111 protein-coding genes, 6 tRNA genes and 1 pseudogene (1 of these 118 running past the window's edge) are annotated in these 115343 nt (G+C 67.7%); 79 read left to right on the forward strand and 39 right to left on the reverse strand.

Annotated elements, in window-relative coordinates:
• Window position 1: 1 nt before the first annotated feature.
• The 5 genes from HF877_RS13675 to HF877_RS13695 form a co-directional block, all read right to left on the reverse strand.
• Window positions 2–76 (reverse strand) — tRNA-Val (locus HF877_RS13675).
• 20 nt (window positions 77–96) lie between these two features.
• Window positions 97–172, reverse strand: a tRNA-Gly gene (locus tag HF877_RS13680).
• A gap of 46 nt (window positions 173–218) precedes the next feature.
• Window positions 219–293: transfer RNA gene (locus HF877_RS13685), tRNA-Val, on the reverse strand.
• 1 nt (window position 294) lies between these two features.
• A tRNA-Cys gene (locus HF877_RS13690) sits at window positions 295–365 on the reverse strand.
• Window positions 366–391: 26 nt separating this feature from the next.
• Window positions 392–464: transfer RNA gene (locus tag HF877_RS13695), tRNA-Gly, on the reverse strand.
• A gap of 577 nt (window positions 465–1041) precedes the next feature.
• On the opposite strand from HF877_RS13695, the gene HF877_RS13700 reads away from it, so the two are divergent.
• A tRNA-Val gene (locus tag HF877_RS13700) sits at window positions 1042–1113 on the forward strand.
• A 149-nt stretch (window positions 1114–1262) separates the two neighbouring features.
• On the opposite strand, the gene HF877_RS13705 is transcribed toward HF877_RS13700, so the two are convergent.
• Entirely contained in the window at window positions 1263–2258 is a 996-nt protein-coding gene (locus tag HF877_RS13705; protein ID WP_169621730.1) for an NADP-dependent oxidoreductase, read from the reverse strand.
• Window positions 2259–2876: 618 nt separating this feature from the next.
• Between HF877_RS13705 and HF877_RS13710 the strand changes: the two genes are divergently transcribed.
• The 8 genes from HF877_RS13710 to pdxS all read left to right on the forward strand — a co-directional run bounded on the left by HF877_RS13710 (window position 2877) and on the right by pdxS (window position 11059).
• Complete coding sequence (locus HF877_RS13710) at window positions 2877–3275, forward strand: DUF742 domain-containing protein (protein ID WP_240952431.1); 399 nt, start codon at window positions 2877–2879, stop codon at window positions 3273–3275.
• Window positions 3276–3421: 146 nt separating this feature from the next.
• Window positions 3422–5488, forward strand: coding sequence for a threonine--tRNA ligase (gene thrS, locus HF877_RS13715; protein ID WP_169621732.1), 2067 nt, complete (start codon window positions 3422–3424; stop codon window positions 5486–5488).
• Window positions 5489–5622: 134 nt separating this feature from the next.
• Window positions 5623–6111, forward strand: a complete 489-nt coding sequence (locus HF877_RS13720; protein WP_169621965.1) for an HIT domain-containing protein — start codon at window positions 5623–5625, stop codon at window positions 6109–6111.
• Between the two features lie 121 nt (window positions 6112–6232).
• Window positions 6233–6901 carry a phosphatidylinositol phosphate synthase gene (gene pgsA / locus HF877_RS13725; protein ID WP_169621733.1) on the forward strand — a complete coding sequence of 223 codons (669 nt, stop codon included), beginning with the start codon at window positions 6233–6235 and terminating at the stop codon, window positions 6899–6901.
• Window positions 6898–7800 (forward strand): phosphatidylinositol mannoside acyltransferase, encoded by a 903-nt coding sequence (locus HF877_RS13730; RefSeq protein ID WP_169621734.1) that lies wholly within the window; start codon window positions 6898–6900, stop codon window positions 7798–7800. Before pgsA ends, HF877_RS13730 begins: the two co-directional genes overlap by 4 nt.
• Complete coding sequence (locus HF877_RS13735; RefSeq protein ID WP_169621735.1) at window positions 7801–8928, forward strand: glycosyltransferase family 4 protein; 1128 nt, start codon at window positions 7801–7803, stop codon at window positions 8926–8928.
• On the forward strand, window positions 8925–10016 hold the full coding sequence (locus tag HF877_RS13740; protein ID WP_169621736.1) for an NUDIX domain-containing protein: 1092 nt from the start codon (window positions 8925–8927) through the stop codon (window positions 10014–10016). The genes HF877_RS13735 and HF877_RS13740 overlap by 4 nt, the downstream gene beginning before the upstream one ends.
• 140 nt (window positions 10017–10156) lie before the next feature.
• Window positions 10157–11059: a pyridoxal 5'-phosphate synthase lyase subunit PdxS gene (gene pdxS, locus HF877_RS13745; protein WP_169621737.1), complete on the forward strand. Its 903-nt coding sequence runs from the start codon at window positions 10157–10159 to the stop codon at window positions 11057–11059.
• A gap of 69 nt (window positions 11060–11128) precedes the next feature.
• On the opposite strand, the gene HF877_RS13750 is transcribed toward pdxS, so the two are convergent.
• The 3 genes from HF877_RS13750 to HF877_RS13760 form a co-directional block, all read right to left on the reverse strand.
• Window positions 11129–11329: a hypothetical protein gene (locus tag HF877_RS13750; RefSeq protein ID WP_169621738.1), complete on the reverse strand. Its 201-nt coding sequence runs from the start codon at window positions 11327–11329 to the stop codon at window positions 11129–11131.
• A gap of 63 nt (window positions 11330–11392) precedes the next feature.
• Window positions 11393–12688, reverse strand: coding sequence for a SpoIIE family protein phosphatase (locus HF877_RS13755; RefSeq protein WP_169621739.1), 1296 nt, complete (start codon window positions 12686–12688; stop codon window positions 11393–11395).
• The gene (locus HF877_RS13760; protein WP_346765176.1) at window positions 12685–13494 is read right to left on the reverse strand and encodes an alpha/beta hydrolase; all 810 of its coding nucleotides are present in this window, start codon (window positions 13492–13494) and stop codon (window positions 12685–12687) included. Before HF877_RS13760 ends, HF877_RS13755 begins: the two co-directional genes overlap by 4 nt.
• 155 nt (window positions 13495–13649) lie before the next feature.
• Here HF877_RS13760 and HF877_RS13765 point away from each other — a divergent pair, with 155 nt between their 5' ends.
• The 12 genes from HF877_RS13765 to HF877_RS13820 all read left to right on the forward strand — a co-directional run bounded on the left by HF877_RS13765 (window position 13650) and on the right by HF877_RS13820 (window position 26642).
• Window positions 13650–14468: an acyl-CoA thioesterase II gene (locus HF877_RS13765; RefSeq protein ID WP_169621741.1), complete on the forward strand. Its 819-nt coding sequence runs from the start codon at window positions 13650–13652 to the stop codon at window positions 14466–14468.
• Between the two features lie 30 nt (window positions 14469–14498).
• The gene (gene pdxT / locus HF877_RS13770; protein WP_169621742.1) at window positions 14499–15107 is read left to right on the forward strand and encodes a pyridoxal 5'-phosphate synthase glutaminase subunit PdxT; all 609 of its coding nucleotides are present in this window, start codon (window positions 14499–14501) and stop codon (window positions 15105–15107) included.
• A 74-nt stretch (window positions 15108–15181) separates the two neighbouring features.
• The gene (locus HF877_RS13775) at window positions 15182–15934 is read left to right on the forward strand and encodes a YebC/PmpR family DNA-binding transcriptional regulator (protein WP_169621743.1); all 753 of its coding nucleotides are present in this window, start codon (window positions 15182–15184) and stop codon (window positions 15932–15934) included.
• Between the two features lie 103 nt (window positions 15935–16037).
• A complete protein-coding gene (gene ruvC / locus HF877_RS13780) occupies window positions 16038–16616 on the forward strand; it encodes a crossover junction endodeoxyribonuclease RuvC (protein ID WP_169621744.1) in 579 nt (192 codons plus the stop codon).
• A complete protein-coding gene (ruvA, locus tag HF877_RS13785) occupies window positions 16613–17212 on the forward strand; it encodes a Holliday junction branch migration protein RuvA (RefSeq protein ID WP_169621745.1) in 600 nt (199 codons plus the stop codon). The genes ruvC and ruvA overlap by 4 nt, the downstream gene beginning before the upstream one ends.
• An 11-nt stretch (window positions 17213–17223) precedes the next feature.
• Window positions 17224–18336, forward strand: a complete 1113-nt coding sequence (ruvB, locus tag HF877_RS13790) for a Holliday junction branch migration DNA helicase RuvB (RefSeq protein ID WP_169621966.1) — start codon at window positions 17224–17226, stop codon at window positions 18334–18336.
• Between the two features lie 142 nt (window positions 18337–18478).
• Window positions 18479–18811 (forward strand): preprotein translocase subunit YajC, encoded by a 333-nt coding sequence (gene yajC / locus HF877_RS13795; protein WP_169621746.1) that lies wholly within the window; start codon window positions 18479–18481, stop codon window positions 18809–18811.
• Window positions 18812–18944: 133 nt separating this feature from the next.
• Entirely contained in the window at window positions 18945–20732 is a 1788-nt protein-coding gene (gene secD / locus HF877_RS13800) for a protein translocase subunit SecD (protein WP_169621747.1), read from the forward strand.
• Between the two features lie 2 nt (window positions 20733–20734).
• The gene (gene secF, locus HF877_RS13805; RefSeq protein ID WP_169621748.1) at window positions 20735–21925 is read left to right on the forward strand and encodes a protein translocase subunit SecF; all 1191 of its coding nucleotides are present in this window, start codon (window positions 20735–20737) and stop codon (window positions 21923–21925) included.
• Window position 21926: 1 nt separating this feature from the next.
• On the forward strand, window positions 21927–23681 hold the full coding sequence (locus tag HF877_RS13810) for an ABC transporter substrate-binding protein (protein ID WP_169621749.1): 1755 nt from the start codon (window positions 21927–21929) through the stop codon (window positions 23679–23681).
• 26 nt (window positions 23682–23707) lie between these two features.
• The gene (locus tag HF877_RS13815; protein ID WP_206037126.1) at window positions 23708–24235 is read left to right on the forward strand and encodes an adenine phosphoribosyltransferase; all 528 of its coding nucleotides are present in this window, start codon (window positions 23708–23710) and stop codon (window positions 24233–24235) included.
• Between the two features lie 100 nt (window positions 24236–24335).
• On the forward strand, window positions 24336–26642 hold the full coding sequence (locus HF877_RS13820) for a RelA/SpoT family protein (protein ID WP_169621751.1): 2307 nt from the start codon (window positions 24336–24338) through the stop codon (window positions 26640–26642).
• Window positions 26643–26651: 9 nt separating this feature from the next.
• On the opposite strand, the gene HF877_RS13825 is transcribed toward HF877_RS13820, so the two are convergent.
• The gene (locus HF877_RS13825) at window positions 26652–27449 is read right to left on the reverse strand and encodes a peptidylprolyl isomerase (RefSeq protein WP_296549496.1); all 798 of its coding nucleotides are present in this window, start codon (window positions 27447–27449) and stop codon (window positions 26652–26654) included.
• 152 nt (window positions 27450–27601) lie between these two features.
• Here HF877_RS13825 and HF877_RS13830 point away from each other — a divergent pair, with 152 nt between their 5' ends.
• On the forward strand, window positions 27602–28162 hold the full coding sequence (locus HF877_RS13830) for a dihydrofolate reductase family protein (RefSeq protein WP_169621752.1): 561 nt from the start codon (window positions 27602–27604) through the stop codon (window positions 28160–28162).
• Between the two features lie 76 nt (window positions 28163–28238).
• Here HF877_RS13830 and HF877_RS13835 read toward each other — a convergent pair whose 3' ends face one another.
• The gene (locus tag HF877_RS13835; protein ID WP_169621753.1) at window positions 28239–29024 is read right to left on the reverse strand and encodes a peptidylprolyl isomerase; all 786 of its coding nucleotides are present in this window, start codon (window positions 29022–29024) and stop codon (window positions 28239–28241) included.
• Window positions 29024–29908 (reverse strand): peptidylprolyl isomerase, encoded by an 885-nt coding sequence (locus HF877_RS13840; RefSeq protein WP_169621754.1) that lies wholly within the window; start codon window positions 29906–29908, stop codon window positions 29024–29026. The genes HF877_RS13835 and HF877_RS13840 overlap by 1 nt, the downstream gene beginning before the upstream one ends.
• Before the next feature lie 149 nt (window positions 29909–30057).
• Here HF877_RS13840 and HF877_RS13845 point away from each other — a divergent pair, with 149 nt between their 5' ends.
• Genes HF877_RS13845 through HF877_RS13855 form a run of 3 tightly spaced genes read left to right on the forward strand, consistent with a single transcriptional unit; the run spans window position 30058 to window position 32729 of the window.
• A complete protein-coding gene (locus HF877_RS13845) occupies window positions 30058–30741 on the forward strand; it encodes an MBL fold metallo-hydrolase (RefSeq protein WP_346765177.1) in 684 nt (227 codons plus the stop codon).
• Window positions 30742–30793: 52 nt separating this feature from the next.
• Window positions 30794–32068: a histidine--tRNA ligase gene (gene hisS / locus HF877_RS13850; protein ID WP_169621755.1), complete on the forward strand. Its 1275-nt coding sequence runs from the start codon at window positions 30794–30796 to the stop codon at window positions 32066–32068.
• Window positions 32069–32117: 49 nt separating this feature from the next.
• Complete coding sequence (locus tag HF877_RS13855; protein ID WP_169621756.1) at window positions 32118–32729, forward strand: hypothetical protein; 612 nt, start codon at window positions 32118–32120, stop codon at window positions 32727–32729.
• A gap of 48 nt (window positions 32730–32777) precedes the next feature.
• Here HF877_RS13855 and HF877_RS13860 read toward each other — a convergent pair whose 3' ends face one another.
• The 4 genes from HF877_RS13860 to HF877_RS13875 form a co-directional block, all read right to left on the reverse strand.
• On the reverse strand, window positions 32778–35357 hold the full coding sequence (locus HF877_RS13860; protein ID WP_346765159.1) for a carboxylate--amine ligase/circularly permuted type 2 ATP-grasp protein: 2580 nt from the start codon (window positions 35355–35357) through the stop codon (window positions 32778–32780).
• 82 nt (window positions 35358–35439) lie between these two features.
• On the reverse strand, window positions 35440–36672 hold the full coding sequence (locus HF877_RS13865; RefSeq protein ID WP_346765160.1) for a hypothetical protein: 1233 nt from the start codon (window positions 36670–36672) through the stop codon (window positions 35440–35442).
• Complete coding sequence (locus HF877_RS13870; protein WP_169621757.1) at window positions 36669–37004, reverse strand: type VII secretion target; 336 nt, start codon at window positions 37002–37004, stop codon at window positions 36669–36671. The genes HF877_RS13865 and HF877_RS13870 overlap by 4 nt, the downstream gene beginning before the upstream one ends.
• Before the next feature lie 122 nt (window positions 37005–37126).
• Window positions 37127–38437, reverse strand: coding sequence for a lactate 2-monooxygenase (locus tag HF877_RS13875; RefSeq protein ID WP_346765161.1), 1311 nt, complete (start codon window positions 38435–38437; stop codon window positions 37127–37129).
• Window positions 38438–38638: 201 nt separating this feature from the next.
• Between HF877_RS13875 and HF877_RS13880 the strand changes: the two genes are divergently transcribed.
• The 4 genes from HF877_RS13880 (at window position 38639) to HF877_RS13895 (ending at window position 41537) form a co-directional block, all read left to right on the forward strand.
• Window positions 38639–39061: a hypothetical protein gene (locus HF877_RS13880; protein WP_169621758.1), complete on the forward strand. Its 423-nt coding sequence runs from the start codon at window positions 38639–38641 to the stop codon at window positions 39059–39061.
• Window positions 39062–39131: 70 nt separating this feature from the next.
• The gene (locus HF877_RS13885; protein WP_169621759.1) at window positions 39132–40163 is read left to right on the forward strand and encodes an Rv2578c family radical SAM protein; all 1032 of its coding nucleotides are present in this window, start codon (window positions 39132–39134) and stop codon (window positions 40161–40163) included.
• Between the two features lie 221 nt (window positions 40164–40384).
• Window positions 40385–40759 (forward strand): VOC family protein, encoded by a 375-nt coding sequence (locus HF877_RS13890; RefSeq protein ID WP_169621760.1) that lies wholly within the window; start codon window positions 40385–40387, stop codon window positions 40757–40759.
• A 49-nt stretch (window positions 40760–40808) separates the two neighbouring features.
• Complete coding sequence (locus HF877_RS13895) at window positions 40809–41537, forward strand: GNAT family N-acetyltransferase (protein WP_169621761.1); 729 nt, start codon at window positions 40809–40811, stop codon at window positions 41535–41537.
• 15 nt (window positions 41538–41552) lie between these two features.
• Here HF877_RS13895 and HF877_RS13900 read toward each other — a convergent pair whose 3' ends face one another.
• Both HF877_RS13900 and HF877_RS13905 read right to left on the reverse strand, forming a co-directional pair.
• Window positions 41553–41993 carry an acyl-CoA thioesterase gene (locus tag HF877_RS13900; protein ID WP_169621762.1) on the reverse strand — a complete coding sequence of 147 codons (441 nt, stop codon included), beginning with the start codon at window positions 41991–41993 and terminating at the stop codon, window positions 41553–41555.
• 67 nt (window positions 41994–42060) lie between these two features.
• Window positions 42061–42528 carry a MarR family transcriptional regulator gene (locus HF877_RS13905; RefSeq protein ID WP_169621763.1) on the reverse strand — a complete coding sequence of 156 codons (468 nt, stop codon included), beginning with the start codon at window positions 42526–42528 and terminating at the stop codon, window positions 42061–42063.
• Window positions 42529–42640: 112 nt separating this feature from the next.
• Between HF877_RS13905 and HF877_RS13910 the strand changes: the two genes are divergently transcribed.
• From HF877_RS13910 to HF877_RS21650, 4 genes are all read left to right on the forward strand, one after another.
• Entirely contained in the window at window positions 42641–43147 is a 507-nt protein-coding gene (locus tag HF877_RS13910) for a VOC family protein (RefSeq protein ID WP_169621764.1), read from the forward strand.
• Window positions 43148–43202: 55 nt separating this feature from the next.
• Window positions 43203–44231 (forward strand): pirin family protein, encoded by a 1029-nt coding sequence (locus tag HF877_RS13915; RefSeq protein WP_169621765.1) that lies wholly within the window; start codon window positions 43203–43205, stop codon window positions 44229–44231.
• A complete protein-coding gene (locus tag HF877_RS13920; RefSeq protein ID WP_169621766.1) occupies window positions 44228–45022 on the forward strand; it encodes a pirin-like bicupin family protein in 795 nt (264 codons plus the stop codon). The genes HF877_RS13915 and HF877_RS13920 overlap by 4 nt, the downstream gene beginning before the upstream one ends.
• A 93-nt stretch (window positions 45023–45115) precedes the next feature.
• Window positions 45116–46993 carry an SEC-C domain-containing protein gene (locus HF877_RS21650; protein WP_169621767.1) on the forward strand — a complete coding sequence of 626 codons (1878 nt, stop codon included), beginning with the start codon at window positions 45116–45118 and terminating at the stop codon, window positions 46991–46993.
• A gap of 65 nt (window positions 46994–47058) precedes the next feature.
• On the opposite strand, the gene HF877_RS13930 is transcribed toward HF877_RS21650, so the two are convergent.
• The 4 genes from HF877_RS13930 to HF877_RS13945 form a co-directional block, all read right to left on the reverse strand.
• On the reverse strand, window positions 47059–47337 hold the full coding sequence (locus tag HF877_RS13930; protein ID WP_169621768.1) for a hypothetical protein: 279 nt from the start codon (window positions 47335–47337) through the stop codon (window positions 47059–47061).
• A gap of 256 nt (window positions 47338–47593) precedes the next feature.
• Complete coding sequence (locus HF877_RS13935; protein WP_169621769.1) at window positions 47594–48604, reverse strand: hemolysin family protein; 1011 nt, start codon at window positions 48602–48604, stop codon at window positions 47594–47596.
• Window positions 48601–49980, reverse strand: coding sequence for a hemolysin family protein (locus tag HF877_RS13940; RefSeq protein ID WP_169621770.1), 1380 nt, complete (start codon window positions 49978–49980; stop codon window positions 48601–48603). Before HF877_RS13940 ends, HF877_RS13935 begins: the two co-directional genes overlap by 4 nt.
• Before the next feature lie 296 nt (window positions 49981–50276).
• Complete coding sequence (locus tag HF877_RS13945; RefSeq protein WP_169621771.1) at window positions 50277–50417, reverse strand: hypothetical protein; 141 nt, start codon at window positions 50415–50417, stop codon at window positions 50277–50279.
• A 334-nt stretch (window positions 50418–50751) separates the two neighbouring features.
• Between HF877_RS13945 and HF877_RS13950 the strand changes: the two genes are divergently transcribed.
• Window positions 50752–52209 carry a SulP family inorganic anion transporter gene (locus HF877_RS13950; protein ID WP_169621772.1) on the forward strand — a complete coding sequence of 486 codons (1458 nt, stop codon included), beginning with the start codon at window positions 50752–50754 and terminating at the stop codon, window positions 52207–52209.
• Between the two features lie 376 nt (window positions 52210–52585).
• Here HF877_RS13950 and HF877_RS13955 read toward each other — a convergent pair whose 3' ends face one another.
• A complete protein-coding gene (locus HF877_RS13955; protein ID WP_169621773.1) occupies window positions 52586–52840 on the reverse strand; it encodes a hypothetical protein in 255 nt (84 codons plus the stop codon).
• 149 nt (window positions 52841–52989) lie between these two features.
• On the opposite strand from HF877_RS13955, the pseudogene HF877_RS13960 reads away from it, so the two are divergent.
• The 3 genes and pseudogenes from HF877_RS13960 (at window position 52990) to HF877_RS13970 (ending at window position 54497) form a co-directional block, all read left to right on the forward strand.
• Window positions 52990–53410 (forward strand): annotated as a pseudogene (locus HF877_RS13960) (hypothetical protein).
• 106 nt (window positions 53411–53516) lie between these two features.
• On the forward strand, window positions 53517–53927 hold the full coding sequence (locus tag HF877_RS13965; protein ID WP_169621774.1) for a hypothetical protein: 411 nt from the start codon (window positions 53517–53519) through the stop codon (window positions 53925–53927).
• Window positions 53928–54017: 90 nt separating this feature from the next.
• Window positions 54018–54497 (forward strand): universal stress protein, encoded by a 480-nt coding sequence (locus HF877_RS13970; RefSeq protein WP_169621775.1) that lies wholly within the window; start codon window positions 54018–54020, stop codon window positions 54495–54497.
• Here HF877_RS13970 and HF877_RS13975 read toward each other — a convergent pair.
• Both HF877_RS13975 and HF877_RS13980 read right to left on the reverse strand, forming a co-directional pair.
• Window positions 54394–55542, reverse strand: a complete 1149-nt coding sequence (locus tag HF877_RS13975; protein ID WP_169621776.1) for a DUF6670 family protein — start codon at window positions 55540–55542, stop codon at window positions 54394–54396. The two genes, HF877_RS13970 and HF877_RS13975, sit on opposite strands and share 104 nt — an antisense overlap.
• Before the next feature lie 323 nt (window positions 55543–55865).
• On the reverse strand, window positions 55866–56351 hold the full coding sequence (locus tag HF877_RS13980; RefSeq protein WP_169621777.1) for a hypothetical protein: 486 nt from the start codon (window positions 56349–56351) through the stop codon (window positions 55866–55868).
• Window positions 56352–56457: 106 nt separating this feature from the next.
• On the opposite strand from HF877_RS13980, the gene HF877_RS13985 reads away from it, so the two are divergent.
• On the forward strand, window positions 56458–56811 hold the full coding sequence (locus tag HF877_RS13985) for a protease inhibitor I42 family protein (protein ID WP_169621778.1): 354 nt from the start codon (window positions 56458–56460) through the stop codon (window positions 56809–56811).
• On the opposite strand, the gene HF877_RS13990 is transcribed toward HF877_RS13985, so the two are convergent.
• Window positions 56769–57683 (reverse strand): neutral zinc metallopeptidase, encoded by a 915-nt coding sequence (locus HF877_RS13990; RefSeq protein WP_240952456.1) that lies wholly within the window; start codon window positions 57681–57683, stop codon window positions 56769–56771. The two genes, HF877_RS13985 and HF877_RS13990, sit on opposite strands and share 43 nt — an antisense overlap.
• A gap of 140 nt (window positions 57684–57823) precedes the next feature.
• Here HF877_RS13990 and aspS point away from each other — a divergent pair, with 140 nt between their 5' ends.
• The 5 genes from aspS to HF877_RS14015 all read left to right on the forward strand — a co-directional run bounded on the left by aspS (window position 57824) and on the right by HF877_RS14015 (window position 65213).
• A complete protein-coding gene (gene aspS / locus HF877_RS13995; protein WP_169621780.1) occupies window positions 57824–59620 on the forward strand; it encodes an aspartate--tRNA ligase in 1797 nt (598 codons plus the stop codon).
• 291 nt (window positions 59621–59911) lie between these two features.
• Window positions 59912–60181, forward strand: coding sequence for a DUF4235 domain-containing protein (locus HF877_RS14000; RefSeq protein WP_169621781.1), 270 nt, complete (start codon window positions 59912–59914; stop codon window positions 60179–60181).
• A 169-nt stretch (window positions 60182–60350) separates the two neighbouring features.
• On the forward strand, window positions 60351–62906 hold the full coding sequence (locus HF877_RS14005) for a circularly permuted type 2 ATP-grasp protein (protein ID WP_169621782.1): 2556 nt from the start codon (window positions 60351–60353) through the stop codon (window positions 62904–62906).
• Window positions 62903–63907 (forward strand): transglutaminase family protein, encoded by a 1005-nt coding sequence (locus tag HF877_RS14010; RefSeq protein WP_169621783.1) that lies wholly within the window; start codon window positions 62903–62905, stop codon window positions 63905–63907. Before HF877_RS14005 ends, HF877_RS14010 begins: the two co-directional genes overlap by 4 nt.
• Window positions 63908–64046: 139 nt before the next feature.
• Window positions 64047–65213, forward strand: a complete 1167-nt coding sequence (locus HF877_RS14015) for a kinase (RefSeq protein WP_169621784.1) — start codon at window positions 64047–64049, stop codon at window positions 65211–65213.
• A gap of 16 nt (window positions 65214–65229) precedes the next feature.
• On the opposite strand, the gene HF877_RS14020 is transcribed toward HF877_RS14015, so the two are convergent.
• A complete protein-coding gene (locus HF877_RS14020; protein ID WP_169621785.1) occupies window positions 65230–66843 on the reverse strand; it encodes an alkaline phosphatase D family protein in 1614 nt (537 codons plus the stop codon).
• 141 nt (window positions 66844–66984) lie between these two features.
• Here HF877_RS14020 and HF877_RS14025 point away from each other — a divergent pair, with 141 nt between their 5' ends.
• The 5 genes from HF877_RS14025 to HF877_RS14045 all read left to right on the forward strand — a co-directional run bounded on the left by HF877_RS14025 (window position 66985) and on the right by HF877_RS14045 (window position 74301).
• On the forward strand, window positions 66985–68397 hold the full coding sequence (locus tag HF877_RS14025) for a replication-associated recombination protein A (RefSeq protein ID WP_169621786.1): 1413 nt from the start codon (window positions 66985–66987) through the stop codon (window positions 68395–68397).
• Between the two features lie 133 nt (window positions 68398–68530).
• The gene (gene alaS, locus HF877_RS14030; RefSeq protein ID WP_169621787.1) at window positions 68531–71197 is read left to right on the forward strand and encodes an alanine--tRNA ligase; all 2667 of its coding nucleotides are present in this window, start codon (window positions 68531–68533) and stop codon (window positions 71195–71197) included.
• A gap of 2 nt (window positions 71198–71199) precedes the next feature.
• The gene (gene ruvX / locus HF877_RS14035) at window positions 71200–71718 is read left to right on the forward strand and encodes a Holliday junction resolvase RuvX (RefSeq protein ID WP_169621788.1); all 519 of its coding nucleotides are present in this window, start codon (window positions 71200–71202) and stop codon (window positions 71716–71718) included.
• Window positions 71715–73472 (forward strand): endolytic transglycosylase MltG, encoded by a 1758-nt coding sequence (locus tag HF877_RS14040; protein WP_169621789.1) that lies wholly within the window; start codon window positions 71715–71717, stop codon window positions 73470–73472. The genes ruvX and HF877_RS14040 overlap by 4 nt, the downstream gene beginning before the upstream one ends.
• The gene (locus HF877_RS14045) at window positions 73462–74301 is read left to right on the forward strand and encodes a shikimate dehydrogenase (protein WP_169621790.1); all 840 of its coding nucleotides are present in this window, start codon (window positions 73462–73464) and stop codon (window positions 74299–74301) included. Before HF877_RS14040 ends, HF877_RS14045 begins: the two co-directional genes overlap by 11 nt.
• 64 nt (window positions 74302–74365) lie before the next feature.
• On the opposite strand, the gene HF877_RS14050 is transcribed toward HF877_RS14045, so the two are convergent.
• Window positions 74366–75952 carry an FMN-binding glutamate synthase family protein gene (locus HF877_RS14050; protein WP_169621791.1) on the reverse strand — a complete coding sequence of 529 codons (1587 nt, stop codon included), beginning with the start codon at window positions 75950–75952 and terminating at the stop codon, window positions 74366–74368.
• A 140-nt stretch (window positions 75953–76092) separates the two neighbouring features.
• Here HF877_RS14050 and HF877_RS14055 point away from each other — a divergent pair, with 140 nt between their 5' ends.
• The gene (locus tag HF877_RS14055; protein WP_169621792.1) at window positions 76093–76446 is read left to right on the forward strand and encodes a YciI family protein; all 354 of its coding nucleotides are present in this window, start codon (window positions 76093–76095) and stop codon (window positions 76444–76446) included.
• A gap of 5 nt (window positions 76447–76451) precedes the next feature.
• On the forward strand, window positions 76452–77702 hold the full coding sequence (locus tag HF877_RS14060) for a DUF6596 domain-containing protein (RefSeq protein ID WP_169621972.1): 1251 nt from the start codon (window positions 76452–76454) through the stop codon (window positions 77700–77702).
• Window positions 77703–77718: 16 nt separating this feature from the next.
• On the opposite strand, the gene HF877_RS14065 is transcribed toward HF877_RS14060, so the two are convergent.
• Entirely contained in the window at window positions 77719–78093 is a 375-nt protein-coding gene (locus HF877_RS14065) for a DUF1622 domain-containing protein (protein ID WP_169621793.1), read from the reverse strand.
• A 245-nt stretch (window positions 78094–78338) separates the two neighbouring features.
• Between HF877_RS14065 and HF877_RS14070 the strand changes: the two genes are divergently transcribed.
• The 6 genes from HF877_RS14070 to HF877_RS14095 all read left to right on the forward strand — a co-directional run bounded on the left by HF877_RS14070 (window position 78339) and on the right by HF877_RS14095 (window position 84140).
• Window positions 78339–79637 (forward strand): dicarboxylate/amino acid:cation symporter, encoded by a 1299-nt coding sequence (locus HF877_RS14070; protein WP_169621794.1) that lies wholly within the window; start codon window positions 78339–78341, stop codon window positions 79635–79637.
• A gap of 149 nt (window positions 79638–79786) precedes the next feature.
• Entirely contained in the window at window positions 79787–80389 is a 603-nt protein-coding gene (locus tag HF877_RS14075; RefSeq protein ID WP_346765163.1) for a prepilin peptidase, read from the forward strand.
• A gap of 48 nt (window positions 80390–80437) precedes the next feature.
• Window positions 80438–81625, forward strand: coding sequence for a chorismate synthase (gene aroC, locus HF877_RS14080; protein ID WP_169621796.1), 1188 nt, complete (start codon window positions 80438–80440; stop codon window positions 81623–81625).
• A gap of 4 nt (window positions 81626–81629) precedes the next feature.
• Complete coding sequence (locus HF877_RS14085) at window positions 81630–82190, forward strand: shikimate kinase (RefSeq protein ID WP_169621798.1); 561 nt, start codon at window positions 81630–81632, stop codon at window positions 82188–82190.
• Window positions 82187–83296, forward strand: a complete 1110-nt coding sequence (aroB, locus tag HF877_RS14090; protein ID WP_169621800.1) for a 3-dehydroquinate synthase — start codon at window positions 82187–82189, stop codon at window positions 83294–83296. Before HF877_RS14085 ends, aroB begins: the two co-directional genes overlap by 4 nt.
• Before the next feature lie 40 nt (window positions 83297–83336).
• Window positions 83337–84140 (forward strand): transglutaminase family protein, encoded by an 804-nt coding sequence (locus HF877_RS14095; RefSeq protein ID WP_169621801.1) that lies wholly within the window; start codon window positions 83337–83339, stop codon window positions 84138–84140.
• A 6-nt stretch (window positions 84141–84146) separates the two neighbouring features.
• Here the strand turns inward: HF877_RS14095 and HF877_RS14100 are convergent, their stop codons facing one another.
• From HF877_RS14100 to HF877_RS14120, 5 genes are all read right to left on the reverse strand, one after another.
• Window positions 84147–84737 (reverse strand): TIGR03086 family metal-binding protein, encoded by a 591-nt coding sequence (locus tag HF877_RS14100; RefSeq protein WP_169621802.1) that lies wholly within the window; start codon window positions 84735–84737, stop codon window positions 84147–84149.
• Between the two features lie 56 nt (window positions 84738–84793).
• Window positions 84794–85651, reverse strand: a complete 858-nt coding sequence (locus HF877_RS14105) for an alpha/beta hydrolase (protein WP_169621803.1) — start codon at window positions 85649–85651, stop codon at window positions 84794–84796.
• Window positions 85648–86076 (reverse strand): helix-turn-helix domain-containing protein, encoded by a 429-nt coding sequence (locus HF877_RS14110; protein WP_169621804.1) that lies wholly within the window; start codon window positions 86074–86076, stop codon window positions 85648–85650. The genes HF877_RS14105 and HF877_RS14110 overlap by 4 nt, the downstream gene beginning before the upstream one ends.
• A 77-nt stretch (window positions 86077–86153) precedes the next feature.
• Window positions 86154–86591 carry a hypothetical protein gene (locus HF877_RS14115; protein ID WP_169621805.1) on the reverse strand — a complete coding sequence of 146 codons (438 nt, stop codon included), beginning with the start codon at window positions 86589–86591 and terminating at the stop codon, window positions 86154–86156.
• 66 nt (window positions 86592–86657) lie between these two features.
• Complete coding sequence (locus HF877_RS14120) at window positions 86658–87236, reverse strand: B-4DMT family transporter (RefSeq protein ID WP_169621806.1); 579 nt, start codon at window positions 87234–87236, stop codon at window positions 86658–86660.
• A 73-nt stretch (window positions 87237–87309) separates the two neighbouring features.
• Between HF877_RS14120 and HF877_RS14125 the strand changes: the two genes are divergently transcribed.
• The 16 genes from HF877_RS14125 to HF877_RS14200 all read left to right on the forward strand — a co-directional run bounded on the left by HF877_RS14125 (window position 87310) and on the right by HF877_RS14200 (window position 105085).
• On the forward strand, window positions 87310–88407 hold the full coding sequence (locus tag HF877_RS14125) for an aminopeptidase P family protein (protein ID WP_169621807.1): 1098 nt from the start codon (window positions 87310–87312) through the stop codon (window positions 88405–88407).
• Window positions 88408–88441: 34 nt separating this feature from the next.
• A complete protein-coding gene (gene efp / locus HF877_RS14130) occupies window positions 88442–89005 on the forward strand; it encodes an elongation factor P (protein ID WP_169621808.1) in 564 nt (187 codons plus the stop codon).
• Window positions 89006–89515, forward strand: a complete 510-nt coding sequence (nusB, locus tag HF877_RS14135; RefSeq protein WP_169621809.1) for a transcription antitermination factor NusB — start codon at window positions 89006–89008, stop codon at window positions 89513–89515.
• Window positions 89516–89741: 226 nt separating this feature from the next.
• A complete protein-coding gene (gene pyrR, locus HF877_RS14140) occupies window positions 89742–90356 on the forward strand; it encodes a bifunctional pyr operon transcriptional regulator/uracil phosphoribosyltransferase PyrR (RefSeq protein WP_169621810.1) in 615 nt (204 codons plus the stop codon).
• On the forward strand, window positions 90353–91294 hold the full coding sequence (locus tag HF877_RS14145) for an aspartate carbamoyltransferase catalytic subunit (protein WP_169621811.1): 942 nt from the start codon (window positions 90353–90355) through the stop codon (window positions 91292–91294). Before pyrR ends, HF877_RS14145 begins: the two co-directional genes overlap by 4 nt.
• Window positions 91295–91335: 41 nt before the next feature.
• Window positions 91336–92649: a dihydroorotase gene (locus HF877_RS14150; RefSeq protein WP_169621812.1), complete on the forward strand. Its 1314-nt coding sequence runs from the start codon at window positions 91336–91338 to the stop codon at window positions 92647–92649.
• A 9-nt stretch (window positions 92650–92658) separates the two neighbouring features.
• Window positions 92659–93159 carry a transporter gene (locus HF877_RS14155; protein ID WP_169621813.1) on the forward strand — a complete coding sequence of 167 codons (501 nt, stop codon included), beginning with the start codon at window positions 92659–92661 and terminating at the stop codon, window positions 93157–93159.
• Window positions 93160–93277: 118 nt separating this feature from the next.
• Window positions 93278–94462: a glutamine-hydrolyzing carbamoyl-phosphate synthase small subunit gene (carA, locus tag HF877_RS14160; protein WP_169621814.1), complete on the forward strand. Its 1185-nt coding sequence runs from the start codon at window positions 93278–93280 to the stop codon at window positions 94460–94462.
• On the forward strand, window positions 94462–97809 hold the full coding sequence (gene carB / locus HF877_RS14165) for a carbamoyl-phosphate synthase large subunit (protein ID WP_169621816.1): 3348 nt from the start codon (window positions 94462–94464) through the stop codon (window positions 97807–97809). Before carA ends, carB begins: the two co-directional genes overlap by 1 nt.
• Window positions 97806–98633 carry an orotidine-5'-phosphate decarboxylase gene (gene pyrF, locus HF877_RS14170; RefSeq protein ID WP_169621817.1) on the forward strand — a complete coding sequence of 276 codons (828 nt, stop codon included), beginning with the start codon at window positions 97806–97808 and terminating at the stop codon, window positions 98631–98633. Before carB ends, pyrF begins: the two co-directional genes overlap by 4 nt.
• Before the next feature lie 422 nt (window positions 98634–99055).
• On the forward strand, window positions 99056–99376 hold the full coding sequence (gene mihF, locus HF877_RS14175; RefSeq protein ID WP_006551450.1) for an integration host factor, actinobacterial type: 321 nt from the start codon (window positions 99056–99058) through the stop codon (window positions 99374–99376).
• A gap of 64 nt (window positions 99377–99440) precedes the next feature.
• Window positions 99441–99992 (forward strand): guanylate kinase, encoded by a 552-nt coding sequence (gene gmk, locus HF877_RS14180; RefSeq protein ID WP_296550808.1) that lies wholly within the window; start codon window positions 99441–99443, stop codon window positions 99990–99992.
• A gap of 100 nt (window positions 99993–100092) precedes the next feature.
• Window positions 100093–100386 carry a DNA-directed RNA polymerase subunit omega gene (gene rpoZ, locus HF877_RS14185; RefSeq protein ID WP_169621973.1) on the forward strand — a complete coding sequence of 98 codons (294 nt, stop codon included), beginning with the start codon at window positions 100093–100095 and terminating at the stop codon, window positions 100384–100386.
• Window positions 100383–101663 carry a bifunctional phosphopantothenoylcysteine decarboxylase/phosphopantothenate--cysteine ligase CoaBC gene (gene coaBC / locus HF877_RS14190; RefSeq protein WP_169621819.1) on the forward strand — a complete coding sequence of 427 codons (1281 nt, stop codon included), beginning with the start codon at window positions 100383–100385 and terminating at the stop codon, window positions 101661–101663. The genes rpoZ and coaBC overlap by 4 nt, the downstream gene beginning before the upstream one ends.
• A gap of 139 nt (window positions 101664–101802) precedes the next feature.
• A complete protein-coding gene (metK, locus tag HF877_RS14195; RefSeq protein WP_169621820.1) occupies window positions 101803–103017 on the forward strand; it encodes a methionine adenosyltransferase in 1215 nt (404 codons plus the stop codon).
• Between the two features lie 19 nt (window positions 103018–103036).
• Window positions 103037–105085, forward strand: a complete 2049-nt coding sequence (locus HF877_RS14200) for a primosomal protein N' (protein ID WP_169621821.1) — start codon at window positions 103037–103039, stop codon at window positions 105083–105085.
• A gap of 11 nt (window positions 105086–105096) precedes the next feature.
• On the opposite strand, the gene HF877_RS14205 is transcribed toward HF877_RS14200, so the two are convergent.
• Window positions 105097–105384: an antibiotic biosynthesis monooxygenase family protein gene (locus tag HF877_RS14205; RefSeq protein ID WP_169621823.1), complete on the reverse strand. Its 288-nt coding sequence runs from the start codon at window positions 105382–105384 to the stop codon at window positions 105097–105099.
• A 219-nt stretch (window positions 105385–105603) separates the two neighbouring features.
• Between HF877_RS14205 and HF877_RS14210 the strand changes: the two genes are divergently transcribed.
• Both HF877_RS14210 and HF877_RS14215 read left to right on the forward strand, forming a co-directional pair.
• Complete coding sequence (locus tag HF877_RS14210; protein WP_346765164.1) at window positions 105604–106335, forward strand: hypothetical protein; 732 nt, start codon at window positions 105604–105606, stop codon at window positions 106333–106335.
• Window positions 106336–106658: 323 nt separating this feature from the next.
• Window positions 106659–107645: an alpha/beta fold hydrolase gene (locus HF877_RS14215; RefSeq protein ID WP_169621825.1), complete on the forward strand. Its 987-nt coding sequence runs from the start codon at window positions 106659–106661 to the stop codon at window positions 107643–107645.
• 38 nt (window positions 107646–107683) lie between these two features.
• Here the strand turns inward: HF877_RS14215 and HF877_RS14220 are convergent, their stop codons facing one another.
• Window positions 107684–108718 carry a DUF2804 domain-containing protein gene (locus HF877_RS14220; RefSeq protein ID WP_169621826.1) on the reverse strand — a complete coding sequence of 345 codons (1035 nt, stop codon included), beginning with the start codon at window positions 108716–108718 and terminating at the stop codon, window positions 107684–107686.
• A 167-nt stretch (window positions 108719–108885) separates the two neighbouring features.
• On the opposite strand from HF877_RS14220, the gene fmt reads away from it, so the two are divergent.
• From fmt to crcB, 5 genes are all read left to right on the forward strand, one after another.
• The gene (gene fmt / locus HF877_RS14225) at window positions 108886–109809 is read left to right on the forward strand and encodes a methionyl-tRNA formyltransferase (RefSeq protein WP_169621827.1); all 924 of its coding nucleotides are present in this window, start codon (window positions 108886–108888) and stop codon (window positions 109807–109809) included.
• Window positions 109806–111251 (forward strand): transcription antitermination factor NusB, encoded by a 1446-nt coding sequence (locus HF877_RS14230; RefSeq protein WP_169621828.1) that lies wholly within the window; start codon window positions 109806–109808, stop codon window positions 111249–111251. The genes fmt and HF877_RS14230 overlap by 4 nt, the downstream gene beginning before the upstream one ends.
• Before the next feature lie 77 nt (window positions 111252–111328).
• Window positions 111329–112258: a 1-phosphofructokinase family hexose kinase gene (locus tag HF877_RS14235; RefSeq protein ID WP_169621830.1), complete on the forward strand. Its 930-nt coding sequence runs from the start codon at window positions 111329–111331 to the stop codon at window positions 112256–112258.
• A gap of 93 nt (window positions 112259–112351) precedes the next feature.
• Entirely contained in the window at window positions 112352–112801 is a 450-nt protein-coding gene (locus HF877_RS14240) for a CrcB family protein (protein WP_169621831.1), read from the forward strand.
• Window positions 112798–113175, forward strand: a complete 378-nt coding sequence (gene crcB, locus HF877_RS14245) for a fluoride efflux transporter CrcB (protein ID WP_169621833.1) — start codon at window positions 112798–112800, stop codon at window positions 113173–113175. Before HF877_RS14240 ends, crcB begins: the two co-directional genes overlap by 4 nt.
• Before the next feature lie 42 nt (window positions 113176–113217).
• Here crcB and glpX read toward each other — a convergent pair whose 3' ends face one another.
• The 3 genes in view from glpX to HF877_RS14260 are tightly spaced (at most 52 nt apart) and all read right to left on the reverse strand, a layout consistent with a single transcriptional unit that may run on beyond the window.
• Entirely contained in the window at window positions 113218–114228 is a 1011-nt protein-coding gene (glpX, locus tag HF877_RS14250; protein ID WP_169621835.1) for a class II fructose-bisphosphatase, read from the reverse strand.
• A 44-nt stretch (window positions 114229–114272) separates the two neighbouring features.
• Entirely contained in the window at window positions 114273–115196 is a 924-nt protein-coding gene (locus tag HF877_RS14255; protein ID WP_169621836.1) for an urea transporter, read from the reverse strand.
• 52 nt (window positions 115197–115248) lie between these two features.
• Window positions 115249–115343, reverse strand: partial view of an urease accessory protein UreD gene (locus tag HF877_RS14260; protein WP_206037113.1) — the final stretch only. It continues 892 nt past the right edge of the window; only the last 95 of its 987 coding nucleotides appear in the window; its start codon lies beyond the right edge, outside the window — the gene reads right to left on this strand; it ends in the stop codon at window positions 115249–115251.

Here is a 115343-nt window from a genome sequence, read left to right on the forward strand (position 1 = left end):
CTGGTGCGCGATACTGGGATTGAACCAGTGACCTCTTCCGTGTCAGGGAAGCGCTCTCCCGCTGAGCTAATCGCGCGGGATTGTGGGGTCCAGATTTGGAGCGGATGACGGGATTCGAACCCGCGACCCTCACCTTGGCAAGGTGATGCGCTACCAGCTGCGCTACATCCGCATGCACGTTGACTCTACATCGATTCGACCCACGTGCTGGTCGAACCTGGTGCGCGATACTGGGATTGAACCAGTGACCTCTTCCGTGTCAGGGAAGCGCTCTCCCGCTGAGCTAATCGCGCGAGGTGGAGACGGGAATCGAACCCGTGTGCACGGCTTTGCAGGCCGTTGCCTCACCACTCGGCCACTCCACCATTAAAAGGTCGAGTCCAACCTCTCGAGCGGATGACGGGATTCGAACCCGCGACCCTCACCTTGGCAAGGTGATGCGCTACCAGCTGCGCTACATCCGCATTCGCACCGTTCGGCGTTTTGCTCTCCGTGGTGCGGTTCAGAACACTAGCCGACCACCGTCGAAACACACAAATCAGCAGGTCGTGGCGCGAAATGCGGTTCGAGGGGCTGCAGGGTTCCCTGTGGTGTCTGTGCCGGCATGCCGAATCGGTCGTGGTGGTCGACGACCATCGTCCGGGCCGGTTGCGTGGTGGGGTGCAGGCTCTGTGAGGAACCCGGTGGGAAACAGCCGACGGGAGGAGGGGAAGGGAGTGTGGCGGGGCCGTCGCTGCCGGGCCCGCTCCGGCCTGCCGCGATCCGACCCGTACAGGCCTTTCCCCTACACGTCCCCTGCGCGGCATCGCGCGTCCTCTACCGGCAGTGCGGTCCAGGGCCCCGCGAGCCCCTTCGCGTCCATTCACGACATCGGACGCGAAGTCCCTCTTCTTGCAGCGCGGTGTTCGGTCTTTGCAGTGCGGTGTTTGTGCGTGCGGAGTAGCGTCCCGAGTGTGGCCGAACCGCGGTGACCTGCGGATTCGTGTTCGGAGCGAGAGAGTGTTAATGTTCCTTTCCGTTCGAGCCGCAGCGATGCGGCCCGGTCCCGTGGCTCAGTGGAAGAGCGTCCCGTTCACACCGGGAAGGTCGCTGGTTCGATCCCAGCCGGGACCACCCAATGTCGCATGGGCACCCCGTGCCAGCGACGATCCTCATTACTCCTCGCCGCATCCTCATAGGCCGGTATATCCGCGTGCAGGATCTTCTGATTCCCCCTCGCCAGCCGGTGCGGACGAGTTCCTTCGCATCGTCGGCTCGCCAGGTCAGGGCACCGTGATGACCGACTTCCCTCGAATGCTGCTCTTGCCGAGAGACGCGAGGGCTTCGGGCGTCTGGTCGAACGCGAAGGTGGCGCCGACGACGGGGCGGATGGAACCGGCGTCGACGAGATCGGCAATGAGACGCAGTTGCTCCCCGGACGCGTGCATGAACAAGAACTCGTAGGTCACGCCGAGCTTCCTGGCAAGGGAGCAGGTCGTGCGGCTGCGAGCGGCGATGACCAGGCGCACGATGGGGTTCGCGCCGATCTCTTTCGCGAAGGCCGGATCGGGGACTCCGTAGATTCCCATGGCCTTCCCGCCGGGCCTGAGCACCCGGAGGGACTCGAGCAGGTGTTCGCCGCCGAGGGAGTCCAGGACGAAGTCGTACCCGGAGAGCTCTTTGCCGAAGTCCTGGGTGTGGTAGTCGATGACCACGTCCGCACCGAGTTCGCGAACGAAGTCCGCATTCCGACCGGATACCGTGGTCGCCACCTGCGCCCCGAGGTGCTTGGCGAGCTGGATCGCGATACTCCCGACGCCGCCGGCACCGGCGTGGACGAGGACTTTCTGCCCGCCCGTCACTCGTCCCTTCTCCACGAGCGCTTGCCACGCCGTCAATGCCACCAAGGGCAGCGACGCCGCCTCCACGGGACCGATCGATGCGGGAGCGACGGCGAGATCAGCCTGATCGATCGCGATGCGCTCGGCGAACGTGCCGATGCGGTAGTCGCGCGGGCGTGAGTAAACCTTGTCCCCGGCTTCGAACCCCCGCACGTGTGCGCCCACGCTGACCACCGTCCCGGCCACATCGTGGCCGAGCGTGAGCGGGGGCGTGTAGTGCAGGATCGGCTTGAACTCGCCGTCGCGGATCTTGTCGTCCAGCTGGTTCACGCCCGCCGCACTCACGCTGACCAGGACGTCCCGAGTGCCCACGGCGGGTTCGGGGACGTCCGCTTCGTGGAGGGGTTGCTTGTACCTGTCGAATACGAACGCTCGCATGGTCTGTCCTCCTTGCCGGACGCTGCCGGTGTGTGAGTCGTGCAGGACGCCGCGTGCGGGGTCGGTGACGGCAGGGCGCGAACGGGCGCACGCCGGAATCGGGCCTGGCCCTCCCGACACCGTAACCAGGCGACACGGGGGGTTGATGGGTTTCCCGCAGGTCCGGGAGGACGCAGTGACGCGGCGTTGCAGACGCCGGCGCGCATGGGGATCGCCCTCAGGGCTGTCTCCCGGGAATAGTGATGAACGGCACCCACCGGAGGGTGCCCATTTTTCGTTTGTGTCATGTAACAGTTGGGCACTGTGCGACCGATGGTGCTGGAGGGTGCCCGGGTCGGCAGCGTCCCACTTTCGTGGCCATCGGTGTCCGCGCGAGCGATTGATGGCAGGATTGACCTCGTCCCAGGAGGGGGTGCGCCCTAGATGAGTGTTGCGGACAGCGAGTGGCCGGTTGTCGGGGCAACCGGCGCCAGGTTCGGTTCGGCAAGATCCCGGCAGCGCCGAAACAGCGCGGGTGCAGAGCTTGCGCAGCGCGGCCGGCCGTCGGGCGAAGTGGATCAAGGCAGTGTTTCCGGGCAAACCCGGGTGGTGGGCGGTACCCCTGAAAGGCGGGCAGCGATGTCCGGCACCGACAGGGGATCCGAGATCGATGTGGGAAACGAGGACATGGACCAGCCAGAGACGTCGTCGTTCGTGCGGCCGTTCGTGCGAATCGGGGGGCGCACCCGTGCGGAGGTAGAGCTACCGCTCGAAGCACTCGTGTCCGCGGTGCCCTCCGCGCAGGGAATCGAACGGGGATTCGCGCTCGAGGAACACCGGACCGTGCTGGCCCTGTGCGTGCAGCCACGCTCGATCATGGAGGTCGCGGCGCTGGCGGGCATTCCCTTGGGGGTCGCCCGAGTTCTGGTGGGCGATCTCGCCGCCACAGGAGAACTCACGGTGCATCGCACGGTCGATCAGGTGGGCCCGGGTGTCGATCTGCTCGAACGCGTACTCGTCGGCCTGCACGGGATCTGACGTTCGTCGCTCGGGGCGTCCGCGGCCGGTGACGCCCTGTGTTCGTCGGCAGAGTGAATGTCGATAGCATGTAGGGGTTGCCATCGCGCACGTCTACGCGCAGGCGACGCCCTTTTATCAGGCATCGAGCCGAGGAGTTCACCACAGTGACCACGCCCGCATCCGCGAAATCAGCCACGCTCGTCCGGGTGCCGGCTGGAACCAGTGCGGGCGCGGCCGTACGTGAGGCGGGACTGCCGCTCAAAGGACCGGACACGATCGTCGTCGTCCGGGACGCCGACGGTGCGCTACGAGACCTCGCGTGGGTGCCGGATCAGGATGTCGACGTCGAGGCCGTCGGTGCCGACACCGAGGACGGACGCAGCGTCATCCGGCACTCCGCCGCTCACGTGCTCGCACAGGCAGTGCAGCAGGAGTTCCCCGAGGCGAAGCTCGGCATCGGCCCGCCGATCAAGGACGGCTTCTACTACGACTTCAAGGTCGACCGGCCCTTCACGCCCGAAGATCTCGCCAAGCTCGAGAAGCGCATGAAGAAGATCGTCAAGGACGCGCAGCGCTTCTCGCGCCGGGTCGTCGCGGATATCGCCGACGCGCGTGCGGAACTCGCGGACGAGCCGTTCAAGCTCGAGCTCATCGACGACAAGTCCGGTATCGACGATCCCGAGATCATGGAGGTCGGCGGTAACGAGCTGACCATCTACGACAATCTCAACCCGCGTACCGGTGAACTCGTCTGGAAGGACCTCTGCCGCGGTCCGCACCTGCCGACCACCAAATACATTCCGGCCTTCAAGCTCACGCGCAGCTCCGCCGCGTACTGGCGCGGTGACCAGGACAACGCCGATCTGCAGCGCATCTACGGCACCGCGTGGGAGTCCACGGAAGCCCTCGACCGCCACCTCGAACTGCTCGCCGAGGCCGAACGTCGCGACCACCGCAAGCTCGGCGCCGAACTCGACCTGTTCTCGTTCCCGGACGAACTCGGCTCGGGTCTGCCCGTGTTCCACCCCAAGGGCGGCATCATCCGGCAGGAGATGGAGAACTACTCCCGCGAGCGGCACGTCGCCGCCGGGTACGACTTCGTCAACACGCCGCACATCACCAAGGGCCATCTCTACGAAATCTCCGGCCACCTCGACTGGTACCGCGACGGCATGTTCCCGGCCATGCACATCGACGAGGAACTCAACGACGACGGCACGGTCCGCAAGCCCGGCCAGGACTACTACCTCAAGCCGATGAACTGCCCGATGCACGACCTGATCTTCCGTTCCCGCGGCCGGTCGTACCGTGAGCTGCCGCTGCGGATGTTCGAGTTCGGCTCCGTGTACCGGTACGAGAAGTCGGGCGTCATCCACGGCCTGACCCGCGTGCGCGGAATGACGCAGGACGACGCGCACATCTTCTGCACGCCCGAGCAGATGCGCGACGAGCTCACCTCGGTGCTGAACTTCATCCTGGAACTGCTCCGGGACTACGGACTCGACGACTACTACCTCGAGTTGTCGACCAAGAACCCGAAGAAGTTCGTCGGCAGCGACGAACTGTGGGAGACCGCCACCGATACGCTGCGCGAGGTCGCCGAGGCCTCGGGTCTGCACCTCGTCCCCGATCCCGGCGGCGCCGCGTTCTACGGCCCGAAGATCTCGGTGCAGGTCACCGATGCGCTCGGTCGCAACTGGCAGATGTCCACGATTCAGCTCGACTTCAACCTGCCGGAGCGGTTCGAGCTGGAGTACACCGGATCGGACGGCGCCAAGCACCGTCCGGTGATGATCCACCGCGCGCTGTTCGGCTCGATCGAGCGGTTCTTCGGTGTGCTCACCGAGCACTACGCGGGGGCGTTCCCGGCGTGGCTCTCCCCGGTACAGGTCGTCGGTATCCCCGTCGCCGCCGACTTCGAGGACCACCTCTTCGACGTCGTCGCCGCACTGAAGGCCGAGGGCATCCGCGCCGAGGTCGACATCTCGGACGACCGGATGCAGAAGAAGATCCGCACCCACACCACTCAGAAGGTGCCGTTCATGCTGCTCGCCGGTGAGCGCGACGTCGCGGCCGGCGCGGTGAGCTTCCGGTTCCGTGACGGCACGCAGATCAACGGGGTGCCTGTCGACGAGGCCGTGCGGATCGTCGTCGACTGGGTGCGCCGCCGCGAGAACGCATCGCCCACCGCCGAACTGGTACAGCCGGCCGGGGCGGGCGGGCAGCCGTGACCGGCGGCCCCGTCGACGAGTCGGGTGCGTACACCGACCCTGCCGCTGCACCGGCAGGTGACCCCCGCCGAACCCCGGAACCGGCCGACACGGCCGACGGGCTCGTCGACCGGGGCGTAGGCGACCGCGACCACCTGCAGCGACTGTGGTCTCCGCACCGCATGTCGTACATCACCGAGTCGCCCGGTGCGCGCAGCGAACCGTACGAGCCGTTCACCGACATCCCCAAGATGCCGGACGAAGAGGGCCTCGTCGTCGCCCGCGGTGAATTCGTGTATGCGGTGCTCAACCTCTATCCGTACAACCCCGGCCACCTCATGGTCGTGCCGTACCGGCGGGTTGCGAATCTCGAGGACCTCACCGCCGAGGAGAGCGCCGAACTCATGGCGTTCGCCCAGCGCGCCCTCCAGGTGATCAAGAAGGTGTCGCGGCCGCACGGCTTCAACGTCGGTCTCAACCTCGGCGCGGCCGCGGGAGGCTCACTGTCCGAGCACCTGCACCTGCACGTGGTGCCCCGCTGGGGCGGAGATGCCAACTTCATCACGGTCCTCGGAGGCTCCAAGGTGATGGTGCAACTGCTGCGCGACACCCGGGCACTTCTGGCGTCGGCCTGGGACGAGTGAGAAACTCACGTCGAGTGCAGGTTCCTGCACCCGTCGGCGGTAGCGTCGACCGTGGGCTTCCCGGCCGTGGCAGGATCGTGTCCCGGGCACAACGGTCGAATCGGAAAACGGGGGTCGAACAATGCTGAGCTTCTTCGGGCGCGCGTCGGTGTCGAAGGCCACCGCGCCGCTCGGCAAGGCGTTGATCCGAACCGGACTGACGCCGGACGCCGTGACCGTCATCGGCACCGTCGCGACGATCGTTGCCGCCGTGACGCTGTTCCCCATCGGCGAGTTGTTCTGGGGAGCACTGGCGATCTGGATATTCGTCATGTTCGACATGCTCGACGGGGCGATGGCGCGAGCGCGCGGCGGCGGCACCCGGTTCGGCGCGGTCCTCGACGCGACCTGTGACCGGGTTGCCGACGGTGCGATCTTCGCCGGTCTGGCGTGGTGGGCGGTGTACCACGAGGACAGTCGCCCGCTCCTCGTCGCGACCCTGATCTGCCTGGTGTGCTCGCAGGTCATCTCCTACGCCAAGGCCAGGGCCGAGGCCAGCGGGCTCTCGGCGGACGGCGGCCTGATCGAGCGTCCCGACCGCCTGGTCATCGTCCTCGTCGGCGCCGGCTTCACCGGTCTCGGTCTCGACTGGGCAATCCACATCGCCATGTGGCTGCTTGCCGCCGGTTCGGTGATCACGGTGTTCCAGCGGGTTCTCGCCGTGCGGAACTCGCCCAGCGCGCGGGAGTTGCTCCCGATCGCCACGGGTACCCCCGCGGACACGAACGACAAGAACGAGGGCGACCGGTGAGGCCCGCCGATCGCGCCGCGGACCTCGGGTACGCGGCGGGATGGCGCGTGGTGCGTGCACTTCCCGAAGGACTCGCCCGTCGTCTGTTCGACACCGGTGCGGACTACGCCGCGCGCCGGGGCGGGGGACCGCAGCAGTTGCGTCGCAATCTGGCCCGGGTGCTGGGCACGGCGCCGGACCAGGTTCCCGACGAACTCGTTCGGGCATCGTTGCGGTCCTATGCCCGCTACTGGCGTGAAGCGTTCCGGTTGCCGTCCATGGATCTGGACGAGACGGCGGTGTCGATCGACGACGCCATCGAAGGGCGCGAACATCTCGACGCGGCACTCGCGGCGGGACGCGGTGCGATCCTGGCTCTGCCGCACAGCGGTAACTGGGATCTCGCCGGGGTGTGGTGTGTGCGGCACACGGGAGGCTTGGCGACGGTCGCCGAGCGGTTGCGTCCGGAAGCGCTGTACAAGCGATTCGTCGAATACCGCGAAGGGCTGGGATTCGAAATCTTTCCTCTCACCGGTGGGGAGACCCCGCCGTTCGTCGAACTCGCCGAAAGGTTGCGGGAGAACAAGGTGGTCTGCCTGCTCGGCGAGCGTGACCTCGCCCGAAAGGGCGTCCCGGTCACCTTCTTCGGCGAGCCCACACGTATGCCCGCCGGACCTGCGAAACTTGCCCTCGAGACGGGGGCGGCGCTGCTCCCGGTCCATTGCTGGTTCACCGAGGACGGGTGGGGATTCCGCGTGCATCCCGAGATCGACGTGACCGGAGGTGTCGAGACGACGACGCAGGCTCTCGCCGACCGGTTCGCCGCCGACATCGCCGCTCACCCGGCAGACTGGCACATGCTGCAGCCGTTGTGGCTCGACGACTTGTCCGAGGCTCGCCGCGCCCGAATGGAGGCGTAAGTGAAGATCGGAATGGTCTGCCCGTATTCGTTCGACGTGCCCGGCGGAGTCCAGGCGCACGTCGCGGACCTTGCCGAGGTGCTCATCGCGCGCGGCCACGACGTGAGCGTCCTCGCGCCGGCCTCGGAGGACACCGTGCTGCCCGACTTCGTGACCTCCGCCGGCCGCGCAGTGGGAATTCCGTACAACGGGTCGGTGGCACGGCTCAGCTTCGGGCCCGTCTCGTACACGCGGGTGCGGCGGTGGATCAACGACAACGACTTCGACGTCCTGCATATCCACGAGCCCAACGCACCGAGCCTGTCGATGCTGGCGCTCAAGATCGCGGAAGGTCCCATCGTCGCCACGTTCCACACCTCCACCACCAAGTCGCTGGTGCTGAGCACGTTCCAAGGTGTCCTGCAGCCGTACCTGGAGAAGATCACCGGCCGCATCGCCGTGTCCGAACTCGCTCGCCGGTGGCAGGTCAACTCCCTCGGCGCGGACGCGGTGGAGATTCCCAACGGCGTCGACGTCCCGTTCTTCCAGCACACCCCGCCGCTACCGGGTTACCCGCGGGCGGGTCGCACGGTGCTGTTCCTCGGAAGGTACGACGAACCCCGCAAGGGCATGGAAGTCCTGCTCGGAGCGTTGCCCACGATCGTCGCGCGCTATCCCGACATCGAAATCCTGGTCGTCGGTCGCGGTGACGAGGACAAACTCCGCAAGGATGCGGGACCACACGCCGGCCACCTGCGACTGCTCGGGCAGGTCGACGACGATATGAAGGCCGCCGCGATGCGAGGGGCGGACGTGTACTGCGCTCCGAACCTCGGTGGTGAGAGTTTCGGCATCGTCCTCGTGGAGGCGCTCGCTGCGGGGACCGCCGTGGTGGCGTCCGAACTCGACGCGTTCCGTCGTGTTCTGCGCGACGGCCGTGCCGGTGTCCTCGTCCCCGTGGGCGACTCGCACGCACTCGCCCTGGGGATCCTCGACGTGCTCGACGACGACACGCGCCGTGATGCGCTGGTGGAGGCGGGCACGGAGATCGTCGGCTGCTACGACTGGCCGGTCGTCGCCGAGCAGATCCTCCGGGTGTACGAGACGGTCACCGTCGGCGCCGGTCGCGTTCGCGAGGTGCGCTCGTGACACTCAGTGCACTGACAATCCTCGTCCTCGCGCTCGTCGCGGCAGTCGTTGTGACCGTGGGGTTCTGGGCGTACTCCGTCGCGAACCGACTCGACCGGCTCCATGTGCGCTCGGATCTGTCGTGGCTCGCGCTCGACGCCGCACTCGCACGACGCGCCGTGGTCGCGAGAAGCATCGCGGCGTCCATCTCCGCGTCGGAGGGCCGGAGCCTGGCACATCTCGCGGACGTCGCCGAACGCGCCGACCGAGGCCACCGCGAAGCCGCGGAGAACGAGTTGTCCGCGGCACTCGCCAAGGTCGATACCGATCGGCTGCGTTCGCCGCTGGTCGCCGAACTCGCCGACGCCGAAGCGCGCGTGCTCATCGCTCGCCGTTTCCACAACGACGCGGTGCGCGACACGCTGGCGCTGCGGACCCGGCGAACCGTGCAGTGGCTGCATCTCGGCGGCACCGCCCCCCTGCCGACCTACTTCGAAATCGCCGAGCGGGCGGGGACATCCGTCCCGGTGTCCGCTCAGGCTGTGGCAGTCCGTCCGGCACCGAACTCACCCGCTGCCAGCTCACCCGCCCCGAGTTCGCCTGCGCCTGTACCCGACCGCGCGCGCACGTCGGCGCGCGTGGTGTTGCTCGACGACGAAGGGCGGGTGCTGCTCCTGCGCGGGCACGACCCCACGACCCCCGAGGCGCATTTCTGGTTCACGGTGGGTGGCGCCGTCGAACCGGGGGAGAGCCTGCTGGATGCGGCGATCCGGGAGATCGCCGAGGAAACGGGACTCCACGTCGATCCGGATCAGGTGTTCGGGCCCATGTGGCGGCGCGTGGCGGTCTTCCCGTTCAACGGTGAGGTACTGCATTCCGAGGAACTGTTCTTCGCCGTGCAGGTACCCGCGTTCGAACCCGGAGCGGACGGATTCACCGACCTCGAACGCCGGATGAGCCTCGAGCACCGCTGGTTCGATCCGGCCGGGGTCCGGGAGCTGGTCGGGGCGGGGGAGTCCGTCTATCCGCAGGATCTGCCGCAGTTGCTCGACGAGGCACGTGCGGTCGCGGCCCGGCATCGCGAACCCGAGGTCCGCGCAATTCGCTGACGCGGCAGGCAGACACGGCAAGGCCAGCCCACCGTGACTGGCTATGGGCGGTGCCGGTGCGCGTCCATAGACTCGCCGTATCGCGCAGGCCGATCCGTGCTGCGGCGTTTTCCGTGTCGACCTCTTCCAGGAGTCCCGCTGTGAGCACCCCACAATCCACGTCCGTCACCGGCACCGCCCGCGTCAAGCGCGGCATGGCCGAGATGCTCAAGGGCGGGGTGATCATGGACGTGGTCACACCCGATCAGGCCAAGATCGCCGAGGACGCCGGCGCCGTCGCAGTCATGGCTCTCGAGCGGGTGCCTGCCGACATCCGGGCGCAGGGGGGTGTCTCCCGCATGAGCGACCCCGACATGATCGACGGCATCATCGACGCCGTCTCCATCCCGGTGATGGCGAAGGCCCGTATCGGTCATTTCGTGGAGGCGCAGATCCTGCAGTCCCTCGGCGTCGACTACATCGACGAGTCCGAGGTGCTCACCCCGGCCGACTACGAGCACCACATCGACAAGTTCGCGTTCACCGTGCCGTTCGTGTGCGGCGCCACCAACCTCGGTGAGGCGCTGCGACGGATCAACGAGGGCGCTGCCATGATCCGGTCGAAGGGCGAGGCCGGCACCGGTGACGTGTCCAACGCGACCACCCACATGCGACGGATCCGCCAGGACATCCGGCGACTGGGTTCGCTTCCCGAAGACGAACTCTTCGTAGCGGCAAAAGAACTTCAGGCACCCTACGACCTCGTCGTGGAGGTTGCGAAGGCCGGCAAGCTGCCGGTCACCTTGTTCACCGCCGGTGGCATCGCCACCCCTGCCGATGCGGCCATGATGATGCAACTCGGGGCTGAAGGTGTCTTCGTCGGTTCCGGCATCTTCAAGTCCGGAAATCCGGCGCAGCGTGCGGCCGCGATCGTCAAGGCCACCACGTTCCACGACGACCCCGATGTCCTGGCGAAGGTGTCCCGGGGCCTCGGTGAGGCCATGGTCGGAATCAACGTCGACGAGATCCCGGAACCCCACCGCCTGGCAGAGCGCGGCTGGTGAGCGTGGTCGATCTGTGACGACACAGAGCGGCGCACCCGGTGGTTTCCGGGTGCGCGGCGTGCGGTCGGACTATCTGGAGTAATCGCGCAGGGTGAACACGAACCCTATGGCGATGACGACGACAGCGAGAATGTAGACGACGATCCGGAGCCACACCGGTCCGTAGAAACTCACCGCGATCGCGGCCGCAAGTGCCGCGATGATCATCAGCACGCCGTAGAGCGGCGTGCGCTGAGGGTCTTCCCGGCGATGGTGCCCCGTGTCGGCCATAGGTGCATTCTGCTCGCTCGGCGAGCATGTTGGCAGCGGAACCGGTCGAACCGGCCCACATTGTCAGCCGGTCGACGGCAGCCGGCGGGGTGCGTGGATCGCGGTGACCGCGACGTCGTCCTGGACGCCGGACCCGAGAGCCCCGAGCAGTTGCCGCACCGCGGCGACGGCGTCCGTAGCGGTCGCGGGCGTCGTTGCCCTGGCGAACTCGATCAGCGACTCCTCGCCGTACCGGTCCTGAACGGTGTCCGCGATACGCGCCTCGGTCACCCCGTCGGTGTAGAGGAGCAGCGTGTCGCCGGGATCGAGCCGGACCTGCGCGGTGACGAAACGCGGATCGGCGAGCAGCCCGACCGGGTGCCCTCCCACCATGGGCAGATAGTCGGCCGTGCCGTCCGCTCGCATCAGCACGGCCGGTGGGTGGCCACCCGCGGCAAGGGAGATCACGAAGCTCCCCGCGCGGGTGCCGGGGGTGATGGTGCCGAACACGATCGTGCAGAACGGCGCCCGGGGCTCACCGTCGCGGGATTCACGCGCCCGTTCCTCGAGGAACGCGGTGTTGAGTACGCCGAGTACCGCGACCGGGTCGGACTCGTGCACCGCCGCGGCGCGCAGCGTGTACCGGACCATCGACGTCGCCACCGCCGCGCGGGCACCCTTACCGCACACGTCACCGAGATACAGACCCCACGAATCGGTGCCGAGCGGGAACAGATCGTAGAAATCTCCACCGACCTCGTCCGGGGACGCGATGTGATAGTGGGCGGCGACGTCGAGTCCGGGTACTTGGGGCAGGGCCGGCGGCAGGAGGGTGGTCTGCAGGACCGCGGTGATGCGCTGAAGTCGTTCGCGTTCCTTCTCGGCCTCGCGCCGCGCACGGAGCAGTTCGATCTCGTAGGCGCGTCGTTCCCTCGCGTCGAACAGCGTGGTCCGGACGAGGACGGGCCGTCCCGCTGCGTCCCTCTCGAGGTTCGAGGTCACCAGAACCGGAAGCCGCGACCCGTTCGCCGCCGTCAATTCCAATGCGATTCCGCCGATTTCGCCGTGAAGCAGGAGAAGTGGCGCGAAATGGGTCTCGTGGTAGATGCGTCCACCCACGGACAGCAGATCGGAGAAGTATCGCCGGCCCACGAGGTCCTCGCGCGGATAGCCGAGCCACGCCAGGAGCGTCGTGTTGATCTTCACGATGCGTCCGTCGGGGAGGGTCGTCATGTAGCCGCAGGGAGCATTCTCGTACAGGCTTTCCGCGCTTTCCTGGAGGCTTTGCCCGAGGGCTGCGCTCCCCGGTTCGTCGTCCGGGTGCGCGCCCGGCAGGTCGCGTCGCGCGGGCAGATCCTCGGGATGGGGCGGGGTCGTCATCCGATCCGTGACACGAAGTCGGCGATGGCGGCGGCCGTCTCGTCCGGGGCACTGAGCTGTGGGCAGTGGCCTGTCGCATCCAGCGTCACGAGTTCGCTGCCGGGGATGGCCGCATGGACGAAAGCGCCCACTTCCGGCGGTGCGATGGCGTCGCGCGAGCATTGCGCGACGAGCGTGGGCACCGAAACCGCCGCAAGATCGTCGCGGTTGTCCGACAGGAAGGTCACGCGCGCGAAGACACGGGCGATGGCGGGGTCGGTGCGGCAGAACAGATCGGTCAGTTCGTCGCCGAGTACCGGACGCTCCGGGTTCCCCATGATGACCGGCGCCATCGCACCCGACCAGCCCAGATAGTTCGCTTCCAGTGCCTCGAGAAGCTCGTCGATGTCCTCGGCGCTGAACCCGCCCCGGTATCCGGTGGCCGGGTCGTCGATGAAGCACGGCGACGGCACGAGGAGAACCAGGCCGCTGAACGCGTCGGGGTCCTGTGCCGCGGCGAGAACCCCCATCATCGCGCTCACCGAATGACCTACGAAGACAACGGGTCCCAGCCCCAGATCGCGGCACACCTCGAGCACGTCCTCGGCGTAGCTGTCGAGAGTCGAGTACCGCGACGCGCTCCATGCGGACAGGTCCGAGCGGCCGGCTCCGACATGGTCGAACCGCACCACGGTGAAGTCCTGTTCCAGGGTGGGAACCACGAGACGCCACAGACTCTGATCACAGCCGAAACCGTGTGCCAGCACGATCACCGGGGCGCCTCGGCGTCCGGTTACGGTGACGTGGTTCCTGCTCGCTGTCCGCACGTGGTTCCCCATGTCCACCCTCCCTTGCGTGAGAGAGTGCCACAAATCGGGCCCTTGCGGAGACTGCGTGCTCGTCGACCTGCGGAGGAGCACCTGCGTGTTCGTTCCGGCCTGCCGCTAGCCTTCAACGGGTACGGAGCAGAGAAGGGGCCCCTATGGCGAAGATCGAAGACATCCTGGCGCTGGAACGGATCGAGAACGACATCTTCCGAGGTATCGCGACCGAGACGTTGCTGCAGCGGACATTCGGCGGTCAGGTGGCCGGGCAGTCCCTCGTGTCCGCGGTGCGCACCGTCGATCCGGACTTCGGTGTGCACTCGCTGCACGGCTACTTCCTGCGTCCGGGGAATCCGGACAAAAGCATCGTGTACCAGGTCGAACGGATGCGGGACGGACGCTCGTTCGCCACCCGGCGGGTCACGGCCGTACAGGACGGCAAGGCGATCTTCACGATGTCGGCGTCGTTCCACATCGAGGACCACGGCATCGAGCATCAGGACGTGATGCCCGCGGTGCCGATGCCTGACGAGCTGACCGACGCCATGGACTCACCCGACCCCGAATACCGGTGGGTGAACCGGGAGTGGTCGGAATGGGAGTTCCGGTTCGTACCGCAGGATCGCATCGTGCGACGCGACGGCTCGGCCTCCCAGCAGCAGTTGTGGTTCCGGTCGCGCCTGCCGCTGCCGGACGACCCGGTTCTCCACGTGTGCACGCTCGCCTACATGAGCGATATGACGCTGCTGGGCTCGTCGATGGTCATCCACCGCGACGAGGACATCCAGGGCGCCTCGCTCGACCACGCCATGTGGTTCATGCGCCCGTTCCGCGCCGACGACTGGCTGCTCTACGATCAGACCTCTCCGGCCGCGGGATTCGGGCGCGCACTGACCCAGGGCAGAATCTTCGACAGCCGTGGACAATTCGTCGCTGCCGTCGTGCAGGAGGGCCTCAGCCGCACGCCGCGGCCGTAGGTGGCTTCCCCCGGGAGAAGGTACGAATACATGACCACGACGCCGACCATCGGGGTGCTCGCACTGCAAGGCGACGTGCGGGAGCATCGCGCAGCACTCGAGGCCGCCGGTGCCCGCACGATCGCGCTTCGCCGCGCCGGTGAACTCGACGCTGTCGACGGGATAGTGATCCCGGGTGGGGAGTCCACCACGATGAGCCGGTTGCTGCGCGTGTTCGATCTGCTCGACCCGGTGCGATCCCGGCTCGGGGAGGGGATGCCCGCATACGGTTCGTGTGCCGGGATGATCCTGCTCGCCTCCGAGGTTCTCGACACGCGACCGGACGCCGAGCACCTCGACGCGCTCGACATCACCGTGCGCCGCAATGCGTTCGGGCGGCAGGTCGATTCGTTCGAGGAGGACCTCGATGTGAGGGGCGTCGAGGGTGGTCCGGTCCGGGCGGTGTTCATCCGGGCCCCGTGGGTCGAGAGGACAGGACCGGACGTCGAAGTCCTCGCCACCGTGCCCACCGGACCTGCTGCGGGCCGCGTCGTCGCGGTGAGGCAGGGCGCGGTGTTCGCGACCTCGTTCCACCCCGAGGTGGGCGGTGATCTGCGAGTGCACCGGCTCTTCGTCGATGCGGTGCGCGTACACGCGTGATCCGGCAGGTAGAATCGGCTCTCCGAACAGTCGGTAGTGATCCGACGTACCTCGCCGGAAGGGGCTCCAAGCGAATGAGCGGCCACTCCAAATGGGCCACCACCAAGCACAAGAAGGCGGTCATCGACGCCAAGCGCGGGAAGATGTTCGCGAAACTCATCAAGAACATCGAGGTGGCAGCCCGGACGGGTGGTGGTGACCCCGCCGGAAACCCGACGCTGTTCGACGCCATCCAGAAGGCGAAGAAGAGCTCGGTCCCGAACGACAACATCGAGCGGGCCCGTAAGCGCGGCGGCGGCGAAGAAGCCGGTGGCGCCGACTGGCAGACCATCATGTACGAGGGCTACGGCCCCAACGGTGTCGCGGTGCTCATCGAGTGTCTGACCGACAACCGCAACCGCGCAGCGGGCGAGGTCCGCACCGCCATGACCCGCAACGGCGGGAACATGGCCGATCCCGGTTCGGTGGCCTACCTGTTCACCCGCAAGGGCGTCGTCGTGCTCGACAAGGGCGAGCGCTCGGAGGACGAGATCCTCGAGGTCGTGCTCGAAGCAGGCGCCGAGGAGATCAACGACCTGGGTGACCAGTTCGAGGTGGTCTCCGAAGCCGGCGATCTCATCGCGGTACGCACCGCGCTGGTGGACGCGGGTATCGACTACGACTCGGCCGATCCCGATTTCCGGGCGTCCGTCGAGGTCCCCGTCGATGCGGAAGGCGCGCGCAAGGTCTTCAAGCTCGTCGACGCGCTGGAAGACTGCGACGACGTGCAGAACGTGTACACCAACGTCGATGTCTCCGACGAGGTCCTCGCCGAACTCGAAGACTGACCCCCCGGCGTCCGCCGGCCGATCGCGTGTCGGACCGGCGGGCGGCGGACCCGTTCCGATAGGCTATCGAACAATTGTTCGTAGTGCGTAAGGGGTATGACGGGTGCGTGTGATGGGTGTCGACCCGGGGCTGACGCGATGCGGCTTCGGGATCGTGGACGCCGGCCGGGGGCGGGAGGTCACCGCCGTGGCCGTCGACGTCGTCCGGACGCCCACCGATCTCGACCTTGCGACACGACTGCTGCAGATCTCCGATGCGGCAGAGACCTGGCTCGACCGGTACCGGCCCGAGGTCGTCGCGGTCGAACGAGTTTTCTCGCAGAACAACGTCCGTACCGCGATGGGAACGGCGCAGGCCGGGGGAGTGGTCGCACTGTCCGCCGCGCGACGCGGCATACCCGTCATGTTCCACACTCCCAGCCAGGTGAAGTCGGCGGTGACCGGCAACGGCGGAGCAGACAAGAAGCAGGTGACCGCGATGGTCACCCGCATCCTCGGGCTGGCGCAGGCACCGAAACCCGCCGACGCCGCCGATGCTCTCGCCCTGGCGATCTGCCATTGCTGGCGGGCGCCGATGATGGCCCGGATGGCCGCGGCGGAAGCCGCTGCGGCAGAACAGAAACGACGTTACGAGGCACGGTTGCGGGAGCAGGCCGCAGCCCGGAAGGCAGGAACACGGTGATCTCCTCCGTCCGCGGCGAGGTCCTCGAGATCGCACTCGACCACGTCGTCATCGAATCGGCGGGGCTGGGCTACCGCGTCAACGCGACCCCGGCAACCCTGGCGACCATGCGACGCGGCGAGCACGCGCGGCTCATGACGGCGATGATCGTGCGCGAGGACTCGATGACCCTGTTCGGGTTCGCCGATCCCGATGCCCGCGATCTGTTCGGGCTCCTGTTGACCGTCTCCGGCGTCGGACCCCGGCTCGCGATGGCGACGCTCGCCGTCCTCGAACCGGACGCGTTGCGGGCGGCGCTGTCGGACGGCAACACCGCCGCCCTCACCCGGGTTCCGGGAATCGGCAAGCGTGGCGCCGAACGGATGATCGTGGAACTGCGCGACAAGGTCGCCGCGTTCGGCGGCAACGGCGCGGCTCCACTGTCGGCCGTGCCCGCATCGCCGGTGCGCGAGCAGGTCGTCGAGGCGCTCGTCGGTCTGGGTTTCCCGCTCAAACAGGCGGAGCAGTCCACCGACACGGTGCTGGCCGATGCCCCGGACGCCGACACGTCCACCGCGCTGCGGGCGGCGCTGTCGTTGCTGGGTAAGTCCCGGTGACCGGCGACGACCTGCCCGACGAGGGCGGTTCGTACGACGATCCGCACGACTCTCCGGTGACGGCCGCGTTCACCGCGACCGACGGTGACATCGAAACGAGCTTGCGTCCGAAGAGTCTCGACGACTTCATCGGGCAGCCCAGAGTGCGCGAGCAACTCCAGCTGGTGTTGCGCGGTGCGACCATGCGCGGCGGCACACCCGACCACATCCTTCTCTCCGGCCCTCCCGGGCTGGGCAAGACGTCCATGGCGATGATCATCGCCGCCGAGTTGGGAGCGTCGCTGCGCCTGACGTCCGGTCCGGCGCTCGAGCGTGCGGGCGACCTCGCGGCGATGCTGTCGAACCTCGTCGAGGGCGACGTCCTGTTCATCGACGAGATCCACCGGATCGCGCGCCCGGCCGAGGAGATGCTCTACCTCGCCATGGAGGATTTCCGGGTCGACGTGGTCGTGGGAAAGGGGCCGGGAGCCACCTCGATACCCCTGGAGGTCGCGCCGTTCACGCTCGTCGGTGCCACCACCCGCTCCGGTGCTCTCACCGGTCCGTTGCGCGACCGGTTCGGGTTCACCGCCCACATGGATTTCTACGAACCCGCGGAGTTGCAGCTCATCCTGCGGCGTTCGGCGACGATTCTGGGTATCGACCTGCACGACGACGCGAGCGCCGAGATCGCCGGACGCTCGCGCGGCACACCGCGCATCGCCAACCGGCTGCTGCGCCGGGTGCGCGACTACGCCGAAGTCCGGGCAGACGGTGTCGTGACACGCGACATCGCCCGCGCGGCGCTCGAGGTGTACGACGTCGATCCGATCGGCCTCGATCGCCTCGACCGCGCGGTGCTCGGCGCTCTGGTGCGCAGCTTCGGTGGTGGGCCGGTCGGCGTGTCGACATTGGCGGTGGCGGTCGGCGAGGAGCCGGGAACCGTCGAGGAGGTCTGCGAGCCGTTCCTCGTGCGTGCCGGAATGATCGCCCGCACGCCACGTGGTCGCGTCGCGACGCAGGCGGCCTGGCTGCAGCTCGGACTGACTCCGCCCCCGGAGGCAGCCACCGGTGGCATCGAGGTGCGCGCACGGGAACCGCAGCTCGATCGATCCGGTGAGGGCCCGGGACCACCCGGGGTCTAGCGCCCCGTGCGCGTGGTCGTAGGGTCTGCGGCGAGGTAATGGCACACTGGTTTATTGCATCGGTCCGTGGAGGCCGATTCCGACGTCGAGCCGGCCCTGCTGCCGCCACGACACTGGCTACAACCGAGGACTGACTTCAACGATGGAACTGCTATTCCCGCTCCTGATTCTCGCCTTGCTCGTCCCGACCTTCCTGGGCGTACGGCGTCAGAAGAAGGAAATGGCCAAGGTAGCGGAGCTGCAGGACTCGCTGCGCATCGGCGACCGCGTCATGACGACGGCAGGCCTGCACGCCACGGTGGTCTCGCTCGCGGAGGACACGGTCGAACTCGAGATCGCACCGGGCGTCGTGACCACATGGTCGCGCCTGGTCGTTCGTGAGCGCGTCGAGCCCGCGCACGACTCCGCAGACGACGGCGGCATCGTGTCGCTGGGCAAGGACGACCCGTCCGAAGGGCGTCCCACCGAGCACTGACGCCGACGCTGCGGCGCACCGAGACATTGTGTCGGCGCCGATGCGGCTGCGTGGCCGCCCCACGCGCGTAATGCGCCTCTGAGGGCTGCTCATCTCCGATTCCACTCACTCGTATCGAGGAGACACACACACCGTGGCACCTTCCAATGGATCGGTGCATCCCGCGCGTTCGCTCGCCCTGTTCGGGGTGATCCTGGTAGCGCTGTATGCATTGGTCTTCTTCACCGGGGACAAGTCGCCGGCTCCCAAGCTCGGCATCGATCTGCAGGGCGGCACCCGGGTGACGCTCACCGCGCGCACCCCGGACGGCAGCAGCCCGAGCGCCGACAGCTTGAAGCAGGCTCAGCAGATCATCGAAACCCGCGTCAACGGGCTCGGTGTATCGGGCTCGGAGGTGGTCGTCGACGGCGACAACCTGGTGATCACGGTGCCCGGCGACGACAGCTCGCAGGCGAAGACGCTCGGACAGACGGCGCGGCTCTATATCCGTCCCGTGCTCGGAGGACCGATCGCAAGCTCCAACTCGGCGGCCGAGCAGCCTGTCGAGGAGGACGGCCCCGCCGACGGCGCCCCGGCCCCGGAATCGGAGACGGACGCTCCGGCAGAAGCTCCGCCGGCCGAAGAAGAGGGTCAGGCACCCGCCACGGACGGCGCGGAGCCGCAGGGCCGTCCGTTCCCGGCACAGAACCCGACGGACGCGCCGGTCGAACCGGGCGAGCCCGCGGACACACCTGCGCCTGCGACAGACGCTCCCGCGACGGACGCTCCCGCCGAAGCCCCGGCCGCCGACGCGGTTCCCGGAAGCCCGCAGGCAGAGGCCGCCGACCAGATCGCTGCGGCCCGGGCCCTCCGTCAGAGTTCCGACCCTGCCGTTCAGCAGGAGGCGGCTCTCTCGCTCGACTGTTCGGCTGCCGACCCGCTCGCGGGCAACGACGATCCGGCACTTCCGCTCGTGGCCTGCTCGACGGACGACACCTCCGTCTACCTGCTCGGCCCGAGCATCATCGACGGACAGCAGATCGCCGACGCGTCCTCGGGATTCAACTCTCAGCAGTCCCGCTACGAGGTCAGCTTGACCTTCGACACCGAGGGCAGCAACACGTGGGCGCAGTTCACCGCCGCCAACATCGGTAAGCAGGCCGCCTTCACCCTCGACTCGCAGGTGGTCAGCGCTCCGGTCATCCAGGGTGCGACGCCCGCGGGCAGTGCCACCTCGATCACCGGCAACTTCACCAACACTCAGGCGAGCGAACTCGCGAACACGCTCAAGTACGGTTCGTTGCCACTGTCCTTCGTCGCATCGGAAGCCGAGACCGTCTCGGCCACCCTCGGATTCGCTTCTCTCGAAGCGGGTCTGATCGCGGGTGCCGTCGGACTGGTCCTGGTGTTCCTGTTCTGCCTGGTCTACTACCGGATGCTCGGTATCCTCACCGCGTTGTCCCTCATCCTGTCCGGGCTGGCGGTCTACGCGGTGATGGTGCTCCTCGGCCGGTACATCGGATTCACGCTCGACCTCGCCGGAATCGCGGGCCTGATCATCGGTATCGGCATGACCGCAGACTCGTTCGTGGTCTTCTTCGAACGCATCAAGGACGAGATCCGCGAAGGCCGGAGCTTCCGCTCCGCAGTGCCGCGAGGCTGGGCACGTGCCCGTCGTACCATCCTGTCCGGCAATGCGGTCAGCTTCATCGCCGCAGCGGTGCTGTACGTTCTCGCGGTCGGACAGGTGCGAGGGTTCGCCTTCACCCTGGGTCTGACCACGATCCTGGACGTCGTGGTGGTCTTCCTCGTGACCTGGCCGCTCGTGCACCTGGCCTCGCGGTCGAAGTTCTGGTCCAAGCCGAGCGTGAACGGTCTGGGCGCAATTCAGCAGGTGGCGCACGAGCGCCAGCTCGCTGCGGTAGCGGCGAAGGAGGCGTGACCATGACCGACACGACAACAGCGGAACGACCCACCACGCGTCGCGGAACACTTGCCGGGCTCTACACCGGTACCGGCGCCTTCGAGATCGTCGGGCAGCGCAAACGCTGGTACATCGTGACCGCGGTGATCGTGCTGCTCGCGTTGCTGAGCATGCTCGTGCGCGGCTTCACGTGGGGCATCGACTTCGAAGGCGGCACCCGCATCCAGATGCCGGTCGTCGCCGATGTGACCACCGAGAACGTCGAGACCGTTTTCAGCGACACGCTCGGTTTCGAGCCGGAGTCGGTCCAGACGGTCGGCGCCGGTTCGGGCGCCACCATCCAGATCCGCTCGGACACCCTCGACCAAGGACAGGTCGCCGCCGTGCAGTCGGCACTGTTCGATGAGTTCCAGCCGGCCGGCGCCGACGGGCAGCCCTCGATCAACTCGATCAGCGTCGCGGACGTGAGCGAGACGTGGGGCAGCCAGATCACCGACAAGGCACTCATCGCCTTGGTGGTGTTCCTGGTGATCGTCAGCGTGTACATCGCGATCCGGTACGAACGCGACATGGCGGTCGCGGCGATCGCAGCCCTGTTCTTCGACATGATCGTCACCGCGGGTGTGTACGCGCTCGTCGGTTTCGAGGTGACGCCCGCGACCGTCATCGGCTTGCTGACCATCCTCGGTTTCTCCCTGTACGACACGGTGGTGGTGTTCGACAAGGTGGAGGAGAACACCCGGGGCATCCTGCATCTGCATCGGCGGACCTACGCAGAGCAGGCGAACCTCGCCGTGAACCAGACCCTCATGCGGTCGATCAACACGACCGTGATTTCGGTGCTGCCCGTGATCGCGCTGATGGTCGTGGCGGTGTGGTTGCTCGGGGTCGGCACGCTCAAGGATCTGGCGCTCGTCCAGCTCGTGGGCATCATCGTCGGTGCGTTCTCGTCGGTGTTCTTCGCCACCCCGCTGCTCGTTACGCTGAAGGAATGGCGCGGACCGATCGCCAAGCACACCCGCAAGGTACTGGCCAAGCGCGAGGAGGCAGCGGCACGAGCCGCAGCCGCCGGAAGCGGCGAAGTCCCCGGCACCGCAGGGACTTCGGTGGCCACGCCTGCAGGTCCTCCGGCAGCCCGCTACGCGCCCGTTCAGCGAGCCCCCAGGCCGGGAGCCCGACCGACCGGAAAGCGCGCCAAGAGAAAGTCCTGATATGCCGGTGACCGAGTGGATTCAGCGAACGCACGCCTCCCGCCGGAGGGGCCGGCCACGACGCGCGGCTCTGGGCATCGCGCTTGCGGTGGTCGCGGCGGCAACGGTCTCGTGTGCCACGGAAGAAGAACGGGTGCACTCGATCGGCTACGCCATCGACAACACGGTGACCAGCTACAACGCCAACACGGTCGACGGTGCTGCGTCGGGAGCCCGGCAGGCGTTCACGCGGGTACTGCCGGGCTTCGGGTACATCGCCCCGTCGGGCTATGCCGTCTCCGACACGGACATCGGCACCGCCACCGCGGTGCCGGGGGATCCGCTCACCGTGCAGTACCGGCTCTCGCCCGACTCGGTCTACTCGGACGGTGTGCCGATGTCGTGTGACGATCTCGTACTCACCTGGGCGGCGGCGAGCGGACGGTTCACCACGCCGGACGAATCCGGCGGGCAGGTCAACGTGTTCGACTCGTCCCGGCGCGGCGGGTACGCCGACATCGACCGCGTCGACTGCCAACCCGGATCGAAAGACGCGACCGTCGTGTTCAAGGGCGGTCGCGGCGACGCGGACTGGAACACGCTCTTCGGTGCGACCGAACTGATGCCCGCCCACATCGCCGCGCGGCAGGCGGGTGTCGCCGACCTGGTCGGGGCGATCAACGGCAACAACCTCGACGACGTCCGCCGGATCGCCGAGTTCTGGAACACCGGATGGTCGCTCACGCCGGGCGAATTCGATCCCGCGTTGTTCCCGTCCGCGGGCCCGTACCGCATCGAGTCCTACACCGTGGAGGAGGGACTCGTCCTGGTCGCCAACGAACGGTGGTGGGGTAACGCACCCGGCACCGACCGGATCGTCGTCTGGCCGAGAGGGACGGAGATGACGGCTGCGGCGGAAAGCGGACAGATCCAGGTCGTCGACGTCGGCGCCGGATCCATGAGCGAGGCGCACAGGGTGGTGGGCACCGTCGAATCCTCCACGGTGATCTCCCGCAATCTAGAACAGATCGTGTTCGCCACCCGCGGGGTCTTCGAGAATCCCGCAGCGCGCCGGGCATTCGCGCTGTGCGTTCCCCGCACGCAGTTGTTCGACGAGCTCGGTGCCTCGGGCGCGGGCTCGGGCTTCGCGACGGGCCCGGTCTCCTCGCGTCTGCTGGCGACCGATTCGCCGTTGTACCCGCAGACGGCTGGTCCCGCCGAGCGATACCTCCAACCCGACCTCGAGGCGGCGCGCGGCGAACGCACCGCGTCCGGTCAGGAACGCATGGAGGTCCGGGTTGGTTACCTCGCGCCGGACGACAGGCGGGCCCGCACCGTCGAACTGATCGCCGCGTCGTGCCGCGACGCGGGGATCGACGTGGTCGACGCCGGATCGGAGTCGTTCGTTCCGTCCCAGCTGGGAACCGACGTCGATGCCGTGCTCGCCGGTACCGCCGCGGCGGCAGGTTCCGGTGGCACTGCCGACATGGACATCGCGCGCGGCGCGCTGCACTCGGGTACCGGCAGCAACATCGGCGGATTCGCGAACGGGCGGGTGGACGAGATTCTCGACGGACTGCTCGTCGCGGGCGACCAGCAGGGCATCTCGGGTCTCGTCGGCGACGGAGAACGGATCCTGTGGGACGAGATGCCGACTCTGCCGCTGTTCGTGCAGCCCCGCTCGATCGGGTTTGCGTCCGGGCTGGCAGCCGGGGTTCCGAATCCCACCACCGCGGGTTCGGGCTGGAACATGGACCGGTGGATACTGACAGGATGAACGTTTCTCGGACCGATTCCTCCGATTTGATCGACCAGGCCGCCGCAGCCGTCACCGCCCACACGCGGTGGGTCGACGACTTCCCGAACCCGGGTGTCCGATTCGCCGATCTCACGCCGGTGTTCGCCGACGGTCCGGCGTTCTCCTCGATCATCACCGCTCTGTCGTCGGTCGCCCCCTGTGCAGAACTGGTCGCCGGGATCGACGCCCGCGGGTTCCTGCTGGGCGGCGGCATCGCCCGCGATCTCGGCGTCGGGGTGCTGGCCGTGCGCAAGGCCGGCAAGCTTCCCCCGCCGGTGCAGACGTGCGAGTACACCCTCGAATACGGCACTGCCGCCATCGAGATCCCGGGTGATTCCAAGATTCTGCACGGGCGGCGGGTACTGATCGTCGACGACGTGCTCGCCACCGGCGGCACTCTCGGCGCGACCGTCGAACTCCTCGAGCGCGCCGGCGCCGACATCGTCGGCGTCACCGTGGTGACGGAGATCGAGGCCCTGGGCGGACGTGCGCGGCTCGCGGGGTACCCACTGACCTCGCTCGTCCGGATCTGAGTACTACAGTTGCGGCAGGTACCGGTGGACCGGCCGTGCCCCGTACGTCCGGACAGGATCTGTCCGGACTCCGGGCGCGCGGCCGAGATGGGAGAGTGGCATGACCCAGAATCTTGATCGGTCCCAAGGCTCCGGACCGACGCCGACCCCGGCGTCGACGTCCGCATCCCGCCGTGTGCGCGCCCGCTTGGCGCGCCGCATCACGGGCCAGCGCGGTACCACCTTGAAGCCCGTTCTCGAACCGCTCGTCACAATCCATCGCGAGTTGTATCCGAAGGCCGACCTGTCGCAGCTGCAGCACGCCTACGACGTAGCGGAAGAACGCCACGCCGATCAGAAGCGCAAATCCGGCGACCCGTACATCACCCATCCCCTCGCGGTCTCGACGATTCTCGCCGAACTGGGCATGGACACCACCACTCTCGTGGCGGCACTGCTGCACGACACCGTGGAGGACACCGGCTACAAGCTCGAAGACCTCACCGCCGATTTCGGTGAGGAGGTCGCACACCTCGTCGACGGTGTGACCAAGCTCGACAAAGTGGTGCTCGGTAACGCCGCCGAGGGCGAGACCATCCGGAAGATGATCATCGCGATGGCCCGGGACCCCCGGGTACTTGTGATCAAGGTCGCCGACCGGTTGCACAACATGCGCACGATGCGGTTCCTGCCGCCAGAGAAGCAGGCGCGCAAGGCGCGGGAGACGCTCGAGGTCATCGCACCTCTCGCACACCGGCTCGGCATGGCGACCGTCAAGTGGGAACTCGAAGATCTGTCGTTCGCGATCCTGCACCCGAAGAAGTACGAGGAGATCGTTCGCCTCGTCGCGACGCGTGCGCCCTCTCGCGACACCTATCTGGCGAAGGTCCGGGCGGAGATCAATCAGACACTCGCGGCATCGCGTATCGATGCGGTTGTCGAAGGCCGCCCCAAGCACTACTGGTCGATCTATCAGAAGATGATCGTCAAGGGCCGCGACTTCGACGACATCCACGACCTGGTCGGTGTGCGGATCCTGTGCGACGAGATACGCGACTGCTACGCCGCGGTCGGTGTCGTGCATTCGCTGTGGCAGCCCATGGCCGGACGATTCAAGGACTACATCGCCCAGCCGCGGTACGGGGTGTACCAATCGCTGCACACCACCGTGATCGGCCCCGAGGGCAAGCCGCTCGAGGTGCAGATCCGCACGCACGAGATGCACCGCACCGCGGAGTTCGGCATCGCCGCGCACTGGCGGTACAAGGAGACCAAGGGACGCCACTCGGGCGACGTCGGCGAACTCGACGACATGGCCTGGATGCGGCAGTTGCTCGACTGGCAGCGGGAAGCCGCGGACCCGGGCGAGTTCCTCGAGTCGTTGCGGTACGACCTGGCCGTCAAGGAAATCTTCGTCTTCACCCCGAAGGGTGATGTGATCACCCTTCCGTCCGGTTCGACGCCCGTCGACTTCGCGTATGCCGTGCATACCGAGGTGGGGCATCGCTGCATCGGGGCACGTGTCAACGGCCGTCTCGTCGCGCTGGAGCGCAAACTCGAGAACGGTGAGGTCGTCGAGGTGTTCACCTCGAAGGATCCGAACGCCGGCCCGAGCCGCGACTGGCAGTCGTTCGTGGTCTCGCCGCGTGCGAAGGCGAAGATCCGCCAGTGGTTCGCGAAGGAACGGCGCGAAGAGGCGCTCGAGTCCGGTAAGGACGCGATCGGGAAGGAAGTCCGTCGCGTCGGTCTGCCGTTGCAGCGTCTGATGAACGCCGACCTGATGCTCGGTGTCGCCCGGGAACTGAAGTACTCCGACGTCTCGGCCCTCTACACCGCGGTGGGCGAGCACCACGTCTCGGCACACCATGTCGTGCAGCGCCTCGTCGCACTGCTCGGCGGTGTCGGAGGGGTGGAGGAGGAACTGGCCGAGAGGTCGACGCCGTCCACCATCCCCACCCGGTCGCGGCAGAGCGGCGACTCGGGCGTGCTGGTGCCGGGTGCACCGGGCACCGTCTCGAAGCTCGCGAAGTGCTGTACGCCGGTGCCGGGCGACGAGATCATGGGGTTCGTGACCCGCACCGGTGCGGTGAGCGTGCATCGCACCGACTGCACCAATGCCGGTTCGCTGCGTGAGCAGTCCGAGCGGATCATCGACGTCGAATGGGCGCCCTCGCCGTCGTCGGTGTTCCTCGTGGCGATCCAGATCGAGGCACTCGACCGGCACCGGCTGTTGTCGGATGTGACGAAGGCTCTCGCCGACGAGAAGGTCAATATCCTGTCCGCCTCGGTGACCACGACCGGTGATCGAGTTGCGGTGAGCCGCTTCACGTTCGAAATGGGCGATCCCAAGCACCTCGGCCACGTGCTGAACGTGGTCCGCAACGTCGAGGGTGTGTACGACGTGTACCGGGTCACCTCTGCGTCCTGACGGGCAGGGTTATCGCACCGCCTCGATGGTCACGGGCGTGATCGGCGTGCCGCCGCCGAGTGGATTGGTGCCGTCGTTGCCGGATGCCGCAGCCGCGTCCAGCACCGGCAGCCCCGCATCGGCGACACGTCCGAACACGGGGTAGTTCGGACGCAGCAGCGAGTCGCCGAGAAGCAGGAAGAACTGGCTTCCGTTGGTGTGGGCCACGCCCGTGTTGGCCATCGCCACGGTGCCACGCGGGTACACGACGGCTGCGGGCCGGTGCGGCTGTCCGTCGTAGGCCGGCACCGGATACTCGTCTGCGAAGGTGTATCCGGGGCCGCCCGTGCCGGTCCCGGTCGGGTCACCGCATTGGTAGAGGTGACTGCCCGGATCGTTGGACAGCCGGTGGCACGACGTTCCGGTGTAGAAACCGCGCTCCGCGAGACCCACGAAATTGTTGACGGCGCACGGCGCGAGGGAGCGGTCGAGGACGAGGGGAACCGGCCCGGCCGACGTGTCCAAGGTCAGATTCACGACGCCGGAGGTGGGTGCGGTCGACGGCGGGTGGGCAACGGTGCCTTCTCCCCGGTCGACGTAGGTGCACGAGACCGTCGCCGCGGCGGGACGCGGTACAGCGGGCAGTGCGGGGTAGATGGACATGTCACGGGGTGGCGCGCCACGCGTGCTCGATTCCCCGGCGGCGAGGACCGGGGCCGTCTTGCCTTCGTCACTGCTACAACCGGTTGCGAGAACCGGTACCGCGGCGACGAATACCGCGAGAACGAGACGTACCAGGTGCGTACGCACAGAAGTGTCGAAGGTCACAATTCGGGGAGCGTAGCCTACGCGGTGACGAACGGATAGGGACCCGATGTCGTCCCACCGGATGACATGCCCTCGTACGAGCGATCCTCGATGAGTTCGTTTCCCGGCCGGGGTCGGTACGGGTACAGAACCGGACTGCCCCAGGAGGCGCGATGCGCACACTCGCGATAACCCAGAACATCACCCTCGACGGATCCATCGAGATCCTGGACGACTGGTTCTCCCCGCCCACGGAGGTCGAGGACGCCGATGAGGACCTCCTCGCGGAGACCCGTGCGCAGTCCGGGCAATCCGACACGATGCTGCTCGGCAGGCGGACGTTCGAAGACTTCCGTAGCTACTGGCCGCTGCAGCGCGACGATCCGACCGGGGTGGCCGAATACCTCGACGATGTGGACAAGTACGTGGTGTCGTCGACCCTTCGCGATCCCGGATGGCAGAACGCCACGATTCTCGGGGGAGACCCGATCGAACAGGTCCGCACACTGAAGGCCGGTCCCGGCCTGGACATCGTGACCACCGGAAGCATCACGTTGTGCCACAGCCTCATCGAGGCGGGCCTGGTCGACGAGTACCGGCTGTTCGTGTACCCGGTGGTGCAGGGCCGCGGTCGTCGGCTGTTTCCCGACGGGTACACGACGGCCGGGCTGCGTCTCCTGGATGCGCGGAGATTCTGTGGAGGAGTGGCGCTCACGCGGTACGAGGCGCCATGAGAGTGCCCAGAGACGACGCCGGCCGTCCGTCCCGGCATACGGGCGGACGACCGGCGGTCGTGAGAACGGGTGGGAATCAGCCCTCGACGGTCACCGATTCGATCTGTACCCCGCGGTTCGGCGCGCCGCCGCCGGCGGCCATCGAGCCGTCATCACCTTCGGCCGCGACTTCTTCGATCACGGCGAGTCCGGCGTCGTCCACGGTGCCGAACACGGTGTACGACGGCGGAAGCTGCGAATCCGCGTACACGAGGAAGAACTGGCTGCCGTTGCTGCCCGGCCGTCCCGTGTTCGCCATCGCGACGGTGCCGCGCGGGTAGATCACGGGCTGCCGAAGCTGCGCGTCACCCTGCTGGTAGAGGTTCTCCGGGTACTCGGTGTCGAACCCGTATCCGGGTCCTCCGGTCCCGGTGCCGCTCGGGTCTCCGCACTGCAGGACCTGCAGACCGGGAGAGGTCACCAGCCGGTGGCACGGCGTGTCGTCGAAGTAGCCCTGCTCGGCGAGCGAGACGAAGCTGTTGACCGTGCACGGTGCTTCCGCCCGGTCGAGTTCCAGCCCGATCGGCCCCACGCTGGTGGTGAGGGACACGCCGACGGTGCCGTCGGCGGGTACGTCCGTTGCGGCCGGAGCGCTCACGTCACGAGCAGGGTCGCCGGACGGGGTGTAGGTGCACGACACCGGGTCTCCGCCCGCGGGACGCTCGGGCAGCGCGCCCGTGTACTCGGGTGACTGCGCCGCACCGTTTGCCGTCGCCGATCCGGACGGGGAGGCGGCGGTGTCGTCACCCCCGTCGTCCGAACATCCGGTGAGGATCAATGCGAGCCCAGCGCCGACGGCGAGGGTGGTACGGAATCGAATCATCAGTCCATCCTGACCGAGGTGAGTGTCGTCGCTGCCGCGGGGGCACCGTCGGCGGCCCCACCGGAGACGCCCGCCTCGGCAATTTTGTCGAGAGTGGTCAGTCCGGTCTCGTCGATCGTGCCGAACACCGTGTACAGCGGGGGCAGCACCGAATCCCCGTACACCAGGAAGAACTGGCTGCCGTTGCTACCCGGCTGGCCCGTGTTCGCCATCGCGACCGTTCCGCGCGGGTAGACCACCGGCTCCTGCGACGCGGGGTCGTCGGCCGCGTACTGGTCGGTGGGGAATTCGTTCGCGAAGCCGTAGCCGGGTCCGCCGGTACCGGTGCCCGTCGGGTCGCCGCACTGCAGTACCCGCAGGGAAGGCGACGTGGTGAGGCGATGGCAGGTCGTGTCGTCGAAATATCCCTGGCTCGCGAGGGACAGGAAGTTGTTGACCGTGCACGGGGAGTCGCTGTTGTGCAGGATCAGCCCGATGTTGCCCTGGGTGGTCTCCACGCTCACGCTGATATCGGTGTTGTTCTCACCGGTGGTCATGATGCCTTCGGTGCGCGGCGCCTCGACCGGCTTCGCTGGTTCGCTCCCGTCGGCCGGGTACTCGCAGTTCACGGTCTCCGGCAGCGGTTCGGAGCGGCCCGCGGGCAGTGCCGGATACTCGCTGTCGGTCTCGGCCGTCGTCTCGGCCGCGGACGCATCCGTGGCCGTGTCGTCCTCACTCCCGGTGATCGACCAGAGGGCCGCGGCGGCAGCGACGACCACGACGACGCCGAGCGCCGACAGCGCGATGGTCATGCGTCGGCGCCTGCGCTCGCGTTCGGCCCTGTGCTCGAGCTGCCGTTCGAGTTTGCGTTTCGCGGCGTTGCGCCGCTGTGCGTTGCTCGGCACTGCAGTTGTCCTCCCGTGAACCGATCGATGGTGTGCCCGCGCTCTCGGGCCGAGTCGAGTTTGCCACCCCAACCTGAGAGCGAAAGGACGGGGCGCTGCGCCTACTCTGTAGGGGACCGCGAATGCCCACACTCGTAGGAGCGATGCCCGTGCTCGTGACCGGATTCCCTGCCGGGATGTTCCAGACCAACTGCTACATCCTCGCGCAGGACAACGCGAAGGAGTGCGTCGTCGTCGATCCCGGACAGGATGCCGCCGAGCCGTTGGGCGAATTCCTCATCGGCTCCGATCTCGCGCCGCGCGCGGTGTTGCTCACGCACGGCCATCTCGATCACATGTGGTCGGCTCAGGCTGTCGCGGACCGGTACGAGATCCCCGTCTACATCCATCCCGGCGACCGGATGATGCTCACCGACCCGCTGCAGGGCATGGGGTCGAGCCTCGCGCCCTTCCTCGACGGCGTCGAGTTCGCCGAGCCGCAGGAAGTGGTCGAGTTCGCCGACGGCGACGAGATCGAGCACGCAGGCATCGAGTTCGTGGTGGACCACACGCCCGGCCACACCCAGGGCTCGGTGGTGCTCCGCACCCGCACCAGCACCCCGGACGGTGCGGGCCTGCAGGTAGCCCTCACCGGCGACACCCTGTTCCAGGGCTCGATCGGCCGTACCGATCTGCCCGGTGGCAATCACGAACAGCTCCTGGACTCGATCGCGCGCAAGCTGCTCGTCCTCGACGACTCCACCGCGATCCTGCCCGGACACGGCGGGTCCAGCACTATCGGCCAGGAGCGTACGTCGAACCAGTTCCTGGTCGGGCTCCCGCAGTCCCGCTGACGGCTTCGCGCTGCCGGCACCATCGAACCGCCCACGAGAGAAAGCAGTACCAGTGAGCAAGGCCTCTACGTTCTCGGCGCCCAAGGGTGTGCCCGATTACGTTCCCTCGCAGTCCGCGGAATTCGTCGCCGTGCGCGACGGTTTGACCCGAGCTGCGCGACTCGCCGGTTACGGGCACATCGAGTTGCCGATCTTCGAGGACACCGGCCTGTTCGCGCGGGGGGTCGGTGAGTCGACCGACGTCGTCTCCAAGGAGATGTACACCTTCGCCGACCGCGGTGACCGCTCCGTTACGCTGCGTCCGGAAGGTACTGCGGGCGTGATGCGTGCGGTCATCGAGCACGGCCTCGACCGCGGGCAACTGCCCGTCAAGCTGTCGTACGCGGGTCCGTTCTTCCGGTACGAACGGCCGCAGGCAGGCCGCTACCGTCAGCTCCAGCAGGTGGGCGTCGAGGCGATCGGTGTGGACGATCCGGCGCTCGACGCCGAGGTCATCGCGATCGCCGACGCCGGATTCCGGAGCCTCGGTCTCGAGGGATTCCGGCTCGAGATCACCTCGCTCGGCGACCAGACCTGCCGTCCCCGGTACCGGGACCTGCTGCAGGAGTTCCTCCTCGGCCTTCCTCTCGACGAGGACACCCGACGGCGCGCCGAGATCAACCCGCTGCGGGTGCTCGACGACAAGCGTCCCGACGTGAAAGCGATGACCGCGGACGCTCCGCTGATGCTCGATCACCTCTCCGACAGTGCGAAGGCGCATTTCGACGAGGTACTCGGTCATCTCGACGCGCTCGGCGTCCCGTACGTGGTCAACCCGCGGATGGTGCGCGGACTGGACTACTACACGAAGACGACGTTCGAATTCGTGCACGACGGCCTCGGCGCCCAGTCGGGCATCGGTGGCGGTGGACGGTACGACGGACTGATGGAACAACTCGGCGGGCAAGCCTTGTCGGGCATCGGGTTCGGGCTGGGTGTCGACCGCACGATCCTCGCCCTCGCAGCCGAGGGCAAGACGGCCGGAAACCCGGCGCGCTGCGAGGTGTACGGGGTGCCGATGGGCGATGCGGCCAAGGCTGCACTCGTCCCGGTCGCACATCGCTTGCGCGCGGCCGGGATCCGCGTCGACCTCGCGTACGGCGGACGCGGCGTCAAGGGTGCGATGAAGGCGGCGGACAAGTCCGGCGCCGTGGTCGCGCTGGTCCTCGGCGAGCGGGAACTCGAAGCGGGGGAGATCGTCGTCAAGGATCTCCGCAACGGTGAACAGCACACCGTGCCGCTCGCCGATGTCGTCGCACGCGTGGGGCAGGTCGTTGCCGGCGGATGACGGGCGTGACGGCTCGGCCGCGAGAGGCCGGGGCGGTTCGCCCGCAGCGGTGTCTCTCGACCTGATCCCTGCCCGCTTGCTGCGGCCACGTGTTCGGAAGGTCGCGCTGGCCGCACTGGGGATCGGACTCGTCGCAGGTGTACTCGTGTACCTCATCGCCCCGTTGTGGGCCGCGATCGTGGTGGGCGTGCTGGTGGTGGCCCCGCCGACGATCGGTGCGTTCGCCGCAACCCACCGCCATCTGCGGATCGACGGGACGGTCGTCACCGTCTCGGGAGTGCTCCGTTCCCGGAGTGTGGATCTACGGCAGCTCGCGGGGGTGGAACTGCTCGTCCGGGTCGCACGCGTGTCCCAGGTGGTGCTGCGGGTCAACGACGGCAACCACGGCCTGGTGACGATTCCTCTGGCGCTCTACGCCGGCGAGGGAGCGCGCGAACTCGACGTGCTCGCGCTGCGCACCCTCGCCAATGCGCTCGCCGCGAGCGAACTCGCACCGGCAGCGGCGATCTCGTCGGTTCTGGTGGAACAGCTCCGCGCCGAGGCACGCGACGCCGGCCTCGTCGAACGGCCGCTCTACCGGGCGATCGTGCTCGCCCGGGACGCGGGGCGGGTTCCTCAGACCACCCTGACCGATCACGAAGTGGCCTCGCTCATCGAGTGAAGCAGGGCCGGGGTTGTACGTGTCGCGGGTGCGCGTCGTTGCGCGGTCTCAGGCGTCGAGAATCCAGGTGTCCTTGGTTCCACCGACCCGCGACCTGTCGACGACCGCGCTCCCGATCGGCGCGACGCGCGTGAGCAGCGCCGGTGCGACTTCGGCGGACACCGAGGACCCGGACGCGACGAGGTGCACGAACGCACGGAGATCGACCGCACGGGGATGCACCGTCTCGCCGTCGAACGTCGGATGCGTCGACGACGGCACCATTTCGTGGGCCACGAACCGTTCCGGAAACGACATCACCTCGTGGCGGCGGAGGTCGAGTTCGGCGGCACCGGCCTCCGGACCGATCATGATCTCCGCGTCGTCGCTGCTGTCGACGGGTTCGACCACCAGTTCGCCGAGGTGGGCGAGAACATGGTCGCGGTGCGCACGGTCCGCACACGCCCATGTGGACACCTGGTCGAGCAGCGGACGCTGTCCCAGGTAGTACTCGATCATCGCGGGCACGTAGCCGAAGACGGACTTGTCCTCGGCCACGCCGCTGCCGAGCGCGTTGGCCAGCGTGAGGGTCCCGTCGCGCATCGCCGCGAGCAGTCCCGGTCCCAGCGGACGCCCGTCGTAGCCGGCCGACGACAGCAACCTGTCCTCGTCGATCCGTGCGTACAGCACATCCACCCGCGTGAAGGACGGCCCGCGCTGGATGTAGGTGACGTCGTCGCGCACGACCAGTTCGGCGGTCTGGACGAGCTCGATTCCCGCGAGATCTGCGATCATCGTGTGTTCGAACCAGCTGGGGTCCTGCGCTCCCGCGCTCAGGACGGCAACGGTGACGTCGCCGCGCGCTGCCGGGGGCGCAGCGTCCCGCAGCGTTCGTGCGATCTGCGCGGGAACCGTCTCGACGTCGACAACGCCGGTCGCCGGCCACAGATCACCCAGGAAACGCCGCGTCATCGCACGGTGTGCCAGCGCATGTCCAGTACCCGACGGACTGCGGAGGTGGTCCCCGAGCACAACGAAGCGGCCCGGTCCTGTGCAGGCGAGGTCCACGGCGGAAATGTGTGCGCGCACCGCGCGTCCCTGCGACACCTTTCCGGTACTGCGGTAACCGCGTGCGAGATCGAGAACCTCCGGTGGCAGCACGCCCGCCGCGACGATCTCCCCGCGCCCGTAGATGTCGACGAGGAAGCTGTTCAAGGCTCTCGCGCGCTGCTCGAGCGCGCGTTGAAGGTGCTGCCACACTTCGGCGGTGACGATCCGGGGCACCACGTCCATGGGGAACGGCTGGGGGCCTCCGGCACCGCGCGCACGGAAGGTGAACTTCTCCGCGCGCTGCGCATGTCCGATGTCCTCCTGCGCCTTCTGCAGCGCCGCAGCGCCGAACCGCGACAAGGCCTCGACCGTGCGCAGGTAGACGGCTCGCGGCGCACCGTCGGCGTCGATCACTTCGTCGTACGGCGTATCGCCACCGGAAGACCGGTACCCGTGGAACAAGGTGCGGGGTGAGTGCGTCGCGGCCCCGGCCGACGAGGGGCAGCCGGCGGTTTCCGCGAGCAGATGATCGATGACATCGGTCAGTTTTCCTCTGCGGCGCAACACTCTTCGCTGCCGGGCGGCCGAACTTCCGCGCGTGGCGGCGTCCGATGCCAGCTGCGACACCAGGTCCCAGTCGCCGTTCTCTTCGAGTTGCGGCCGCACTGTGTGGACGAACCGCGTGAGAATGTCGACGGCGGGGCGGGGGAGTGACACGTCGAGATCGATGAGGTCGCCTTCCATGCCGCTTCGCGCTGCTCGCCACATCGCCGCCCGTACGAGCGTCGGCGACGGGACCGGGTTCGCGTCTCCCGCTCGCACCGCCGCGACTTCCCGGTCGACGAGGGCGCGGTAGAGACCAGTGACGAGCGTGATGGTGTCCACGGACGGGCAACTGTCGCACACGCGCAGTTCGAGGGTGGGCAGATGCGAGGAGGGGCGCACATCGAAATAGACCATTCCTGGATCGGTGATGACCCCACTCGACACCAGGTCCGCGACCAGTAGGTCGTACTCGGCGGCAGACGACACCGGCGCCGCGGGCCCGGAGGTGGGCCATCGGATCCACATCAGCGGCCGGACGCTCGAGTACCCGGTGTCCGAACCGTCCGGCCAGAACGGTGAGCTCGCGCTCAGCGCGAGGAACAGCGGAAGATGAGGCGTCACCCGGTGTGCCACCCGGATCGCTTCGTCGCGGTCGAAGATCTCGACGTGAACCTGGGTTCCGCAGATCAACTGTTCATGTGCGAGCAGTTGGTAGTCCGTGAGCATGCGGCGGAACCGGGGAGTCTCGGTCACCCGGATCTCCTCCCGCACAGCCAGCGGGACCGATCCCGCTGCGACCACGCCCAGCCCCATCGTCGCCGCGGTGGAGACGAGGAACGCGCGCTTGGCCTGCAGGTCGGCTCGTAACGCGGCGAGACGGGTATGGACGGCGCTGTTGGCTTCCACGACACACCGCTGCATCTCCGCGACGTAACTCGCGTCGGACAGACGGGCGAGCAGTGCGGGTGCGCGCGGAACGAGACGTCGCGTCCTCACGTCGATGAGCTGAAATTCCTCTTCGACGCCGATCTGCCTCGGATGCACATCGACCACTCTCACGACGGTACGCGAGAGGACCTCGGTCCCGGCCGTCCTTCGGAACCGCAGGTTCGGGCCTGATTGTGTGGGCTGCCGGCTACCAGGTGTGGTCGCCACCGATGACCGCCGGGGTCACCAGCGGCAAGTCGCCCACCACGTCGGTGCTCGTCGCCGCGGCGACGAGGAAACCGGGGGTGGTGCGGTGTTCGCCGTCGTCCTGACGCGCGCCCGCGGTCGACGGGAGGGCCCCGGCCATCGACCCACGTCCCGTCGTTCCTGCGATACCCGCCGCACCGGCTCCGCCCGCTGTGCCCGGTGCGATCGCCGCGCCCGGCACAGCCGGGGGGAGGGAGACGGGGTTCGACCCGGCGGCCCCGTAACCCGCGCCCGGCGCCGCAAAGGCGGACGACATACCTCCGCTCGCAGTGGCGCTCGGCACGGTATTCGGGAGGGTGTGCCCTGCGGGAACTGTCGGTGCGTATGCGGAGGGGGTGGTGGAGGCATCGCCACCCGGCGCTGCGGAGCCGGCGAGGCTGGAGACCGTTCCGGTGACCGTCGAGACGGTGTCGGTCGCGAGCCCGGAAAGCACCCGCGGGTCGGTGAGCGCCGTCGCCACCGGCGCGGGCACCGGGATGGGCGTGGTCAGCGCAGTCATCGCCCCGGTGTGTACCGCGAGCTCACCTCGGGTTCGAGCGACGACGGCGAGTGCGGCGTGCAGGTGTTCGATTGCCGAGGCGATCAGTGCCGCTTGACCGGGCGGCGTGATCGCCACCGGGGCAGCTGCAACCGCGATCGACACGAAAGAGCTTGCAATACCGGTCAACTCGATGTTTCCCCGCTCGACACTTGCGGTCGCCGCGCGCGTCACGGCGCCGATCCGGTCGCCGCGGTCGGCGAGTTCGACGCTCGCCTGCCGGGCACGGAGGCTGTGATCGGCGGCAGAATCTGCGGTCGAGCCCTCCCACGATTCGGGAAGAGCGTGAAGTGCGCTGCGTCCCAGCGCCGTCGCGTTCTCGAGGAGCCGTGACCCCTGCTGCAGCACGGCCGAGGGATCGAGTGCCTCGACGACTCCGGTGCCGAAGAGCGAGCCGAGTTCGGTGAGTGGCCGCAGGAACTCGTGGAGATCGGGTAGGACCGGAACCGGAAGCGACTGCAGCAGTTCCGTGATCGCATTCGCGTCGGGCAACGGGGGAAGCTCCCCCGGCGGCGGCGGTGTGGGGCACGTGAGCGCCGGGAGCGGCGCGTCGAGCACCGGTCCGACGGGAGATGCACGGAGTGCGTCGAGAACGGTCGGCGCCGGCGGAAGAGCGGTGTGCACGGCCTGGTTCACAGTGCCCCCGTTGCCTGCGACAGTGCTGTTGCGGTGGTGACATCGGCGCTCTCGTACCCGGCTGCGGCCTCGTGCGCCGCGATCCCGCAGGAGCCGTACGCGAGAGCGAGTTGCCCGACGGCGCGGGTGTGCTCGGACTGCGCTGCGCCGAAGACGCCGAGGAACTCGGCGCCGATCAACCCCAACGCCGGGCTGAGCGACGCGATGTTCGCGTGCAGATCGATCGCCCCGGCGTGCGCGACACTCTCGGCCGCGTGCAGATTCGTGGTACCGAATGCCCTGATTCCCTCTGGCACCACCCGGATTCCGGCACCGGGAAACAAACCGCTCATCGAACCCCCCTCGAAGATCAGTGTGCCGAGCACTGTAGCTCGAGGCACCTGCGTCGGCGAGGTGACAGCCGGCGGTCGGCGGCCGTGCGCATCCCGATCGGTGTGTCCTCGGCCGCGGACCGTCAGAACGACGGATTGGGGCGAACGAACCGCTCGTCGATGTCGGGGATCGACCGGGCCCCGGCGAGCGCCATGGTGAGATCGAACTCGGCGATCACGTTGCGGATCACTTCTTCGACCCCGCGCTGTCCCGCGACGGCCAATCCGTACATGTAGGGCCGGCCGAGCAGCACGGCGTCCGCACCGAGCGCGAGCGCGACGAACACATCGGATCCGCTTCGAATACCGCTGTCGAGCAACAGAGTAGGTTCACGCCCGATCGCGGCCCGGATCTCGGAAAGCGCGTCGAGCGACGCGATGGACCCGTCGATCTGGCGCCCGCCGTGGTTCGACACCACGATCGCGTCGACACCCAGATCGACGGCGCGGCGGGCATCGTCGGGGTGCAGAATTCCTTTGAGCACGATCGGCAGGCTCGTCCGGTCGCGGAGGGTAGCGAGGTGCTCCCAGCTCGAGCCCGGATTCGAGTAGATGTCGAGGAAGGTTTCCGCGGCTGCGCGGGGCATCGGGGAGCGAAGGTTGTCGAGAAACCTGCCCGGATAGTTGCGGGTCATCGACATCAGCGTGCGGACCGCTCCCGCTGTGATGTCCGGCCGTTCCGTGACGAAGTCCCGCGCTGCGGCCACCCGCTGCCGGACGATGTCGAGGAAGCGCGGATCCGAGGTGTACTGGGCGATGCCTTCGCCCCGCGCGAACGGCAGCGAACCGAGATTCAGATCCTGGGGACGCCATCCCAGCATCGTGGTGTCCAGCGTGACGACGACGGCTTCGGCACCGCTCGCCTCCGCCCGACGGAGCAGGCTGTCGACGAGGTCCTCGTCCGAACTCCAGTAGAGCTGGAACCAGCGGGACGCCGAGCCCATCGCGGCGGCGCAGTCCTCCATCGGGTTACAGCCCTGATTGGAGAAGATGTACGGCACGCCGGTCGACGCCGCTGCCCGCGCGATCGACAGGTCGCTGTCGCGGCCCATCAGCGCGCCGGCGCCCACGGGGGCAAGCAACAGCGGTGACGACAACGACGTGCCCGCCACGGTCGTACTCAGGTCACGCTCGGTGACACCGTGCGCCATCCGCGGAACGATCGACCACCGGTCGAACGCGCGCCGGTTGTTGCGCATCGTGCGCCCTTCGCCGGCGCCGCCCGCGACATACGCCCAGGCCCGCGTCGAGCTGGCGCGGCGCGCGGCGCGTTCGAGATCGCCGAACGCGGTCGGCACTGCGGGCCGGCGCCCCAGCGCCCCGCTGCGGTAGACAACGCCTTGGCGGTCTCGGCCGGGACCGGCGGCGGTCACAGGCACGGTGGTTTCGCTCACGAGTTCCCCTTTGCTCGGGCGCACAAGTGCACCGATCCTTCCGCAGAACGGCGGAACAGGACACTACTACGCCGGGGGCTTCCGGTATCGCGGCACAGGACCTGCGACGACCGCCGTCGCGGCAACGAAACCCAGCCGTTCACCGTCGTCGGCGCATATGCTTCGCAGGATCTCTCCGGACTCACCGACCCCAGGAATCCCATGAACCTCTTGCGTGCTCTCGGTGCCTGCACGATCGCACTCGGCATCTCTGCTTCCGCGACGGCGGGGATCGCCTCTGCGGCAGCGACCGTCCCGTTCCGGATCGACCCCGCATCGTTCGGAAACCCGAACGGGAGCTTCGACGTACCGCCGTCCAGATGCGTGGCCGTGCTCGAGGATCGCCCCGGCATCGTCACCATCTCCGGCGGGAAGCAGGACGGGTGGGGCTGCATCATCGGCTCGGAGGTGACGTGGCTGAACCTGTCGACCGGCGCCTCGGGCACCGCGTGGCTGTCGGACGGGCTGAACGGGTTCCCGCCGAAAACCACTCTGAACACCGGCAGTGGGCAGGTTGTTCTCACACTCCGGTCGACAGTCGGCACGACCACGACCCCCGGTTTTGCCACCTTCTCCGTGCCGTAGGTGATCGGGCGACCCATCTCGTCGCAGATTCGCGATTGACAGGTCATCGCACACATGTTCGACTGTCTGTATGCGGTGGGCGGCTCAGACAGTGGATGCGGACGACGGAGCCCTGCCCGGACTGGATCGGGCGGGTCTCGTACGCAGCGTGCAGACCCCCGAGTTCGAAGGAATCACGTTCCACGAGGTGCTCTGCAAGAGCGCGCTCAACAAGACCCCCGAGGCATCGAAACTGCCCTTCCGGTACACGGTCAACACCTTCCGAGGGTGCAGCCATGCGTGCCGGTACTGTTTCGCCCGGCCCACGCACGAGTATCTCGATCTCGACGCCGGCCACGACTTCGACAGTCAGCTGGTCGTCAAGACCAACGTGGCCGCTGTGCTGCGACGGGAACTCGCGCGCCGGTCGTGGACCCGCGAGCACGTCGCACTCGGCACCAACACCGATCCCTATCAGCGGGCGGAGGGGCGATACCGGCTCATGCCCGGGGTCATTCGTGCCCTCGCCGAATCCGGCACACCCTTCTCGATACTCACCAAGGGCACCCTCCTGCGCCGTGACCTGCCGTTGCTGACACTCGCTGCCCGGCAGGTCGATGTCCGGCTCGCGGTGTCTCTGCCGATCGGCGACCACGACCTGCAGCAGCAGATCGAGCCGGACACCCCGTCGCCCAGGGCGCGTCTGGACATGATTCGCGCCATCACCGACACCGGGTTGTCGTGTCACGTGATGGTTGCTCCGGTCATCCCGTTCCTCACGGATTCGAGCCGCCACCTCGACGAACTCTTCGCAGCCCTCGCCGCTGCCGGCGCGTCCTCCACGACGGTGATCCCGATGCATCTTCGCGGTGCCACCCGCGGATGGTTCCTGTCGTGGCTCGGGCAGGAACATCCTGCGCTGATGCGGCGTTATCGCGCGCTCTACGGGCGCGGTGCCTACGTGTCTCCGGAATACTCGCGCTGGCTCGACGACCGGGTTGCCCCACTGGTCGAGCGTTACGGACTCGGCGGCCGGAAACTCGAGCATCGGGAGATTTCGCCGGTGTCTTCCGAGCGGGGTAGGGAAGACGCCGGCACGGTCGTCGCGCCGACCCTGTTCTGACTTTCTCCCGGCCGGAAAGCGTTGTCCGCCGGAGCATTGCGGTGTAGCCTCGGGCCGGTGAACACCGGGCCGGCATCATGCCACACACGGATTGGTGATCCGGTGGAGTTCTGATCTCCGCACAGGCGCCGACACGGCGTCGTGACACCACAGTTCGAGGACCGCCTCGCTTTCGTGAGTACCGCAGCCACTACTCCACGAACAGAAAGCGAGATCTCTTCATGCCGGCTACGTTCAACCACACCATCATTGCGTCGAAGGATCGGAACCGATCGGCCGACTTCTTCCGCGAACTGCTCGAACTCGGGGAAGCCCCGTCCTGGGGTGTGTTCACGAACCTCGTGCTCGACGACGGCGTTCTGCTGCAGTTCGCGGAACCGCCGGTGGACATCCAGATGCAGCACTATGCCTTTCTCGTCGACGACGACCTGTTCGACCGTGCCTACGCGCGACTGACCGCGGGCCGCATCGACCACTGGGCCGATCCGCAGATGACCCGGCCGGGTGAATGCAACTCCGGGCACGGTGGGCGAGGGGTGTATTTTTTCGACCCGTCCGGGCACGCCATCGAGCTGATAACCCGTCCGTATCTGTAACGTCAGGGGAGGATGTCGAGTCGGCGATCTGTCCGAAACGGAGAGTGTGATGACCGAAGCGAATGTGGCGGGTGGGCTCCCGATCAGGATCGTCGATATCGGGGATCTTCCGGCAGACATGCTCGACGAGTTCTACGACGATGTTCTCACGCCGTCGTTTCCGGACGAGGAACTGCTCTCACCCGATGCGCTCGCTGCCGCCCTTGCCGACCCTGCGGGGACGATGTGCGCCTCCGTAGTTGTCAGCGACGACGGATTTGTCGTGGGGGGCGCTGTCGGACAGTGGTTTCCGGAATGCAGAGTGCTCTTGACGGTCTATCTCGCAACGCACCCGGGGCGCCGCGGCGGTGGGATAGGCCGGGCGGTGCTCCGGGCCGTGAGGCAAGAGTGGCTACGGCGATACGATCCGCTGCTCATCCTCGGAGAAGCGGAAGATCCGCGCCATCACCGCGACAGAGGGTTCGGGGATCCGGGCCGGAGGCTCGCGTTCTACGTGAACGAGGGGGCACGCGTGCTCGACGTGCCCTACTTCCAGCCGCGGTTGCGGCCGGAGGACGTGCGGGTGCCGCATCTCCTGCTTTTGGCGTTCGCCATCGACGATCGGTCCCGGCGCGGCGACGGTCTCGATGCCGCGCCGGTCCGGTGCTTCCTGGAGAAGAACCTGCTGGCGAACGAGGGCACGATCGGTGACGATCCCGAGACGTCGGCGCTGAGAAACGCGGTGGAAGGTCCGGTCGTGCAGTGGGCGGACCCGCTCGCCGCACACCACGGGAGTTGAGGCTCGGCAGTCCGTTCAGGCGGGGAGGTCGAGCAGGAACTTGTCGAGGACGGCACGTGCGTCGTCGGTGATCGGGCGCGGGCCGCCACCGAGTGCGGTGCTCACATCGATCGAATCGGCCAGGGCGACGCACCGGCCCTGCTGGAACAGCGCCGAGCCCACCGTGAGCGAGGACGTGCCGACGCGCAGTATCCCTGTCGCGATGACGACCTCGTGGGGATAGAAGACCTCGGAAAGATAGTCGATCTCCACCCGCGCGAGTACTGCACGCTCGAACAGTGGGCTTCCGTGTGCCGGCGCGATCGCTTCCATGATCATGACCCGGGCTTGTTCGAAGTAGCGCGCGATCGAAATGTTGTTGATGTGCCCGAGCGCGTCGGTGTCGCTGAACAGCGTCGTGATCGTTCGCTGGATGGGATAGAGATCGAGCGAGGTGCGGCGCGGGTCGTGGCGCATCGGGGAACCGCCTTCGGGTGTCGAGTCTGTGGCGCTACACAACCTAGCGGCCCGCGGCGACGGGGTGTCAGGCGAGTCGGCGCCGTTCGGCCAGACGAGTGCGCACCTTCGCGAACGCCTCACCCATCACGGCCACCTCCTGCGGATCGAGTACGTCGAACATCGCGGCCCGCACTGTGGCGACGTGCTCCGGACTCGCGTCCGTGAGGGTCGACGAACCCTTGTCCGTCAACTCGGCCCAGGCGCCGCGTTTGTCGGACTCGCATTCCACTCGGCTGACCCACCCGGCTTTCTCCATCCGTGCGATCGCCCGCGTGATTCCGCTGCGGGTGGTCGTGCTCGCCTCCGCGAGATCGCTCATGCGCATGCGCCTGTCGGGTGCTTCGGACAGGAGCACCAGGATTTCGAAGTCGGCGGAGGAGATTCCGGCGTCGCGGAGAAGTTGCTTGTCGAGTTCTTTGAACAGCATGCGAGTGACGTCCAGGTAGGACCGCCACAATGCTTGTTCCTCGTCGTCCAGCCACGTCGTCGCCATATGTGCACTATATCCGAAGTAGTTGACTGTGCAACGAACCGTGTGCGACTCTGGTTGAGCAATCAACTACATCGGTCCGGCGTACGATCGCCGGTGGACGGAGGAGGCCGCGATGACCGACGACCGCACCGGCTCGGCCGACCGGTTCGAGCAGCAGCGCGAGCGGATCCGCGCCCGATATCTGGCGCCCCCGGCTACCCGCCCGGCGTCCTCGGCGCGGGGACTTCACCACACGGCGCTCGTGAGCAGCGATGTGGAACGCACCGTCGAGTTCTATCAGGGGTTGCTCGAGTTTCCGCTCACCGAGGTGATCGAGAACCGCGACTACGCCGGATCCTCGCATTTCTTCTTCGACATCGGAAACCGGAATCTCCTGGCGTTCTTCGACTTTCCCGGCCTCGACCTCGGGCCGTATCGCGAGGTCCTCGGGGGGCTGCACCACGTCGCGATCAGTGTGGAACCCGTGCGATGGAATCGCCTGCGAGACAAGCTGGTCGACGCGGGTGTGGACCTGCTCGAACACAACGAGGTATCGCTCTACTTCCGGGACCCCGACGGAGCACGACTCGAACTGATCGCCGATCCACTCGGCGAGATGTACGGATCCGACGTGCTCTGACCCGATCCGCTCCCGCGATCCCTACGTCCGTCCCTCGATCGGAGGCACCGAATCCATGAGCAACACAGAGGCAGATCCCACCGAGATCCGGTGTTGCACCGAGGATCGTGCGGTCGGCGACGCGCGGCACCCACGAGTGGAGATCATCAGGGCGCGCGACGTCCCTCTCGGTGGTCCACGAGCCATGCCCGTGCGCCGCACTCTGCCGCAGCGGCAGCGCTCACTCATCGGCGCATGGTGCTTCGTCGACCACTACGGTCCCGACGATGTGGCCGCGACCGGCGGCATGGATGTCGCACCCCATCCGCACACCGGCTTGCAGACCGTGTCGTGGCTGTTCACCGGGGAAATAGAGCACCGTGACAGTCACGGTGTGCACGCACTCGTCCGTCCCGGGGAGGTCAATCTCATGACCGGCGGGCACGGCATCTGCCACTCGGAAGTATCGACGGCCGGCACGACCACGCTGCACGGCGTGCAACTGTGGGTGGCGCTGCCGGACGGTGCCCGGGATGCTGCCCGCGACTTCCAGCACTACGTCCCGCCGGCCATCGATCTCGGCGGCGGGAGGGCGCGGGTGTTTCTCGGGACCCTGGCCGGGTCGTCCTCGCCCGTCACCACGTTCACGCCGCTGCTCGGTGCCGAGATCGTCGTCGAACCAGGCGCGAGCGTCACGGTCGAGATCGATCCCGCGTTCGAACACGGACTGCTGGTCGACACCGGAGCTGTCGAGTTGTTCGACACGCGGTTGTCCCGCGGTGTGCTCGGCTATGTCGGAACCGGCGTGTCCTCGCTGTCGGTGGTGAACCCCGGCGACAGCCCCGCGCGCCTGGTGCTGCTGGGCGGAACCCCGTTCGGCGAAGAGATCGTGATGTGGTGGAATTTCGTCGGTCGAGACCACGACGAGATCGCCGCCTTCCGCGAAGAATGGGAACGGGAATCCGACCGCTTCGGCCGGGTGGACGGCTACGCGGGCGAGGTGGCGCGCCTGCCTGCTCCGCAGTTGCCCCACGCTCGTATCCGACCGCGTCGCAACCCGCCGACCGCAGACGCGCACTACCGACCCCGGGAAGAGAACCGATGAGTACCGCAGCCCACGACATCCGGCTCGACGTTCGGCGCGCGGACGAGCGCGACAAGACCACGATCGGGTGGCTCGATTCGCGTCATTCGTTTTCGTTCGGGCACCACTACGATCCCGCCAACACCCACCACGGGGTGCTGATGGTCAACAACGACGACATCGTCTCGGCCGGACAGGGATTCGACACGCATCCGCACCAGGACATGGAGATCGTCACCTGGGTCCTGGAAGGGTCGCTGGTCCACCAGGACTCGGCCGGGCACTCCGGTGTGCTCTACCCGGGCTTGGCTCAGCGGATGAGTGCGGGGACAGGAATCCTCCACTCCGAGAAGAACGATGCGTGGCGTTTCGACGGGGCGAGCGGCATTCACGCCGACCGGCACGACGATCCGGTGCACTTCGTCCAGATGTGGGTGCTGCCCGACGAAGCGGGCATCACTCCCGGTTACGAACAACTCGAGATCGACCACGAACTGCTGTCCGGGGGTCTCGTACCGGTGGCGTCCGGCATGACGAAGTACGCCGACCATTCCGCGATCCGCATCAAGAACAAGTACGCGGCGATGCACGTGTCCCGGGTCCGGCCCGGGCAGCCGATCGGACTGCCGGACGCACCGTACCTGCATGTCTTCGTCGCCCGCGGTGAAGCGGCGCTCGAAGGTGTCGGTCCGCTGGCAGCCGGCGACGCCGTGCGCATCAGCGGTGGGGGAGGGCAGCGGGTGACCACCCGGTCCGGTGCCGAAATCATCGTGTGGGAAATGCACGCGGCCCTCGGCAGCCCCGCAGCATGACCGGGGTGGCGGCTTTCCCGAGTCGCCACGAGACGGGCACACCGCCACGGCGGAGGACGTCGATCGTCCGAGACGGGGCCGTAGGATCGTGTGGTGAACGAACCGTCAACCGACCCTGTCGCCGCTGCCGTCGCGATACTCGACGAACGATGGCCGCTCACCGTCGACGAAATGGCCGCGGCGCTGTCGGATCGTGGTTTCGGCGACGTCTGCACGCTCGAAACAGCCCTCGAACTGGGCGACGCGTTCGACGACCCGCGAATCATGCACTTGAGCGACGGCCGGTTCGTCTTGCCGCGCAACCTGCTCGAGGGACGCATCTGGACGCACCGCCTCACGGCCGGGGAGATCTCGGCGGACGCGATAGAACTGTTCGACGTGATGATCCCGGTCTGCCTGCCGAGCGCGGACCCGGCGATGCGTGTCGTGATGCCGGGCGAGGAATCGTTCGAAGCACGGGGGTTGCCGGGCGTGGCCTGGGCCCGTCTCGGGGTGTTGCTCTTCCCGGAAGGCTTTCTCTCCGACACCACTCTCGGTGACCTGATCGCGGTGACCTGCGTCGGTGGGGAACTCGTCGTCGACCTGTATCCCGATCAGAATGCCGGTCGCGGGAGTCTGGGCGGGTGGCTGGCCGATCGCGCCGCCCGGTTGTCGGACCCTGAGGACGCGCTGTACCCCGACACCGATCTGTTCGTCGCCCTCGCCGACGACAAGGATCTGGCCCGGGACGCGTGCCTGCCCCTGAGCGAGCAACTCGAGGGGGCCGGACTCGTGCGGGACGGATTCCGGCTGGTGCGGTCCGGCACCGTCACTTCGGCACCGACAGGCGGATACCTGGTCGAAGTAGCCACCGACTCCTTCTCCCGTGCCTTCGATCTCGACACCCGGTCCGCACGGGGCGCCATGGCATTCCTCGCCCTTGCGGGATCGCTTGCCGTCGGCAGCGACAGCACCACCACCCTCGAATCGCATTTCGCGGAGCCCGACGACTTCGCGGGTCTCGCCGACGCGCGTGTTGCCCGGGTGTGCGTGGACGAAGCGCTCGGGCGGCTCGGGTTCGATCCGGTGGTGGTGGCCGCGGCCGCCGAACAGGTGCTGCGGCGAGGACCGCGCCGGACGCGTGCGAGTGCCCTCTGGATCGCCGGCCGGGCCGCCCAGGTGGGCGGTGACGTGGACGAGGCCGAACACCGCTACCAGCTCGCCCTGGCAGAGAGCCCGGACTGGGAACCTGCGCTCGAAGACCTCGCCACGATCGCTGCGATGCGAGGTGATGCGGCACGCGGTCTTCGCCTGCTCGAACGGGCCACCGGGGGCACATCCCACGGCATGTATCCGTTCCTTCGTCGTTTCGAGCCGGTCGAACATCCGGAGCTGGGGCGCAACGACAGGTGCTGGTGCGGATCGGGACGCAAGTACAAGGTGTGCCATCTGGGACGATCCGACGCATCACTGAGCGACCGTGCGGTGTGGCTGTATGCGAAGGCGAGCGTGGTCCTCGACGAACCGCGGTGGACCGGAGTGCGTGCGGAACTCGACGTCGCAGCGGGGACACACGTGGGCGAGTCCTCGGTGGATCGGCTCGTCGCCGATGTCGCGCTGTTCGATGCGGGGGCGTTCGACGAGTTCGTCGACAACTGGTCGGCGCTGCTCCCGGTCGACGAAGGTGAGCTCGCACTGCGATGGAGGGGAGCGTCCCTCGACGGGTTCGTGGTCGAGGCGACCGATCCGGGAGAAGGACTCACCGTCCGGAACGTGCGGACCGGCACCGTGTCCGACGTCCGGGACCGCACGGTCTCCGCCGTCCTCGACGGTGCCACGGTCGCGCTCCGGCTCCTGCCGGTGGACTCGGAACTACACAACTACGGCGGCGTGCACGTCGTGCCCGAGCAGCGTCGCGAGTTCGTACTCGATATTCTCGAGCGTCCCGAACCGGCTCCTTCCGATCTCGTCCGGGCCTTGACGTCCGAGTGACAGGACGTCCGAGCGACAGGACGTCCGAGTGACAGGGTCTTCGAGCTACCGAGAGTTGGCGGCAGCTACGTTGCGGAGGCGAACAGATCGCTGACGGCGTCGAGTGCGCTCGCGCACCGGACGTCGTCGGCATGGAGTTTCTGCATGAGTGTTGCCTCGGTGGGCGAGCACACGCCGTCGAGCACGTTCTCGGACACGACGGCACAAGCGATGTGGCCCGGCGTATAGGTCCGGGTCGTCTGCCAGCCTTGTTGAACCGCGATTGCACGCACCGCCGCCCATTGGGATATCTCCGAAGCATCGGGATAACCCACGAACAACAGGCGTCGCTGGGATGTCTGCATGTGTCGAGCCCCTGTCTTGTGCTGTACCTCAGAGTGGTGCGGCCTGGACTGTGATCGAAAAGTGACGTTACGCACACACCGTGTCCACGTGAAAACTATGACAGACACGCAGCCCTACTCGCCGGTACGGCGTGTCGCGCTCGATCGGTGGGGAAAGGCCAGGTGGCGGGGTATCGCGAAAAACCGCGGGGCCACCGCGCCGGATGTACCGGCGGGGTGGCCCCTGGTTGTGTTCGGGCTCGAGCGCGTGTGCTCGTCAGGCGGGCGCCGCCGCCGTCGGGAGCAACCTGGCGAGGACGTCGGCGAGGGTGATCAAGCCGACCACCCGACCGTCTTCTGTGACCGTCGCCAAATGATTGCGAGTTTCCCGCATGGTGCGCAACGCCTCGTATACAGGCACCGACATGTCGAGAGTCAACGCCGGCCGCATCAGATCCGCAGCGGTGACGTCGGCGTCCGCACGCAGGCTGTCCCGTACGTGCACGACTCCGTCGACATGGCCGTTGCCGCGCACCAGCAGTCTCAGGTGACCCGTGCGACGGGCCGTCTCCTGGATCTCCGGCGCAGTGGCCTCCGGCCGCACGCTGCTCGGCGGATGGGGAGTAACGATGTCGGCGAGAGTGAGTGCCTCGAGCTCGAGCGCGCTGGTCAGGTGACCGTGGTACCTCTCGTCGAGCGTGCCGACAGTCGCGGAATGCTCCACGAGGTGACGCAGCGCATCCGAATCCTGGCCCGTGCTGACCTGGTCGACCGCATCGACACCGACCTTGCGGAGGCACCAGTTCGCCAGATGGTTCAGCTGGACGATGACCGGCCGGGTCAGCCACATGAAGCCACGCATCGGAATCGCGAGCATCGTCGCCGACTTCTCGGGATGCGCGATGGCCCAGGACTTCGGCGCCATTTCTCCGACGACGAGATGCAAGAACGTCACGACGATCAGCGCGAGGATGAACCCGGCGACATCGGCCAGCCACAGCGGCGCTCCCCACGCCCCGAACAGGGGTGTGAGCCAGTGGTGCACAGCGGGCTTGGTCGTCGCGCCGAGCGCGAGTGTGCACACCGTGATGCCCAGCTGAGATCCTGCGAGCAACACCGACAGTTCCGACGCGCTGCGCAGGGCCGCACGCGCGGACCGGCTGTCCGGTGCCGCGTCTTCGAGCCGGTGGCGGCGCGCGGCGATCAGGGCGAACTCCACGGCAACGAAAAACGCGCTCGCCGCGATCAATCCGACCGTGACGACCACGACAACCCAGGGATTAGTCATCGTGTGCCGCCTCCTTGTTCTCGACGGTCACGGTTCTCGAGGGTCACGCGGAGCGAGGCCGGCACATGCTTGTCGATGTCGCGGACCTCCGCCACGAGCATTCGACGTGGTGGCCGTTCCTCGTGGACGAGGTCCGCGGGATCGGGATCGAGTGGGATCTCGACCGTGTCTCCGATCTCGGGCAGGCCACCGAATTCGGTGATGACCAAGCCGGCGAGTGTCTCGTAATCACCTTCGGGCAGTTCGTGTTCGAGGGTGCGGCTCACCTCGTCGAGGTGGGCGTCGCCCCGAATCAGCCAACCGTCGCCGTCTCGCACGATGACCTCGGCCGATGCCGCCGGGTCGTGCTCGTCGGCGATCTCACCGACGAGTTCTTCGGCGATGTCCTCGATCGTGACCACACCGGCGAAACCGCCGTATTCGTCGATCACCAGCGCCATCTCATCGTTTGCCGCGGTCAGTTCGGTCAGCACGTCCGGCAACGGCAATGTCGCGGGGACGATGACCGGTGGACGGCACACCGATGCGGCTGTACCTGCCTGGACACCGGCGTCGAGAAGATCGTGCAGATGTACGACGCCGCGCAGGTCGTCGGACGAGGTACCGACCACGGGGTACCGCGTGTGCCCGGTGCTCATCTTCGCGAGGATGTCGCTCACCGGTTCGTCGAGGTCCACGACGTCCACATGTGCACGCGGGATCATGGAGTGTTCTGCAGTGCGGGTGGGGAAGTCGAGGATGCGGTCGAGAAGCGTCGAGAGTTCCTTCGGGAGTTCGCCCGCGTTGCGGGACTCGGCGACGATGTGCTCGAGGTCGCGGGGTGTCGCGGAATGCTCTACGTCGTGGACGGGTTCGATTCGCAGTGCTCGCAGAAGCAGGTTGGACGAAGCGTCGAACAGCCGGATCAGCCAGCCGAACAGCCTCAGGTAGATCGTCGTCGACAGTGCCAGCCACAGTGCGACCGGTTCCGGCCGTGCGATGGCGAGGTTCTTCGGGACGAGTTCGCCGAAGACCATCTGGATGACTGTCGAGAAAAGGACGGCAAGCACTGTGCCGAACACCACACCGACTGCGGTGGGGATTCCTAGTCCGCCGAATGCTTCTCCGAGCCCGCTACCGATGAGGGGCTCTGCGACGTAACCGACGAGAAGGCCGGTGACGGTGATTCCGAGCTGTGCGCCGGAGAGCATGAAGGAGGTGCGTCGTGTGACGGACAGGGCGCGTGCGGCGGAGGTGTCGCCGCTTTCTGCGCGGGCTTTCAAACGCGACCGGTCTACGGCCATGTAGGCGAATTCCTGGGCTACGAAGTAGCCGGTCACGGCGGTAATGGCCAGAACGACGGCGATACCGAACGCGATTCCGAGGGCGGTCAACACGGGAGGATCCGGGGCTCGGTGACAGGGGGGTCGTCACTGTTGGGCGGGATGGGTCTTCGAGGTTTGCGCTTGGCGCGACTCATGGCTCTCTCTGGTAACTCGCGGACAAAGGGTCTTCACAGGATAAGACGGATATGCCTGCCGCAAAGTTCCCCGTGCGCCGGAAGTGCGATCGTCGGCACACAGGTGCAGTCGTCGTCTCCCCGTGGGGCACGCATCGTCGTGCAGCCTGGGGCACGCATTGTCGCGAAGCGTGGGGCGACCGCACCTGCGGACGTGTGATTTACGTGACGATGTCAGGGGCGCGACGAGAACAACCCTTCGTACTCGGGCGCGGCGGGAGGCGGGCTCTGGGGCACCAATTCGGGCACTGTCTCGTCGTTCGGGTTGCTCGGCTGCAGGAAGAGCGGACCGGTGAACTCGCTGTCGTGGCTCATGCCGTCCTTCTTTCGGACTCGGGCTTTCGGGAACGGGGTTTTCGGAACAGGGTTTTTCGGAACTCGGGGCGACGGAAGCGTTCTCGGCGGTGAGGGTCGCCGGGGCGGGTAGAACGTGCGGGGTCCTGTGACGATCGGGCCCGCTGACGATCACGTGCGCTGGACGATCAGGCGCGATGACGATCGAATCCGCTCGGATGTGCTTGTGGAGCACGGGTGTTCATCGGGCTGCGTGGTGCGGGCTACGACCGTGCGCTGCATCACACCCTATATGTCGATGTCGGCTACGGCGACGCGACACGGCGTCCGGACGCGCCGCGCCTAGAATCTTCCGGTGCACACCGTGTCCGACACTCTCCGCTCGCCTCGACGACTCACGACCGAGGTTCTTGCCGGTTTGGTGACGTCGCTGGCGTTGATCCCCGAAGTCGTTTCCTTTGCGGTGATCGCCGGAGTCGACCCGAAGGTCGCGCTCTACACGTCCTGCATCATGGCGATGACCATCGCGTTCGTCGGCGGTCGGCCGGCGATGGTGTCCGCCGCGGCCGGTGCGACTGCATTGGTGATCGCACCCCTCGTCGCCTCGCACGGACTCGACTATCTGATCGCGGCCGTCTGGCTCGCCGGTGCGCTGCAGATCGTGCTCGCCGTCGCCGGAGTCGCGAAACTCATGCGATTCATCCCACGATCGGTGATGATCGGCTTCGTCAATGCCCTGGCGATCCTCATCTTCGCGGCGCAACTGCGACATCTGTTCGGGGTGCCGTGGCTCGTGTATCCGCTGGTCGCGGCGGGGATCGTCATGATCGTGGTCATCCCGAAACTCACGACCGCAGTGCCGGCCGCGCTCATCGCGATCGTCGCACTCACCGGTGTGGTCGTCCTCTTCGGTATCGACGTGCCCGACGTCGCCGATCAGGGCGAGCTGCCCGGAGGCTTCCCCACGTGGATGATTCCCGACGTCCCCTTCACCATGGACACCCTCGCCATCATCGCCCCGTATGCGGTGGGCCTGGCGCTGGTCGGACTCATGGAATCACTGATGACGGCGAAGCTTGTCGACGAGATCACCGACAGTCGTTCCGACAAGACCCGCGAAGCGTGGGGCCAGGGTGTTGCGAACTGGGCGGGTGCGCTCTTCGGTGGCATGGGCGGCTGCGCGATGATCGGCCAGACCATGATCAACGTCAAGGAGGGACGCGCGCGGACCCGGATCTCGACGTTCCTGGCCGGCTTGTTCCTGCTCCTGTTGTGTGTGACGGTCGGCGACGTGGTCGGGGCCATCCCGATGGCTGCGCTCGTGGCGGTGATGCTCGTGATCGCGGTGACCACCCTCGACTGGCACAGCATCGCACCGCGGACGTTGCGCTTGATGCCCCGCAGCGAAACCGTGGTGATGCTGGTGACGGTCGGCGCGACACTGGTCACCGACAATCTCGCGATCGGAGTGGTTTCGGGTGTGCTCACGGCGATGGTCGCGTTCGCTCGGCGCGTCGCGCACATGACCCGGGTGGAGACGGTCGACGAGGGGGAAGGCACTCGCACCTACCGGGTGTCCGGCGAGCTGTTCTGGGCGTCGAGCAACGACCTGGTGTACCGCTTCGACTATGCGGGCGATCCCGAGCACGTGGTCATCGATCTCACCGATGCGGAGGTATGGGACGCCTCGACCGTGGCGACGTTCGATTCCGTACAGCACAAGTACGCGGAGAAGGGGAAGCGAGTGGAGATCGTCGGACTCGACGGCGTGAGCATGGAGCGCCTCGAGCGCCTGTCGGGAAATCTCGACTGACCCGATCGTGTCGGAGTACGCGGGGCACTTCACCGACTCTGAAAACCGGACAATCCCCGCAATAACCTTCGCCCCGAGTCGATCTCGCCCCCCCAGGCTGCGGAAGAGGCGGAATGCGGTAACAATGGGATGCCAGTGGCAGACGTCACTGATACGACCGATGTACACCGCCTGATAGGAGAAGCACCGTGATCGATTTGGCCTTCCTGGCAGATTTCTTCAGCGCCGCCGCGAACCTCTTCGAGGCCCTGAACTTCTTCTCCGGTTCGGCTGAGGCTGCCGGTCTGTAGCGGGCTCGTAGAGCGCAGCGAGGGCCCGTGGGTTTCGACCCACGGGCCCTCGCCGTTCCGTCGTCGGTGGGAACCGGTCGTCCGGGTCATCCCCCGAGATGTGCGACCGTCGCCTCCAGGGTGCTCGCCACCAGTTCGAGGTCGGTCTCGGTGTGCTCTCGGTCCTGCGGCAACTGCTGCCGCAGTTCCTCTCCCGTGACGACGACGAATGCTCGACGGCGCTCGTCGGTGTCGGCGGCGTCCACGACGTGGAACCGGCCCTCCTCGAGAACCAGCACGGGGTCCGGAGACGACGAGCTGAGCAGGTCGCGCAGATCATCGGCCGTCAGATGGGTTGACACATCGTCCTCCTGATTCGATGGGCGGGTACTCGCCGGTGCGTACCCGGCAACGCACGCCCTGAATCGGCGATCCGGTGCCGGAACGTCCGCGCTGGATCGGTGGGAAACCTGACGTGAGTCGACCCGAGCGGCTGCGATACAACTGATTGATGACAGAGACGCGATCGTCGGACTGTGCTGAACCACAACGCGGCGTTCCTCGGCGGTGGAAACAGATCGATCCCTCGCGTCGTGGTGTTGTGCTGGCTTGGGTCGCTTTCACTCTGACGTTCGGTGGCGCCCGACTCGTATCTGTGGGGGATCGTCCTGCTGGCAGGTGTTGCGATCTTCGGCCTGGTCGACCGGACTCCGAAAGCGCGAGCGTGGATGGGTCTCGCGTTGGGGGTGGCGCTCGCTCTCATCGTCGACGAGGCGGCACTGCTGATCACTCTCGAAGACGTGTACTGGCAATCCGAAGGATGGCCGTCGGTCGCGCTGGCGATCAGTGTGATCGGCATCGTCGGAACGGGACTGGTACTGACCCGGAGCAGATCCGGAAACAATGGCGGGTCCGGGAATAGTGACGGATAACAACCATCCGACCCAATGGCGGAAACGCGGCCGCATCGCCGCCGCGCCGGTCTACAGTTCCGAAACTGCCGGCGGACGAGCGGGCAGCGACAGTAACGGAGATCCGATGACTTCCGTATCGCGATACGTCGCCCGAGGTGTTCTCGCAGTGGGATGTGCTGTAGCCGTCGCCCTGGGCGCGGCGGGGACCGCTGCCGCCGACGAATGGCCGCCGATGCCCGATTATCCCACGCCGTTCGTGCCGTTCGAGACGAAGAACTTCCTCACCCCGACCGACCCGGGCTACTGGAATCCGCTCGACGCACGGGAGCGGCTCACGTCGCCTTTCGGGACCTCCACGCGAATCGTGTGCACCGCATTCCACGGCGTGACGTACGACTGCTGGCAAGCCGACGAGCACGGAAACCCGCACAAGCTCGTGAAATTGCCCGCGAACATACCCAGCGTGACCGGCAGTTCCATGCCGGGCGGAGGAAACAGCCATTACGTCTATCCGGGGTTCATCCCCGGCATCTGACGCACGCCTGCACCAGGCGGATGCGTTCGCCTGCGGTCGCGTACGGCATTCGATTACGGTCGAAGGACCGCGACGAAGGGCAGCCGCACGATGACCTCGAGCAACGAGTCTCCGCGAGTGGTGGTGGGAGTCGACGGGTCCGAATCGTCGATCAATGCTCTCCGATGGGCAGCGCGACTCGCGTCCGGCCTCGGCGCGGGCATCGACGCCGTAACTGCGTGGGAGCTTCCGAACACCTACGGATTCGTGGCGTATCCCGAGGACTACCGCCCCGACGTGGACGCGGCGAGCGTGCTCGGGACGGCTCTGACCGATGCGTTCGGAGAGAACCGTCCACCGGGTCTACGCGAGCGCGTCGCCAAAGGGAATCCGGCTCAGGTCCTGACCGAGGCGAGCCACGACGCAACCATGGTCGTGGTGGGCAGCAGGGGACACGGGGGATTCGCCGGGCTGCTACTCGGTTCGGTCAGTTCGTATGTCGCCGAACATGCGGCGTGTCCCGTACTGGTGATTCGGCGAGGCGCCCGCGGCCTGGAAGAGCCCGTCGATCCGGCGACCGCCGATCGATGAACTCGAAATAACCTCGTCCGGAGACCTCGGCTCCTCGCCACACCGCCCTGTATGCGAACCCGGTGACGAATCCGCTGCCGAGACCGAACGTGAACTCGGTATCCATGGTCGCGTGCAGATCCAGCCACGCGTGTCCGTCGGCGTCCACGACGACGAATCGGGTCTCGGCCGGTACCTGCATCGGGACTCCGTACGGCGTCGGTTCGGGTGAGTCACGCAGTCGCACCACCTCGAACGAGACGTTCTCGAAACGGGTGCCGTACCTGTCGCGGGACCGGTGCAGCGCGGTGGTCATGAACGGGACTCCGCCGAGGGAGTACCGGCTCAGCAGGATCTGGTTTTCGGCATCGAGATTGACGATCTGGTACACGAAGTAGTCGAGCGGTGCCTTGAGTGCCGCGGGTAGTGGACTGTCGCGCAAGAGATACGGGCTGGGGCATGCCCCGTATTCGAAGGAACACAACCCGTTCACCTCCGCGGTGGTCCCGCGATGGGTGATCGTCCCGTCGTACTCGGTCAGCAGCCCGAAATGCTTGTAGACCGGGTTGCGGAAGAACCACGACACCTTGTCGGTATTGGTGAGGCGCAAAGCGATATCGACGCCGCCGAGTCGACCGGCAAGCCGGTACTCCGGGTAGCTGCCGGTCAGCGTCAGGTCGTCACCGAACCGGACGAGTGAGCCGTCCGGTTCGGCAACGAAGGTGTCGCCGAATGCATAGTTGCCGAAGTGCGCGGGATGGGACGCCGCGGTCCCGGCCACCAGCGCCGCGTTGCGGCGAGGACTCCCGGCGATCGCGTCGTCGTTGTCGAATGCGACGGATCCCGTCGCGCCCACCAGGGACATCATCGAGAAGAACCGGTGCGGCTCCGGGAGATCCGGAATCATGACTCCGAAATGTGTCCATCCGTACCGGCGGGACCGCAGATGCGGCAGGAGGATTTCCGGTTCCGAGAAGGGTTGTCCGTCCGATGATTCGGCCGAATCGGCGATGCGGAGTGCAGAGCGCAGAATGCTCCGGATACCGGTGGACGCGATGCGATGCATGGCCGGGATACTGCCACGTGGATGAACGGGCAGCGTCAGGACACTGCGGCTCGCAGCAACCGCAACTGGCCGATTTCTGCGACGTTCTTCATCAACTCGGCGTCGATCTCGGTACCGGCACGAGGTCGGGATCGGACTCGTCGAAGTCCGGTACCCATTCGCCGTCGTCGCACGCCGGCGACCGAAGCGGCGAAGTCCATCCCGGGGATCCCCAGGGCGCGGACCGCCGGTTCGGTCGCCGGGCAGGATTCTCGGTCTCACTCAGGCGCGCACGTGCGCGCCGATCACAGTCCGGATCCGGAATCGGCTCCAGTGGTGTGGAGTCACCAGGGAAGGGTGTCGGGTGTGCTCGTGGCGGGGGCGTCGAGAAGCTTGTCGAGCCACAGCACCGCTTCGACGAGCATCTCGAGTCGGCTCATCCAGTCCATGCCCAATCCGACGGGACCCAGTTTCACACGTGCTTCGGAAGCGCCACCGGCGAGCACGTCGGCGACGGCCTTCATGACGCTCGATTCAGGTTCTTCGAGGCTGCTGAGGTCGACCTCTGCGCCTCCCGTGGTGCGGATCGTGAGAGCGACACCCTCGTCGCCGCGTAGTCCCGGTCCGAGCTTGCTCACCAGAACGTCCGCGATGCTGCTGACGACCCACCGGTAGACGCCGTTGTAGGGAGGCGGGCGCGAATCGGTGCTCGAGATGAGCGCGCCGACGGCCTCGGTCAGTTCGTTGTATGCCTTGCCGTCCGCGAGGGCGAGCAGATACCCGCCGACCTCCGCGTCCGTACGTGTGATGCCGAGTGATTCGTCGTTCATCTCGGTCGGGTGCCCGCGAGAGTGCGTTGCCACACATCCGGTTCCGGAACCGGTGGTACTCGCGAGAACAGTGGTCTGCGTCACAAGGACCTCGTACGCTGAGATCATGAAGCACATCAGCACCGGCCCGCACGATGTGACCGTCGATGTCGGGGACATGGTCGAACTGCACTTGAAGGAGAACACTTCCCGCGACTACTGCTGGTTCACCAACCGGGTGGGTGCGGGGCTGGTGCTGCACGACGTCCGGTGCGTGCCCTCCGAAAATCCGTTTCCCGGGGCGTCGATCGACCGGATCTTCTACCTCAAGGCACGGCGTCCCGGGCGCTGGCCGGTGTCACTGCGCATGCGGCGGCTGGCCGACCTCGACGCCGATCGCGCACAGATGACGGTGACGGTGCGCAACGGCGTCTCCGGTCAGCGCAACGCGTCCGGGGAATCCAAGTCGCGCGCCGAGTAGGTGTCGCACGCGTCGACCTGTCCGGTCCGGTAGCCGGCGAGGAACCATTTCTGGCGCTGCTCCGACGAACCGTGGGTCCACGCTTCGGGGTTGACGCGACCCGACGCGGCGGACTGGATCCGATCGTCACCCACAGCCGACGCCGCCGACAGGGCGTCGCGGATGTCGGTGTCGCTGAGTGGCGACAGGAACGGCTGCCCGGTGTTCGGATCCGGCATCGTGTCCGCGTAGTACGCCCATACCCCTGCGTAGCAGTCGGCCTGCAATTCGGTGCGCACCGCACCGGACTCCGGCCCGCGCGGGTCTGCCTGCGCACGTCCGAGGTCACCGAGCTGGTTCTGGATGTGATGCCCGACTTCGTGTGCGACCACGTACTCCTGCGCGAGTGGTCCGGCACTGGCGCCGAAGCGGGTGACGAGGTCGTCGAAGAAACTGGTATCGAAATATGCCGTCTCATCGGCCGGGCAGTAGAAGGGGCCGATATCGCTGGTGGCATTGCCGCAGCCTGTCGAGGTCGCGCCGGCGAAGAGCACGACCTCGGGTTGCACGTACGGCACTCCGGTCTGCTGAGCGAGATTCTCATCCCACACGAGATCGAGGCTCCCCACCGTGCCCACGATGCGGCAGTCGACCTTCGCGTTGAAGTCGGCGCCCGTCTCGCATCCTTCGACGGTGCCGCCTGCCCCGTACCCGGTGGACTCGCCGGGGTCGCCGGAGCCGAGCAGCGACCCGGGATCTCCACCGAACAGCAGCGCGAGGATCAGGATCAGGATGCCGCCGGTGCCGCCGCCGAGCGCGATCTTGCCGCCGCGTCCGCCGCCCCCGGTACGGACTCGGCCCGGGTTCATCCGTGCGCCCTCGTTGAAGGTCATCGCATCGCTCTCTCGTCGCAGTGCCCAGAAGTCGCACAAGCTTGTCACGAGGCGATTCGGCATGCGTGTGCCCGCCCTGTTCTTGTCTTTCGTAGGATTACACCCGACGAACCCGTCGCTGTCGTTTCGAAAGGACTTCCGTGCTGCGCACCCATCTCGCCGGCTCGTTGCGAGCCGAGCACGCCGAGCAGACTGTCACCCTCACCGGTTGGGTCGCTCGGCGCCGCGACCACGGCGGGGTCATCTTCATCGACCTGCGCGATGCGTCGGGGGTGGCGCAGGTGGTCTTCCGCGACCCGGGAGTGCTCGAACAGGCGCACCGTCTGCGCGCCGAATACTGCGTCAAGGTCACCGGCGTGGTCGAGATGCGGCCCGAGGGAAACCAGAACTTCGAGATTCCCACCGGCGCCATCGAGGTCAATGCCACCGAACTCGAGGTGCTGAACGAGTCCGCTCCGCTGCCGTTCCAGCTCGACGACCAGGCAGGCGAGGAAGCCCGCCTCAAGTACCGCTACCTCGACCTGCGCCGGGAAGGCCCGGGCAAGGCCATCCGGCTGCGCAGCAAGGTCAACGCCGCCGCACGGGCAGTGCTGGCCCAGCACGAGTTCGTCGAGGTCGAGACCCCCACGCTGACGCGCTCCACGCCCGAGGGCGCCCGTGACTTCCTGGTACCCGCCCGCCTGCAGCCCGGGAACTTCTACGCACTGCCGCAGTCCCCGCAGCTGTTCAAGCAGCTGCTCATGGTCGGCGGCATCGAGCGGTACTACCAGATCGCCCGCTGTTACCGCGACGAAGATTTCCGTGCGGACCGGCAGCCCGAGTTCACCCAGCTCGACATCGAGATGGCGTTCGTGACGCAGGACGATGTCATCCTGCTCGCCGAAGACGTGCTCGAAGCACTGTGGCGTCTCGTCGGCTACGAGATCCGGACGCCGATCCCGCGGATGACGTACGCGGATGCGATGCGTCGTTTCGGGTCGGACAAGCCCGACCTTCGATTCGGGATCGAACTGGTCGAGTGCAAGGAATTCTTCAAGGACACCACCTTCCGGGTCTTCCAGGCCGAGTACGTCGGTGCGGTCGTCATGGAAGGTGGCGCGAGCCAGCCGCGACGCCAGCTCGACGCGTGGCAGGAATGGGCCAAGCAGCGCGGGGCCAAGGGTCTGGCGTACGTGCTGGTGGGGGAGGACGGGGAACTCACCGGTCCGGTTGCCAAGAACCTCACCGACACCGAGCGCGCCGGACTCGCGGCACACGTGGGCGCGAAGCCGGGCGATTGCATCTTCTTCGCCGCCGGCGCCACCAAGCCGATGCGTGCACTCCTCGGCGCGGCACGCGGGGAGATCGCCCGCAAGCTCGACCTGATCGATCCGAACGCGTGGGCGTTCGTGTGGATCGTCGACGCGCCGCTGTTCGAACCGGCCGCAGACGCGACGGCGAGCGGCGATGTGGCACTGGGGCATTCGGCGTGGACGGCGGTGCACCACGCCTTCACCTCGCCCAAGCCTGAATTCATGGACACGTTCGACACCGACCCCGGATCGGCGCTTGCGTACGCGTACGACATCGTGTGCAACGGCAACGAGATCGGCGGCGGTTCGATCCGTATCCACCGTCCCGACATCCAGGAACGCGTGTTCAAGGTGATGGGCATCTCGGAGGAGGAGGCGAACGAGAAGTTCGGCTTCCTTCTCGACGCGTTCAAGTACGGCGCGCCCCCGCACGGCGGCATCGCCTTCGGCTGGGATCGCATCACCGCTCTGCTCGCCGGGATGGATTCGATCCGCGAGGTCATTGCGTTCCCGAAGTCGGGTGGGGGAGTCGATCCGCTCACGGACGCTCCGGGGCCCATCACTCCGGAGCAGCGTAAGGAGTCGGGTATCGATTACAAGCCCGAACCCGAGGCGGACAAGGCTGCACCTCCCGCCAAGAGCTGATTCGGCTACCGGCTGATCCGGCTGGGTCGAGGCCGCACGTCCTGAGGGGCGTGCGGCCTCCGCTTTCTCTGGGGGGGCAGTTTTCCTCTGACCGGCGGAGTTCGAATCGGACGGAAGTCCTAGAAATACCGAATCCAACGCCGACTCGAAACCCCTCCACGAACCCGCCGCTCACAATGCGAGCGCTCTCGGCGTCGTCGTGGTCGCCGTTTGCGCCCCGGAGCAGGCGGGTACCTCGGTCGGGAGATCGCGGTGCCACCGTCGGCACCGCACCGGAGGAGGAACCTGCACATGCCCGACGCAAGCGTGATGATGTACAAGCCCCTTGCCCTGGCGGCGAGTGTCGGGGGAGGTGTGCTCGCGGGAGCGGTCTTCCAGCAGGTGTGGAAGCGAGTGGGGCAGAATCGCCCGAAGCCGGAACCACAAGACCTGTCACAGAGCACCCGCGACGTGCTCATCGCAGCCGCGTTGCAGGGCTTGATCTTCGGCATGGTGAAAGCCGGCGTGGACCGCGCAACCGCGAAGAGCTTCAGCAAGGTCACCCACAAGTCGCCGGCATAGTCACCTTCGGTCCCGGAGCAGTGACGTGCGGCACCCCGCACGCCGCCGGGTCCGCCGCGAATACACGTTGAGCAACTCCACCTGGCAGAGTTGACCCGTCGCCGGTGCGACGGTCGAGCGAGTCGTGAACGACGGTGCGCCGACGGAAAGATCGAGAGGGCGGCGCTTCATGCACGACGTGGCCGAGGCGGATCCGGTCGGGGAGTACGACACCCCGTTCAGTCCGCAGTACGACGAGCTACACACCGCTTCCGGTGAGATCCGGGAGCACTGGAGCGAACTCGCCGGGGTGCTCGAGGGCCGTTCGCCCGCGGTGCTCGAGCGCTACCGGCGACGTGTACGCACCCTGGTCGACAATCACGGCATCACCTACAACCCGGTCGACTCGGTGGGCCCGGACGGAGAACCGACCGGCCCGGTGCGCTGGGAAGTAGACGCCTTACCCCTGGTTCTCGCCGCAGACGACTGGGCGGTCCTCGAACGAGGGCTCGTGCAGAGATCGCGCGTGCTCGACGCACTGCTGGCAGACCTGTACGGCCCGCAGCGCACACTCACCACGGGCTTGCTGCCTCCGGAGTTGGTCTTCGGCCATCCCGGATACCTGCGAGCGGCTCACGGAGTCACTCTTCCGGGGCCGCATCAACTCTTCATCCACGCGGTGGATGTGGCGCGGCATCGCGACGGTAGCTTCCGTGCGATCCGCGACCACACCCAGGCGCCGTCCGGTCTCGGCTACGCGATGGCGGATCGTCGGGTCGTCGCCCATGCGATGCCGGAGATCTACACCACCGCCGGCCCGCGGCCCCTCGCACCGTTCGGTCACGCGCTCAGGCTCGCGCTGCGCGATGTCGCGCCCAGCGGAGTCGAGGACCCGTTCGTGGTGGTGCTCAGTCCGGGTGCGCAATCCGAAACAGCCTTCGACCAAGCGCATCTCGCGAGCGTGCTGGGCGTGCCGCTCGTCGAGTCGGCCGACCTGACCGTGCGGGAGGGGAGGCTGTGGATGCGTTCGCTGGGGTCGCTGACCCGCGTCGACGTGGTGATGAGGCGCATCGACGCCGACTACGCCGACCCGCTCGACCTCCGGCGTGATTCGAGGCTGGGCGTGGTCGGACTCGTGGAAGTCGTTCGTCGCGGTGGAGTGTCACTGGTCAACCCGCTGGGCAGCGGAGTCCTCGAAAACCCCGCGCTCGCGGGATACCTTCGACCACTCGCCCGAGCGCTGCTCGACGAGGACCTCCTGCTCGAATCGGAGGAGACCCACTGGGGCGGAACCGCCTCCGGACTCTCGGAACTCACCTCGCGCCTTCCCGATCTGGTCTTGCGCTCCACCGTCACCGCGGAAACCGTTGTCGGCGAAACCTTGACCGCCGCGGAGCGGAAGGAATTGCTCGCCCGCGTGAAGGCGCAACCGGGCAACTGGGTGGCGCAGGAACGTGTCGAGTACTCCCACGCGCCCAGCCTCGACGGAACGGCCGTGACGGCGTCTCCCGTGAGTCTTCGGTTGTTCACCGTTGCGCAGCGCGTCGGATACACGCCGATGCCCGGCGGACTGTGTGAGGTGCTGGTACCGGGCGCCGCGCCGGAAACCGAACCGCGAGTGGCGGCGAAGGATGTCTGGGTACGGACTGTCGCGGGTGGCGCCACCACCGACGCGGCGGGCTCTACCGCTCCGGAATCGCTGCCGCGCTTCGCGGCGCCTTCCACCGAGGTGGTGGCCTCGCCGCGCGTGCTCAACGACATGTTCTGGATCGGCCGCTACAGCGAGCGCGCGGAAGATACGGCGCGACTGCTCATTTCGATGAGGGAGCGTTACCAGGACTACCGGAACCGGCCGTGGCTCGAGGGCAGCGACTGCTTGCCTGTTCTGCTCGGAACACTTGTCGCGACCTCACAGCTCAGCGAGGGTGTCGCGATGGTGGACGACCATCGCAACGTCGTGGCGGAGTTCCGCGCCCTCACCGTGGATCGTGCGCGGCCGGGCTCGCTGGCGCAGTCGTTCGGTGGGCTCGAGCGCGCCGCCCGCGCCGTGCGCGACCAGCTCTCGCACGACACCTGGACGGTCCTGGCCGACGTGCAGCGCGCCCTCGACGACCTCGCGGTCGATCCGGAAGACGACGGCGCGCAGCTCGGCGCGACCCAGTCGGCGGTGCTCAACGGCATGCTCGCCCTGTCCGGCCTCGGCGCGGAATCGATGGTGCGCGATCTGGGCTGGTACGTGATGGACATCGGCAAACGCCTCGAGCGGGGCCTGGCGCTGGTGTCGCTGCTGTCCTCGACCCTGACCCGCGAGCACACCCGGCCCACCGAACGCGCGCTCATGGAGTCGGTGCTCGCCGCGGCGGAGAGTTCGGTGACGTTCCGGCGACGCAACACCACGGTGCGGGTCGCCGCCGTCGCCCAGCTGCTCCTGTTCGATCCGGGTAATCCGCGCTCGCTCGCGTACCTCCTCGACCGGCTGCGCGAGAACCTGGTGGCATTGCCGCACTCGTCGGGCTCGTCCCTGCCGGAACGGCTCGTCGACGAACTCCTCGCGACATTGCGCCGCTGCGACCCGTCCGACCTCGAGACCGTCACCGACGGTGTCCGGGCGGAGTTCGCGCGCCTGCTCGACTCCACCCACGCCGGGCTGACGGAACTCGCCGTCGTCTTGATGAAGGGACCGCTGTCGTTGCCCGGCGGAACCCGGCCCCTGTGGGGCGGCACAGAGCGGAGAGACCTGCCATGACAGTCGCCGACGGATCCAGCGAGCCCGGTGTGCGGCGGTACCGCATCACGCACCGCACCACCTACCGCTATTCGGGCGCGGTGACCTCCTCCTACGGACGCGGATACCTGCTTCCCCGCGAAACCGACCGGCAGCAGGTGCTCTCCAGTGAGGTCACCGTGAGTCCCGCGCCGGCGGACATGTCCACCGGCGCGGACCTGTGGGGCAACCGCGACCTGTTCTTCCACGTCACCGACACGCACGAGGTGCTCGAAGTGGTCGGACGCTCCGAGGTCGCGGTCTCACCTCCGCACCCGGGGCGGTTGCGGACGCCGGCGTGTCTGGCGCCGTGGGAGACGGCCCGCCCGGCCGGCCCCGCCGGTGCGCTGGCCGTCGACTTCGTACTCGACGTGCATCCGCCGGAGATCGACGACGACGTGCGTGCCTACGCGGAGAAGACGTTCACGGCCGGGCGGCCGATCGCCGAGGCGATCGTCGACCTGACACACCGGATCTTCACGGACTTCACCTACCGGTCGGGGTCGACATCCGTGTCCACCCGCGTTGCGGAAGTGCTGGCGGCCGGATCGGGTGTGTGTCAGGACTTCGCGCGCCTGGCGATCGCCTGCCTGCGCTCCCAGGGGCTCGCAGCACGCTACGTCTCCGGATATCTCGCGACCGACCCGCCGCCCGGGAAGGAACGCATGGTCGGGGTGGACGCGACGCATGCGTGGGCGTCGGTGTGGCTACCGGACGGCACGTGGCTGGACTTCGACCCCACGAACGATCAACTCGGCGACGAGCGGTACACGACCGTGGCGTGGGGACGTGACTACGCGGATGTGTCGCCGTTGCGGGGCGTGATCTATACGGAAGCGCAGGACAGCACGATCGAGGTATCGGTCGATGTCGCGCCGATCGACGAAGAATTCTCCGCTGCGGGAGGACGTTCCGATCAGGGCGATCGAAACCCCGTGGACATCGGCAACACCTCCGCGGGCACCCGGTCGTCGATCTCGTGAGATACCCGATGTGCTGCCCGGACGGTGCAGGTCCGGACAAAGCGGATGTGCCCTCTCGCGCGTGACCATCGAAGGTCCTGAGTGACCGAGGTCTTCTGCGAGCCCATTTAGTGACCGGGAACCTGTAGATTGGTTCGTGATGACTGCAACATTGGCGGACCCCGTGTCAGAGGTAGTGCAGGCAGCCGAGCAGCTGCTCACTCGTCGTACCGGGGCGCCGGTCAAACTGGCGGATCCCGTCGACCTCGGGGGCAGTGGCAGGTCGGTCGTTCTCCGGGTGCGGGTCGCCGCGAACCCCTTCTCGTTGCCGCGCACACTCGTGCTCAAGCAGGTGCCGCCGTCGCGCGGTGCCGGCCACGTCGACCTCCACGGTTCCGCGACAGACGAGCAGATCGCGTTCCTGCGCGAAGCGGTCTCCTACCAGTTCGCGACCGCCCTCGCCAAGGACCACCGTCCCGGTGCGGAACTGCTCGCGTACGACTTCGCGACCCGGTTGCTCGTCCTGAGCGATCTCGGCGACGCGACCCCTCTCGCGACCCTGATGCGCAGTGGTGACAGCGAGACCGTCGGCAACACGCTCATGGCGCTTGCGCAGGCTCTCGGCCGGATGCACGCCGCGACCGTGGGACGAGAAGAGGACTTCGCGGCGTTGCTGCGCCGCGCCGACGTCTCGCATGTCGCCGACACGGTGTCCGAACAGGCGATCGACGCAGTGCGCGGTGTGCCCGAACTGCTGGGTACCGATTTCGGTCTCACCGTGCCCGATTCGGTCCGGGAACGGGCCGAACGCGCCGCAAAGCTGTTCACCGGCGGTCGTCACCGGGCCTTCAGCCCGTCGGACCTGTGCCCGGACAACATCGTCGTCGGCGACGACGGCGTGCAGTTCCTCGACTACGAGTGGGGAGGCTTCCGGGACGCGACCCTCGATATCGCATTCGCCCTGACGTCCTTCCCCCTGTGCGTGTGTGCCGTTCCCATGACCGTGGAGCGGATGCGGGCGATGGCCGACGCGTGGCGCGCCGAGGTCGTCGGCATGTGGCCGCACCTGGCCTACGACGAAGTGCTGGCCGAACGCCTTCTGGACGCGCTGCTGGCGTGCGTCTGGCTCAGCACCCATCTCTTCCTGCCCGAGGACCACGCCCGGATCGCCTCGGTACGCGAGCACGAACTGTCGGTGCCGCGAATCGAAGCACTGCGTTCCCGCTGGATGCTGCTCGCGGATTTCGCGGCCGACACCGGCCACGACGACGTCGCCGGACATGCGCGCGAGGTGCTCGAACAGCTCGAGGCACGCGAAGCGGCCTGACGCCCACCAGTCCGGGTTACACCGGCGGTACGGGTTCGACGCATGCGGTGCCGTTCAGCACACGGAAGCCCGCTGCTCGTCGTGCGCCGGTCGACGGGTCGGTACGGTCGCCGAGGAAGAACCATTCCATCTGCACCGCATCCGGGGTCACCTCGAGCACCCCGAAGCCGTGCGAGTCCAGTTCGACGAACCGAACGTGCCGGTTGGTCGACCGCACGACCTCCTCCAGCGCCGGTGATGCCGTGCGCGGCGGGACCCCCAGCAACTCGTCGATGTTGGCCGACGTCACCGACGGCACCACGAACTCGGTGGCGACGGTGCCCGCACCCGGATAGGCGGCCGGATCGGCGGGAATGTCCATCGCCCACGACGTGTGGATATCGCCCGTGAGGAACACGACATTGCGTCGTCCCGCGCCGCTGATCGCGTCGAGCAGACGCCGACGGTCGGCCGGGTACCCGTCCCACTGGTCGGTGCTGAACGGCACCCCGTTCGACGGCGCACCGAGCAGTGCGGTGAGCGCACCGGTCGTGCGCACGTCGAGGGGAGGGAGCAGGAGCGGTGCGAACATCACGGAGTTGCCGACGAGCTGCCATCGAGTCGGAGAACTCGTCAGGCCCGCGGTGAGCCAGGCCATCTGGTCCTTGCCCGTGATGGTGCGGCCGGGCTCGTCGACAGTCTTCCCGTCTACCGGCCGAGCCTGCTCGGAACGGTACGTGCGCAGATCGAGCATCGACAGTTCGGCGAGGTCACCGAACCGGAGCCGCCGGTACAGACGATCGCCTTCCCTCCGGACCGGCATCCATTCGTAGTAGGCCCGGACCGACGCGGCCTTGCGCGCGGCCCAGTCGCCCTCGGTCGCCGGGTCGTGGTTCTCGGCACCGCCCGACCACGCGTCGTTCGCGGACTCGTGGTCGTCCCACACCACGATCCACGGCACGAGGGCGTGTAGCCGCTGCAGATCGGGGTCGGTCTTGTACTGGCCGTGCCGCATCCGGTAATCGGCGGTGGTGACGATCTCGTGCGACGGACGATGCGCCCGTACTTCGGATCCCGTCGAAACGGGGAACTCGCCGGCCGCGTACTCGTACAGATAGTCGCCCAGATGCACCATCGCGTCCAGGTCGCCGCGTGCGGCGAGATGCCGGTACGACGCGAAGTAGCCACCCTCCCAGTCCGCGCAGGACACGACGCCCAACCGGAGACGCTCGACGTGCGCGTCGGCGGCCGGTGCGGTGTGTGTGCGCCCGGTGGGGGAGACGGCCCCGCCGGCGAGGAAGCGATAGTAGTACTCCGTGTCGGCGGCCAGGCCTGTCGCATCGACCTTCACGGTGTGGTCCGCGTCGGCTGTCGTCGACACCGATCCCGAGGCCACCGTGTCGGAGAAGTCGGCGTCCCGGGCGATCTCCCACTGCACCGTGGTCGCGGGGCCCACGCCCGAGCCGGGGACCGCATCGGGTGTGGGAGTGATGCGGGTCCAGAGGACGATCGCGTCGGGAAGCGGGTCACCGGAAGCCACGCCGTGTGCGAAGACAGGCGGAGCCGCCGACGCGCCGGGAGCGGTCGCCGCGGCCAGGGCAGACGTGCCGGCGACCACCGCGCCGGCTCGCAGGAGTGTTCGACGCGTCACACGAAGTAGGGGCACGGCGTCGATCTGACCATGCCGAGGGTCCCGATTCAGGGCAAACGGCAGATATGCACCGAAATGTCGCCGCTTGTTCACCGGGTACTGCGACCGCGACGGTCGGTGGGAGCTTGTAGCGTCGGAGTGGTGAGTGACGTATTCGGTGCGGAGGATCCTTCGGCAGAACCGGACGCCCTCTTCGAGGCGCCCCGCGCAGAGGAACCCGAACCCGAACCGGAGATACGCCGCGCACCCGCAGCGCCGACCGGGCCCTCCGCTCCGCTCGCCGCCCGCATGCGTCCCGCGAGTCTCGACGAGGTGGTCGGCCAGCAGCACCTGCTCGAACCCGGCGCTCCGCTCCGACGCCTCGTGGAAGGTTCGGGCGCGGCGTCCGTCGTGCTGTACGGCCCGCCCGGGACCGGGAAGACGACGCTCGCGTCATTGATCTCCGGTGCGACAGGCCGGCGGTTCGAAGCGCTCTCGGCTCTGTCCGCCGGTGTGAAGGACGTGCGTGCGGTCATCGATGTGGCGCGCCGCCGCCTCGCCCACGGCGAGCAGACGGTGCTGTTCATCGACGAGGTCCACCGGTTCTCGAAGACCCAGCAGGATGCGCTGCTCGCCGCCGTGGAGAACCGGATCGTGCTGCTCGTCGCGGCGACGACCGAAAACCCCTCCTTCTCCGTCGTCGCTCCGCTGCTGTCGCGCTCGCTGGTGCTCCAACTGCAACCGCTCGGCACGGAGGACATCCGGCAACTGCTCGAACGCGCCCGCGTCGACGAACGCGGACTCGGTGGCGTGGTGGACATCACCGACGACGCGCTCGATCACCTCGTACGTCTCGCAGGCGGCGACGCGCGACGCGCGCTCACCGCGCTCGAGGCGTCCGCCGAGACGGCGTCGGACCGGGCCGGCGACGGCGACGCCGTCATCGATCTGTCCACGGTCGAGTCGAGCATCGACAGGGCCGCGGTGCGCTACGACCGCGACGGTGACCAGCACTACGACGTCGCGAGCGCGTTCATCAAGTCGCTGCGCGGCTCCGACGTCGATGCCGCCCTGCACTACCTGGCGCGGATGATCGTCGCGGGGGAGGACCCCCGCTTCATCGCCCGGCGCCTGATGATCCAGGCCAGCGAGGAAGTGGGAATGGCCGACCCCACCGCGTTGCAGACCGCCGTCGCCGCATCACACGTCGTGCAGCAGGTCGGGATGCCCGAGGCTCAGCTCGCTCTCGCCCAGGCCACCATCCACATCGCGACAGCCCCCAAGTCGGGTGCGGTCACCGCTGCGCTGGGAGCGGCGATCGCCGATGTCAAAGCGGGCAAGGCCGGGATGGTGCCCGCGCACCTGCGTGACGGGCATTATCAGGGCGCGCAGAAGCTCGGCAACGCCGTCGGGTACCGCTACCCGCACGACCATCCGGACGGCGTGCTCGCCCAGCAGTACGCGCCCGACGAACTGGTCGGGGTCGACTACTTCCGGCCGACCAACCACGGAGCCGAACGTGAACTGGCGTCGCGGGTGCCGAAGCTCCGCCGCATCGTGCGAGGCGAGCGGTAGGCGGGCGTGACGCCCGTCGTACCGACCGGAAGCCGGTTGCGCCGGGACGTTAAGCTGAACGATGGCCGTTTCGCGCGGCCGGCAGGCCACACCGGGCAGTTCCCGGAACCGTCACACGACAAAGGACCATGACGTGCAGACCCACGAGATCCGTAGGCGCTTTCTCGATCACTTCGTGAAGGCCGGCCACACCGAGGTACCCAGCGCGTCGCTGATCCTCGCCGATCCGAATCTCCTGTTCGTCAATGCCGGCATGGTTCCCTTCGTGCCGTTCTTCCTCGGGCAGCAGACCCCGCCGTACACCCGTGCGACATCGGTGCAGAAGTGCGTGCGCACGCTCGACATCGAAGAGGTCGGCAAGACGACCCGGCACAACACGTTCTTCCAGATGGCCGGCAACTTCTCGTTCGGGGATTACTTCAAGGAAGAGGCCATCGCCTTCGCGTGGTCGCTGCTCACCGGCTCCGTCGACGACGGCGGTTACGGCATCGATCCGGAAAAGCTCTGGGTCACCGTGTATCTCGACGACGACGAAGCGTTCGCGATCTGGCGCGACAAGATGAACGTGCCGGAGGCCCGTATCCAACGGCGCGGCATGAAGGACAACTACTGGTCCATGGGAATCCCCGGCCCGTGCGGCCCGTGCTCGGAGATCTTCTACGACCGCGGCCCCGAGTACGGCGTCGAGGGCGGCCCGGAGGCCGACGAAGACCGCTACATCGAGATCTGGAATCTCGTCTTCATGCAGAACGAGCGCGGCGAAGGCCGCTCCAAGGACGACTACCCGATCCTCGGACCGCTGCCGAAGAAGAACATCGACACCGGTATGGGCGTCGAGCGGGTGGCGTTCCTGCTCCAGGGCGTCGAGAACGTGTACGAGACCGATCTGCTCCGTCCCGTGATCGACAAGGCCGCCGAACTGACAGGCGCGGTGTACGGCGCCAAGCACGAGGACGACGTCCACTTCCGGGTGATCGCCGACCACGCCCGCACGGCCGCGATGCTCATCGTCGACGGCGTCAACCCCGGCAACGACGGCCGTGGATACGTTCTGCGTCGTCTGCTTCGCCGGATCGTGCGCTCGGCGCGTCTGCTCGGCGCCGACCGTCCCACGATGGCCGAGTTCATGACCGTCGTCCGCGACACGATGGCGCCGTCCTACCCGGAACTCGCGACCAACTTCTCGCGCATCGAGACGGTCGCGGTCGGTGAGGAGACCGCGTTCCTCAAGACGCTCGGCACCGGCAGCAAGCTCTTCGAAGGGGCGGTCGACGCCGCGAAAGCACAGGGCGAGACCGTGCTCGGCGGAACCGCCGCATTCACCCTCCACGACACCTACGGCTTCCCCATCGACCTCACGCTCGAGATGGCGTCCGAGGCCGGATTGACCGTGGACGAGGACGGCTTCCGGTCGCTGATGGCGGAACAGCGCCAGCGCGCGAAGGACGACGCGCGTGCCCGCAAGCACGCGCACGCCGACCTGACGGTCTACAAGGAACTCCTCGACCGCGGCCCCACCGAGTTCACCGGCTTCGGTGAACTCGTAACCGAGGCGCACGTGCTCGCCGTGATCACCGGGGGCGAACGCCTGCACACCGCATCCGCCGGGCAGAAGGTCGAGTTGATCCTCGACCGCAGCCCTCTCTATGCGGAGTCGGGCGGCCAGATCGCCGACGTGGGAACGATTACCGGGCCGGGTCTGAAGATCAAGGTCGACGACGTCCAGAAGATCGCCAAGCAGTTGTGGACGCACAAGGTCACCGTGGTCGAAGGACAGGTGACCGAGGGCGACGCGGTGCTCGTGCAGGTCGACCCCGAATGGCGCAAGGGCGCGACACAGGGCCATTCCGGCACCCACCTCGTGCATGCCGCGCTGCGGGAGGTCCTCGGACCCAACGCCGTGCAGGCCGGTTCGCTCAACAAGCCCGGCTACCTGCGGTTCGACTTCTCCTGGCCCGGTGCGTTGTCGGAGCAGCAGAAGCAGGACATCGAGGTCGTCACCAACGAGGCGGTCGCAGCGAACTACCCGGTCAACACGTTCGTCACCGACCTCGACAAGGCCAAGAAGATGGGCGCGATGGCGCTCTTCGGCGAGAACTACGGCGACGAGGTGCGTGTCGTCGAGATCGGTGGCCCCTTCTCGATGGAGCTGTGCGGCGGCACCCACGTCCAGCATTCGTCGCACGTCGGGACCGTCACGCTCCTCGGTGAGCAGTCGGTGGGGTCGGGTGTGCGCCGGGTCGAGGCCTACGTCGGACTCGATTCCTACCGCCACCTCGCGAAGGAACGGGCATTGCTCGCAGGCCTGTCGTCGACGCTGAAGGTTCCCTCCGAGGAGGTGCCCGGACGCGTCGAGTCGCTGATCGAGCGGCTCAAGGCGGCAGAGAAGGAACTGGAGAAGACGAAGGCGGCCAACGTCGCGGCGGCAGCGGGCACTTACGCCGGCAAGGCGCAGCGAATCGGCGACCTGCTCGTGGTGGCCGAGGCGGCACCCGAAGGCGTCACCGGCAACGACCTGCGCACCCTGGCATCCGATATCCGCGGCCGGCTGGGCTCCGAGCCCGCTGTCGTGCTGCTCCTGGGCAGTGCCGACGGAAAGGTTCCGTTCGTCGTCGCCACCAGCAAGCCCGCGCAGGCGATGGGCATCAAGGCCGGCGATCTCGTCGCGAGCTTCGGACCCGCGATCGGCGGACGCGGCGGCGGCAAGCCCGATATGGCACAGGGGGCGGGCTCGGATCCGTCCGGCATCCGTGCCGCACTCGATGCCTTCCGCGCCCGGCTCAGCGAGCTGGCCGGCTGAGCGTGGCTGACCTGCCGGGCCCGGATCGACCCGGGGCCGACGACCCCGGCCGAGGCCGACGAATCGGGATCGATGTCGGGAGCGTGCGGATCGGGGTCGCTTCGAGCGACCCCGATTGCATCCTCGCCACGCCCGTCGAGACCGTGCCGCGCTCGAAAGACCGCGGTCCCGACGCGCCGGATATCCGGCGCATTGTCCAAATCGTTATGGAATACGAGGCCGTGGAGGTTATCGTCGGGCTGCCGCAGACGCTGCGCGGTGAGCCCGGCAAGGCCGCGAAACTGGCGAGCGACTTCGCTCGCCGCATTCGCAGGCAATTGCCCGACGTTCCCGTGCGCATGGCCGATGAACGTTTCACCACGGTCACTGCGGCGCGTGCCCTCCGCGAGAGCGGGGTGAGCGCAAGGGGCGCGCGGCCGGTGATCGACCAGGCCGCGGCCGTGGCCATTTTGCAGGGTTGGTTGGACGAGCGGAGCGCAGCAGTGAACGAAGCCGACGGAGACCTCGGGGGAAGCCGGTGAACCGGCACGGGCAGTCCGACGACCGTTCCGAACCCACAAGGCAGGGGTTGTTCTCCGACCCGTACGCCGGTAGCTACAGGGGACCGGCGGATCGGCATGGCGAAGGCGACTACCGCTACGACACTCCACCGCAGCAACCGCACCCGACGCGTTCGCCGGACGACGACGAGACGAACGTGCTGCATTTCGAGGAGGGCGCGTTCGACGGTCCGCCTCCCGGTCATGCACCCGGCTCCGGCTATGCGCCCGAGCAGAGCGGACAACGACCCGGCTACGCCGACGACGAATACGCCGACGGGTATTCCTACGCACAGCGCGAGGGGTACCGCTACGACAACACCGGCGATGCCTACGACGACACCGGAGACGGATACGACGGCGACGGCTACAGCCGCCACCCCGCGCCTCGGGACGGGAACAATCCCTACCCCGCAGCCGCCCCGGGCCGCGACTCCGCCGCCGCCCCGCGCGACGAGTACGACGACTACGACGAGGACGACTACGACTCGTCCGCGTACGACGACGAGGACTACGCCGAGACACGCGCAGTACCCGCGGCTGTCGGCGCGCCGTCGCCCCGGGGCAAACGAACCGGAGGCGCCGTCGCCCGCAAGAAGCGCGGACGCATCCTCGGGTCGCTTGCCGCGGCGCTGGTGCTCGTCGTCCTCGTGGGCGGTGGTTACTTCGCCTACACCAAGCTTGCCGGGCCCGATCCCGCACCCGACTTCACCGGGCCTGCCGGGCCCGAGGTCGTCGTGCAGGTGCAGCCGGGAGACACGGCACAGGAGATCGGTACCGAGTTCGTGGACAAGGGCGTCGTCGCCAGTTCCGCGGCGTTCTACGAAGCCGCCGTGCAGAACTCCGGCATGAACGCCCTGCACCCGGGCTACTACCGGGTGCCGACCAACGTCCCGGCGGTCGACGCTGTTACGGCGCTGGTGAGCGGCACCAGCCGCGTGGGCGCATTCGTCGTCTCCGAGGGCCGGCAGCTTCACGACATCCGCGACGTCAATACCGGCGCGGTGCGCAAGGGCATCTACACGCTCATCTCCGAAGCAAGCTGTTACGACGACGGTGGCACGCCGACCTGCCTGACCTACGAGGAACTCGAAGCAGCGGGCGCGAGCCCCGACCTCGAAGCTCTGGGAGTCCCGGAGTGGGCCCGCGAAGCGGTCGCGAACGTCCCCGACCGGGCACGCCAGCTCGAAGGGCTGATCGCAGCCGGAAGCTGGGATATCGACCCGAGCGCCGAACCGGTCGAGGTGCTGCGCAGCCTCGTCTCCGCGAGCGCCGCCAAATACGACGAGACCGGTATCACCGCAGCTGCCGCGAAGGTCGGGCTGACCCCCTACGAACTGCTGGTCGCTGCGTCGCTCGTCGAGCGGGAAGCGCTGCCTGCCGATTTCTCCAAGGTCGCCCGCGTCATTCTCAACCGCCTCGAAATCGGGCAGATGCTGCAGTTCGACTCCACGGTGAACTACGCACTCGACGAAACGGAACTCGCCACCACCGACGCGGACCGGGCACTCGTGACCCCGTGGAACACCTACGCGAGCGTGGGCTTGCCGGCGACACCGATCTCGTCGCCGAGCATCGGCGCCCTCCAAGCGGTAGAGAACCCCGAACCCGGTGAGTGGACCTACTTCGTGACGATCGACGAGAAGGGCACGACCCTGTTCGCGAACAACTACGAAGAACACCTCGTCAACACGCAGAAGGCTCTGGAAAGCGGAATTCTCAACAGTGGCAGATGATCTGAACGCGGTGGCCCGCAGGGCCGCGGTCCTCGGGAAGCCGATCGAACATTCGAAATCCCCGCTGTTGCATCTCGCGGCCTACCGGGCGCTCGGGCTGACGGACTGGACCTACGACCGGATCGAGTGCACCGGCGAGGAACTGCCCGGTCTGGTGTCGGGTCTCGGGGACGAGTGGGTCGGTGTCTCGGTGACGATGCCCGGCAAGTTCGCTGCCCTGGAATTCGCGACCGAGCGCACCGAGCGCGCCGTGACGATCGGGTCGGCGAACACCCTCGTGCGGGTCCCCGGAGGGTGGCGCGCGGACTGTACCGACGTCGACGGCGTCACGGGAGCGCTGCGCTCCGGCGGGGTACGCGACCTGAGGGGTGGATCCGCGGTCGTGGTGGGTTCGGGCGGCACCTCGCGTCCCGCGCTCGTCGGACTGACCGACCTCGGTGTCCGCAGCGTGACGGTGGTCGCGCGCGACGAGGGTCGCGCCCGGGCCACGTTCGATTGTCTCGGGGACGACATCGAGGCCCGGTGGGTGCCGTTCGATGCTCCCGGCCTCGGACAGATGTGCGCGGAGGCGGACGCCTTGGTGAGCACCGTGCCCGCTGTTGCGGCAGCGCCGTACGCCGACGCACTCGCCCGCGCTCCGTACATTCTCGATGCGATCTACGATCCGTGGCCGACGCCGCTCGCCTCGGCGGCGGAGGCCCGCGGGACGGTGGTCATCAGTGGACTGCACATGCTCCTCAACCAGGCGTTCGGGCAGGTGGAGCAGTTCACCGGCCGGCCCGCACCCCGAGAAGCCATGGCGCGCGCGGTGGGGCTGGACTACGCCTGAGACCGGCGGAGGGGTCGCGCAGCGGCACCGAGCACCGGTTACCGGCGACTTACCGTTCGGCCCGCTAGGTTCCCGGGGGTTTCGTCGCGGCCCCGGGCGACCCCGCGCCGCCGGAGGCCTCGGGTTCGCCGGCCGTCATGATCCGGGTGATCGCCTCGCGACCTGCGGGGCTCGGCAGCCCCCAGTCCGTCCGGTAACCGTAGAGTTCGGCGAGGGTCACCGAATGCCGGTTGCCGTCGGCGACTTCGACGTCGTCGGCACCGATCAGGCTCGGATGTGCCACCCCGCACGCCTCGGCCACTTTGAGGACGTCGCGCCGTAGCGCCCGCAGATAGCCGTCGACCCGGTCGGCCTTGGACGGAATATCCAGGCCCCGCTCGAGCCATCGATTGTGGCTGGCGACTCCGGTCGGACAGGTGTCGGTGTGGCACTTCTGTGCCTGAATGCAGCCGAGTGCGAACATCGGTTCACGGGCGACGTTGAGCATGTCGCAACCGAGGGCGAATGCGGCCACGGCATTGTCGGGCATGCCGAGCTTGCCCGATCCGATGAACGTGACGTCGTCGGCGAGGCCTGCTTCGGCGAACTGACGATAGACCCGCGCGAAGCCGCTCCGGAACGGCAACGACACTGCGTCGGTGAAGACGAGCGGAGCGGCGCCGGTGCCGCCCTCGCCGCCGTCGATGGTCACGAAGTCCACGCCCCGCTCGCCGCTGCGCATCGACTCCACGAGCGAGTGCCAGAACGTCGGATCACCCACGGCCGCTTTGATTCCCACCGGAAGGCCGGTTTCCGAGGCGACGCGTTCGACGAAGTCGAGCATGCTGTCGACGTCGTGGAAAGCAGTGTGCCGGGACGGACTGACCACGTCGTGGCCCATCGCGACGCCGCGGATCTCGGCGATCTCGGGGGTGACTTTGGTAGCCGGCAGCAGGCCGCCGAGCCCGGGTTTGGCGCCCTGGCTCAGCTTGATCTCGATGGCCTTGACCGGCGCCGACTCCGTGAGTGCGACGAGGCGGTCGAGGTCGAACCGGCCCTCTTCGTCGCGGCACCCGAAATAGGCGGTACCGATCTGGAAGATCAGGTCGGCGCCGTGGCGGTGATAGCGCGAGAGCCCACCTTCGCCGGTGTTGTGCATACATCCGGCCGACGCGGCTCCCTTGTTCAGCGCGGTGACCGCGGCCGAGGACAGGGACCCGAAGCTCATTCCCGAGATGTTGACGAACGAACGAGGCCGGAACGCTTTCGCCCGGCCTCGTGGTCCGCCGAGAATCTTCGCCGAGGGCACCTCGAGTGCCTCACCGCTGTGTGGCGCGCCGGACGCGGGGACCTGTGAGAACGTGCGGTGCTTGATGATCGTGTATCCGTCGGTGTATTCCACATCGTTGTCGGTGCCGAACCCGAAGGTGTTGTTCTCCTGCTTCGACGAGGCGTACACCCATCGGCGCTGGTCGCGGGTGAACGGACGCTCCTCGTCGTTGCGGGTGATGATGTACTGCCGCAACTCCGGTCCGACGGCCTCGAGGAGATGTCGTCCGTGCCCGACGACCGGGAAATTGCGCAACAGCGAGTGCTTCCGCTGCAGCATGTCGTACGACGCCACCGCGGCCAGGGCCGCAGCCGGGATGCCGAGGGCCTTCGACCACTCCATGACCTCACGCTAGGCGGAATGAGTCGTCCTCGTGCCCACTTAACCGTTCGTCTTCTCGGCCGGATGTCGAATCTGCCGCCTATCGTTCGTGTAGTAGATGAACGGCCGGAACAGCCGGCCACCTCGAGAAGGATTCGGCAATGGTCCAGTACCTGCTCAGCATCTATCAGCCCGACGGCGATCCGCCGCCGCCCGAGGAACTCGAGCCGATCATGCGGAAGCTGGAGGTCCTCCAACGCGAACTGCGCGAGGCCGGAGCGTGGGTCTTCTCCGGAGGCCTTCACGCGGCAAGCACGTCGACCGTCGTCCGGGCCGGCGGTCAGGGCGTCGTGACGACCGACGGGCCCTATATCGAAGGGAAGGAACACCTCGGAGGCTTCGACGTCATCGAGGCCCAGGATCTCGACGCTGCACTCGTCTGGGGACGCAAACTCGCCGAGGCCACCACGCTGCCGATCGAGGTGCGTCCCTTGCAGTGGGGATCGTGCGGCTGACTCCGATGTCGGTGACGTCTACACAGATCGAACGGATCTTCCGCGACGAGTACGGACGTGCAGTCTCGGTGCTCACCCGCGTCTTCGGCGACCTCGACCTCGCCGAAGACGCGGTGCAGGAGGCGTTCACCGTCGCGGTGAACCGCTGGCCGGGGGAGGGGATCCCGCCGAGTCCGGCGGGGTGGATCATCACCACCGCGCGACGCCGCGCCATCGACCACGCACGGCGGGAGGTCCTGCGGGACGCGAAACACGCCGACGCAGCGAGGCTTCTCGGCGTGCAGGAGGGCGACGTCCACGACGGTGTCCCCGGACCCGGCCTGCCCGACGACCGGTTGCGACTGATCTTCACGTGCTGCCATCCCGCGCTCGCCCCGGCGACCCGGGTGGCACTGACCCTCCGCCTGCTCGGCGGTCTCGGTACCGCGCAGATCGCGCGCGCATTCCTCGTTCCCGAACCCACGATGGCGCAGCGTATTTCACGGGCCAAGGCGAAGATCCGCGACGCCAGGATTCCCTACCGCACGCCGTCCGCGGCCGACCTTCCGGAACGGCTGGGCGCGGTGCACGCGGTGCTCTATCTGATCTACACCGAGGGGCACACCGCCGGGAGGGGAGCAACACTCGGCGATACCGACCTCAGTGCCGAGGCGATCCGGCTCCTCCGGCAGTTGATCGAACTCCTGCCCGACGACCCCGAAAGCACGGGACTGCTGGCGTTGATGCTCTTCGGCGAGTCGCGTCGCGCCGCACGGACCACCGCCGACGGGCGGATGGTGCTTCTCGCCGACCAGGATCGCACCCGCTGGGACCGGAACCTGATCCGGGAAGGACAGGTCCTCGTCCGGCGCTGCATCGAACTGAACCGGCCCGGTCCGTATCAGCTCCAAGCCGCAATCGCTGCCGTGCACGCCGACGCGGCGACCGCTGCTGCGACCGACTGGTCGCAGATCGTGCAGCTCTATGACCACCTTCTCGCGCTGCATCCCACGCCCGTGGTGGCGCTCCATCGGGCCATCGCCCTCGCGGAGACCGACGGGCCCGAGGTGGCCCTGCAGATCGTCGACGAACTGGACCTCGACCGCTACCACGTCTTCCATGCGGCGCGCGCGGATCTTCTGCGGCGTCTCGGCCGGCAGCGAGACGCGGCGGTCGCGTACGAGAAGGCCGCGACCCGCACCGCGAACAGCGTCGAGCGTGCCTATCTGTCGGGCCGGCACGACGAGCTCGGGCGGCGCCGCAGCAGTGGCGACTGACTGGGCCGGCGCGGCGTCAACCGGACGGGGGAGTGACAGGCACCTCCCCCTCCGTACGTCGCTGCCACGGCCAGCGCCCGTCGATCTCGAGTTGCAGCGACCAGCTGAGGAACGTTCTGATCAGGACGATCAGCGCGAGAACCCCGACAGAGGTGAAGGTAGGGGTCACCGCCACGGTTTTGATGATGTCGGCGGCCACCAGGAACTCGAGACCGAGCAGGATCGACCGTCCCAGACTGCGCCGGTACTGCTCGTAGACGGCGACTCCGGGGGAGCGCACCCGAGCCGCCACCGCGGTCCACGTGGCGGACGCGGCTCCCAAGACGATGGCCGCGACACCCACGACGTCGATCGCAGAACCGACGTGCTCGAGGACCGACGAAAGCTCCATATCCAGCGTTCCTTCCGGTGATCGGCAAGCGCTCCCTGTCGATGCTCGCAGAGTCCGCCGATTCTGCACCGGAACTTCCGGTCGGAGTTCGACGAAGTGCCGGTCGGCTCCGGCGACATCGGACCCCGATCGCCGCAACGACGCCGTAATGCGCAGGCAACTCCGACGACGTGAGCGCCGCTTACGTTTGCGCGGCCACGTTCGTTCTGTTCGAACGTGGCCGAGGCACGGAGTCGGGAGATTCGATGAACTTGGTGAAGAATTCGGGAGTCCACATCGGACTCGCTGCCGTCGCGGGACTGGCATTCGGGTTGATCGTCGGAGAATGGGCTGCGAATCTGCAGTTCGTCGGCGACATGTTCATCCGGTTGATCCAGATGTCCATCGTTCCGCTGGTGATGGCGTCGGTCATCGTGGCAACCGGATCGATGAGCGGCGCCGGGACGGGCAAGATCGCCTTCCGGACCTTCACATGGATGATCGGGTTCTCCCTGGTGGCCGCGGTGCTGGCCTGGGTTCTGAGTTCGGTCATCCGCCCGGGTGACGGCATGGTCTTCGGTGGCGAGCTGGATTCGGCGCTCGAGGCGTCTGCCGGCGATGCCCTCGGTTGGCAGGACACCGTCGTGAACTTCGTGTCGAAGAACATCTTCGACGCGATGTCGACGGCGACCATGGTTCCCATCATCGTGTTCTCGTTGCTATTCGGTCTCGCGCTGCGCCAGCACATCACGAAGTCGGGTGACGATCGCGTCCTCACGTTTGTCGATCAGGTGCAGCAGATCGTGCTGACGATGATCCGGCTGGTCATGTACGTCGCCCCCGTCGGTGTCTTCTGCCTGCTGGCCTCCCTCGCGGGGGATGTGGGGTTTTCGGTCGTGACCACCGGCCTGAAGTACCTGGGAACCACGCTTCTCGGCGTGCTCATCCTGTTTGCGTTCTTCACCGTGGTGGTGAGCGTGCGGACCGGGTTGAACCCGTGGAAGCTGCCGTCCAAGCTCGCCGAGCAGACGGCGATCGCTATCACCACGACCAGTTCGGCGGTGACCTTTCCGACGGTTCTCAAGAACACGGTGGAGAAGGTCGGCGTCAGCCAGAAGATCGCGAACTTCACGCTGTCGGTCGGACTGACGATGGGCTCCTACGGCGCCGTCCTCAACTACATGATCGTCGTGATGTTCTTTGCCCAGGCCGGAGATGTCGACCTGAGCGTCGGACAGATCGTTCTCGGCATGGGACTGGCGATCCTGCTCAATATGGGCACCATCACCGTGCCCGGAGGTTTCCCGGTGGTGGCGATGTTCCTGGCAACCTCGCTCGGTCTGCCCTTCGAGGCGGTGGGCCTGCTGATCGCTGTCGACTGGTTCACCGGCATCTTCCGGACGTTCCTCAACGTCAACGGCGACACCTTCGTCGCGATGCTGGTCGCCAACGCCGACGACGAGATCGACCGCGACGTCTACAACGGGCGCAAGGAAGTCACCGCCGACACCCTCGACGTCGAGGAACTCGACGACATGCTGGCGCGCGCCGACCGCGCGGACTGAACCCGTCCGAGCTCGGCCTGCCGGCCGGACTGCGTGGCCTGGCCGGTTGCGGTTCGAGTTTGTCCACAGGGCGCGTGTTTCTCCCCGGAGTGCCGACGACGATGTCGGCCGGAGCCGGGTGTGCCGTCCGCCGCGGCACGCTGGCATCCGTGACGATCATCGGGGGTGTGGTCGCGGGTGCCGCGGTGGGTTCGGCGGTGTACGCGCTGGCAGCACGACTGGCGGGCAGGGTGCCCGCAGCCGGGATCTGTGAGATCGCGTGCGCGGTGATCGGGGCCGTGGCGACCCTCGGCGGCACAGCCCCCGCCGCGCTCGCCTTCGCACTTCTCGGGTGGTGGAGTGTCGGCCTGGCCACGGTCGACATCCTGGTCCGGCGGTTGCCGAACATCCTCACCCTCGGCGGTGGCGCAGGGGTAGTTTCCGTCGCCTGGTTCACCGGCCACGGCGCCGCGGCGCTGGCGGGCGCCGCACTGATGACGACTCCGATGCTCGTCGTGCACCTGGCATCCCCGCGGTCGTTGGGAGCCGGCGACGTCAAACTCGCAGTTGCGCTGGGGGCCGCCACCGCCGTCGCCGGCACCCGGGCGTGGCTCGTCGCGGCACTGCTCCCGTCGGTGCTGACCGTGCTGGTCGTGGCGGTCCTCGGAGTCGTGCGTCGCCGGGCTCCGCGTGCGGAGCGTGCACTGCCCGGGGTGCCGCACGGGCCGTCGATGTGCGCCGCTGCGCTGCTCGGATTCTGCGTGGAGCAATGACCAGGGGTGGCGTCACCGCGCGGGCGGCGCGCGTGGAAGGATGACGGGGTGCTGCGTTGGATAACTGCCGGAGAATCCCATGGTCCCGCCCTCGTCGCGATGCTCGAGGGGATGATCGCCTCTGTCGAGGTGACATCGGACGACATCGCAGACCAGCTCGCGCGCAGGCGGCTCGGTTACGGCCGTGGCGCTCGCATGAAGTTCGAGGCCGACAAGGTCACCATCATCGGTGGTGTCCGGCACGGGCGCACCCTCGGTGGCCCGATCGCCATCGAGATCGGCAACACCGAGTGGCCCAAGTGGGAAACCATCATGTCCGCCGACCCCGTGGCCCCGGAGCTGCTCGAAGGGCAGGCGCGTAACGCGCCGCTCACGCGCCCCCGACCCGGTCATGCCGACTACTCGGGCATGCTCAAGTACGGATTCGACGACGCGAGGCCGGTGCTCGAACGTGCCAGCGCGCGCGAGACGGCGGCGCGAGTCGCCGCCGGAACCGTGGCCCGCAACTTCCTCCGGCAGGCATTCGGTGCCGAGGTCGTCTCTCACGTGATCTCCATCGGCGCCTCCGAGCCGTACGTCGGCCCCGAGCCCGGAGCCGCCGATCTCGCGGCAATCGACGCGAGCCCGGTGCGCGCGTTCGGTAAGGCCGCCGAGGAATCGATGATCGCCGAGATCGAAGCAGCCAAGCGCGACGGCGACACGCTCGGCGGCATCGTCGAGGTCGTCGTCCACGGTCTGCCCGTCGGACTCGGATCGTTCGTCAGCGGAGCCGATCGCCTCGACTCGCGACTTGCCGCGGCACTCATGGGAATTCAGGCGATCAAGGGTGTCGAGGTCGGCGACGGCTTCGAGACTGCGAGGCGACGCGGCAGCGCCGCTCACGACGAGATGCGCCCCGGGCCCGACGGTGTGCTCCGTTCCACCAACCGCGCAGGCGGTATCGAGGGTGGCATGACCAACGGCGAGACCTTGCGGGTACGCGCCGCGATGAAGCCCATCTCGACGGTCCCGCGGGCACTGTCGACCGTGGACATGACCACCGGTGACGAAGCGGTCGCCATCCACCAGCGTTCCGACGTGTGCGCGGTCCCGGCCGCGGGCGTCGTCGCCGAAGCGATGGTCGCGCTCGTCGTCGCGCAAGCCGCCCTGGAGAAGTTCGGCGGAGACTCGCTCCCGGAAACGGTGAGCAACATCGAGCACTACCTGAAAGGTGTTGCGGCGCGCCCGCCGCGGTAGAGGCATGGCGCCGCGTGCAGTGCTCATCGGTCCGCCCGGGGCCGGCAAGTCGACCATCGGCCGACGAGTCGCCCAGGCGCTCGACCTGTCGTTGCTCGACACCGATGCGGAAATCGAACGCACCACGGGCCGCACGATCCCCGAGATCTTCGAGCAGGACGGCGAACCGGTGTTCCGGCAGATCGAGGAGAAGGTCGTCGCCGAGGCACTCGCTCAGCACGACGGCATCGTCTCGCTCGGCGGTGGCGCCATCCTGTCCGACCGAACGCGGCAACGTCTGGCCGGGCATACCGTCGTGTATCTCGAACTCAGCGTGGCCGAGGGGTTACGGCGCACCGGCAACAACACCTCGCGGCCCCTGCTCAACGGGGGAGACCCCGCCCAGAAATATCGCGATCTGATGCGCCGCCGACGCCCGTTGTACCGGCAGTCGGCGACCATTCGGGTGCGGACCGACGGTCGCAGCCCCGGCCGCGTCGTCCAGCAGGTCCTCGCCAAACTCGGTGCGGCGGAAGATGCCGCTGCCGTCCAGACCACTCCAGAGAATCGGAGCACCACACCGTGACCGAACCGGTACGCATCGACGTCAACACAGCTCATCCCTATCCCGTCGTCATCGGACGTGGGTTGCTCGGCGACCTCGTCGGCGCGCTGTCCGGCACCCGGACCGTCGCCATCTTCCATCAGCCCACGCTCACCGAGACCGCCGAGGCGGTGCGGGAGGCGCTCGCCGAGACGGGAATCGACGCCCACCGCATCGAGATCCCGGACGCCGAGGACGGCAAGGAACTCGCGGTCGCAGGCTTCTGCTGGGAGGTTCTCGGCAGGATCGGCCTCACTCGGTCCGACGCGATCGTGAGCCTCGGCGGCGGAGCAGCCACCGACCTCGCGGGGTTCGTGGCCGCGACCTGGATGCGCGGGGTGCGGGTCTACCACGTACCGACGACGCTGCTGGCGATGGTCGACGCCGCCGTCGGCGGGAAAACCGGGATCAACACCGAGGCGGGCAAGAACCTCGTCGGGGCGTTCCACGAACCGTCGGCGGTGTTCGTCGACCTCGCGACACTCGAAACGGTGCCCCGCAACGAGATCATCGCCGGACTCGCGGAGGTCATCAAGACCGGATTCATCGCAGACCCGGTGATTCTCGACCTCATCGAAGAGGATCCGGCAGCCGCGGTCGATCCGCTCGGTACGGTGCTTCCCGAATTGATCCGTCGTTCCGTCGAGGTCAAGGCGAAGGTTGTCGCGGCCGACCTCGAGGAAGCCGATCTTCGCGAAATCCTCAACTACGGACACACTCTCGGGCACGCGATCGAGCGGCGCGAGCGTTACCGCTGGCGTCACGGCGCCGCCGTGTCGGTGGGTCTGGTGTTCGCCGCGGAACTCGGGCGGCTCGCAGGCCGGCTCGACGATGCCACCGCGGAGCGTCATCGGACGATCCTCGAATCCGTCGGGCTGCCCACCACCTACGATCCCGACGCGTTCGGCGATCTCCTCAAGGGAATGCAGAGCGACAAGAAGAACCGCGCGGGGTTGCTGCGTTTCGTCGTGCTCGACGGTCTCGCGAAGCCCGGACGGCTCGAGGGACCGGATCCGGCCTTGCTGGTAGCCGCGTATTCCGAGGTGGCACGCCAAGGTTCGGCCGACGCGGGGACCGTTCTGCTCTAGCGGTTCGGTGCCCGAGAGCGACGGGTGGCACGATCGTCGTATGAAACGTGAAGTCGCCGCCGCGCTCGAGTTCGAAGTCACCGAGCCGACCCGGATCGAAATGAAGATCGCTGTGGCGAACCCGGACGACGCCGAGGTTCGAGAGTCGATGCGGGTCGTCCACAACGACGACGAGATCACCGCCCGGGAGGTCGTGGTCGAGCACGGAACCAGAATCCACATGCTCGACTGCGCACCCGGCAAGGTGACCGTCGACTACTCGGCCACCGTGAACGGTTCGTTCCCCTCGACACCGGTAACCGAGGCCGACCTGTCGATGTATCTGCGCCCCAGCCGGTACGCGGAGGCAGACAAGTTCTTCGGGTTCGCCGCGTCGCGGTTCGGGTCTCCCGAACCGGATGCCGAGACGCTCGCGCGGATCGTGGAGTTCGTGGAGCAGCACCTGATCTACACGCCGGGAGCCAGCCGCGGTACCGACAGCGCCGCCGACACCCTGCTCGCCGGTGCCGGGGTCTGCCGCGACTATGCGCACCTGACGATCGCGCTGTTGCGGGCGGTGAACATTCCCGCGCGGCTGGTCTCCGTCTTCGCTCCCGGCTGCAGCCCGATGGACTTCCATGCCGTCACCGAGGCGTACGTCGACGGCGCCTGGTGCGTCGTGGATCCGACGCGGCTGGCCCCGCGCTCGTCCCTCGTGCGGATCGCCACCGGCCGGGACGCCGCCGACACCGCGTTCCTCGACAACCACGGCGGCAGCCTCACCTTGAAGAGTTCGAAGGTGACCGCCGTCGTGGTCGGGAGCCTGCCGGTCGACGAGTACGCCTCGCCGGTTTCGCTCGGCTGACCCCCTTCAGCCCGGCGGAGCCCAGGACGGATCGCGGCCGGTGAGTCCGAGCAACCTGTGTAGGGCGGGCGCGTCGCCCGGTACCGAGACGGCGGGGCCGAACAGCGCACCCTCCGTGCGTTGTTCGTCGGACACGGTTCCGGCGAACGCGAGGCACGCGGCGATCTCGTCGGGCTCGCACGCATAGGGCTGCCCGGTCGCGACGGCGAGGTCCCAGCCGTGCACGACGAGTTCGTCGAGTGCGACGAGCCCGGCGATCTCGCCCGGGAGATCGATGCCGCCCGCGCGGGTGGTGCCCGCCCACGCATCGGGATCACGCCACGCGTCGGCGAGGGCGCTCAGTCTCGCGGTAGCAACATCGTTCCAGCCGCCCGGCAGCTCACCCGTCGGGAGTGTCGGCGGCGCGTCGGTGAGGCCCTCGAAGTCCTTGCTCGCCGCCGCGGTGAAGGCGAGCGTCAGCCCGAGCACGTGGTCGACGAGCATCCCGACCGTCGCCTCGGTGCACGGTGTGGCCGCGAGCAGATGCTCGTCGCCGATCCCGTCGAGAACCCGGTCCATGCGGCGTGTCGCTACGGACAAATCGATCATGTCGGTCATCGGTATCTCCTCTGTGCGAAGGTCACCTGTGTTCCGACCGGCGACGCGCCCCGAACTCACCGCGTATCGGTGCGCGAGGGGCTCAGAAAAGTGAGGATCCGGTCGGTCTGCCCGAGGATGGCGTGACCGGTATCGGGCAGAACCTGCACGTCCGCATCGGGGAAGGAGCGCCGTGCGCGCTCTGCGGTCTCGCCGGAATCGAACATGACGTCCCGTGTGCCCACCACCACCAGGACGGGCGCGGTCACGGTACCGAGCGCGTCGTCCGGAAATACCGGGAGTTTCTCCGTCCGGGGCCGGAACGCGCCGAACATCTGTGCCACGTCGTCGAGCACAGGGGCGACTTCGGGGCCGGTCAGGCCCGTGACCCGTGCGACGGCGCGCCGCCGGCCCCACCGTCCGAGCGGCAGCGTCGCCATCGCGGGCAGCATGCGCAGGGGCGTGGCGCGGCCGATGCCGCCGGGGCAGAGGAGAACCAGGCGTGTCACGCGGCCGGGTCGCCGGATCACGTAGTCCAGCGCGCTCCATCCGCCGAGCGACATGCCGACCATCGCGCACGTGGTGATACCCAGTCCGTCGAGCACCTGGTCGAGCCACCGGGCGGGCTCGTCGGTGTCGAGCCGAGGGCGCGCCGGCGCGCTGAGTCCGGGTTCACCGACCAGGTCCACGGCGTAGGTGCGGAAGCTCCCGGCCCACGAGGCGATGTCACCGAGCCACGTCGACGTGTTCGCGCCGGCGCCGTGCAGCAATACGAGGGGAGGCGCATCCTTCGGGCCGGACGCCACCACGAAGGTCTCGCCTGCGTCGGTCGGGATCCGAACGTGCTCGGAGGGCACCGGCCACGTCGCGAGGTGCTCGCGATAGCGCTGCAGCACCTGCTCGGCGGCGGTGGCGGACTTGTAGATGGAGTTCACGACGCGAGGATCCCTTCGATGTAGTCGAGCAGCCGGGCGGTGTCGGCGAGCCCTCCGAGGACGACGACTTTCATGCGCCCGCGTTCCTCGTCGTAGACGGTGTCGATCCGCAGTGGTGGTCCGGCGTCGCGAGTGCCCGCGGCGGCGGTCAGCACCGTGGTGAGGCGGTGTGCAGTCTCCGGGCTCACGGCATCGATGTCGACGATGCTCGAGACGTCGGTGTGGCGTTGTCTTCGCACCGTTTCGCGCGGCGGCGCCGGTACCGCCCTGCCGGTGAAGGCGTCGAGGTCGGTGCGTGCGATGCGGTACTGCTTGCCGATGCGCACCGCGGGAAGCTTGCCGTCGCGGACGTAGTTCCGGACGGTGCGTACGTGCAGGCCGAGGCGTTCGGCGACCTGCTCGACGGAGAGCAACGTTTCTTCCACGAAAAGACCGTATCGCTCCCTATTGTGATGTCAATAGGGAGCGATACGGTCTTTTGAGGAATATGCAGCAGTGCCGGTCAGGTGGTGAGTACCAGGAGGAATCCGCCGCCACCGGCGTCGATTCGCGTGGTGACCGACAGTCCCGGGGCGAGTCGCGACAGCCGGTCTACGAGCCAGTCACCGGCCTCGATCGCGTCGGCCTTGCTGGGGCAGCGGGCGACGGCGACGCGGCCACCCTTGCGCGTGAGTTGCTCGACCACACCGATGATCGGGGCGGGATCGACGACGAACAGGTGATCGGGCCACGGCACGACGGGTTTGACCGCGCCCTTCTTGGTGTTGCACGCCCGGTGCGCGAGTCGTTCCTGGCCGCCCTTCGCACCCTTCTTCGCCGTCGTGATGCTGTCGACGCTCGGACCGCGCGGATCGTTGACCGACATGGTGGCATCCACCGGCTCGTCACACAGCCAGCATCGCCACGCGTCGCGTTCGCCCACTTCGTCCATCTTGCTCATGGGGTCGACGCTACAGCGGCGTGAGCGGCGATCGTGCCGATGGCCCCGGGGAGGGCGACCGGCAGGTCAGCGCTCGGGGTGTGGCGCGTGCGGGTCGACTGCGGGGAACACCTCGGTGGGTGCGTCGTCGTTGCGCCAGGCGAGGTCGGCGGCCGGCGCGCTCGCAACCGTGGCCGGCTCGCGCTGCTGCCGAGCCGCTGTCCGGTCGCTCTCGTCGGTCTTCTCGCCACGACCGGCGAAGAATCGGCCGGCGGTCACTGCGGCCATCGCCGGCAGGAATACCAGGAGCACCGTGAACGCGGCACCGGAGGTCAGTTCGAACAGAAGCGACTTCACGCCGATCGGGATGGCGGTCAGCGTATCGACGAGCCAGGTGAGGAACCCGGCCACGATGCCGGTGACGGCGCCGGCCGCGAGCCACCGCATCGTCAGGTCCTCCCCGTCGTCCGGGTCGGGGTACGCCTTCCGGTCGCGGATTCCGTCGATGCCGGCCCACACGACCGCCGCCAGAATGACGACGGCCAGACCCAGCCAGCGCAGAATCGATCCCTGCAACGGCCACTGCATGAGGGCGGCACCGAGTAGTGCGCGCACGATCACGTGGACGAGGGAAAGCCCCAGTCCGCGAACCAACCACGGTTTCATGTACCCGAGAGTAACGGCTTCGGGCAGGAAAGTGTGTCTCGTCCCACACCGGCACGCGGGGTACGTTGGGCGAATGTCCGCAGACCACGCCTCCCGTCGTCGCGCACTGCGTGCCCTGCTCGCCGAGCGCGACCTCGACGCCCTGCTCGTGACCGACCTTCTCAACATCCGGTACCTGACCGGCTTCACCGGTTCGAATGCCGCTCTCGTCGTCGCCACGGACGACGACTCCGACGAAAGCCGCACCGTGATCAGCACGGACGGCAGGTATGTGACCCAGGTCGCCGCCCAGGTTCCGGACCTGCGGGCGGACATCGCGCGGGCCTCCGCTGCGCATCTCGTCGCCGCCGCGACCGAGCCCCCCGCGACCTGGGGGTTCGAAAGTCACGTCGTCACCGTCGACGAGCGTTTCCGGTGGGACGGGCTCGGGAGCGCCACCCGTTTCGTCCCTGCGCCGGGACTCGTCGAGGAGTTGCGCATGGTCAAGGACGAATACGAGGTGGGCCTGCTCCGTGAGGCGTGCGCGGTCGCCGACCGCGCACTTGCCGATCTGATCGAGGCGGGCGGTCTGCGTCCGGGACGTACCGAGAAGGAGGTCGCGCGAGATCTCGAGTGGCGCATGTTCGAGCACGGCGCGGACGGCATCTCGTTCGAGACGATCGTCGCGTCGGGCGAGAACTCGGCCGTCCCGCACCACCGGCCCACCGGCGCGGTCCTCGCGGCGGGAGATTTCGTCAAGCTCGACTTCGGCGCCCAGGTGGGCGGATACCACTCCGACATGACCCGCACGTACGTGCTCGGGCACGCTCAGGACTGGCAGCGCGACGTGTACGACCTGGTACTGAGGGCGCAGCGCGCCGGGCGGGAGGCGCTCGCGCCGGGTGCGGAGTGCGCCGCGGTGGACGCCGCCGCGCGCAGTGTCGTCGCCGCTGCCGGGCATGCGGATCTGTTTCTCCACGGCCTCGGGCACGGGGTCGGACTCGAGATCCATGAAGCGCCGGGAATCGGGGCGGCGGCGACCGGTACACTTGTCGCCGGTGCGGCGGTGACCGTCGAGCCGGGTGTGTACTTCTCGGGGCGCGGAGGCGTGCGGATCGAGGACACGCTCGTGGTGCGGGAGCAGACTCCGGAATTGCTCACGCTCACCGACAAGACATTAACCGTCGTTTGAGGCGGTTTCCCCGACTCTAGGAGACGCGAAGTAAGTGGCTGACACCAGTGATTTCAAGAACGGACTCGTTCTGAAGATCGACGGCCAGCTCTGGCAGATCATCGAGTTCCAGCACGTGAAGCCGGGCAAGGGCCCCGCGTTCGTGCGTACGAAGCTCAAGAATGTGACGTCGGGCAAGACCGTGGACAAGACCTGGAACGCCGGTGTCAAGGTCGAAACCGCTACGGTCGACCGCCGTGACATGACGTACCTGTACAACGACGGCACCGATTACGTGTTCATGGACTCGCAGACCTTCGACCAGATCTCGATCAGCCCCGAGCTGCTCGGCGACGCCGCGAAGTTCCTGCTCGAGAACATGGCCGTGCAGGTCGCGACGAACGAGGACGTTCCGCTGTTCGTGGAGCTGCCCGTGACGATCGAGCTCGTCGTCAAGCACACCGATCCCGGTCTCCAGGGCGACCGCTCGACCGGCGGCACCAAGCCGGCGACCCTCGAGACCGGCGCCGAGATCCAGGTCCCGCTGTTCATCAACACCGGCGACAAGCTCAAGGTCGATTCCCGTGACGGCAACTACCTGGGGCGAGTGAACTCCTGAGTGTCCGGTACCCAGAAAAAGCTCGGGGCCCGTCACAAGGCCCGTAAACGCGCTGTCGATCTGCTCTTCGAAGCAGAAGCACGCGACGTTCATCCCGCCGACCTCGCGGCCGACCGGGTCGAACTCGCCATCGCGGACGACCAGGTCGCACCGGTCCCGCCGTATGCGCAGACCATCATCAACGGTGTCGCCGACAACCTCGACGAAACCGATCGCGTCATCGCCGACCATCTGCACGAGTGGACACTCGATCGGCTTCCCGCCGTCGACCGGGCGATCCTCCGCATCGCGGTGTGGGAGTTGTTCCACGCCACGGACGTGCCGCCGGTCGTCGCGGTCGACGAAGCCGTCGAACTCGCCAAGCAGTTGTCGACCGACGATTCGCCGGCATTCGTCAACGGCGTACTCGGCCAGATCGTGGTGGTCGCGGACCAAGTGCGCGCCGCAGCCGCAGCCACCCTGGTCCGGCCGCCCGCCGAGGCGCCCTCGCAGGACTCCGACGAGTCCTGACGGCACTTCGGTTCCACCTTCGTTGAGCGGGTTCCCGTGGGCATCGTCCCATCGGAGCCCGCTCACGTGCTTTTCATCCCGCGTTTCCCACCGCCGGGGATGTCGACGTCCTGTGTTGCGCTTCACCCGCGCACCGCGCTTTCGGGCAGGTGCACGCTGCTAGGCTCGAACACTGTCAGGCATCCTTTAACGATCCGTCCAGTGAGGCGGAGAAGGAGGTCGCTGCATGACCGTGTCCGAGGACGGGTCCACAGCTTCTACCCATTCTGCGTCTCCCGCCGAGGCACCCGCGCGTGAGCTTCTCTCCGCGGCGGATGTGCACCGCACCATCGCGCGAATCGCGCATCAGATCATCGAGAAGACCGCGCTCGACACCCCTGCCGAAGCGCGGCGTGTCGTCCTCCTGGGTATCCCGACGCGCGGCATCACTCTCGCGAACCGGCTCGCCGACCGCATCGAAGAATTCTCCGGTGTCCGCGTGCCCGTCGGTTCACTCGACATCACCCTCTACCGGGACGACCTGCGCACCAAGCCGCACCGCCCGCTCGAACGCACCTCGGTGCCCGACGGCGGCGTCGACAACACCCTCGTCGTGCTCGTCGACGACGTCCTGTTCTCGGGCCGTTCCGTGCGCGCCGCTCTCGATGCGCTCCGCGACCTCGGGCGTCCGGAAGCCGTGCAACTTGCCGTGCTCGTCGATCGCGGCCACCGCGAACTGCCGTTGCGTGCCGACTACGTCGGGAAGAACGTTCCCACCGCGCGCAGCGAAGACGTGCAAGTGCTGCTCACCGAACAGGACGGCCGCGACGCCGTGGAGATCTCGGGAGGCAAGACCCAGTGAAACACCTGCTCACCATCGCAGATCTCGACAAGGATTCCGCGACAGGGCTTCTCGACGAAGCAGAACGTTTCGAGCAGGCGTTGCTCGGCCGTGAGGTCCGCAAGCTTCCCACGCTGCGTGGCCGCACCGTTATGACGGTGTTCTACGAGAATTCGACGCGCACCCGCGTCTCGTTCGAAGTCGCGGGCAAGTGGATGAGCGCCGACGTGATCAACGTCTCGGCCTCCAGTTCCTCCGTCCAGAAGGGCGAGTCGCTGCGCGACACGGCGCTGACGCTGCACGCCGCCGGCGCGGACGCGCTCATCGTCCGGCATCCCGCCTCCGGTGCGGCGCACCGGATCGCGCAGTGGACCAACGAGTCCGGATCGGGTCCGGCCGTGATCAACGCCGGCGACGGGACACACGAACATCCCACGCAGGCGCTGCTCGACGCGCTCACCCTGCGTCAGCGGCTCGGCGGAATCGAAGGACGCCGCGTCGCGATCGTCGGCGACGTGCTGCACAGCCGCGTGGCGCGTTCCAACGCCCTGCTGCTGAGCATGCTCGGCGCGGAGGTCGTGCTCGTCGCTCCCCGTACCCTGCTGCCGGTCGGTGTGGAGACGTGGCCGGTGCGTGTCGCGGAGTCGCTCGACGCCGAACTGCCCGGACTCGACGCGGTGCTGGTGCTGCGCGTGCAAGCGGAGCGGATGAACGGCGGGTTCTTCCCGTCGGCCCGGGAGTACTCGATCCGCTACGGACTCAGCGCCAAGCGCGCCGCGGTGCTTCCCGAGCATGCCGTGGTCCTGCACCCGGGACCGATGCTGCGCGGCATGGAGATCGGGTTCCCGGTCGCCGACGCACCGCAATCCGCCATCCTGCAGCAGGTCGGCAACGGCGTGCACGTGCGCATGGCGGTGCTGTTCCGGCTGCTCGTCGGTACGGAAGGCAACCTGTCGTGAACGCCGCTTCGGAACACACCCACGGAAGAGGAGATACCCCGGTGACGCCGCAGGTGCTCATCCGCAACGTCCGGCTCTACGGCGAAGGGGATCCGGTCGACGTCCTGCTCGGCGACGAGCAGATCCTCGCCGTCGGACCGGGACTCGACGCCGACGCGAACGTCGAAATCCTCGACGGCACCGATCGCATCCTGCTGCCCGGTTTCGTCGATCTGCACACTCATCTGCGCGAACCCGGACGCGAGGACACCGAGACGATCGACTCGGGTTCGGCCGCGGCCGCCCGCGGCGGCTACACCGCCGTGTTCGCGATGGCGAACACCGATCCGGTTGCCGATTCGGCGGTCGTGACCGACCACGTGTGGCGTCGTGGCCAGGAGGTCGGCCTCGTCGACGTGCATCCGGTCGGTGCCGTGACGGTCGGTCTCCAAGGCAGGCAACTCGCCGAGATGGGGTCCATGGCCTCCGGCATCGGGCAGGTCAAGTTGTTCTCCGACGACGGAAAATGCGTCGACGATCCGCTGCTCATGCGCCGCGCGCTCGAGTACTCGTCCTCGCTCGGAGTGCTCATCGCCCAGCACGCCGAGGAACCCCGCCTGACGGTCGGAGCCGTCGCACACGAGGGACCCACGGCCGCACGCCTCGGCCTCGCCGGGTGGCCGCGCGCCGCCGAGGAGTCCATCGTCGCCCGGGATGCGCTTCTCGCGCGCGACGCCGGCGCACGCGTGCACATCTGTCACGCGTCCACCTCGGGCACGGTCGCGCTCGTGGAATGGGCTCGCTCGCAGGGCATCGCCATCAGTGCGGAAGTCACGCCGCATCACCTGCTGCTCGACGACTCGCGGCTCGAGACCTACGACGGCATCAACCGTGTCAACCCGCCGCTGCGTGAGCGCTCGGATGTCGAGGCCTTGCGCCGGGGACTGGCGTCCGGGGTCATCGACTGTGTCGCCACAGACCACGCTCCGCACGCCGATCAGGACAAGTGCTGCGAGTTCTCACAAGCGCGTCCCGGAATGCTCGGCCTCGAAACGGCGTTGTCCATCGTTATCGAGACAATGGTGCGTCCCGGTCTGCTCGACTGGCGCGGTGTCGCGCGGGTGATGAGCGAGCGCCCCGCAGAGATCGTCGGGCTCGACGACCAGGGGCGCCCGCTGGAGGTCGGTGAGCCGGCCAACGTGGTGCTCGTCGATCCGGACACCGAGTGGACGGTGCACGGGCCGGACCTGGCGAGCATCGCCGGCAACACCCCGTACGAGGACATGACCTTGCCGGGACGGGTCACCGCGACAGTGCTGCGCGGCCGGATCACCGCCCGCGACGGCGCGGTATACCCCCGGACCGACGGAAAGTAGGAACACGAGATGGACCGGATAGTGCTCACCGTCGGATTCCTGGCGTTGTGGGTCGTGCTCGTACTGCTGATGTGGAAGGGCTGGCGCGGCCGGGCCCGACGACAGCAGGACGCGATCGGGGAACTGCCGGTGGTGCCCGCGGAACTGGGGGAGCGGCTCATCGAGCCGAGCACGGGCCTGTACGTCGGCAGCACGCTGGCGCCGAGCTGGCAGGACCGCGTGGCGGTGGGCGACCTCGGCTTCCGCGCCAGTTCCGAACTGAGCCGGTACCGGACGGGAGTGCTTCTGGAACGGCACGGCGCGTCGCCGATCTGGATTCCCGAGGAGTCGATCCGCGCGATCCGGACCGAACGCGGCTTGGCGGGCAAGGTCATGACGAAGGACGGCGTGCTCGTGATCCGGTGGCAGCTGCCGTCGGGGACCGAGGTCGACACGGGCTTCCGTGGGGACGACAAGTCGATCTATCCACAATGGACTCGGGAACAGACTCGGGACGAGAACGAAAAGTGACGATCACAACGACGATGACGATCACAGCGACGACGAACATCACGAAGACGAATACGACACGCGAGATTTCCGCCCGTACGGCCGGTTCTGGTGCGGTCGAGAAGAACGGAGACAACGCATGAGCGGCGGAACATTCGGAGCCGGCACCGCGGTGCTGGTCCTCGAAGACGGACGGGTTTTCCGTGGCACGCCTTTCGGTGCGGTCGGACAGACCCTCGGCGAGGCCGTGTTCAGCACGGGCATGACCGGATACCAGGAAACACTCACCGACCCCAGCTACCACCGGCAGATCGTCGTGGCCACCGCGCCGCAGATCGGCAACACCGGCTGGAACCACGAGGACAACGAGTCCGTCGGGCCCACCGGTGACGCCGCAGATTCGAAGATCTGGGTGGCCGGGTTCGTGGTGCGGGACCCGTCGCGACGTGTCTCGAGCTGGCGGGCGAGCGGATCGCTGCAGGACGAACTCGCGCGGCAGAACGTCGTCGGGCTCGCGGGGATCGACACCCGCGCACTCGTGCGGCACCTGCGCACCCGCGGCTCGATGCGGGCCGGCGTGTTCTCCGGCGACGCTCTCGTGTGGAAGGGCGACGACCTCGACGTCGACGCACTCCTCGACCGGGTCAAGAGCCAGCCGTCGATGCTCGGCGCCGACCTCGCCGGTGAAGTGAGCACCAGCAGTGGATACGTGGTCGAACCCACCGGCGGCGACCCGCGCTTCACCGTTGCCGCGATCGACCTGGGCATCAAGACCAACACGCCGCGGATGTTCGCCGAACGCGGCATCCGCGTGCACGTGCTGCCGTCCAGCGCGACGCTCCACGACATCCTGGACCTGAAGGCCGACGGTGTGTTCCTGTCCAACGGCCCCGGTGACCCGGCGACCGCGGACGGGGCAGTGCACCTGACCAAGGAGGTGCTCGGACAGGGCCTGCCGCTGTTCGGCATCTGCTTCGGAAACCAGATCCTCGGCCGTGCGCTCGGCCTGAACACCTACAAGATGAAGTTCGGTCACCGCGGCATCAACATCCCGGTCGTCGAACACGAGACCGGCCGCATCGCCATCACCGCGCAGAACCACGGTTTCGCGCTCGAAGGTGAAGCGGGCCAGGAGTTCGATACTCCGTTCGGCCGCGCGGTGATCAGCCATACGTGCGCCAACGACGGTGCCGTCGAAGGCGTCAAGCTCGCCGACGGTTCCGCGTTCTCCGTGCAGTACCACCCGGAGGCAGCGGCCGGGCCGCACGACGCCTCCTACCTGTTCGACCGTTTCACCCGCATGCTCGAGGGAGAGAAGAACTGATGCCACGCCGTACCGATCTCTCTCACATCCTGGTCATCGGCTCCGGCCCGATCGTCATCGGGCAGGCCTGCGAGTTCGACTACTCCGGCACCCAGGCGTGCCGGGTCCTCCGCGAGGAGGGCATGCGCGTCTCGCTGGTCAACTCCAACCCGGCGACGATCATGACCGACCCGGAGTTCGCCGACGCGACCTACATCGAGCCGATCACCGCCGAGTACGTCGAGAAGGTCATCGCCGCGGAAGCTGCGAACGGCACTCCGATCGACGCGGTGCTCGCGACGCTCGGCGGCCAGACCGCGCTCAACACCGCCGTTGCGCTGTCCGAGCAGGGCATCCTCGACAAGTACGACATCGAGCTGATCGGCGCGGACTTCGACGCGATCCAGCGCGGCGAGGACCGGCAGAAGTTCAAGGACATCGTGGCCAAGTGCGGTGGCGAGTCCGCCCGCTCCGCGGTCTGCTACACGATGGACGAGGTCCGCGCGACCGTCGCCGAACTCGGATACCCGGTCGTGGTGCGCCCGTCGTTCACGATGGGCGGCCTCGGTTCCGGCATGGCGTACAACGAAGCCGACCTCGAGCGCATCGCCGGTGGCGGTCTCGCCGCGTCGCCGACCGCGAACGTGCTGATCGAGGAGTCGATCCTCGGCTGGAAGGAATACGAACTCGAGCTGATGCGGGACGGCCGCGACAACGTCGTGATCGTGTGCTCGATCGAGAACGTCGATCCGGTCGGTGTGCACACCGGTGACTCGATCACCGTGGCACCGGCGATGACGCTCACGGACCGCGAATACCAGAAGATGCGCGACCTCTCGATCGCCATCCTGCGTGAGGTCGGCGTCGAGACCGGCGGCTGCAACATCCAGTTCGCCATGGACCCGAGCGACGGCCGCCTCGTCGTCATCGAGATGAATCCGCGCGTGTCGCGGTCGTCGGCGCTCGCGTCGAAGGCCACCGGCTACCCGATCGCGAAGATGGCCGCCAAGCTCGCCATCGGTTACACACTCGACGAGATCGTCAACGACATCACCAAGGAAACGCCCGCGTGCTTCGAGCCGACGCTCGACTACGTCGTGGTCAAGGCTCCGCGGTTCGCGTTCGAGAAGTTCCCGGGCGCCGACGGCACCCTCACCACCACGATGAAGTCGGTGGGCGAAGCGATGTCGATCGGCCGCAACTTCGCCGAGGCCTTCGGCAAGGTGCTGCGTTCGCTCGAGACCAAGCGTGCCGGATTCTGGACCGGCCCGGAGGTCGAGGGGTCGCTCGACGAGCTGCTGAAGGCGATCGAGACGCCCACCGACGGCCGGATCTACCAGGTCGCCCAGGCGTTCGAGCTGGGTGCGACCCTCGAGCAGGTCTTCGAGGCCACCAAGATCGATCCGTGGTTCCTCGAGGAGATTTCGCAGATCGTCGGGATGGGGGACAAGGTCCGCGCCGCCGAGACGTTCGGTGCCGAGGAGCTGCGTTACGTCAAGCACCACGGTTTCTCCGACCGCCAGATCGCGGCGCTGCGTCCGAGCCAGTTCGCGGACGAGGACGCGGTCCGCGCGCTGCGCAACGAGCTCGGCGTGCATCCGGTGTACAAGACGGTCGACACCTGTGCGGCGGAGTTCGAGGCGAAGACCCCGTACCACTACTCGACCTACGAACTCGATCCGAACGCGGAGACCGAGGTCGCGCCGCAGCCCGACAAGCCGAAGGTGCTGATCCTCGGCTCGGGTCCGAACCGCATCGGCCAGGGCATCGAGTTCGACTACTCGTGCGTGCACGCGGCACTGACGCTCTCGGATGCCGGCTACGAGACCGTGATGGTCAACTGCAACCCCGAGACGGTCTCCACCGACTACGACACCGCCGACCGCCTGTACTTCGAGCCGCTCACCTTCGAGGACGTCCTCGAGGTGTACCGGGCGGAGTGCGAGTCCGGCACGGTCGCCGGGGTCATCGTGCAGCTCGGCGGACAGACGCCGCTGGGGCTTGCGCGGCGGCTGAAGGCGGCGGGAGTCCCGATCGTGGGGACGAGCCCCGAGGCGATCGACCTCGCCGAGGACCGCGGCGAGTTCGGACGGGTGCTCGAAGAGGCCGGTCTGCCCGCCGCGAAGTACGGCACCGCCACCACTTTCGACGGTGCTCGTGACATCGCGGCCGAGATCGGTTACCCCGTGCTCGTGCGCCCGTCGTACGTGCTCGGCGGCCGCGGCATGGAGATCGTCTACGACGAGAAGTCGCTCGCGGACTACATCTCCCGCGCCACGGAGATCTCCGACGACCGCCCGGTCCTCGTGGACCGCTTCCTCGACGACGCGGTCGAGATCGACGTGGACGCCCTGTGCGACGGCACCGACGTCTACATCGGCGGGATCATGGAACACATCGAGGAAGCCGGAATCCACTCCGGTGACTCCGCGTGTGCCCTGCCGCCGATCACCCTCGGACGCTCCGACATCGAGAACGTGCGCCGCTCGACGGCAGCGCTCGCGGCCGGGATCGGGGTCAAGGGCCTGCTCAACGTCCAGTACGCGCTCAAGGACGACATCCTGTATGTCCTGGAGGCCAATCCTCGGGCGAGCCGCACCGTGCCGTTCGTGTCCAAGGCCACCGCGGTCCAGCTCGCCAAGGCGTGCGCTCGGGTGATGCTCGGTGAGTCCATCGCCGAACTGCGCGAGGCCGGGATTCTGCCGGCCGAGGGCGACGGCAGCGTGATTCCGCTCGGGGCACCGGTAGCCGTGAAGGAAGCGGTGCTGCCGTTCAACCGGTTCCGCCGCGCCGACGGAACCGGTATCGACACGTTGCTCAGCCCGGAGATGAAGTCCACCGGCGAAGTGATGGGCATCGACGACGATTTCGGTACGGCGTTCGCGAAGAGCCAGACCGCCGCCTACGGATCGCTGCCCACCTCGGGCACGGTGTTCGTCTCGCTCGCGAACAAGGACAAGCGGTCGATGATCTTCCCGGTCAAGCACCTCGCCGACCTCGGATTCCACATCGCTGCCACCGTCGGGACCGCAGAGGTCCTGCGCCGCAACGGTGTTCCCTGCGAACACGTCTACAAGGTGTCCGAGGAGGAACGCCCCGAAGGTGCACCGGACGTGGTCGATCGCATTCGTGCCGGCGACATCGCCATGGTGATCAACACGCCGTGGGGTAATTCCGGACCCCGCGTCGACGGGTACGAGATCCGCAGCGCGGCTGTCGCGGCGAACATTCCGTGCATCACGACGGTGCAGGGTGCGTCGGCGGCGGTGCAGGGCATCGAGGCAGCCATCCGCGGTGACATCGGCGTCAGCTCGATTCAGCGGATGCACGCACGACTGCGCGAAGCCGCGGTCGCCGGACAGTCGTGACCACGTTCGGAGGGCGGCTCGCGGATGCGCTCGCGAGCCGCGGGCCGCTCTGCGTGGGCATCGACCCGCATCCGCAATTGCTGACGGCGTGGGGTCTCGGAGTCGACGCCGACGGACTCGACAAGTTCAGCGAGCTGTGTGTGGAAGCGTTCGACGGGGTCGTCGCCGTGGTCAAGCCGCAGGTCGCGTTCTTCGAGGCGTTCGGTTCGGCGGGTCTGGAAGTTCTCGAACGCACCATCGCCGTACTGCGCGGTTCCGGGACGCTCGTCGTCGCCGACGCCAAACGCGGTGATATCGGCTCCACCATGGACGCGTACGCCCGCACCTGGCTCGCCGACGAGTCGCCGCTGTGCTCGGACGCGGTGACCGTCTCGCCCTATCTCGGTTTCGGTGCGCTCGCTCCGGCACTCGATCTGGCGGCGCAGACGGGCCGTGGGATCTTCGTGCTGGCAGCGACCTCGAATCCGGAGGGAGCGCAGGTGCAGCGGGCCCGGCTCGACGACGGTCGCACCGTCGCTCAGGCGATGGTCGACGAGGCCGCGGCGTGCAATACCGGAGCCGGCCGCCTCGGGTCGGTCGGTGTGGTGGTCGGCGCGACGCTGACCGACGCTCCCGACTTGCGGGCCTTGAACGGCCCCATCCTGATGCCGGGAGTGGGGGCGCAGGGCGGAACCGCCGACGACGTCCGACGGCTCGCAGCGGGCAATCTGAGGGCCGTGGTGCCGAACGTGTCCCGGGAGGTGCTGCGCGCGGGACCGTCCGTCTCCGCGTTGCGGGAGGCTGTCGCCCGCACGGTCGAAGGATTCGCGTTCCTCCAGGACTGAGTTCCTCCACGACCGAGTTCCTCGAGGGCTGAGGGGGCCGAGGTCCGTACGTGCACGTGTACGGTCCTTGACCTGCGGATCCGCGCGCCGCGACACGCGGAACCGCAAGATTTTTTTCCGGGGTTCTCGATGACACCCTCCACGGCCGGCAGTGATCTTGCGCGCTCACCCGGCGGTGGCGGTGTGTATGTCCATCGAGACGCCGTGACCTGCGACTTTTCACCGTTCGGGCAGGTCGGCCCGCAAAATTCGCGGGATCGTCCGGCGGCGTGTGGGCCCCGGAATCGGCACGCACTACCGCACGGATTCTCGAGCGTCACGGCGGGGGGGCGGTTCGCATTCGACGGAAGTCGTGAGTACGGTCGCTATCGCCGCTGGTTACAGCGGTGAAGACTGAATTCCAACGATGAGACGGAGGAACCGTGGCCCTTCCCCAGCTGACCGATGAGCAGCGCGCCGCTGCTCTGGAGAAGGCGGCTGCTGCCCGTCGTGCCCGGGCAGAGCTCAAGGAGCGCCTCAAGCGCGGCGGCACCGACCTGAAGCAGGTGCTGAAGGATGCCGAGAACGACGAAATCCTCGGCAAGATGAAGGTTTCCGCTCTGCTCGAGGCCCTGCCGAAGGTCGGCAAGGTCAAGGCGCAGGAGATCATGACCGAACTGGAGATCGCTCCGACCCGCCGTCTGCGCGGACTCGGCGATCGCCAGCGCAAGGCCCTGCTCGCCAGGTTCGATTTCGACGCCTGAGACCGTGGTAGCTGACGCACACCCCGTGACGGACAGCGCACCCGCAGCGCGGAGGGGCCGGCTGATCGTTCTGGCCGGCCCCTCCGCGGTCGGTAAGTCGACTGTCGTGCGCCTTCTGCGCAACCGGGTGCCGAATCTGATGTTCAGTGTCTCCGCGACCACTCGCGCCCCACGACCGGGCGAGGTGGACGGGGTGGACTACCGCTTCGTCACCCGCGAGGAATTCGACCGCATGATCGACGACGGCGAGTTGCTCGAATGGGCCGACATCCACGCAGGCCTGCAACGTTCGGGCACACCCGCAGCGCCGGTACGCGAGGCGCTCGCCGCCGGGCGACCGGTGCTCGTGGAGGTCGATCTGGTGGGGGCCCGCGCAGTGCGGGCCGCGATGGACGAGGCCGTCCTGGTCTTCCTCGCACCGCCGAGCTGGGAGGTGCTCGTCGAGCGCCTCACCGGACGCGGCACCGAATCCGCCGACGTGGTGGCCCGCCGCCTGGACACCGCGCGCACCGAACTCGCCGCTCAGGACGAGTTCGATGTCGTCGTTGTCAACGATGATGTCGACCGTGCGTGCGAAGAATTGGTATCCTTGTTAGTCGGTCCCGAAAACGGGTGACCGGAGCGTGCTTGCGGGCGCCCGACCGGTGCCGTTTGCAGAGTCCGCCGACGCTAGATTTCTATCCCGCGAAAACTCAGGAGAACACCGAGTGAGCAGCATGCAGTCAGCAGCGATCGACCTCGAGGGCAACGCCCTTCCGGTCTACGACACTCCGCTGGGTATCACCAACCCGCCGATCGACGAGCTGCTCGAACGCGCCTCCTCGAAGTACGCCCTGGTGATCTACTCGGCCAAGCGCGCCCGGCAGATCAACGATTACTACAACCAGCTCGGTGACGGCATCCTCGAGTACGTCGGCCCGCTCGTCGAGCCGGGTCTGCAGGAGAAGCCGCTGTCCATCGCGCTGCGCGAGATCCACGCGGATCTGCTCGAGCACACCGAAGGCGAGTGAGCCTTCACGCCGCGGACGGCGCTCCGGAAACCGGACAGCGCCGCCGCGTCGTCGTCGGAGTCGCCGGCGGGATCGCCGCGTACAAAGCGTGCGCACTGATCCGGGCGTTCACCGAGAACGGCCATCACGTGCGGGTCGTTCCCACCGAATCAGCACTTCAGTTCGTCGGGCGCGCCACCTTCGAGGCACTCTCCGGTAACCCCGTGCACACCGGCGTCTTCGCCGACGTGCCGGAGGTACCGCACGTGCGGTTGGGGCAGGAGGCCGACCTCGTCGTCGTCGCGCCCGCCACCGCCGACCTCATGGCCCGGGCGGTATCCGGCCGCGCCGACGATCTCCTCACGGCAACTCTTCTCACCGCGCGGTGCCCGGTGATGTTCGTGCCCGCGATGCACACCGAGATGTGGGAACACCCCGCCACGGTCGACAACGTCGCAACTCTGCGTCGTCGCGGCAGTGTCGTGGTCGAGCCCGCCTCGGGTCGTCTCACCGGCAAGGACACCGGAGCGGGGCGTCTGCCCGAACCCGACGAGATCTACGCGCTGGCGGCACTGATGCTCGAACGTGCCGACGCGCTGCCTCGCGACCTGGTCGGCCGGCGCATCGTCGTCTCCGCCGGTGGCACGCGCGAACCTCTCGATCCGGTGCGGTTCCTGGGCAACCGCTCGTCGGGCAAGCAGGGCTATGCGCTTGCCCGCCTGGCCGCGCAGCGCGGCGCGGACGTCACCCTCGTGGCCGGCGCGGTCGCAGGCCTCGACGATCCTGCCGCCGTGGACGTCGTGCGGGTGCAGACCGCCGCGCAGATGCAGGACGCGGTCACCAAGCATGCCGCGACCGCCGACGCCGTCATCATGTCGGCCGCGGTCGCCGATTTCCGCCCCGCCGCCTTCGCCGAAAGCAAGATCAAGAAGGGTGCGGGCGAACCGGACTCGATCGCGCTGACGAAGAACGACGACATCCTCGCCGGACTGGTGCGCTCCCGTGCCGACGGTGGACTGTCCAAGGACACCGTCATCGTCGGATTCGCAGCCGAAACCGGCGACGAACACGGCGACGTCCTGACCTATGCGCGTGAGAAACTGGCCCGCAAGGGCTGCGATCTTCTCGTCGTCAACGCCGTGGGCGACGGCAAGGCATTCGAGGTCGACCACAACGACGGATGGTTGTTGTCCGCGGACGGCTCCGAGACGGCGCTCGCCCACGGATCCAAGGCTCTGATGGCAAGCAGGGTCCTCGATGCACTGCGACCGCTGCTGGCGCAGGTAGAACGGACGTAGAGTCCGATGATTTTAATACTCGCGCCGACGCTGCCGGGACAGTAGCGTCGGCACAGTGGCCGGGCTCGACCCGACCGGGAGTGCGTGCCGCTCCACAGCGTTCGTCCAGAGCTAGACACATCAGTCGAGAGGGAGTTCTGTGAGCAAGACCGGCGGTCGGCTTTTCACCAGCGAGTCCGTGACCGAGGGGCACCCGGACAAAATCTGCGACGCGATCAGCGACTCGGTCCTCGACGCGCTGCTCGCGGACGACCCGCGTGCCCGTGTCGCAGTGGAAACGCTCGTGACCACCGGTCAGGTGCACGTGGTGGGTGAGGTGACGACCTCCGCGTATGCCGATATCCCCAAGATCGTGCGCGACCGCGTGCTCGAAATCGGGTACGACAGCTCGTCCAAGGGCTTCGACGGCAACTCCTGCGGCGTGAACATCGCGATCGGCGCGCAGTCGCCGGAGATCGCCGGGGGCGTCGATGTCGCGCTCGAGGCTCGTAGCGGCACGCTGACCGACGACGAGGTCGCGCTGCAGGGCGCCGGCGACCAGGGCCTGATGTTCGGATACGCATGCTCGGAAACCCCGGAACTGATGCCGCTGCCCATCTCCCTCGCGCACCGGCTCTCGCGCCGGCTGACCGAGGTGCGGAAGACCGGTGTGCTCCCGTACCTGCGGCCGGACGGCAAGACCCAGGTCACCATCGAGTACGAAGGCGACAAGCCGGTCCGCCTCGACACCATCGTGATCTCCACTCAGCACGCCGCGGATATCGACCTCAACAACCTGCTCACCCCGGATCTCCGGGCGCACGTCGTCGACGCCGTACTCGCGGACCCGAACCTCGCCGATCTCGACGTCGCCGATGTCCGGCTGCTGGTCAACCCGTCCGGATCGTTCGTGCTCGGCGGCCCGATGGGCGACGCCGGCCTGACCGGACGGAAGATCATCGTCGACACCTACGGCGGCATGGCCCGCCACGGCGGTGGCGCGTTCTCGGGTAAGGACCCGTCGAAGGTCGACCGTTCCGCCGCGTACGCCATGCGCTGGGTCGCCAAGACGGCCGTCGCCGCGGGACTGGCGGACCGGATCGAGGTGCAGGTCGCATACGCGATCGGCAAGGCCGCTCCCGTCGGCCTGTTCGTCGAGACCTTCGGCACTGAAAAGGCCGATCCCGCGCGGATCCAGCAGGCGGTCAACGAGGTCTTCGACCTGCGTCCCGGCGCGATCGTCCGCGACCTGGATCTTCTGCGCCCCATCTACGCCCAGACGGCTGCGTACGGTCACTTCGGCCGCACCGACATCGAACTGCCGTGGGAGAACACCGACCGCGCCGACAAGCTTCGCGCGGCCGCCGGACTCTGACGGTCACGGTCGCACCCGGGTGGCTGCCGCCACACGCGCTGCCGACAAGCGCGCTGCCGACACACGCGCTGCCGAGGTCGACCCGGTAGGGCGCGTTCTGCCGCTGCTCTCCGTGCCGCACCTGGACCGGGAGTTCGACTACCTCATCCCGCACCACCTCGACGCGGACGCCCGGCCGGGCGTCCGCGTCCGAGTGCGTTTCGCGGGCCGGCTCGTCGACGGGTTTCTGCTCTCCCGCACCGCGACGAGCGAACACCCGGGCAAACTCGGGGCGCTCGACCGCGTCGTGTCGGCCGAACCTGTTCTCACGCCCGAGATCGCTGCGCTCGCCGACGAAGTGGCGACCCGCTATGCCGGTACCCGCGCCGACGTACTCCGGCTCGCCGTACCACCGCGTCACGCCCGGGTGGAAGCGGAAGAACCGCGACCGGTCGATCCGCCGGCGGTCCCGGCGTTCGATCGTGGTCCCTGGGCGCGTTACCGGCACGGTGAGAACTTCCTCGAAGCTCTCTCGTCGGGTCGCGCACCTCGGGCGGCGTGGCAGGCACTTCCCGGGGAAGACTGGCCGACCCGCCTCGCGGAACTCGCGGCGCTCACGGCGGCGGCCGGTCGTGCGGCGGTGCTGGTGGTTCCGGACCAGCGCGACCTCGACCGTGTGCTCGCCGCCTGCGTGCACGTCGCCGGCGCAGAACACGTGGTAGGACTGACCGCGGGTCTCGGTCCGGCCGAACGGTATCGCCGATGGCTGGCGGCTCTGCGCGGCTCGGCCCGGATCGTGGTGGGCACCCGCGCCGCGGTGTTCGCACCCACACCCGACCTCGGGCTCCTCGTCGTCTGGGACGACGGTGACGACCTGCATTCCGAGCCCCGGTCGCCGTACCCGCACACCCGGGAAGTCGCCGCGCTGCGGGCGCACGCCGTGGGCGCGGCCGTCGTCATTGCCGGGCACGCGCGGACCGCCGAGACGCAGGCGCTCGTCGACTCGGGCTGGGCACACGACCTGCTCGCCCCGCGCGAGGTGCTCCGGGCGTGGGCGCCGAAGATCACCGCGCTCGCCGACAGCGATCAGGCGATCGAGCGTGACCCCGCTGCGCGCGCCGCCAGATTGCCGGCGATCGCGTTCGCGGCGGCGCGGGCAGCACTCGGATCGGGACATCCGGTGCTCGTGCAGGTCCCGCGCCGCGGGTACGTGCCGGCCCTCGCCTGCGGTAAGTGCCGCGCCCCGGCGCGGTGCCGACGGTGCAACGGCCCGTTGGCGCTGCCGGCGGCGGCGGGGCCGGACGGTGCCGCGATACCGGCGTGCAAGTGGTGCGGGGTCGCCGACGCCACCCACCGGTGTCATGCCTGTGGTGCGCGTTCGCTGCGGGCCGTCGTCGTCGGTGCCGGCCGCACCGCCGAAGAACTCGGGCGCGCGTTTCCCGGGGTACCGGTGATCACGTCGGGCGGCGGCGAGGTCAAAGCCACCGCGCCGGGAGGTGCCGCACTGGTGGTGTCGACGGTCGGCGCGGAACCCGTCGCCGACGGGGGATACGGTGCCGCGCTGTTGCTGGACGGGTGGGCGCTGCTCGGGCGTGCCGACCTCAGAGCCGCCGAGGAGGCGATGCGGCGGTGGCTGGCGGCGTCGGCGCTGGTGCGGCCGTTCGCGGACGGTGGGCAGGTGGTGGTGGTCGCCGACTCCGGGATTCCGACCGTGCAGGCACTGGTGCGGTGGGATCCGGTAGGTCACGCCAGGCAGGAGGTCGCCGAACGCACCGAAGTCGGCTTCCCTCCCGCCGTGCACATGGCTGCGCTCGACGGTGGCTCCGCCGCAGTCGCGGAGCTTCTCGAGGCGACCCGTCTGCCCGACGGAGCCGAAGTGCTCGGACCCGTTCCGCTGCCTCCGGGACAGCGACTGCCGTTCGGCTCGGACGGCCCGGAACCCGAGGAGGTGCACCGCATGATCGTGCGGGTCGCCCGGCATCGGGGCCGGGACCTGGGCGCCGCGCTGCGGGAAGCGCAGGCGACCCGGACCGCGCGCCGTGCGGACGGCCCTTTACGTGTTCAAGTGGACCCGCCGCGTATCGGTTGATCCCGCCACGGTCAGGTGAGCGAGCGAACCTCGGCCACAGCGTATTCCGCGACCGATGCGGACACGACGGATGCGGCTGCGTCGCTGTCGGGTCCGGATCCACGGAAGCGCTCGACGGCGGAGGGGGAGTCCCACCGCTCGAACACCACGACGCGAGACGGATCGATCAGGTCTGCGGTGACAGAGAATTCGAGGCACCCGGGGGCGAGGCGCGCCTGTTCCACGACATCGGCGCATCCCGCGAGGTAGCTCCCGCGTGCGCTCGGGTCGACGACGATATGTCCAGCGACGATGATCATGTTTCTCCTCGTGGTCGGGCCTCTCACACGGTGTGACCGGCGCAACAGCGAGAACTCATCGCTGTCACCGCACACGAACGGTGCCGGGCAACTACGATCGCTTGCCATGCGCCCTTTTGCTCAGGCCTCACCGTCGCCGCCCTGACCGCACTCGCTGTTTCCGGCAGCGGGATCGCCGCCGCGGCACCGGCACCCGTTCTCGACGACAACGGGGCGATCGTGGCGCCGAGCAGCACGCAGATCTCGTTTGCGCATTCGCCGACCGGGTTCCGCGCGGGCACCGCCAACGAACACGAATCCCGTGCCGGGGTCTCGATCGTCAAGTTGTATCTGGCCGAGTACGTCTTCCGGTACGGCGACGCCGCCGACCATGCCGACGCCACGGAGATGATCCGCGCGTCGAACGACGCGATCGCCAACCGGCTTCATGCGAAGTACCCCCAGGCGATCTCGACGACGGTAGAAGAGTTCGGGCTCACCGATACCTACGTGCCCGGTTACTGGGGCAACGGAACCACGTCGACTCACGACATGGTCACCTATCTCGAAACGAAGAAGCGCACCGATCCGAATTCGCCGGTACTCGCCGCCATGGCATCGGCATACGGGACGGCCGCCGACGGGTACGCGCAGAACTACGGCACCGCGCTGCTGGCGGGTGTCATCGGAACGAAGTGGGGATGGAGCGACGATCGCTCGTTCAATGCCTCGGCATCGTTCGGGCCGGACTTCTCGGTGGGCGCCTCGACATACGGGTCGGCCGCGCAGCTTTCGGAGCACGTCCTGGGCGCGTTCACCGACGGCGGGCCTGCCGCACCGGAGTCCGGTTACCGCCTTACCGAGTGCGCGGCGGCACGCTGGCTCGCGGACGACCCGGTCCTCGCCGTACCCGCCCAGCAACTGCTCGACGGGCTTCCTCCCGCTGTGGCAGAGGCCTTCTGCGAAGGCTGAGGCTCTCGTAGGTCGCAGCACGCCGGTAGTTACCCGATCCGGTAGTTACAGGAGCCCGGTGGTTACCGGCACCCGGTGGTGCCGACAGCCCAATAGTTACAGCAGCTTTCCGGCCTCTCCCGTCGACTTCTCGTCGACGGGAGGGGCCGGTTCTGTTGTGCTCGTTCGCTCGTGTTCCGGCTCGGGAAACTGTCCCTCGTTCAAGTGACAGCGCGATGATCATCGGTGGGCTTAGTATCTTTAACAGATACAGTTGCAGTCGTTTGTGATCGAACCCTTGTTTCGATGACGTGGCACGACCGCGTTGCGACAGGAGGCGCCACATGGTGGTCCGACGAGTGTGGTCGGCCGGGCTCGCGGCTCTGTGCGTTGCCGCGTTCACGGCGGGAGTGGCGGGTGCGCAACCGCTCGTCGGGGTGACGGGGTCCTCATCCTCTGTGCCCGTGGTGCCGGGGCCGCCGGCGGTAACCCACGCGGAGGCTGCCGAATACGCGGAGAACAATCCCGGCGCGGTGCCGCCGCAGACGAACGACTTCTCGTGTGTGCTCTCGCCGGAGAACCCCCGGCCGGTGGTGCTTGCGCACGGGACCGACTCCAACAGCTACTCCGACTTCGCCGCACTCACACCCCTTCTCGCTGCATCCGGGCGGTGCGTCTTCGCGGTGAACTACGGTTTGGCGGCCGGGGCCGAGTCGTACGGCACGGGTGAGATCCGGGTGTCCGCAGCACAATTCGGCGAGTTCGTGGAGCGGGTCCGGGCCGAGACCGGAGCTACCGAAGTCGACGTCGTCGGGTATTCGCAAGGCGCGGTCGTCACCCGCTATTACATCAACAAACTCGGAGGCGCCCACGTGGTCGACCGCTGGGTCGGGGTGGCGTCTCCCAGCTACGGCGGCACCTTCTACGGTCTCGCGACCGCGATCGCCGCGTTACCCGGCGCAACCGACTTCCTCGAGGGCGAATTCTCGGTGGCGCTTGCGGAGCAACTCCAAGGTTCGGTACTGCTCACCGAATTGAACGCGCCGAGCGACACCGTTCCCGGCGTGCAGTACACCACCATCGGAACCCGATTCGACGAAGTGATCCAACCCGCCGACAACGTTGCGTTGCGCGGAGAAGGTGCGGTCAATCTCGTCGTCCAGGATCTGTGTCCACAGAATCGGACCGGCCACTTCAACATGGTCTACGACGAATTCACGTTGCAACTGATCCGGCATGCCCTCGATCCCGATCGAGTCGCACTGGGCACGTGCACCCGGGTTGCGCTGGGAACCGGAATCCCGGAGGTCGTCCGCCAGGCCAACTTCTGAGCGCACCGGTCACCGCGGAAACGGTCGGCATCGACCGGTCACCAGCGGTTGCGCACCTTTTCCGCGAAACCGAGGAGGTTCTCGATCTCGAGCCGGCTACCGTCGTCGAGGACGACGAAGCCGGTGTAGCGGCCGAACACCTGATGCTGGGTCGAACGGAGAACGAGAGCGTTCACGTCCGCGGCCCGATCGTGAATCGGCACGAACTCCATCTCGAAACGGTGGTCGTTGCTGGTGAATCGCCACGGCGCACCGTCGTACGTGCCGACCGGCAGGTGGAACTGCACGCGGTCGAGTTTGTGGGCCACACCGTCATGGAAGACCACGTTCTCGCTCGCCGCGCCGGTGTCCCCGAACCCGTAGCCGATGTTGAAGCCGAAGGGCAGTCCGTCGTGCAGGCCGGACACCGAACCCCAGTACCAGGTGTTGTCGTAGGTCCAGACTCCCCGGCCCCAGTCGAATACGCCGAACGCTGTCGCGGGGTCGAACAGGTGCTCGCGGCCGTCGACCGTCACGCTGCCCCGGGCGGGCAGGCAGTTGATCTTCTGGTTGTAGTAGAAGGCCTTCGGGCTGGACGGGAACGGGGTGGCGATCACCATCCGGTCCATCGGCGGCTGAGTCAGCACCAGCTCACCCGACAGCCCGCGGCCTCCGCCGAACCCGGGATGGTCGACGATCAGCCGTCGTGCCTGTCCCTCGTTCCGATACTCGATGTGCACGTCGCCGCGGCGAACCACCACATCGCCCGAGTCGGCGCTCGCCGGCAAGCCCAGACGGCCGCGCGGAAAGGGGATCATCGTGTTCTCCGTGACGTCTGCCGGCCCGGCGAGGTCGAGCCAACTGACGCCGAGCAGACCCATGTAGCCATTGTCGGCCACGGTCAGAGCGATGCCGTAGGGGCCGGAATCGCCGTCGGACAGGACGCAGTAGTAGTCCCATTCCTTGACGCGCAGACCGGACGCCGCGACCTTCCGGCGGTCGTACCGACGTTCCTCGCTCGCGCTCCATCCGGTCTCGATGAGCGTTCCGCCGTCGTCGAGGAGAGGGCCGGTGGTGAGGTGTCGTTGCTGCATACCCGGCGAGACTACTGGGCCGTGGTGGCGACACCGTGTCGGTGTGGGCGACCGACTCCCTAGAATGGGGGAGCCATCGTCGCCGAACCCTGGAGCAGTATTCGTGACACACCCGCCGGTTAGCTTCCGCATCGCAGTGCGCCCACCCGCACCGGCGGTGCTCTGACATGCGGGTGGTGTTCGCAGGTACTCCCGGCCCCGCAGTGCCGGCACTGCGGCGGCTCATCGCCTCGCCCCGCCACGAGGTCGTCGCGGTCGTGACGCGGCCCGACACCACCGCCGGTCGCGGCCGGAAGGCGGTCCGATCCGAAGTGGGGCAGGTCGCCGACGAGCACGGTATCGAGGTGCTTGCTCCGCAGGCACCTCGCGACCCCGAATTCATCGCCCGTCTCACCGAACTCCAGCCCGATTGCTGCCCCGTCGTCGCATACGGAGCGTTGATCCCGCCCGCCGTGCTGGAGATCCCCCGGTACGGCTGGGTGAACCTGCACTTCTCTCTGCTCCCCGCATGGCGCGGAGCAGCACCGGTGCAAGCCGCGATCGCCGCGGGTGACGAGATCACCGGAGCCAGCACGTTCCGGCTCGAAGCCGGTCTCGACACGGGCCCGGTGTACGGCGTGGTGACCGAGATGATCCGGCCCACCGACACCGCCGGTGATCTGCTGGGTCGTCTCGCGGAGGCCGGTGCAACGCTGCTCGAATCGACGCTCGACGGTCTCGAGGACGGCATCCTCGTTCCCGCGCCGCAACCCGCCGAGGGTGTTTCCCACGCCCCGAAGGTCACCGTGGACGCCGCACGGGTCGACTGGACGCGGCCTGCGCACGTGGTCGACCGCCACGTCCGCGCGGTCACCCCGGCGCCGGGCGCGTGGACCATGATCGGCGACCTGCGAGTCAAGCTCGGGCCGGTGACCCCTGTCGACGAGACGCTCGACCCCGGCGAACTCGCGGTCCTCAAGAACGGTCTGCTCGTCGGGACAGGGTCCACCGCGGTGCGGCTCGGCACCGTTCAGCCCCCCGGCAAGAAACCGATGGCAGCAGCAGATTGGGCGCGCGGCGCCCGACTCGACTCGAAAGTACGTGCGCAATGAGTGAAGCTCGCAAACCGGCCCGGCGTTCAGGGCAGAAGCCGGGCGGACATACCGGGCGCAACACCGCCCCACGGCAGACTCGCCGTCCCACCCAGTCGGCGGTGGATCCGGCTCGCACCGCGGCGCGGGACGTACTGCGCGCGGTCCGCGAGCGCGATGCCTACGCCAATCTGGTGCTGCCGGCCCTCCTTCGCGAACGCAAACTGGACTCTCGTGACGCGGCGCTGGCCACCGAACTCACCTACGGGGCGGCACGCGCGCAGGGACTGCTCGACGCCGTCATCGCCGATGCCGCCAACCGTTCCGTCGACGAGATCGACGGCGCGTTGCTCGACGTGCTGCGGCTGGGCACCTATCAGTTGTTACGGACCAGGGTCGCCCCGCACGCCGCCGTGGCGACCAGCGTCGACCTCGTCCGCACCGAATTCGGTTCGGGCCGAGCAGGATTCGTCAATGCCGTGCTGAGGCGAGTGGGGGAACGAACCGAGGACGAGTGGATCGACCTGCTCGCACCCGACCCCGAGCGCGACCCGGTGGGGCACCTGGCGTTCCGCTACGCGCACCCGCTGTGGATCGCCCAGGCATTCGTGCATTCCCTCGGTGCCGACGCAGGGGAACTCGCCGACGTGCTCGCGGCCGACGACGCCCGTCCGATCGTGCATCTTGTCGCCCGGCCCGGTGTGATCACCGCTGAGGAGCTTGCACTCGTGACCGGCGGCGAGATCGGTCCGTGGTCGCCGTACGCGGTGCACATCGAACACGGCGATCCCGGTCGGCTCGAGCCGGTCCGCGAGGGCATGGCCGCGGTGCAGGACGAAGGCAGCCAGCTCGTCGCGCGAGCGCTCACGCTGGCTCCGCTGCTCGGCGAGGACACGGGGCGCTGGCTCGATCTGTGCGCCGGACCCGGTGGCAAGGCGGCACTGCTCGGCGCTCTCGCCGCGCTGGACGGATTCTCGGTGGATGCGGTCGAACCCGTCGAGCACCGTGCCGACCTGGTCCGCAAGACCGCGCGTGATCTCCCGGTGGTCGTGCATGTCGCGGACGGCCGCGACTCGGGTCTCGAGCCCGGGTACGACCGGATCCTGGTCGATGCACCCTGCACCGGACTCGGGTCGCTGCGCCGCCGGCCCGAGTCGCGCTGGCGCCGTAGGCCCGAAGATGTGGCCGACCTCGTCAAACTGCAGAAAGAGCTTCTCGGCGCGGCGATCGGTCTGCTGCGTCCCGGTGGCGTGGTGTTGTATTCCACCTGCTCGCCGCACGTCTCGGAGACCGTCGGGGTGGTGTCCGACGCGGTCCGCCGGTACGGGGTCGAACAACTCGACACGAGGGAACTCCTCCCGGGTGTGCCGAAACTCGGTGACGGACCGGGTGTGCAGTTGTGGACGCACCGGCACGGCACGGACGCGATGTTCATGGCGGCTCTGCGCAAACCGCGCGACTGAGACATCCCGACGGGACAACACGTACGAGGACTCTGCCGGACCCGTCGGGTGTCCTGTCGCACGGCTAGGGTTTCGGTATGCCCGATATCGTCACGCTGACCATGAATCCGGCCCTCGATGTCACCACCTTCGCCGAGGAAGTCGTACCCACCCGCAAGCTCCGGTGCGAGGAGCCGTTCTACGACGCGGGGGGTGGAGGCATCAACGTCGCCAAGGTCGCGCGTGTGCTCGGTGCGTCGGCGGGAGCGGTGTTCCCGGTAGGTGGCGCACGGGGCCGGCAGATGAGCGGGCTGCTCGACGACGACCACGTCGACGCGTATGTCGTGCCCATCGTCGACGACACCCGCGAATGCTTCACCGCGATCGACCGCAAGACCGGGCTCGAATACCGGTTCGTCACACCGGGGCCGGACCTGACTCGCGACGAACAGGAGCGTTGCCTGGCGGTGCTCACCGAAGCAGCCCGGGGCGCACAGTATCTCGTGGCCAGCGGCAGCTTCCCGCCCGGCGTCTCCGGGGCGTTCGTCCACCGGGTCGCGGAAGTCGCCCACGCCGCCGGGGCGCGCTTCGTGCTCGACTCGTCGGGAGAGGCTCTGGCGAGCATCGAGTCCGGGGTGTTCCTCGTCAAGCCGTCGCTGGGCGAACTGTGCGAGTGGGTCGGCCGTGACCTGCCCGGCACGGACGACCGGATCGAGGCCTCGCGCGAACTGGTCGAGCGCGGGGTCGCAGAGATTGTGGTGGTGTCGCTGGGCCCCGACGGCGCGATCATGGTCACCGCCGACGACGCCGTCGAGGTGCCCGCGCTGGAGGTGGAGGTACGGAGCGCCGTGGGTGCCGGTGACAGCATGGTCGCCGGACTCGTCGTCGGACTACTGCAGGAACGCACGCTGCGCGACGCGCTGGCGCTGGGTGTCGCGTGCGGCACCGCAGCGCTGTTGACCGCCGGAAGCCGCGTATGCCGTCGTGAGGACATCGATCGGTTCGACGCGGTCGCCCGGAGCACGTAGGCAAAGCGCCGTGGTACCCGGCTCGCTCGGTTAGCATGGGAGGATGGATCCTCGGCCGAAGTCCTCGCGCACCCGACATGCGGGAGAGCGGGAATGAGTAACGGGCGGCCCGCCTATCTGCAATGGGCCTCGATCGGACTGGTAGCGATCGGAGGCCTGTTCGGGGCCGGCAGCCGCGAAGGCGTTTCGCTGGCTATCCCGAAACTCGGCGAAGTCCCGATCGCGATCGCCGTCGTGAACATCGTCGGTGCATTTCTCCTCGGCTATCTGTACGAAGCCGTCACCCGGATCGACAGCGCGAAGCCCACGGGGAAGAATCTGAAGCTCCTTCTGGGAACCGGATTCTGCGGCGGTTTCACCACTTACAGTTCGCTTGCGACCGACACGGCGGTGCTCTTCCGGGACGGATACATCTGGAAGGGCGTGGTGTACGTGGTCGGGACACTGATCGTCGGTGCGTGCGCCACCTGGGCGGGAATTGCGGTTGCCAGTAGCGTCAACGCGCGCATGACGCCGCCCGCCGGGGGAGGGATGACATCGTGACGCCGCTCATCTTCATCACGCTGAGTATCGCGGGTGGGGTCGGAGCAGTCGTGCGCTTCGTCCTGGACGGTTTCATCCGTGCACACATGAAGACGAAGTTCGCGTGGGCGACGACCATCATCAACGTGTCGGGATCGCTCGTCCTGGGATTCCTCACGGGACTCACGGTCGAGCATCTCGTCTCCACCGACGCCAGCTATGTCATCGGAACCGGATTCCTCGGTGGATACACCACATTCAGTACGGCGAGTTACGAGACGGTGCAACTGATCAAGGAGCGCCGATACGGGGATTCGTTCATCAGCGGTGTGGTGATGCTGGTGCTGGCCCTCGCCGCCGCAGGAATCGGGTTGTGGATCGGCACGTCGATCTGAATCCGAGTTCGCCGGGGGAGCGCCCCGGTCCGTTGCTCCGGTTCACGTCCGTGCGGCCTCGCTGTGGGGACCGGGAAAATCCAGTCGGTGCTCGGCCTCGATGATCCGGACGGTGCCGGACTTGCTGCGCATCACGATCGATTGAGTGCCCGCGCGGTTTCCGCCGAAGTACCGCACTCCACGCAACAGCGGCCCGTCGGTGACTCCCGTGGCGGCGAAGAACACGTTCGCGCCGCCGACCAGGTCCGTCGTGTGGAGGACCCGATCGGTATCGTGCCCCGCGGCCTGAACCTGCCCGCGTTCGCCGGCGTCCCGGGGAGTCAGTTGCGCTTGAATCGTTCCTCCCAGGCACCGCACCGCCGCTGCCGCGAGGATGCCTTCCGGTGTGCCGCCTATGCCCATCGCCATATCGATACCGGAGGTGGGACGCGCAGCGGCAATGGCCGCGGAGACGTCCCCGTCCGGCAGCAACCGCACCCGCGCGCCGGCCCGGCGGATCCGGTCGACCAGTTCGGTGTGACGCGGCCGGTCGAGCACGGCCACGGTCAGGTCCGCGACCGACGTGCCGAGCGCGGCGGCGACGCGCGAGATGTTCTCGGAGACCGGAGCGGTGATGTCCACGGCGTCTGCCGCGTCCGGGCCCACGGCGATCTTGTTCATGTAGAACACCGACGAGGGGTCGAACATGGCCCCGCGCTCGGCTACCGCCACGACGCTCAGCGAATTCGGCGCGCCGGCGGCCATCAGGGTGGTGCCCTCGACCGGGTCGACCGCGAAATCGCACTCCGGTCCCGTGCCGTCGCCGACCAACTCGCCGTTGAACAGCATCGGTGCTTCGTCCTTCTCGCCTTCGCCGATCACGACGACGCCCCTCATGGTCACGGTCGACAACATGACGCGCATCGCGTCGACCGCCGCACCGTCCCCGCCTTCTTTGTCGCCGCGTCCGACCCACCGGCCGGATGCCAGTGCGCCGGCTTCCGTCACACGGACAAGTTCCAAGGCGAGATTGCGGTCCGGGAACAGGGGTCCCGCTTCTCCGGTGGCGCTCATGTCGTGGATGCTCCTCCGAACGCGGTTCGTTGCGCGTGCTGTCGTCAGGGACGCTCGGCAGAGGGAATGTAGTGCGCGATCACCAGGAACACCCACGTGGTGAGAATGTACGGCCACGTGTAGGTGGGAACCCCGAGGTCGTGCATCCACAGGGTGACGACTGCGGTGACGACGGTGCCGATCAGCGCGAGGACCCAGGAGACAACACTCTCCTTCAAGAAGGTCACCGAGAGCGCGATCGCGGTGAGCACACCGGAATACCCGCTCAGACCGTTTCCTGTCTCGGTGAGGCTCTCGCCCAGTGCGAGGGCACACAGCGTGCCGACGACACTACCGAGCAAACCCGCCAGACCGACCTTCCAATTCGCAATGAACAGGCCGATGAGGATGAGGGCACCGGCCCAGACATTGTCGACCAGAACCACTTCCGAGACGTTGGTCAGCAACGACCGGAAGAACGCCACCGTGGTCGAGTCGATGGTCATCGACGACGATTCGACCCACCAGCGTTCGAAACCGAAATGGATGATCGTCGCCACGATGCAGAACGGTGCCGTCGTCGACGGGAGTCCGTAGATCTTCAGCGGTGTCCGCATGAACAGTGCATTGACCAGCCACGTGACCGGTGCGGCGAGCGCCCCGCCGACGAGTGCGATGGGGTACGAGAACCACTGGCTGCCGAGGGTGGCAAAGGTCGCAGCGCCGACCAGGGCCCCGGAGAAACCTTGCATACCGAAGATCAGGTCGGACGCTTTCGTGCGGATGACCCACCCGGTAAAGGTTTGTGCCACACACGCGATCGCCACCAGCACTGCCATCTGCCAGCTGGCGACGACGAAGGCCACCATGATGAGCAGCGAGGTGTAGATGTTCGCCTGGAAATAGATCTGTGACGGACCGTGGCCGAACCCCACCAGCCAGGAGCGCGGTGAGGCCATGGAATCCTGCGGTGCAGTTCCCGTAGTCATGTCCAGCTCCTTCGCCGTGCATCCGGTATGGATCGGTGACCGTCGAGCGCCCCTACATCTTGCGGATCGCCGGAGCGGCGAACCCCGTGAGTGCTTCGTGAGCCGCTCCCGCCGCCGCGTGAGTGGCGCGGGCCACCGTGACAGGAT

Source organism: Rhodococcus sp. BL-253-APC-6A1W (assembly GCF_012843405.1).
Classification (GTDB): Bacteria; Actinomycetota; Actinomycetes; order Mycobacteriales; family Mycobacteriaceae; genus Rhodococcus.

Bases quoted from the DNA above. Each gene is read 5' to 3' on its own strand.
- HF877_RS13705 (WP_169621730.1), bottom strand. From the start codon at position 2,258: ATGCGAGCGTTCGTATTCGACAGGTACAAGCAACCCCTCCACGAAGCG.
- HF877_RS13710 (WP_240952431.1), top strand. From the start codon at position 2,877: ATGTCCGGCACCGACAGGGGATCCGAGATCGATGTGGGAAACGAGGAC.
- pgsA (WP_169621733.1), top strand. From the start codon at position 6,233: ATGCTGAGCTTCTTCGGGCGCGCGTCGGTGTCGAAGGCCACCGCGCCG.
- HF877_RS13750 (WP_169621738.1), bottom strand. From the start codon at position 11,329: ATGGCCGACACGGGGCACCATCGCCGGGAAGACCCTCAGCGCACGCCG.
- HF877_RS13755 (WP_169621739.1), bottom strand. From the start codon at position 12,688: ATGACGACCCCGCCCCATCCCGAGGATCTGCCCGCGCGACGCGACCTG.
- HF877_RS13765 (WP_169621741.1), top strand. From the start codon at position 13,650: ATGGCGAAGATCGAAGACATCCTGGCGCTGGAACGGATCGAGAACGAC.
- pdxT (WP_169621742.1), top strand. From the start codon at position 14,499: ATGACCACGACGCCGACCATCGGGGTGCTCGCACTGCAAGGCGACGTG.
- HF877_RS13775 (WP_169621743.1), top strand. From the start codon at position 15,182: ATGAGCGGCCACTCCAAATGGGCCACCACCAAGCACAAGAAGGCGGTC.
- yajC (WP_169621746.1), top strand. From the start codon at position 18,479: ATGGAACTGCTATTCCCGCTCCTGATTCTCGCCTTGCTCGTCCCGACC.
- secF (WP_169621748.1), top strand. From the start codon at position 20,735: ATGACCGACACGACAACAGCGGAACGACCCACCACGCGTCGCGGAACA.
- HF877_RS13810 (WP_169621749.1), top strand. From the start codon at position 21,927: ATGCCGGTGACCGAGTGGATTCAGCGAACGCACGCCTCCCGCCGGAGG.
- HF877_RS13820 (WP_169621751.1), top strand. From the start codon at position 24,336: ATGACCCAGAATCTTGATCGGTCCCAAGGCTCCGGACCGACGCCGACC.
- HF877_RS13830 (WP_169621752.1), top strand. From the start codon at position 27,602: ATGCGCACACTCGCGATAACCCAGAACATCACCCTCGACGGATCCATC.
- HF877_RS13835 (WP_169621753.1), bottom strand. From the start codon at position 29,024: ATGATTCGATTCCGTACCACCCTCGCCGTCGGCGCTGGGCTCGCATTG.
- HF877_RS13870 (WP_169621757.1), bottom strand. From the start codon at position 37,004: ATGAGCGGTTTGTTTCCCGGTGCCGGAATCCGGGTGGTGCCAGAGGGA.
- HF877_RS13880 (WP_169621758.1), top strand. From the start codon at position 38,639: ATGAACCTCTTGCGTGCTCTCGGTGCCTGCACGATCGCACTCGGCATC.
- HF877_RS13885 (WP_169621759.1), top strand. From the start codon at position 39,132: ATGCGGTGGGCGGCTCAGACAGTGGATGCGGACGACGGAGCCCTGCCC.
- HF877_RS13890 (WP_169621760.1), top strand. From the start codon at position 40,385: ATGCCGGCTACGTTCAACCACACCATCATTGCGTCGAAGGATCGGAAC.
- HF877_RS13895 (WP_169621761.1), top strand. From the start codon at position 40,809: ATGACCGAAGCGAATGTGGCGGGTGGGCTCCCGATCAGGATCGTCGAT.
- HF877_RS13900 (WP_169621762.1), bottom strand. From the start codon at position 41,993: ATGCGCCACGACCCGCGCCGCACCTCGCTCGATCTCTATCCCATCCAG.
- HF877_RS13905 (WP_169621763.1), bottom strand. From the start codon at position 42,528: ATGGCGACGACGTGGCTGGACGACGAGGAACAAGCATTGTGGCGGTCC.
- HF877_RS13910 (WP_169621764.1), top strand. From the start codon at position 42,641: ATGACCGACGACCGCACCGGCTCGGCCGACCGGTTCGAGCAGCAGCGC.
- HF877_RS13915 (WP_169621765.1), top strand. From the start codon at position 43,203: ATGAGCAACACAGAGGCAGATCCCACCGAGATCCGGTGTTGCACCGAG.
- HF877_RS13920 (WP_169621766.1), top strand. From the start codon at position 44,228: ATGAGTACCGCAGCCCACGACATCCGGCTCGACGTTCGGCGCGCGGAC.
- HF877_RS13930 (WP_169621768.1), bottom strand. From the start codon at position 47,337: ATGCAGACATCCCAGCGACGCCTGTTGTTCGTGGGTTATCCCGATGCT.
- HF877_RS13935 (WP_169621769.1), bottom strand. From the start codon at position 48,604: ATGACTAATCCCTGGGTTGTCGTGGTCGTCACGGTCGGATTGATCGCG.
- HF877_RS13945 (WP_169621771.1), bottom strand. From the start codon at position 50,417: ATGAGCCACGACAGCGAGTTCACCGGTCCGCTCTTCCTGCAGCCGAGC.
- HF877_RS13965 (WP_169621774.1), top strand. From the start codon at position 53,517: ATGACTTCCGTATCGCGATACGTCGCCCGAGGTGTTCTCGCAGTGGGA.
- HF877_RS13970 (WP_169621775.1), top strand. From the start codon at position 54,018: ATGACCTCGAGCAACGAGTCTCCGCGAGTGGTGGTGGGAGTCGACGGG.
- HF877_RS13975 (WP_169621776.1), bottom strand. From the start codon at position 55,542: ATGCATCGCATCGCGTCCACCGGTATCCGGAGCATTCTGCGCTCTGCA.
- HF877_RS13980 (WP_169621777.1), bottom strand. From the start codon at position 56,351: ATGAACGACGAATCACTCGGCATCACACGTACGGACGCGGAGGTCGGC.
- HF877_RS13985 (WP_169621778.1), top strand. From the start codon at position 56,458: ATGAAGCACATCAGCACCGGCCCGCACGATGTGACCGTCGATGTCGGG.
- HF877_RS13990 (WP_240952456.1), bottom strand. From the start codon at position 57,683: ATGACCTTCAACGAGGGCGCACGGATGAACCCGGGCCGAGTCCGTACC.
- HF877_RS14000 (WP_169621781.1), top strand. From the start codon at position 59,912: ATGCCCGACGCAAGCGTGATGATGTACAAGCCCCTTGCCCTGGCGGCG.
- HF877_RS14005 (WP_169621782.1), top strand. From the start codon at position 60,351: ATGCACGACGTGGCCGAGGCGGATCCGGTCGGGGAGTACGACACCCCG.
- HF877_RS14010 (WP_169621783.1), top strand. From the start codon at position 62,903: ATGACAGTCGCCGACGGATCCAGCGAGCCCGGTGTGCGGCGGTACCGC.
- HF877_RS14015 (WP_169621784.1), top strand. From the start codon at position 64,047: ATGACTGCAACATTGGCGGACCCCGTGTCAGAGGTAGTGCAGGCAGCC.
- HF877_RS14050 (WP_169621791.1), bottom strand. From the start codon at position 75,952: ATGGAGTGGTCGAAGGCCCTCGGCATCCCGGCTGCGGCCCTGGCCGCG.
- HF877_RS14055 (WP_169621792.1), top strand. From the start codon at position 76,093: ATGGTCCAGTACCTGCTCAGCATCTATCAGCCCGACGGCGATCCGCCG.
- HF877_RS14060 (WP_169621972.1), top strand. From the start codon at position 76,452: ATGTCGGTGACGTCTACACAGATCGAACGGATCTTCCGCGACGAGTAC.
- HF877_RS14065 (WP_169621793.1), bottom strand. From the start codon at position 78,093: ATGGAGCTTTCGTCGGTCCTCGAGCACGTCGGTTCTGCGATCGACGTC.
- HF877_RS14070 (WP_169621794.1), top strand. From the start codon at position 78,339: ATGAACTTGGTGAAGAATTCGGGAGTCCACATCGGACTCGCTGCCGTC.
- HF877_RS14085 (WP_169621798.1), top strand. From the start codon at position 81,630: ATGGCGCCGCGTGCAGTGCTCATCGGTCCGCCCGGGGCCGGCAAGTCG.
- HF877_RS14095 (WP_169621801.1), top strand. From the start codon at position 83,337: ATGAAACGTGAAGTCGCCGCCGCGCTCGAGTTCGAAGTCACCGAGCCG.
- HF877_RS14100 (WP_169621802.1), bottom strand. From the start codon at position 84,737: ATGACCGACATGATCGATTTGTCCGTAGCGACACGCCGCATGGACCGG.
- HF877_RS14115 (WP_169621805.1), bottom strand. From the start codon at position 86,591: ATGAGCAAGATGGACGAAGTGGGCGAACGCGACGCGTGGCGATGCTGG.
- HF877_RS14120 (WP_169621806.1), bottom strand. From the start codon at position 87,236: ATGAAACCGTGGTTGGTTCGCGGACTGGGGCTTTCCCTCGTCCACGTG.
- HF877_RS14125 (WP_169621807.1), top strand. From the start codon at position 87,310: ATGTCCGCAGACCACGCCTCCCGTCGTCGCGCACTGCGTGCCCTGCTC.
- pyrR (WP_169621810.1), top strand. From the start codon at position 89,742: ATGACCGTGTCCGAGGACGGGTCCACAGCTTCTACCCATTCTGCGTCT.
- HF877_RS14155 (WP_169621813.1), top strand. From the start codon at position 92,659: ATGGACCGGATAGTGCTCACCGTCGGATTCCTGGCGTTGTGGGTCGTG.
- carA (WP_169621814.1), top strand. From the start codon at position 93,278: ATGAGCGGCGGAACATTCGGAGCCGGCACCGCGGTGCTGGTCCTCGAA.
- carB (WP_169621816.1), top strand. From the start codon at position 94,462: ATGCCACGCCGTACCGATCTCTCTCACATCCTGGTCATCGGCTCCGGC.
- rpoZ (WP_169621973.1), top strand. From the start codon at position 100,093: ATGCAGTCAGCAGCGATCGACCTCGAGGGCAACGCCCTTCCGGTCTAC.
- HF877_RS14205 (WP_169621823.1), bottom strand. From the start codon at position 105,384: ATGATCATCGTCGCTGGACATATCGTCGTCGACCCGAGCGCACGCGGG.
- HF877_RS14215 (WP_169621825.1), top strand. From the start codon at position 106,659: ATGGTGGTCCGACGAGTGTGGTCGGCCGGGCTCGCGGCTCTGTGCGTT.
- HF877_RS14220 (WP_169621826.1), bottom strand. From the start codon at position 108,718: ATGCAGCAACGACACCTCACCACCGGCCCTCTCCTCGACGACGGCGGA.
- fmt (WP_169621827.1), top strand. From the start codon at position 108,886: ATGCGGGTGGTGTTCGCAGGTACTCCCGGCCCCGCAGTGCCGGCACTG.
- HF877_RS14230 (WP_169621828.1), top strand. From the start codon at position 109,806: ATGAGTGAAGCTCGCAAACCGGCCCGGCGTTCAGGGCAGAAGCCGGGC.
- HF877_RS14235 (WP_169621830.1), top strand. From the start codon at position 111,329: ATGCCCGATATCGTCACGCTGACCATGAATCCGGCCCTCGATGTCACC.
- HF877_RS14240 (WP_169621831.1), top strand. From the start codon at position 112,352: ATGAGTAACGGGCGGCCCGCCTATCTGCAATGGGCCTCGATCGGACTG.
- glpX (WP_169621835.1), bottom strand. From the start codon at position 114,228: ATGAGCGCCACCGGAGAAGCGGGACCCCTGTTCCCGGACCGCAATCTC.
- HF877_RS14255 (WP_169621836.1), bottom strand. From the start codon at position 115,196: ATGACTACGGGAACTGCACCGCAGGATTCCATGGCCTCACCGCGCTCC.